Annotated in this window: 107 protein-coding genes and 12 tRNA genes (1 of these 119 cut by a window edge); 37 read left to right on the plus strand and 82 right to left on the minus strand. The window is 45.9% G+C overall.

What is annotated here, in order from left to right; translation table 11 throughout:
- Positions 1-35: 35 nt before the first annotated feature.
- Positions 36-251: an envelope stress response protein PspG gene (gene pspG, locus H9L11_RS04860; RefSeq protein ID WP_005381266.1), complete on the minus strand. Its 216-nt coding sequence runs from the start codon at positions 249-251 to the stop codon at positions 36-38.
- 164 nt (positions 252-415) lie between these two features.
- On the minus strand, positions 416-1,396 hold the full coding sequence (gene dusA / locus H9L11_RS04865) for a tRNA dihydrouridine(20/20a) synthase DusA (RefSeq protein WP_017821727.1): 981 nt from the start codon (positions 1,394-1,396) through the stop codon (positions 416-418).
- Between the two features lie 321 nt (positions 1,397-1,717).
- On the opposite strand from dusA, the gene zur reads away from it, so the two are divergent.
- Positions 1,718-2,182 carry a zinc uptake transcriptional repressor Zur gene (gene zur / locus H9L11_RS04870; RefSeq protein WP_205391089.1) on the plus strand — a complete coding sequence of 155 codons (465 nt, stop codon included), beginning with the start codon at positions 1,718-1,720 and terminating at the stop codon, positions 2,180-2,182.
- A gap of 9 nt (positions 2,183-2,191) precedes the next feature.
- Positions 2,192-2,653, plus strand: coding sequence for a chemotaxis protein CheX (locus H9L11_RS04875; protein WP_005381269.1), 462 nt, complete (start codon positions 2,192-2,194; stop codon positions 2,651-2,653).
- Positions 2,654-2,752: 99 nt separating this feature from the next.
- Here the strand turns inward: H9L11_RS04875 and pgi are convergent, their stop codons facing one another.
- Complete coding sequence (gene pgi / locus H9L11_RS04880; protein ID WP_005381270.1) at positions 2,753-4,405, minus strand: glucose-6-phosphate isomerase; 1,653 nt, start codon at positions 4,403-4,405, stop codon at positions 2,753-2,755.
- 305 nt (positions 4,406-4,710) lie between these two features.
- Between pgi and H9L11_RS04885 the strand changes: the two genes are divergently transcribed.
- Positions 4,711-5,130, plus strand: coding sequence for a secondary thiamine-phosphate synthase enzyme YjbQ (locus H9L11_RS04885; protein WP_005381271.1), 420 nt, complete (start codon positions 4,711-4,713; stop codon positions 5,128-5,130).
- A gap of 38 nt (positions 5,131-5,168) precedes the next feature.
- On the opposite strand, the gene alr is transcribed toward H9L11_RS04885, so the two are convergent.
- Entirely contained in the window at positions 5,169-6,245 is a 1,077-nt protein-coding gene (gene alr, locus H9L11_RS04890; RefSeq protein WP_205391090.1) for an alanine racemase, read from the minus strand.
- Positions 6,246-6,258: 13 nt separating this feature from the next.
- Positions 6,259-7,659: a replicative DNA helicase gene (locus H9L11_RS04895; RefSeq protein WP_005382759.1), complete on the minus strand. Its 1,401-nt coding sequence runs from the start codon at positions 7,657-7,659 to the stop codon at positions 6,259-6,261.
- Between the two features lie 221 nt (positions 7,660-7,880).
- Between H9L11_RS04895 and H9L11_RS04900 the strand changes: the two genes are divergently transcribed.
- Entirely contained in the window at positions 7,881-8,645 is a 765-nt protein-coding gene (locus tag H9L11_RS04900) for a DUF481 domain-containing protein (RefSeq protein ID WP_005381276.1), read from the plus strand.
- Positions 8,646-8,722: 77 nt separating this feature from the next.
- On the opposite strand, the gene rplI is transcribed toward H9L11_RS04900, so the two are convergent.
- From rplI to pilM, 14 genes are all read right to left on the minus strand, one after another.
- Entirely contained in the window at positions 8,723-9,175 is a 453-nt protein-coding gene (gene rplI, locus H9L11_RS04905; RefSeq protein WP_005382760.1) for a 50S ribosomal protein L9, read from the minus strand.
- Between the two features lie 33 nt (positions 9,176-9,208).
- The gene (gene rpsR / locus H9L11_RS04910) at positions 9,209-9,436 is read right to left on the minus strand and encodes a 30S ribosomal protein S18 (protein ID WP_000090472.1); all 228 of its coding nucleotides are present in this window, start codon (positions 9,434-9,436) and stop codon (positions 9,209-9,211) included.
- Positions 9,437-9,452: 16 nt separating this feature from the next.
- A complete protein-coding gene (gene priB / locus H9L11_RS04915; protein ID WP_005381298.1) occupies positions 9,453-9,755 on the minus strand; it encodes a primosomal replication protein N in 303 nt (100 codons plus the stop codon).
- 8 nt (positions 9,756-9,763) lie between these two features.
- The gene (gene rpsF, locus H9L11_RS04920; protein ID WP_005381299.1) at positions 9,764-10,153 is read right to left on the minus strand and encodes a 30S ribosomal protein S6; all 390 of its coding nucleotides are present in this window, start codon (positions 10,151-10,153) and stop codon (positions 9,764-9,766) included.
- 244 nt (positions 10,154-10,397) lie between these two features.
- The gene (gene rpe, locus H9L11_RS04925; protein WP_005381300.1) at positions 10,398-11,069 is read right to left on the minus strand and encodes a ribulose-phosphate 3-epimerase; all 672 of its coding nucleotides are present in this window, start codon (positions 11,067-11,069) and stop codon (positions 10,398-10,400) included.
- A 92-nt stretch (positions 11,070-11,161) separates the two neighbouring features.
- Positions 11,162-12,001, minus strand: coding sequence for a Dam family site-specific DNA-(adenine-N6)-methyltransferase (locus H9L11_RS04930; protein ID WP_005381301.1), 840 nt, complete (start codon positions 11,999-12,001; stop codon positions 11,162-11,164).
- A 69-nt stretch (positions 12,002-12,070) separates the two neighbouring features.
- Positions 12,071-13,582 carry an AAA family ATPase gene (locus H9L11_RS04935; protein ID WP_205391020.1) on the minus strand — a complete coding sequence of 504 codons (1,512 nt, stop codon included), beginning with the start codon at positions 13,580-13,582 and terminating at the stop codon, positions 12,071-12,073.
- A gap of 52 nt (positions 13,583-13,634) precedes the next feature.
- Positions 13,635-14,735: a 3-dehydroquinate synthase gene (gene aroB, locus H9L11_RS04940; protein WP_005381318.1), complete on the minus strand. Its 1,101-nt coding sequence runs from the start codon at positions 14,733-14,735 to the stop codon at positions 13,635-13,637.
- Between the two features lie 32 nt (positions 14,736-14,767).
- Positions 14,768-15,286 carry a shikimate kinase AroK gene (aroK, locus tag H9L11_RS04945; RefSeq protein ID WP_005381319.1) on the minus strand — a complete coding sequence of 173 codons (519 nt, stop codon included), beginning with the start codon at positions 15,284-15,286 and terminating at the stop codon, positions 14,768-14,770.
- A gap of 187 nt (positions 15,287-15,473) precedes the next feature.
- Entirely contained in the window at positions 15,474-17,219 is a 1,746-nt protein-coding gene (locus tag H9L11_RS04950) for a type IV pilus secretin PilQ family protein (RefSeq protein ID WP_033907306.1), read from the minus strand.
- A gap of 25 nt (positions 17,220-17,244) precedes the next feature.
- Positions 17,245-17,760 carry a pilus assembly protein PilP gene (locus tag H9L11_RS04955; RefSeq protein ID WP_005382766.1) on the minus strand — a complete coding sequence of 172 codons (516 nt, stop codon included), beginning with the start codon at positions 17,758-17,760 and terminating at the stop codon, positions 17,245-17,247.
- Entirely contained in the window at positions 17,750-18,343 is a 594-nt protein-coding gene (pilO, locus tag H9L11_RS04960) for a type 4a pilus biogenesis protein PilO (RefSeq protein ID WP_033907305.1), read from the minus strand. The genes H9L11_RS04955 and pilO overlap by 11 nt, the downstream gene beginning before the upstream one ends.
- The gene (locus tag H9L11_RS04965) at positions 18,336-18,911 is read right to left on the minus strand and encodes a PilN domain-containing protein (RefSeq protein WP_005381323.1); all 576 of its coding nucleotides are present in this window, start codon (positions 18,909-18,911) and stop codon (positions 18,336-18,338) included. Before H9L11_RS04965 ends, pilO begins: the two co-directional genes overlap by 8 nt.
- Positions 18,895-19,911 carry a type IV pilus assembly protein PilM gene (pilM, locus tag H9L11_RS04970; protein WP_033907304.1) on the minus strand — a complete coding sequence of 339 codons (1,017 nt, stop codon included), beginning with the start codon at positions 19,909-19,911 and terminating at the stop codon, positions 18,895-18,897. The genes H9L11_RS04965 and pilM overlap by 17 nt, the downstream gene beginning before the upstream one ends.
- A 144-nt stretch (positions 19,912-20,055) precedes the next feature.
- Between pilM and H9L11_RS04975 the strand changes: the two genes are divergently transcribed.
- Positions 20,056-22,617 (plus strand): PBP1A family penicillin-binding protein, encoded by a 2,562-nt coding sequence (locus H9L11_RS04975; protein WP_033907303.1) that lies wholly within the window; start codon positions 20,056-20,058, stop codon positions 22,615-22,617.
- Positions 22,618-22,670: 53 nt separating this feature from the next.
- Here H9L11_RS04975 and oxyR read toward each other — a convergent pair whose 3' ends face one another.
- Positions 22,671-23,582 carry a DNA-binding transcriptional regulator OxyR gene (gene oxyR / locus H9L11_RS04980; protein WP_005381326.1) on the minus strand — a complete coding sequence of 304 codons (912 nt, stop codon included), beginning with the start codon at positions 23,580-23,582 and terminating at the stop codon, positions 22,671-22,673.
- A gap of 169 nt (positions 23,583-23,751) precedes the next feature.
- Between oxyR and H9L11_RS04985 the strand changes: the two genes are divergently transcribed.
- The 3 genes from H9L11_RS04985 (at position 23,752) to H9L11_RS04995 (ending at position 26,798) form a co-directional block, all read left to right on the plus strand.
- On the plus strand, positions 23,752-24,480 hold the full coding sequence (locus H9L11_RS04985) for a redoxin family protein (RefSeq protein WP_005382781.1): 729 nt from the start codon (positions 23,752-23,754) through the stop codon (positions 24,478-24,480).
- A 191-nt stretch (positions 24,481-24,671) separates the two neighbouring features.
- Positions 24,672-26,144 carry a dihydrolipoyl dehydrogenase gene (locus H9L11_RS04990; RefSeq protein ID WP_205391021.1) on the plus strand — a complete coding sequence of 491 codons (1,473 nt, stop codon included), beginning with the start codon at positions 24,672-24,674 and terminating at the stop codon, positions 26,142-26,144.
- A gap of 372 nt (positions 26,145-26,516) precedes the next feature.
- Complete coding sequence (locus H9L11_RS04995; protein WP_025768083.1) at positions 26,517-26,798, plus strand: DUF3624 domain-containing protein; 282 nt, start codon at positions 26,517-26,519, stop codon at positions 26,796-26,798.
- Positions 26,799-26,992: 194 nt separating this feature from the next.
- Here H9L11_RS04995 and argH read toward each other — a convergent pair whose 3' ends face one another.
- From argH to argC, 4 genes are all read right to left on the minus strand, one after another.
- Positions 26,993-28,867, minus strand: coding sequence for an argininosuccinate lyase (gene argH / locus H9L11_RS05000; RefSeq protein ID WP_017633526.1), 1,875 nt, complete (start codon positions 28,865-28,867; stop codon positions 26,993-26,995).
- Positions 28,868-29,109: 242 nt separating this feature from the next.
- Positions 29,110-30,324, minus strand: a complete 1,215-nt coding sequence (locus H9L11_RS05005) for an argininosuccinate synthase (protein ID WP_005381332.1) — start codon at positions 30,322-30,324, stop codon at positions 29,110-29,112.
- 84 nt (positions 30,325-30,408) lie between these two features.
- Positions 30,409-31,200 carry an acetylglutamate kinase gene (gene argB / locus H9L11_RS05010; RefSeq protein WP_005381333.1) on the minus strand — a complete coding sequence of 264 codons (792 nt, stop codon included), beginning with the start codon at positions 31,198-31,200 and terminating at the stop codon, positions 30,409-30,411.
- Between the two features lie 21 nt (positions 31,201-31,221).
- Complete coding sequence (gene argC, locus H9L11_RS05015; RefSeq protein WP_205391022.1) at positions 31,222-32,226, minus strand: N-acetyl-gamma-glutamyl-phosphate reductase; 1,005 nt, start codon at positions 32,224-32,226, stop codon at positions 31,222-31,224.
- Positions 32,227-32,370: 144 nt separating this feature from the next.
- Between argC and argE the strand changes: the two genes are divergently transcribed.
- From argE to H9L11_RS05030, 3 genes are all read left to right on the plus strand, one after another.
- Positions 32,371-33,507, plus strand: coding sequence for an acetylornithine deacetylase (gene argE / locus H9L11_RS05020; protein ID WP_205391023.1), 1,137 nt, complete (start codon positions 32,371-32,373; stop codon positions 33,505-33,507).
- Positions 33,508-33,779: 272 nt separating this feature from the next.
- On the plus strand, positions 33,780-36,413 hold the full coding sequence (gene ppc / locus H9L11_RS05025; protein WP_005381336.1) for a phosphoenolpyruvate carboxylase: 2,634 nt from the start codon (positions 33,780-33,782) through the stop codon (positions 36,411-36,413).
- Between the two features lie 425 nt (positions 36,414-36,838).
- Positions 36,839-37,378, plus strand: a complete 540-nt coding sequence (locus H9L11_RS05030; RefSeq protein ID WP_005382791.1) for a PadR family transcriptional regulator — start codon at positions 36,839-36,841, stop codon at positions 37,376-37,378.
- A 70-nt stretch (positions 37,379-37,448) separates the two neighbouring features.
- Here H9L11_RS05030 and metF read toward each other — a convergent pair whose 3' ends face one another.
- From metF to H9L11_RS05045, 3 genes are all read right to left on the minus strand, one after another.
- Positions 37,449-38,351, minus strand: coding sequence for a methylenetetrahydrofolate reductase (gene metF / locus H9L11_RS05035; protein ID WP_005381345.1), 903 nt, complete (start codon positions 38,349-38,351; stop codon positions 37,449-37,451).
- A 263-nt stretch (positions 38,352-38,614) separates the two neighbouring features.
- Positions 38,615-41,023: a bifunctional aspartate kinase/homoserine dehydrogenase II gene (locus H9L11_RS05040; protein WP_205391024.1), complete on the minus strand. Its 2,409-nt coding sequence runs from the start codon at positions 41,021-41,023 to the stop codon at positions 38,615-38,617.
- Positions 41,024-41,038: 15 nt separating this feature from the next.
- Complete coding sequence (locus tag H9L11_RS05045) at positions 41,039-42,199, minus strand: O-succinylhomoserine (thiol)-lyase (protein WP_017633522.1); 1,161 nt, start codon at positions 42,197-42,199, stop codon at positions 41,039-41,041.
- Positions 42,200-42,424: 225 nt separating this feature from the next.
- On the opposite strand from H9L11_RS05045, the gene metJ reads away from it, so the two are divergent.
- Positions 42,425-42,745: a met regulon transcriptional regulator MetJ gene (gene metJ / locus H9L11_RS05050; RefSeq protein WP_005381353.1), complete on the plus strand. Its 321-nt coding sequence runs from the start codon at positions 42,425-42,427 to the stop codon at positions 42,743-42,745.
- Positions 42,746-42,858: 113 nt separating this feature from the next.
- Here metJ and H9L11_RS05055 read toward each other — a convergent pair whose 3' ends face one another.
- The 12 genes from H9L11_RS05055 to fkpA all read right to left on the minus strand — a co-directional run bounded on the left by H9L11_RS05055 (position 42,859) and on the right by fkpA (position 52,746).
- Positions 42,859-44,136, minus strand: a complete 1,278-nt coding sequence (locus H9L11_RS05055) for a malic enzyme-like NAD(P)-binding protein (RefSeq protein ID WP_005381358.1) — start codon at positions 44,134-44,136, stop codon at positions 42,859-42,861.
- Between the two features lie 206 nt (positions 44,137-44,342).
- Complete coding sequence (bfr, locus tag H9L11_RS05060) at positions 44,343-44,819, minus strand: bacterioferritin (protein WP_005381359.1); 477 nt, start codon at positions 44,817-44,819, stop codon at positions 44,343-44,345.
- A gap of 93 nt (positions 44,820-44,912) precedes the next feature.
- Positions 44,913-45,101: a bacterioferritin-associated ferredoxin gene (locus H9L11_RS05065; protein ID WP_005381360.1), complete on the minus strand. Its 189-nt coding sequence runs from the start codon at positions 45,099-45,101 to the stop codon at positions 44,913-44,915.
- Positions 45,102-45,432: 331 nt separating this feature from the next.
- Complete coding sequence (gene tuf, locus H9L11_RS05070; RefSeq protein ID WP_005381361.1) at positions 45,433-46,617, minus strand: elongation factor Tu; 1,185 nt, start codon at positions 46,615-46,617, stop codon at positions 45,433-45,435.
- A gap of 153 nt (positions 46,618-46,770) precedes the next feature.
- Complete coding sequence (gene fusA / locus H9L11_RS05075) at positions 46,771-48,870, minus strand: elongation factor G (RefSeq protein ID WP_005382794.1); 2,100 nt, start codon at positions 48,868-48,870, stop codon at positions 46,771-46,773.
- A gap of 75 nt (positions 48,871-48,945) precedes the next feature.
- Entirely contained in the window at positions 48,946-49,416 is a 471-nt protein-coding gene (rpsG, locus tag H9L11_RS05080) for a 30S ribosomal protein S7 (RefSeq protein ID WP_005382796.1), read from the minus strand.
- Positions 49,417-49,517: 101 nt separating this feature from the next.
- On the minus strand, positions 49,518-49,892 hold the full coding sequence (gene rpsL, locus H9L11_RS05085) for a 30S ribosomal protein S12 (protein WP_004399892.1): 375 nt from the start codon (positions 49,890-49,892) through the stop codon (positions 49,518-49,520).
- Positions 49,893-50,069: 177 nt separating this feature from the next.
- Positions 50,070-50,345 (minus strand): sulfurtransferase complex subunit TusB, encoded by a 276-nt coding sequence (gene tusB / locus H9L11_RS05090; RefSeq protein ID WP_005382799.1) that lies wholly within the window; start codon positions 50,343-50,345, stop codon positions 50,070-50,072.
- Between the two features lie 7 nt (positions 50,346-50,352).
- Entirely contained in the window at positions 50,353-50,709 is a 357-nt protein-coding gene (gene tusC, locus H9L11_RS05095) for a sulfurtransferase complex subunit TusC (protein ID WP_054702275.1), read from the minus strand.
- Positions 50,706-51,101: a sulfurtransferase complex subunit TusD gene (tusD, locus tag H9L11_RS05100; protein ID WP_017821752.1), complete on the minus strand. Its 396-nt coding sequence runs from the start codon at positions 51,099-51,101 to the stop codon at positions 50,706-50,708. Before tusD ends, tusC begins: the two co-directional genes overlap by 4 nt.
- A complete protein-coding gene (locus H9L11_RS05105; protein ID WP_005382804.1) occupies positions 51,098-51,820 on the minus strand; it encodes a transcriptional regulator in 723 nt (240 codons plus the stop codon). Before H9L11_RS05105 ends, tusD begins: the two co-directional genes overlap by 4 nt.
- 143 nt (positions 51,821-51,963) lie before the next feature.
- Positions 51,964-52,746: an FKBP-type peptidyl-prolyl cis-trans isomerase gene (fkpA, locus tag H9L11_RS05110; protein ID WP_017821751.1), complete on the minus strand. Its 783-nt coding sequence runs from the start codon at positions 52,744-52,746 to the stop codon at positions 51,964-51,966.
- Positions 52,747-52,874: 128 nt separating this feature from the next.
- On the opposite strand from fkpA, the gene H9L11_RS05115 reads away from it, so the two are divergent.
- Both H9L11_RS05115 and H9L11_RS05120 read left to right on the plus strand, forming a co-directional pair.
- A complete protein-coding gene (locus tag H9L11_RS05115; protein ID WP_115386341.1) occupies positions 52,875-53,861 on the plus strand; it encodes a PQQ-binding-like beta-propeller repeat protein in 987 nt (328 codons plus the stop codon).
- Positions 53,858-54,085: a SlyX family protein gene (locus tag H9L11_RS05120; protein WP_005381455.1), complete on the plus strand. Its 228-nt coding sequence runs from the start codon at positions 53,858-53,860 to the stop codon at positions 54,083-54,085. The genes H9L11_RS05115 and H9L11_RS05120 overlap by 4 nt, the downstream gene beginning before the upstream one ends.
- Positions 54,086-54,168: 83 nt before the next feature.
- Here H9L11_RS05120 and H9L11_RS05125 read toward each other — a convergent pair whose 3' ends face one another.
- The 5 genes from H9L11_RS05125 to kefG all read right to left on the minus strand — a co-directional run bounded on the left by H9L11_RS05125 (position 54,169) and on the right by kefG (position 58,492).
- Complete coding sequence (locus H9L11_RS05125) at positions 54,169-55,110, minus strand: isoaspartyl peptidase/L-asparaginase (RefSeq protein ID WP_205391025.1); 942 nt, start codon at positions 55,108-55,110, stop codon at positions 54,169-54,171.
- A 130-nt stretch (positions 55,111-55,240) separates the two neighbouring features.
- Positions 55,241-55,792 carry a peptidylprolyl isomerase gene (gene slyD / locus H9L11_RS05130; protein WP_005381451.1) on the minus strand — a complete coding sequence of 184 codons (552 nt, stop codon included), beginning with the start codon at positions 55,790-55,792 and terminating at the stop codon, positions 55,241-55,243.
- A 92-nt stretch (positions 55,793-55,884) separates the two neighbouring features.
- Positions 55,885-56,085, minus strand: a complete 201-nt coding sequence (locus H9L11_RS05135; protein WP_005381449.1) for a YheV family putative zinc ribbon protein — start codon at positions 56,083-56,085, stop codon at positions 55,885-55,887.
- 33 nt (positions 56,086-56,118) lie between these two features.
- Positions 56,119-57,915, minus strand: a complete 1,797-nt coding sequence (gene kefB / locus H9L11_RS05140; protein ID WP_005382809.1) for a glutathione-regulated potassium-efflux system protein KefB — start codon at positions 57,913-57,915, stop codon at positions 56,119-56,121.
- Positions 57,899-58,492 (minus strand): glutathione-regulated potassium-efflux system ancillary protein KefG, encoded by a 594-nt coding sequence (kefG, locus tag H9L11_RS05145; RefSeq protein WP_005381444.1) that lies wholly within the window; start codon positions 58,490-58,492, stop codon positions 57,899-57,901. Before kefG ends, kefB begins: the two co-directional genes overlap by 17 nt.
- A gap of 209 nt (positions 58,493-58,701) precedes the next feature.
- Here kefG and H9L11_RS05150 point away from each other — a divergent pair, with 209 nt between their 5' ends.
- The 6 genes from H9L11_RS05150 to crp all read left to right on the plus strand — a co-directional run bounded on the left by H9L11_RS05150 (position 58,702) and on the right by crp (position 64,315).
- Positions 58,702-60,621: an ABC transporter ATP-binding protein gene (locus H9L11_RS05150; protein WP_042523641.1), complete on the plus strand. Its 1,920-nt coding sequence runs from the start codon at positions 58,702-58,704 to the stop codon at positions 60,619-60,621.
- The gene (locus H9L11_RS05155; RefSeq protein WP_005382813.1) at positions 60,618-61,106 is read left to right on the plus strand and encodes a TIGR02444 family protein; all 489 of its coding nucleotides are present in this window, start codon (positions 60,618-60,620) and stop codon (positions 61,104-61,106) included. Before H9L11_RS05150 ends, H9L11_RS05155 begins: the two co-directional genes overlap by 4 nt.
- Positions 61,107-61,193: 87 nt before the next feature.
- On the plus strand, positions 61,194-62,201 hold the full coding sequence (locus H9L11_RS05160; protein WP_017821747.1) for a hydrolase: 1,008 nt from the start codon (positions 61,194-61,196) through the stop codon (positions 62,199-62,201).
- A 33-nt stretch (positions 62,202-62,234) separates the two neighbouring features.
- Positions 62,235-62,447: a YheU family protein gene (locus H9L11_RS05165; protein ID WP_005382815.1), complete on the plus strand. Its 213-nt coding sequence runs from the start codon at positions 62,235-62,237 to the stop codon at positions 62,445-62,447.
- Positions 62,448-62,572: 125 nt separating this feature from the next.
- The gene (locus tag H9L11_RS05170; protein ID WP_005381434.1) at positions 62,573-63,442 is read left to right on the plus strand and encodes a phosphoribulokinase; all 870 of its coding nucleotides are present in this window, start codon (positions 62,573-62,575) and stop codon (positions 63,440-63,442) included.
- A gap of 240 nt (positions 63,443-63,682) precedes the next feature.
- Positions 63,683-64,315: a cAMP-activated global transcriptional regulator CRP gene (gene crp, locus H9L11_RS05175; protein WP_005381432.1), complete on the plus strand. Its 633-nt coding sequence runs from the start codon at positions 63,683-63,685 to the stop codon at positions 64,313-64,315.
- A 136-nt stretch (positions 64,316-64,451) separates the two neighbouring features.
- On the opposite strand, the gene H9L11_RS05180 is transcribed toward crp, so the two are convergent.
- From H9L11_RS05180 to H9L11_RS05205, 6 genes are all read right to left on the minus strand, one after another.
- Positions 64,452-65,243: a DUF1338 domain-containing protein gene (locus H9L11_RS05180; RefSeq protein WP_005381426.1), complete on the minus strand. Its 792-nt coding sequence runs from the start codon at positions 65,241-65,243 to the stop codon at positions 64,452-64,454.
- Between the two features lie 248 nt (positions 65,244-65,491).
- Positions 65,492-66,949 (minus strand): succinylglutamate-semialdehyde dehydrogenase, encoded by a 1,458-nt coding sequence (astD, locus tag H9L11_RS05185; RefSeq protein ID WP_005381424.1) that lies wholly within the window; start codon positions 66,947-66,949, stop codon positions 65,492-65,494.
- Between the two features lie 28 nt (positions 66,950-66,977).
- Positions 66,978-67,997 carry an arginine N-succinyltransferase gene (gene astA / locus H9L11_RS05190; protein WP_005381422.1) on the minus strand — a complete coding sequence of 340 codons (1,020 nt, stop codon included), beginning with the start codon at positions 67,995-67,997 and terminating at the stop codon, positions 66,978-66,980.
- A gap of 109 nt (positions 67,998-68,106) precedes the next feature.
- The gene (locus tag H9L11_RS05195) at positions 68,107-69,318 is read right to left on the minus strand and encodes an aspartate aminotransferase family protein (RefSeq protein WP_005381420.1); all 1,212 of its coding nucleotides are present in this window, start codon (positions 69,316-69,318) and stop codon (positions 68,107-68,109) included.
- 361 nt (positions 69,319-69,679) lie between these two features.
- Positions 69,680-70,267 (minus strand): aminodeoxychorismate/anthranilate synthase component II, encoded by a 588-nt coding sequence (locus H9L11_RS05200; RefSeq protein WP_053303043.1) that lies wholly within the window; start codon positions 70,265-70,267, stop codon positions 69,680-69,682.
- Positions 70,268-70,336: 69 nt separating this feature from the next.
- Positions 70,337-70,816 (minus strand): MarR family transcriptional regulator, encoded by a 480-nt coding sequence (locus tag H9L11_RS05205; RefSeq protein WP_005381417.1) that lies wholly within the window; start codon positions 70,814-70,816, stop codon positions 70,337-70,339.
- Positions 70,817-70,938: 122 nt separating this feature from the next.
- On the opposite strand from H9L11_RS05205, the gene H9L11_RS05210 reads away from it, so the two are divergent.
- From H9L11_RS05210 to H9L11_RS05225, 4 genes are all read left to right on the plus strand, one after another.
- A complete protein-coding gene (locus tag H9L11_RS05210; protein WP_005381415.1) occupies positions 70,939-71,811 on the plus strand; it encodes an EamA family transporter in 873 nt (290 codons plus the stop codon).
- A 39-nt stretch (positions 71,812-71,850) separates the two neighbouring features.
- The gene (locus H9L11_RS05215) at positions 71,851-72,444 is read left to right on the plus strand and encodes an NAD(P)H-dependent oxidoreductase (RefSeq protein ID WP_053350711.1); all 594 of its coding nucleotides are present in this window, start codon (positions 71,851-71,853) and stop codon (positions 72,442-72,444) included.
- A gap of 147 nt (positions 72,445-72,591) precedes the next feature.
- Entirely contained in the window at positions 72,592-73,764 is a 1,173-nt protein-coding gene (locus H9L11_RS05220) for a M20 aminoacylase family protein (protein ID WP_005381411.1), read from the plus strand.
- Positions 73,765-73,816: 52 nt separating this feature from the next.
- Positions 73,817-75,328 (plus strand): AbgT family transporter, encoded by a 1,512-nt coding sequence (locus tag H9L11_RS05225; RefSeq protein WP_053303039.1) that lies wholly within the window; start codon positions 73,817-73,819, stop codon positions 75,326-75,328.
- 6 nt (positions 75,329-75,334) lie between these two features.
- On the opposite strand, the gene H9L11_RS05230 is transcribed toward H9L11_RS05225, so the two are convergent.
- Both H9L11_RS05230 and H9L11_RS05235 read right to left on the minus strand, forming a co-directional pair.
- The gene (locus H9L11_RS05230) at positions 75,335-76,249 is read right to left on the minus strand and encodes a LysR family transcriptional regulator (RefSeq protein ID WP_033907171.1); all 915 of its coding nucleotides are present in this window, start codon (positions 76,247-76,249) and stop codon (positions 75,335-75,337) included.
- Between the two features lie 167 nt (positions 76,250-76,416).
- Complete coding sequence (locus tag H9L11_RS05235; protein WP_176311187.1) at positions 76,417-79,371, minus strand: ExeM/NucH family extracellular endonuclease; 2,955 nt, start codon at positions 79,369-79,371, stop codon at positions 76,417-76,419.
- Between the two features lie 543 nt (positions 79,372-79,914).
- On the opposite strand from H9L11_RS05235, the gene H9L11_RS05240 reads away from it, so the two are divergent.
- Entirely contained in the window at positions 79,915-80,289 is a 375-nt protein-coding gene (locus H9L11_RS05240) for a hypothetical protein (RefSeq protein ID WP_172563468.1), read from the plus strand.
- A gap of 57 nt (positions 80,290-80,346) precedes the next feature.
- Here the strand turns inward: H9L11_RS05240 and trpS are convergent, their stop codons facing one another.
- The 5 genes from trpS to nsrR form a co-directional block, all read right to left on the minus strand.
- Positions 80,347-81,363: a tryptophan--tRNA ligase gene (gene trpS, locus H9L11_RS05245; protein WP_005381398.1), complete on the minus strand. Its 1,017-nt coding sequence runs from the start codon at positions 81,361-81,363 to the stop codon at positions 80,347-80,349.
- A gap of 116 nt (positions 81,364-81,479) precedes the next feature.
- Positions 81,480-82,166, minus strand: a complete 687-nt coding sequence (locus H9L11_RS05250) for a phosphoglycolate phosphatase (protein ID WP_005382834.1) — start codon at positions 82,164-82,166, stop codon at positions 81,480-81,482.
- A gap of 110 nt (positions 82,167-82,276) precedes the next feature.
- A complete protein-coding gene (rlmB, locus tag H9L11_RS05255; RefSeq protein ID WP_017633733.1) occupies positions 82,277-83,020 on the minus strand; it encodes a 23S rRNA (guanosine(2251)-2'-O)-methyltransferase RlmB in 744 nt (247 codons plus the stop codon).
- A 67-nt stretch (positions 83,021-83,087) separates the two neighbouring features.
- The gene (gene rnr, locus H9L11_RS05260) at positions 83,088-85,595 is read right to left on the minus strand and encodes a ribonuclease R (RefSeq protein ID WP_017633732.1); all 2,508 of its coding nucleotides are present in this window, start codon (positions 85,593-85,595) and stop codon (positions 83,088-83,090) included.
- Positions 85,596-85,710: 115 nt separating this feature from the next.
- Positions 85,711-86,136, minus strand: coding sequence for a nitric oxide-sensing transcriptional repressor NsrR (gene nsrR, locus H9L11_RS05265; protein ID WP_017633731.1), 426 nt, complete (start codon positions 86,134-86,136; stop codon positions 85,711-85,713).
- A 157-nt stretch (positions 86,137-86,293) separates the two neighbouring features.
- Here nsrR and hmpA point away from each other — a divergent pair, with 157 nt between their 5' ends.
- The gene (gene hmpA, locus H9L11_RS05270) at positions 86,294-87,478 is read left to right on the plus strand and encodes an NO-inducible flavohemoprotein (protein WP_025768792.1); all 1,185 of its coding nucleotides are present in this window, start codon (positions 86,294-86,296) and stop codon (positions 87,476-87,478) included.
- An 80-nt stretch (positions 87,479-87,558) separates the two neighbouring features.
- On the opposite strand, the gene H9L11_RS05275 is transcribed toward hmpA, so the two are convergent.
- Positions 87,559-88,194: a sel1 repeat family protein gene (locus H9L11_RS05275; RefSeq protein ID WP_005381388.1), complete on the minus strand. Its 636-nt coding sequence runs from the start codon at positions 88,192-88,194 to the stop codon at positions 87,559-87,561.
- Positions 88,195-88,410: 216 nt separating this feature from the next.
- Positions 88,411-89,727, minus strand: coding sequence for an adenylosuccinate synthase (locus tag H9L11_RS05280; protein ID WP_005381385.1), 1,317 nt, complete (start codon positions 89,725-89,727; stop codon positions 88,411-88,413).
- 172 nt (positions 89,728-89,899) lie between these two features.
- On the opposite strand from H9L11_RS05280, the gene H9L11_RS05285 reads away from it, so the two are divergent.
- Complete coding sequence (locus H9L11_RS05285) at positions 89,900-90,085, plus strand: DUF2065 domain-containing protein (RefSeq protein ID WP_017633729.1); 186 nt, start codon at positions 89,900-89,902, stop codon at positions 90,083-90,085.
- A gap of 63 nt (positions 90,086-90,148) precedes the next feature.
- Here the strand turns inward: H9L11_RS05285 and hflC are convergent, their stop codons facing one another.
- The 8 genes from hflC to tsaE all read right to left on the minus strand — a co-directional run bounded on the left by hflC (position 90,149) and on the right by tsaE (position 99,296).
- Positions 90,149-91,129, minus strand: a complete 981-nt coding sequence (gene hflC, locus H9L11_RS05290) for a protease modulator HflC (protein WP_005381382.1) — start codon at positions 91,127-91,129, stop codon at positions 90,149-90,151.
- Between the two features lie 2 nt (positions 91,130-91,131).
- Positions 91,132-92,337, minus strand: coding sequence for an FtsH protease activity modulator HflK (hflK, locus tag H9L11_RS05295; protein ID WP_017633728.1), 1,206 nt, complete (start codon positions 92,335-92,337; stop codon positions 91,132-91,134).
- Between the two features lie 45 nt (positions 92,338-92,382).
- On the minus strand, positions 92,383-93,672 hold the full coding sequence (gene hflX, locus H9L11_RS05300; RefSeq protein ID WP_005381380.1) for a ribosome rescue GTPase HflX: 1,290 nt from the start codon (positions 93,670-93,672) through the stop codon (positions 92,383-92,385).
- Between the two features lie 38 nt (positions 93,673-93,710).
- On the minus strand, positions 93,711-93,974 hold the full coding sequence (gene hfq / locus H9L11_RS05305; protein WP_005381379.1) for an RNA chaperone Hfq: 264 nt from the start codon (positions 93,972-93,974) through the stop codon (positions 93,711-93,713).
- A 194-nt stretch (positions 93,975-94,168) separates the two neighbouring features.
- Positions 94,169-95,101, minus strand: coding sequence for a tRNA (adenosine(37)-N6)-dimethylallyltransferase MiaA (miaA, locus tag H9L11_RS05310; protein WP_005395375.1), 933 nt, complete (start codon positions 95,099-95,101; stop codon positions 94,169-94,171).
- On the minus strand, positions 95,098-97,110 hold the full coding sequence (gene mutL / locus H9L11_RS05315) for a DNA mismatch repair endonuclease MutL (RefSeq protein ID WP_017633727.1): 2,013 nt from the start codon (positions 97,108-97,110) through the stop codon (positions 95,098-95,100). Before mutL ends, miaA begins: the two co-directional genes overlap by 4 nt.
- 18 nt (positions 97,111-97,128) lie before the next feature.
- Positions 97,129-98,838 carry an N-acetylmuramoyl-L-alanine amidase gene (locus tag H9L11_RS05320; RefSeq protein WP_005381374.1) on the minus strand — a complete coding sequence of 570 codons (1,710 nt, stop codon included), beginning with the start codon at positions 98,836-98,838 and terminating at the stop codon, positions 97,129-97,131.
- Positions 98,832-99,296 (minus strand): tRNA (adenosine(37)-N6)-threonylcarbamoyltransferase complex ATPase subunit type 1 TsaE, encoded by a 465-nt coding sequence (gene tsaE, locus H9L11_RS05325; protein ID WP_005381372.1) that lies wholly within the window; start codon positions 99,294-99,296, stop codon positions 98,832-98,834. Before tsaE ends, H9L11_RS05320 begins: the two co-directional genes overlap by 7 nt.
- A gap of 276 nt (positions 99,297-99,572) precedes the next feature.
- Here tsaE and queG point away from each other — a divergent pair, with 276 nt between their 5' ends.
- Positions 99,573-100,700, plus strand: a complete 1,128-nt coding sequence (gene queG / locus H9L11_RS05330; RefSeq protein ID WP_017633726.1) for a tRNA epoxyqueuosine(34) reductase QueG — start codon at positions 99,573-99,575, stop codon at positions 100,698-100,700.
- A gap of 620 nt (positions 100,701-101,320) precedes the next feature.
- On the opposite strand, the gene H9L11_RS05335 is transcribed toward queG, so the two are convergent.
- The 13 genes from H9L11_RS05335 to orn form a co-directional block, all read right to left on the minus strand.
- A tRNA-Met gene (locus H9L11_RS05335) sits at positions 101,321-101,397 on the minus strand.
- 58 nt (positions 101,398-101,455) lie between these two features.
- A tRNA-Gly gene (locus tag H9L11_RS05340) sits at positions 101,456-101,531 on the minus strand.
- A gap of 36 nt (positions 101,532-101,567) precedes the next feature.
- Positions 101,568-101,643: transfer RNA gene (locus tag H9L11_RS05345), tRNA-Gly, on the minus strand.
- 36 nt (positions 101,644-101,679) lie between these two features.
- Positions 101,680-101,755, minus strand: a tRNA-Gly gene (locus H9L11_RS05350).
- Positions 101,756-101,785: 30 nt separating this feature from the next.
- A tRNA-Met gene (locus tag H9L11_RS05355) sits at positions 101,786-101,862 on the minus strand.
- A gap of 42 nt (positions 101,863-101,904) precedes the next feature.
- Positions 101,905-101,980: transfer RNA gene (locus tag H9L11_RS05360), tRNA-Gly, on the minus strand.
- A gap of 30 nt (positions 101,981-102,010) precedes the next feature.
- A tRNA-Met gene (locus tag H9L11_RS05365) sits at positions 102,011-102,087 on the minus strand.
- A gap of 42 nt (positions 102,088-102,129) precedes the next feature.
- Positions 102,130-102,205, minus strand: a tRNA-Gly gene (locus H9L11_RS05370).
- Positions 102,206-102,207: 2 nt separating this feature from the next.
- Positions 102,208-102,284 (minus strand) — tRNA-Met (locus H9L11_RS05375).
- A 42-nt stretch (positions 102,285-102,326) separates the two neighbouring features.
- Positions 102,327-102,402, minus strand: a tRNA-Gly gene (locus tag H9L11_RS05380).
- Between the two features lie 2 nt (positions 102,403-102,404).
- A tRNA-Met gene (locus H9L11_RS05385) sits at positions 102,405-102,481 on the minus strand.
- Between the two features lie 42 nt (positions 102,482-102,523).
- Positions 102,524-102,599: transfer RNA gene (locus tag H9L11_RS05390), tRNA-Gly, on the minus strand.
- 156 nt (positions 102,600-102,755) lie between these two features.
- Complete coding sequence (gene orn / locus H9L11_RS05395; protein ID WP_017635574.1) at positions 102,756-103,301, minus strand: oligoribonuclease; 546 nt, start codon at positions 103,299-103,301, stop codon at positions 102,756-102,758.
- 129 nt (positions 103,302-103,430) lie between these two features.
- Between orn and rsgA the strand changes: the two genes are divergently transcribed.
- From rsgA to H9L11_RS05415, 4 genes are all read left to right on the plus strand, one after another.
- Positions 103,431-104,495: a small ribosomal subunit biogenesis GTPase RsgA gene (gene rsgA / locus H9L11_RS05400; RefSeq protein ID WP_017635573.1), complete on the plus strand. Its 1,065-nt coding sequence runs from the start codon at positions 103,431-103,433 to the stop codon at positions 104,493-104,495.
- 116 nt (positions 104,496-104,611) lie between these two features.
- Positions 104,612-105,469 carry an archaetidylserine decarboxylase gene (gene asd, locus H9L11_RS05405; RefSeq protein ID WP_005381465.1) on the plus strand — a complete coding sequence of 286 codons (858 nt, stop codon included), beginning with the start codon at positions 104,612-104,614 and terminating at the stop codon, positions 105,467-105,469.
- A 166-nt stretch (positions 105,470-105,635) separates the two neighbouring features.
- Complete coding sequence (locus H9L11_RS05410; RefSeq protein ID WP_104975656.1) at positions 105,636-107,051, plus strand: SLC13 family permease; 1,416 nt, start codon at positions 105,636-105,638, stop codon at positions 107,049-107,051.
- Between the two features lie 132 nt (positions 107,052-107,183).
- Positions 107,184-108,071: a DMT family transporter gene (locus tag H9L11_RS05415; protein ID WP_005386417.1), complete on the plus strand. Its 888-nt coding sequence runs from the start codon at positions 107,184-107,186 to the stop codon at positions 108,069-108,071.
- Positions 108,072-108,153: 82 nt separating this feature from the next.
- On the opposite strand, the gene gpmM is transcribed toward H9L11_RS05415, so the two are convergent.
- Entirely contained in the window at positions 108,154-109,686 is a 1,533-nt protein-coding gene (gpmM, locus tag H9L11_RS05420; protein WP_005386416.1) for a 2,3-bisphosphoglycerate-independent phosphoglycerate mutase, read from the minus strand.
- A 547-nt stretch (positions 109,687-110,233) separates the two neighbouring features.
- Here gpmM and H9L11_RS05425 point away from each other — a divergent pair.
- The 5 genes from H9L11_RS05425 (at position 110,234) to H9L11_RS05445 (ending at position 114,682) form a co-directional block, all read left to right on the plus strand.
- Positions 110,234-110,668: a rhodanese-like domain-containing protein gene (locus H9L11_RS05425; RefSeq protein WP_005386415.1), complete on the plus strand. Its 435-nt coding sequence runs from the start codon at positions 110,234-110,236 to the stop codon at positions 110,666-110,668.
- Between the two features lie 243 nt (positions 110,669-110,911).
- Positions 110,912-111,376: a protein-export chaperone SecB gene (gene secB, locus H9L11_RS05430; RefSeq protein WP_005386410.1), complete on the plus strand. Its 465-nt coding sequence runs from the start codon at positions 110,912-110,914 to the stop codon at positions 111,374-111,376.
- 195 nt (positions 111,377-111,571) lie between these two features.
- Positions 111,572-112,609: an NAD(P)H-dependent glycerol-3-phosphate dehydrogenase gene (gene gpsA, locus H9L11_RS05435; RefSeq protein ID WP_053303032.1), complete on the plus strand. Its 1,038-nt coding sequence runs from the start codon at positions 111,572-111,574 to the stop codon at positions 112,607-112,609.
- A 78-nt stretch (positions 112,610-112,687) separates the two neighbouring features.
- Positions 112,688-113,509 carry a serine O-acetyltransferase gene (cysE, locus tag H9L11_RS05440; protein ID WP_005381475.1) on the plus strand — a complete coding sequence of 274 codons (822 nt, stop codon included), beginning with the start codon at positions 112,688-112,690 and terminating at the stop codon, positions 113,507-113,509.
- A gap of 27 nt (positions 113,510-113,536) precedes the next feature.
- Positions 113,537-114,682, plus strand: a complete 1,146-nt coding sequence (locus tag H9L11_RS05445; RefSeq protein WP_005381476.1) for a murein hydrolase activator EnvC — start codon at positions 113,537-113,539, stop codon at positions 114,680-114,682.
- 73 nt (positions 114,683-114,755) lie between these two features.
- Here the strand turns inward: H9L11_RS05445 and H9L11_RS05450 are convergent, their stop codons facing one another.
- A protein-coding gene (locus H9L11_RS05450) for an acetyltransferase (RefSeq protein ID WP_017635569.1) crosses the window boundary here: on the minus strand, positions 114,756-115,343 show its 3' portion. It continues 369 nt past the right edge of the window; only the last 588 of its 957 coding nucleotides appear in the window; its start codon lies off the right edge, out of view; it ends in the stop codon at positions 114,756-114,758.

A 115,343-nucleotide genomic window follows, 5' to 3' on the forward strand; every position in this document is an offset into this window, starting at 1 on the left:
CTCACGCCTCTCCATCAACTAAATGATGTTACTCATTATTTATAGCGGGGCTGAGCGACGTAATTCTTGAAGAACCAAATACCCAATGCAATCACGATTAACCATGGTAATAGTTTGAGTACCGCTCCAACCATTCCCAGTAAAAACATCACAACTAACGCAATACCAGTTGCTGCGAATACGGTCATCATTGTGATACCCGTAACCAACAAGGTCGCCGCAAAGACTAAAATAAAGATTAGCTCCAACATAATCACTTCTCCATTTGTTTTCAATAAACAGAGCAGTTTCCATACCAACTTATAGAGAAGAATTTAAGATTATGATTTTTAATAAAAAAACAAAACCAGAGGCATTTCTGCACTCTGGCTTTATCATTCTTTAGTTGGTAATTTTAGCCATTCACTGGCGAATTTTACACATTCAATTCTTTTGGAATCTTAGCTAGCGCGTCTTGCAATACTTCTAGACCAGAACCTGGTTTGTGCGCATTTTCACTGATATGACGACGCCATTGACGAGCACCGGGCATGCTTTGGAACAAACCTAACATGTGACGGGTAATGTGACCAAGGTACGCACCTTTCGCTAATTGCGCTTCAATGTATGGGTACATCTCTTCAACAATTTCGCTGCGTTTCTTCACTGGAGCGTTAGAGCCAAACAACTCTTGGTCTACCGATGCCAGTAGATATGGGCTTTGGTATGCTTCACGACCAATCATCACACCGTCAAGATGCTGAAGATGTGCTTTTGCTTCTTCTAATGACTTCACGCCACCGTTAATCGCAATCGTTAGGTGTGAGAAGTCTTGCTTCAATTGGTAAGCGCGTGGGTAATCCAATGGTGGGATCTCACGGTTTTCTTTTGGGCTTAAACCACTTAACCAAGCTTTACGAGCATGGATAGTGAACTGCTCACAGCCACCCTTTTCTGAAACAATAGAAACGAAATCCGTTAAGAACTCGTAAGAATCTTGATCATCAATACCAATGCGAGTCTTGACTGTTACAGGGATATCGACCACGTCTTTCATTGCTGCGACACAATCCGCAACTAACTGCGGTTCAGCCATTAGGCAAGCACCAAATCGACCGTTTTGTACGCGGTCAGATGGACACCCCACATTTAGGTTAATCTCATCGTAGCCACGCTCTTGCGCTAGCTTGGCACACGTAGCCAAATCTGCTGGGTTTGAACCACCAAGTTGAAGGGCTAACGGATGCTCTTCTTCGTTATAAGCCAGGAAATCTCCTTTTCCATGAATGATCGCACCTGTCGTCACCATTTCAGTGTACAACAGGGTTTCTTTGGTCATTAAGCGATGGAAGTAGCGACAATGACGATCAGTCCAATCTAACATTGGTGCTACGGAGAGCCTGCAAGAATGAGTCATGATATAAACACCCGTTTTTATGTTGCCAAGGTCGAGCGCAGCAGTACGCTCAAAAAATAAGTCGGGTATTGTATACCCAAGCACCTCTGGGTGCTAGTTTCAGCGAGAATGATTTGGTTGGCTGACTAGCCAAGTGCTTAGGAATACGCAGAAGTAATACGAATCTGTCATTCGTTGATTCATTCTGTGATGATTATTCCGCCTTCACACCACCACCGACTTGCTTTAATTCATGATTTTCGTTCTGATAGTGGGTAAAATGAAGCATTTCTAAACGAACTTCGTATAGAAATGATTTATCATAGAGCACGTCCGATAGTTATGGTGAAAGGTTTGAACCCAACAATCATTGAACAAATTGAAAGTATCTGCGCAGAGCGTGGAGTACGACTGACTCCGCAACGCCGACGCGTATTTGAACTCATTTGTTCTAATCGCCGCGCCTCAAGTGCGTATGAGCTATTGGAGCAACTAAAAGAGAGTGAGCCTCAGGCTAAGCCGCCCACTGTTTATCGAGCATTAGATTTTCTCCTAGAGCAAGGCTTCATCCACCGAGTGGAATCGACAAATAGCTTTATTACTTGTTGTTCTTTCAATACTCAGCAGCACTTTTTCCAATTACTAATTTGCGATAAATGTGGTGATGTCGTTGAACTCGAAGATGAGACGCTGATATCCTTGTTAGCCGAAAACGCCGAGAAGCGTGGATTCAAACTGACCAACCAAGTTATTGAAACTCATGGTGAATGCCAGGCCTGTTCCTCCGAGACGAAAGAAAAAGTATAGAAGAACGTTATGCGCGCTGAATTTGTAAATCCGTTTTTAGCTTCTTTAATGAACGTGCTAAAAACTATGGCTTCTCTTGAGCTGAAGCCACAAAAACCGCGAATCAAAAAAGATGAGATCGCACGAGGTGACGTTTCTGGTCTGATTGGTATGGTAGGCCCACAAACTCGTGGTTCAATGTCGATCACCTTTGATGAAGCACTCGCCCTAGAAATCATGCAGAACATGCTTGGTGAACGTCCAAATGGGCTCAATGAAGAAGTGACCGATATGGTGGGTGAGATCACCAACATGGTTACTGGTGGTGCGAAACGCATTCTGGCGGAAAGTGGTTTTGACTTTGATATGGCAACACCGGTTGTGGTTTCGGGCCGAGGTCATACGATTCGCCACAAGTGTGAAGGCTCAATTATTATCATGCCTTTCTCTTCCCAATGGGGAAATGCCTTTATCGAAATTTGCTTCGAATAAAAGAGAAAAAATAGGTTGGCACTGGCCAACCTATTTTGTTTTTGCCTCAGGCAATAAAAAGGTCAGCATTTGCTGACCTTTTCTTTATCTATTCAAACATTAAGCTTTGAACGCTTTAAATGCGTTGATTAGACCGTTTGTTGAGCTGTCATGCGAGCTGATTTGAGACTCGTCTGCAAGCTCAGGTAGGATTTGGTTAGCCAGTTGTTTACCTAGCTCCACGCCCCACTGGTCAAAGCTGAAGATATTCCAGATAACACCTTGTACGAAAATTTTGTGTTCGTACATTGCGATCAAGTTACCTAGCGTACGAGGCGTGATTTGCTTCACTAGAATAGAGTTTGTTGGACGGTTACCTTCAAACACTTTGAATGGCGCAATCGCTGCCACTTCTTCAGCATTCTTACCTACTTTCACCAACTCTTCTTTCACGGTTTCTTCATTTTTACCAAACGCTAGAGCTTCAGTTTGCGCGAAGAAGTTAGACATCAGTTTTTGGTGATGATCGCTAGCTGGGTTGTGGCTAATTGCAGGTGCAATGAAGTCACATGGGATAAGCTTAGTACCTTGGTGAATTAGCTGGTAGAACGCGTGCTGACCGTTGGTACCTGGTTCACCCCAAATGATTGGGCCAGTTTGGTAAGTTACAGCATTGCCGTCACGGTCAACGTATTTACCGTTTGATTCCATGTTGCCTTGCTGGAAATATGCTGCAAAACGGTGCATGTATTGATCGTAAGGTAGGATAGCTTCTGACTCCGCACCGTGGAAGTTGTTGTACCAAATACCAATCAAAGCAAGAATCACTGGAATATTGCTTTCTAGATCTGTTGATACGAAGTGCTTGTCCATCTCGTGAGCACCATCAAGCAACTCAACAAAGTTGTCGAAACCTACTGCTAGTGCAATTGATAGACCGATCGCAGACCATAGTGAGTAACGGCCACCAACCCAGTCCCAGAATTCAAACATGTTCGCTGTATCGATACCAAATTCAGACACGGCTGTCGCGTTTGTTGAAAGCGCAGCAAAGTGTTTAGCCACATGAGCCTGATCACCCGCAGATTCTAGGAACCAATCACGAGCAGTGTGCGCGTTAGTCATGGTTTCTTGCGTTGTAAACGTCTTAGACGCGATCAAGAATAACGTCGTTTCTGGGTTAACTTTCTTCAACGTTTCAACGATGTGTGTACCATCAACGTTAGATACGAAGTGAAGGTTTAGATGATTTTTGTATGGCGCTAGAGCTTCCGTCACCATGTAAGGGCCAAGGTCAGAACCGCCGATACCGATGTTCACAATATCAGTAATTGCTTTGCCTGTGTAACCTTTCCATTCACCGCCGATAACGCGCTCAGTGAATGATTTCATTTTTTCTAGAACCGCGTTCACTGCTGGCATTACGTCTTCGCCGTCTACCATAACTGGAGTATTAGCGCGGTTACGTAGTGCAGTGTGAAGAACAGCGCGACCTTCTGTTTGGTTGATCGCTTCACCACTGAACATCGCTTCAATTGCAGATTTCAGCTCGGTCTCTTTCGCAAGAGCAAACAGGTGCTTCAGAGTTTCCTCATTGATGAGGTTCTTTGAGTAATCGACTAGGATGTCTGAGCCGAAACGTGCAGAGTATTTGTCGAAACGCGCTGCGTCTTGAGCAAACAGCTCTTTAAGATCCATATCTTGTGCAGATTCGAAATGCGCCGTTAGCGCTTTCCAAGCTTGTGTTTGCGTTGGATTGATATTTTTCAACATGGTCTTTATCCCGATGTTACAGTAGGTTCCATTCCTTACAGTCTAGCGAAAACTGTGGAATCCCCGATTTAGCAAATAGAATATAAATTAGATGTTTGGGCAAATTGCCACAAAACAAGTCTTTGTAATTTTTTTTCAGGCGCCAATTATGACCGAGAGCTTTTACACTCACATTGAGTTAGGTCACGTTCCCTGCCCTGAAATTGAACATTCATTTACGATGACAAGAATCATATCATTTACTAATGACAGGCTCTAATTGGAATAGGATAGACGCCAATTTATAAATTTCCAAAGGAACACGTATGTGGGCACAAAAAACACTGCAATTAAAAGCGAGAAGCCGCGGTTTTCACCTGATAACTGATGAAATTGAACAACAATTACCACAAATAAACGAACTTTCAGTAGGTTTATTACACTTATTTATTCAGCACACCTCCGCCAGTTTGACCTTAAATGAGAATGCTGATCCAACCGTGCGTATGGACATGGAAGCGCACTTCAATAAGTTTGTGCCAGAGCGTGCTCCTTATTATCAGCACACCTATGAAGGTGACGACGACATGCCGGCACATATTAAAGCATCACTGCTTGGCAGTAGTGTGACGGTACCAATCCAAAATGGTCGATTAGCTTTAGGAACATGGCAAGGTATTTACTTGGGTGAGCATCGAGACTTTGGTGGCGGCCGCCGCGTTATTGCTACGATTAATGGTGAGTAGATAAAACAAAGGCTAACCTTGGGTTAGCCTTTCGTTGTTTATTTGGAGTATTCCATCTCGACGCGAGGCGTTAGCTTAGTCACGAGTTCATACGCAATCGTACCAATGTGACCCGCCACTTCTTCTACTGGGAGCTCTTTCCCCCAAAGAATCGCTTCGTCGCTGACTTTATCCGTTGCGTCTGGTCCCAAATCGACCGTCAGCATATCCATGGAAACTCGACCTGCAATAGGTACTTTACGGCCATTAACCCACACCGGCGTACCGTTTGGAGCACTTCTTGGGTAACCGTCGCCATACCCTACAGCGATGACCCCAACTTTTGTATCTCGCTCACTGGTCCAAATACCACCATAGCCAACACTTTCGCCCTTCTTCACTTCACGTACCGCAATAAGGTGGGATTTAAGTGTCATGACAGGCTGATACCCAAGATCTTGCGCCGTTTTGTCATCGAATGGTGACACACCATACATGATAATACCCGAACGAACCCAATCTAAATGGCTTTGAGGCCATGCCAATAACCCCGCAGATGCCGCCAGTGAACGTTCCCCTTGGCAACCAGAAGTCAACGATTTAAACAGCTCAATCTGTTGTGGGGTAATATCGCTATCCAGCTCATCTGCACAGCCAAAGTGGCTCATGTAACGCAACGGTTTCGCTACATTTGGACACTCCTTCAGCCGCGTTACAAAGTCGTCATATTGTTCAGGACGAACCCCAAGGCGGTGCATGCCACTGTCAATCTTCAGCCACACGACAACCGGAGTTTCAAGGTCTGCTTGCTCCAAGGCGATAAGCTGCTCTTCACAGTGCACCACGGTTTGGATGTTGTTCGTCACAAGAACAGGTAAATCACCAGGAGAGTAAAAACCTTCTAGCAATAGAATCGGCTTTACTACTCCACAAGCGCGCAGTTGCAATGCTTCTTCAATGCGAGCCACGCCAAACGCATCCGCATGGTTAGCATGTTTTGCGACATGACGTAATCCGTGACCATAACCATTGGCCTTGACGACAGCCATCACTTTACTTTGTGGCGCTTGAGCTTTTACGCGCTGTAAGTTGTGCTGCAACGCAGACAAATCAATGCACGCCTTGGCCGCTTTCATATAGCTCATGGAATTACTCATCATCAATATCGAATGCAGGACCCGCGTAGTTGTCGAAACGCGAATGTTGACCTTGGAAAGTGAGGCGAACAGAGCCGATAGGACCGTTACGCTGTTTACCAATAATGATTTCGGCCGTACCTTTGTACGGACTATCTGGGTGATAAACCTCATCACGGTAGATGAACATGATCAAGTCGGCATCCTGCTCGATGGAACCGGATTCACGCAAGTCCGAGTTTACTGGTCGTTTATCCGCACGTTGCTCTAGGGAACGGTTTAGCTGCGACAGTGCCACAACAGGCACATTTAGCTCTTTTGCCAGCGCCTTAAGAGAGCGAGAGATCTCAGCAATCTCAAGAGTACGGTTATCGGTTAACGAAGGCACGCGCATCAACTGAAGGTAGTCGACCATGATCATCGATAGACCGCCATGTTCACGAGCGATACGGCGAGCGCGCGAACGCACTTCGGTCGGAGTTAGACCAGAGCTATCATCAATGTACATATTTTTCTTCTGCATCAGGATACCCATAGTAGAAGAAATACGCGCCCAATCTTCGTCATCTAGCTGACCCGTACGGATCTTGGTTTGGTCTACACGAGACAAAGAGGCCAACATACGCATCATCAACTGTTCAGCTGGCATCTCTAACGAGAAAATAAGTACGGGCTTTTCTTGTTGCATGGCCGCATTTTCACACAAGTTCATCGCAAAGGTCGTTTTACCCATCGATGGACGCGCTGCGACAATCACCAAATCAGAGCCTTGCAAACCTGCGGTTTTCTTATTGAGATCTGTGAAACCGGTATCGACCCCCGTAACACCATCTTGTGGCGTTTTATACAACAACTCGATACGTTCTAACGTCTTTTCGAGGATGTTGTCGACGTTTTGTGGTCCTTCGTTTTCACTAGTTCGAGACTCGGCGATAGCAAAAACTTTACTCTCCGCCATGTCTATTAAATCTTCAGAACTGCGACCTTGAGGGTCATAGCCCGCGTCCGCAATTTCATTCGCGACACCAATAAGGCCACGAACAATCGCACGCTCAGCGACAATATCAGCATACGCATTGATGTTAGCTGCACTTGGCGTATTCTTCGCCAAGTCAGCGAGGTAAGCAAAACCGCCTACATCTTCTAACAACTCGTGACGCTCTAGATACTCCGATAAAGTAATAAGATCGAGAGGTTTACCCGCTTCAAGAATGGTTTTTACACCTTCAAAAATCAGGCGGTGTGGACGACTATAGAAATCACTGCTCACAACACGTTCGGCAACGGTGTCCCAACGTTCATTATCCAGTAAAAGACCACCAATTACTGATTGCTCGGCTTCTAGTGAGTGAGGTGGCACTTTGATTGCGTCGACCTGACTGTCTGAAGGTTTGCGATTTCTGTTTTCCGCCATGACTTTGCTCGATAACTACTATTGACCCACGATTATAACCTTAACCTAACTGAGATGCTTCCCCGAAGCGACAATTACTTGTTAAGAAATCATCATGTGAACCACCCATGTAATAGCCTGGTTCTTCCGCCTAGCTCTAATAAAAATTAACCTACCATTGACCCAACCAAATATCTGTATCAGTATCATGCCCCTCCTTTTTGATTACGTTCGAGGTTGATGTGTCCCGATACTGGTTACTTAGCTTTAGCCTACTGTGCGCTAGTGCATCGTATGCTGACGAATCAGTACAGCCAGAGCAAAATATTGATGTACCCGACCCACTAAAAACCGAGGTGGAGTTCGGCTATCAAGCTCACACAGGTAACACGGACTCTCGTTCCCTGAATGCTCGTTTGAGTGCTGAATATACGTCAGGTCGACACCGTTCTAATGGTGAATGGAAGTACTACAACTTGTACAAAGACGGTGAAGAAGACAAACGCTCATCCACCTACTCCCTACAGAGTGACTACAAGTTAGGCCCTAAGACATATTTGTATGGCAGCTTTAAAGGGGTGGATTCTCGCTACAGTGCTTATTTTAAAGACTATACGTTGTCAGGTGGTTTGGGTTACCAGTTCTCCTACACTGAGAACTTCATTTTAGAGGTAGAAGTAGGCCCTGGTTTTCGCTATCAAGAGCCAAACTTAGACGAAATAGATGATGACGATATTGTCTTTCCCGATATCGTTAGAGAAGGCATTTTTCGAGGAAATATCAACACAACTTGGCATGCGTTGGATAATTTAAGTTTCGCAGCTGATATTACGTTGGTAACAGGTAGAAGTAACACACGTACTGATAGTGAACTCAGTGTAACCAATGATATTACTGAAGATATCGCACTGAAACTGGCGCACTCTCGTCAGTATCACGATAAAGTGCCTGAAGGCTTAAGCAAAGCGGACAGCGTATTTTCCGTTAATTTACTTTTCGCTTTTTAACCCTTTTTCTCTCAGTTTTAGAAATAAAAAAAGCACCTCCGAGGAGGTGCTTTTTAGTATTTCGTCTTGATACTGAATTACTCAGCAGCAACAACTTGTAGGTTAACTGTCGCGAAAACTTCAGAGTGAAGTTGAACGCTGATCTCGAACTCACCAGTGTTACGTAGAGCACCTTCAGGAAGGCGAACTTCGCTCTTAGCAACTTCAACGCCTGCAGCTGTGATAGCGTCAGCGATGTCACGAGTACCGATAGAACCGAATAGTTTGCCTTCGTCACCAGCTTTAGAAGCGATAACTACCGCTTCTAGAGCGTTAACTTTCTCTGCGCGAGCTTCTGCAGCAGCTAGTTGCTCAGCAACTTTAGCTTCTAGTTCAGCACGACGAGCTTCAAACATTTCAACGTTAGCTTTAGTTGCCATAACTGCTTTACCTTGTGGGATAAGGAAGTTACGAGCGTAGCCAGATTTAACGTTTGCAGTATCGCCAAGACCACCTAGGTTACCAATTTTATCAAGTAGAATAACTTGCATTGCTTAATCCTCTTTCTTAATAAAATGAACCGATTACTGATGCTTGTCAGTGTACGGTAGTAGAGCTAGGTAGCGTGAACGCTTGATAGCACGTGCTAGTTGACGCTGGTACTTAGCGCTTGTACCAGTGATACGGCTAGGTACGATTTTACCAGCTTCAGTGATGTAGTTTTTAAGAGTTGCTACGTCTTTGTAATCAATCTCTTGTACGCCTTCTGCAGTGAAACGGCAGAATTTACGACGACGGAAGAAACGAGCCATGGGCTATCTCCTGATCTTAAATTTGAGTAATGTTGTCGGCGTGTAACACTAATTTTCCCACGCCATTTCGGCCGGTTTGATAAGTGACAAAACCACTTACCTTAATGTTACTGCCTTGAACTAAATTCTGAGTTAGTGCTTGTGACCCAAGCCCGCTGACGACTACCGGCATACGACAATAAACTTGTCGAGGTAAGTCAGCTTCGATAATAGTAGAGCGATGCTCCAGCCAAAACCGACAGTGTTCAATGCCACCAGGGCTTTTACTACGAATGGGCGGTTTGGCAATGGTGCCGCTCAGCTCCATTCGATTGGCCATAAGAAAACTTACTCAGCAGCTTCTGACTTAGCTTCAGGCTTAGCTTCAGAACGCTCTTCACGACGTGGAGCACGCTCTTCTTTTTGCTTAAGCATGATAGATTGCTCAGTGATCGCTGCTTTAGTACGCATGATCATGTTACGTAGAACTGCATCGTTGAAACGGAAAGCAGTTTCTAGCTCATCAATTACAGCTTGGTCAGCTTCAACGTTCATAAGAACGTAGTGAGCTTTGTGAAGCTTGTTGATTGGGTAAGCCAGTTGACGACGGCCCCAGTCTTCTAGACGGTGGATTTTACCGCCAGCTTCAGTGATTGAACCAGTGTAACGCTCGATCATGCCAGCAACTTGCTCGCTTTGATCTGGGTGCACCATGAATACGATTTCGTAATGACGCATTGGTTGCTCCTTACGGATTATTCAGCTTCCACAAATGGCTCAGTCGTCCAGAGGAAGCAAGGAACTAAAGATAATTGACTGAGTTTAAGGAGCACGAATAGTACAGAAAGGGCGTAAAATAGGCAAGTGATTATTTGCTCAGCGCAGTGGATATTTAATTTCTTCTAATACTAGAAAACACAAAGGCTGCCAACAAGCTGGCAGCCTTTAAAATCAGCGTGTTATTGCGCTGGCTTATCGGTGCTTATTTAACTTCAGCCAGTTCAGCGCGCATTTGATCGATCACTTGTTTGTAATCTGGCTCACCGAAAATCGCCGAGCCTGCAACAAACATGTCTGCGCCCGCTTCTGCAATTTCACGAATGTTGTCAACCTTCACACCGCCATCGATTTCTAAGCGGATATCACGACCAGACTCGTCAATCATCTTACGAACGGCACGCAGTTTATCTAGTGTATGAGGAATGAATGATTGACCACCAAAACCAGGGTTTACCGACATCAGTAGAATCATGTCGACTTTATCCATAATAAATTCAAGACTTGCAAGTGGCGTTGCTGGGTTTAGTACCACACCAGCCTGACAGCCGTGCTCTTTAATTAACTGCAGTGTACGGTCTACATGATCAGAAGCTTCTACATGGAACGTAATCATCGACGCACCCGCTTTTGCGAAATCAGGAATAATACGGTCAACGGGTTTCACCATTAGGTGAACATCGATTGGCGCTGTGATGCCATAATCGCGTAGTGCTTTACACACAGGCGCACCAAAAGTCAGGTTTGGTACATAGTGGTTATCCATAACGTCGAAATGCACCACATCCGCACCCGCTGCGAGTACTTTTTCTACATCTTCACCGAGACGAGCAAAATCTGCCGATAAAATGGATGGAGCAATAAGAAAATCTTTCATACCTGACCTCAGTAGTAATGAGCAAACAATCTGCGCGCAATTCTACCGAAGCCAGTGGGGAGATCCACTATTTAGATATAATAGTGTGAGAATTAAGAGTTTGATTTATCCATGTCTGGGGCATGAAAAAGCGCAAGTAGCTCATCAACTTTATTACGACCGTTACCATTACGGCTAATGGTACGCTTTACTTTTACCACATTAAGATCCGCACCGTGATACAACCGACGTGTCAAGGTAGTGTCGTGGTTAGAAATCAACACAGGAATGCCACGTTCAGTCGCTGTTCTTTCAGCAATGTCGGCTAATGCAGCTTGGTCGTCCAACGTGAAACCATTACCTGCGTATGAGGTGAAATTTGCCGTATTTGAAAGCGGCGCATAAGGTGGATCGCAATACACGACGCTCCCTTTGCGCGCACGACGAAATGTTTCAGGATAACCTTCACAAACGAACGTAGCTTTTTTGGCTTTTTCTGCAAAAAACTCCAGTTCCGCCTCAGGGAAATACGGTTTTTTGTAAGAGCCAAACGGTACATTGAAGCCACCTTTTTTGTTGTAACGGCATAGGCCATTAAAACCAAAGCGGTTCATGTACAAAAACGCTAAAGAGCGGTACATCACGTCATCGGTTTTATTAAATTCAGCGCGAATGTGTAGGTAGGCTTCTTTGCGGTTGTTCTCAGCGACAAACCAACGCTTCGCTTCAGAGATATACTCTTCAGGGCGTTCTTTCAGCAGGTTGTACAGATTGATCAAATCTGGATTGATATCTGCAAGTAGATAATGGTCATAATCGGTATTCAGGAACACTGAGCCCGCACCAACAAAAGGTTCAACTAGCTTTCGAGCCGGCGGCAAATGACGTTGGATGTCTTCAACCAGTCCGTATTTTCCTCCTGCCCATTTAAGAAAGGCTCGTTGCTTTTTCATCTACTGCTCTATCTATCGACCAAAAATTAAGGCTGCGGAATGTAACATATTTTTCAGGGAAGCTCAGGTTTATTTCACTCGTTCAATTTCACGGTGAACCTGACGGAGTGATTTTGCCCAAGGACTCACCGACTTAACCGAATCTGGCAAGCTTGCGACGGCATCACGAGCCATTTGAATTGTCGGATAATCTTGATATGTGATGATATACCACTCGGTGTCATTACGAACGGTAGGATAAATTCGCACTTGATTATTCAGTTGATGCTCATTGAGAAAGGATTGTACATCTTCCATTGAGGTCATAGCTGCGAGTTGTAAAGTATAAGCTCTTGGCGATAGCGCTTTTAGTTCTTCACGAGCAAATGAAAACTTCACAACAGGTTGGTTTGCCTCACCCTCTTCTGACTGAGCAGGTGCTTGCGTCATATCTTGATTCGGTTTTACGACTTTAATCAAAGGGGAGCTAGTTTCATCGGCGGTTTCTGTCTTCTCAGTACCTACGACATCATCAATCGCTTTTGTGTCTGCTGAATCAGCTTTACCTTCAAGCAATGCATCGACCACATTCGACTCAATCACCACTCTTTGTTGATTGTCATCACTGCCTACGCTCGCTACTTCTTCTGTCACAGCTGGCGGTAATGAATCAGAATCATCAACCGCACCAGACTTATCAAGACTGCTAGAGCCATCGGTTACAGGTTGCAGTGAAGACTGCGCTGCACTGACTCCTGACTCTTCAAAAGTTGGAATAGCCGTTTGCTCTAAACTGCCAGCAATTTGCTGCGCTTTATCATCAGGACTTGGTTGACTAAGCATCCACCAATAGCCACCAGCAGCAAGCAACAGTAAGACTAATACCACCAACGCAATATTCAGGGGTGAACCGACAATCGAGCGGATAATGATCCTTTTTTCCACTTTCATCTCTCCTAACGCCATGATGTCACCCGGTACTGGGTCGACTTTTTTAAATGCATCTCGAACCCGTTTCTCAGACTCATCATCGACGTAGCGCGCAACAAGTGACTCAAAGAAACGACGAGCTTCCACTTCGGACAACATATCAATATCAAGCTCAACAGGCTTTATCTCTTGTCCATAACTGAGACGTGCTAGCAAACCGTCTAAACGTCCAGACTGTGTAAACAGTAAGACATTGATGGTCCAATTTGGCTTATGGTGCGCCTCTAAGACCAGCATCCAAAGCTCAGAGATAAGTGTCTCACTCAATAAATGCGCATCATCTACAACAATTGCAATGTCACACGCCTCATCACCTAAAAGCCTTTCAAGGCTATCAAGTAAAGGCTCTTGCTGATTAAACAATGCGTCTGAAACCAGTTGACTCAAAATAAGGACGCGATGCTGCACATCGTCTTGATTAGAATGACAAAGTAACAAACATTGATTCTTGTTACTGGCACCCACTTCAAGGTATCGCTGCGCTAACCAAGATTTCCCGTACCCATCATGACCATTAATCGCAACGAGATTGGAACCAAAGTTAGTCAGTAGACCTAATCTATCAAGCAACTCGATTTGAGAATCTAATTCCAGTACATGAGCAACACTCATCTAATAACCTTAATACACTACAAGAATGACGCCCAAAGGCGCCATTACAAGGTTAAATATCGCGACCGAAGTCTATTGCCTGCTTGAGTACGTCTTGCGTCGTATCAGCAATTACCTCGGCAGTGCCAATGCCTGTAGGCAAAACCAATCGTAATTGACCAGAGAGGACTTTCTTATCTCGCATCATGTGCTTGATGAAGTCATCGAAATTCATACTGTCTGGAGTATGCACAGGCAGTTTTGCACGACGCAAAATCGCAACAATACGCTCAAATTGCTCTTCCGAGATCAGACCGCGTAGATGCGACGTTTTGGCCGCCATAACAGTGCCGGAAGATACCGCTTCACCATGCAGCCAATTGCCATAGCCAAGTTCCGCTTCAATCGCATGACCAAAGGTGTGACCTAAGTTAAGCAAAGCACGGATGCCCGACTCTTTCTCATCCTGAGCCACCACTTCCGCTTTTATTTCACAGCAACGTGCGATCGCATAAGTTAGTGCTTCTTCATCCAACGCATACAAGCGCTCAAGATTGTCTTCTAACCATACAAAAAAATCTGCATCGTAAATAATGCCGTACTTAATGACTTCGGCGATACCCGCAGCGAACTCACGTTCAGGCAACGTCGACAGGCAGTTGGTATCAATGATCACGGCTTTAGGTTGGTAAAACGCACCTATCATGTTCTTACCCAACGGATGGTTAACCGCGGTTTTTCCACCAACCGAAGAGTCCACTTGGGATAGTAATGTGGTCGGTATTTGAATAAAGTCGACCCCACGCTGGTAACAGGCAGACGCAAAACCCACAAGGTCGCCAATAACACCACCACCTAACGCGATGATCACAACATCACGAGCATAACTCCCTTCCAGTAAGAAGTTCATTACTTGATTAAATACATCCAAGTTTTTGTACTGTTCACCGTCAGGCAATTCTAACAAGGATGCACTACAACCGAGCTGCTCGAGTTGCTTTAAAATTTTGTCTGCATACAAAGGCGCCACTGTGACATTACTGATCACAACAACTTTTTGTTTTGCATTTTTGTTTGAGAGAACTTGAGAGAGGTACGCCGGGTCCTCAAATAACCCGGCGCCAATAGAGATTGGGTAGCTACGCTCAGCTAGGTTGACCGTAATCCGTTCCATCGGTTTGCTCCAATTAAAAAAAAGATAAAGACTTATCTCTCTTCTAGCATTTTTACGATCTGGTTGGCTACCACTTTTGCACTTTGATCGTCAGTGCGAACAGTGTAATCCGCTACTTCTTCATATAAAGGATTACGTTCTTCAGCTAATTGCTCCAGTACTTCGCGAGGGTTATCCGTTTGAAGTAAAGGACGCTTCTTGTCGCGGTTTGTACGCGCAAGTTGCTTTTCAATCGTCGTTTCTAAGTAAACAACAACACCACGTGCCGAAAGACGATTGCGGTTTTCTTTGCTCTTAACAGAGCCACCGCCAGTCGCAAGCACGATGCCTTGCTCTTGTGTTAGGTCTTCAAGTACCGCTTCTTCACGCTTGCGGAAGCCTTCTTCACCTTCTACATCAAAAACCCAAGAGATGTCTGCACCAGTGCGTTCTTCGATCACTGTATCGGAGTCAACAAACTCCATATGCAGTTGCTGTGCTAGATGTCTACCAATTGTACTTTTGCCGGCGCCCATTGGGCCAACAAGGAAAATATTACGTTTCTCAGCCATGTTTAGCAGTAATTTACAACATTGATTCAATAAGATCGCCACAAGAAAACACAGCTAAACTGCTGTTCTACAAGGCTTGTGGCACCAGTTCCTCACAGATAATTCGTGATAAGACCCGAAATTATCCAAGCATGGTGCCACTATTGCAACTTTATTTTTGATTTAATCAGTTTTTCCCGAGACAGAACTACTGAATCACCACCTTAGGCGTGACGAAAATTAACAGCTCACTTTTGCCAACATTTTCATAGCTTCGACGAAAAAGCGCACCTAATAGCGGCAGATCGCCCAACAAAGGCACTTTGTCCACCGAGTTAGTAATGCTGTGCTGAAAAATACCACCAAGAACGACCGTTTCACCATTATTCACTAACACTTGCGTCCCGATACGTTGAGTATCAATCGCAACAGCTTCACCAGTGCCTGTCTTCACGACTTGTCCAGGTCTATCTTGCGTGACACTTAAATCCAACACTAAGCGGTTATCCGGTGTGATTTGCGGGGTCACCTTCAAACTTAATACCGCCTTTTTGAACGTCACCGTCGTTGCACCACTTGATGATGACTCTAGGTAAGGAATCTCTGTACCTTGTTCGATATAGGCTGGTTTCTTATTGGTAGTGATCAAACGTGGGCTCGAGATAATCTCAGCTTTAGACTCTTGTTGCAGCGCAGAAAGTTCCAAATCAAGTAGTGTGTCTGATCCTAACTTCGCAACTTGGAAAGCAAGACTGGTCGCATTCGGGCTGGTTGCAGCTAAGTTTACATTTAGGAAGTCATCGATCCCCACTCCATCACCGTCACCACCGTCGTCGCCCCCTTCTCCATTATAAAGACCGATCGTGGCGAGGTTGTTCTCAATAGAACCGCCCACTGTATTACTGCCATTAATAGATGTAAAACCCCAACGAATCCCTAACTCGTCCATGTTACCTTCATTGATGGTCACAATACGAGCCTCAATTTGAACCTGTTTAACTGGAATATCCAAAGACTCAATAATTTCTCGAATCACCTCGATGTTTTCAGGTAACTCTCTAATCAATAACGAGTTAGTTCGCTCATCAATGGTCATACTGCCGCGCTCTGACAGCATGCTGATATTTCCTTCTCCATTGATCATCTCCGCAATATCTGATGCTTTAGCAAAATTAACTTTGATGATTTCAGATGAAAGCTCTCCCATTTCTTCCGTCAATTTTTGTTTTTCTAACTGCTGCTTCTCACGCAAGTCCAACTCATCAGTCGGAGCAACTAAAATCACGTTGCCATCAACACGCTTATCTAACCCCTTAACTTGCAAAATAATATCCAGCACTTGCTGCCAAGGGACACCATCAAGACGAAGCGTGAGGTTGCCTTCTACAGAGTCGGAGACAACCAAATTGAATTGGTTGTAATCAGCAATAAGCTGCAAGACGTTTCGCACAGGAATATCTTGGAAGTTAATCGAAATAAGCTTACCTTCTCTTTCTAAAATGCTTTTATCTGGGGCTTTCTCATTGGGTTTGATCTTCGCTACTTTGATTTCCAAAAAACGCCCCGTTAAACGGTAATCATGCATGTATTCTTCATTGATGTGCGCAACCAAGCGCGTAGTTGAGGTATAGCGAAACACTTCTACGCTCTCAACCACAGTCGAAAAGTCTTTCACGTCTAGGAGATACAATTGCTCGTCTTTTACTGAAGTGTTAAGCAAATCGATACTTAACCCTTCCTGTACACGCTTGATATCTACAATCGCGGCCGGTGACGCCAATTCGACGACAATCACGGCGTCTTTATCTTTATTAGTTCGAAAGTCGATACTTTTTAGGGCATTGGACGAAACTTCTTCAGCTGCCGCTAAAGGGGCTAAAAATACAAACAACCATAAGGAGAAGAGCCCAGTAAGTATCCTTGGTGTACGTGTTAATCCTTGTCTCATTTTCATTACTCAATATCAAAAATAAATGGGGCTATCTCAAAGCCAACTTAACTTTACGTTTTTGCCAACATCCTAAGCCGTCGGGCAACGTTTCATTAATCAACAAGTAGGAGTGGCTGACATGGGTCACTTTGCCATTATTGCGTCCGAGGTATTGACCCGGCTTAACTTTATAGACGGTGCCATTGGGAGCCTGAACAAGGCCAGAAACCGTGTTATCCATGCCCATGACACCTTTCAAACGTAATTGGCTTAATGGGAATTTTTCTAATTTACCAGTTCGCCTTCTTGAGGGCGGTTGCCAACAATCTTTTCTTGCAACTGGCTGAGTCGCGATAGTGGCTTCTTTGGGTAATTCAAAGGGTGCACGCTGTACTTCCGGTGCGTACGTGACTGCAACATATTTGTCTGCGGGCTTAAGCTTCTCGACCTCTCGACGCGCCTGTGTTTCCACTCCTCGAATAAAATCCGTCAATGATTCATCATTCGCCTGGCAACCCATCAATAGAGAACCCATCAGTACCAGCAACAAAGACTTACTTGTCATTTTTCGTCTCCTCCGGCTTAAACTGATAGGTGTTAGCGCGCACCCGAAAGTGCAGGGTTTCACTCTCTTGGCTGACACGTTGCCAAGTCACATCTTTAAACGTGATGATTCGAGGTAGCGTCGCTATCGCCTGAGAAAAATGGCCGATGTCATGAAAGTCGCCCGTTAACTCTATGTTTAAAGGAAGACGATAAAGGAAGTGCTCTGATTGTTTTTCGCCCCAGTCGATTCGGGTGAAAGTCAGCTTATTGTCGATGCCAAGCTCATTCACTGAAGCGAGCATTGTAGCCAGCTCTTTTTGCGCAGGCAGTTGTTGCAGTAATAACTCGTAACGAGTGGTAAGTTCATCCAATTGAGATTGAAGCTGAGGCAACGCTGCCACTTTGTTCGCTTTGATCTTCAATGCCACCTTGAGTGTCTGCTCCTGCTGGATCAAGTGATTCAACTGTTCTTCTTTCGGTTTAAGGTAAAACCAATAACCTAAGCCTTGAATCGCCATGATCAGAAGCGCGATTACTACAATCTGGGGCAACAATGGCCACTCGGCCATTTCATCTATTTCGAGATCCTGCCAATCAACCACGTTGAGCCTCCAATTTCTTCTCCGTTACTTTGAACATGAAAGACACTTTGAATGTTTGAAACTCTTTCCCAAAACGGGCTTTGCCGTGAACGATGGAATGCATTTCTACGTCGTTCAACTTGGCCGAGCGCTCCATGTTGTCCAGCATCGTGGCAAGTTTTGGAGTGCTATCTGAGATCCCAGAGATCTCAATTTCCAGATCATTCATTTTGATCTTGTCGACATATACACCTTCAGGGATAACGGCAGGCATTAAGTTCATGAACTCGGTCGTTTTGTTTCGTCCGTTTTGTAAACCTTCAACGACCTTTAGACGTTCGAGGATTTTGCTGTGCTCTTGCTCTGCAATTTTCATTGCTTCAATACGCTGGTCGAGTTCGGCAATGTAGTGAGTGAGGTAATCGAGCCGCTCCTGTTGTTGATCTTGTTGGTACTCAAAAAACTTTCCAATACCCCACTGGATGCCAACAGCGACCAACATGCCTAATGCGACCAAACTGATGAAACGACGTCGGTGCTCTTCTCTTTGATTCTCTCGCCAAGGAAGTAAATTAATGCGATAAAGCACGGGCACCTCCTAGCCAATGAATGCCACGAACGGCCAGTCCGGCTGCTGTTGAGAAATGCTGCCAATCCACAGCGCGACGCTTACGCTTAGACACCTTCATCTCAAATAGCCCTAGCGGATTTAGCAATTCACACTCTAACGACAATTGTTGAGACAACTCCTCTGCGAGCATGGGAGTGGAGGCCCCTTCCCCTGATAACCAGATACCCTTGATGTTTTGTGAGCCATTGATTGAGGTATAGAGCTGCATCTGGCGCTTTACTCGCTCTACGATTTGACGGTTAAACAGCTCTGTTTTCTCCTGAGCATCATCGGACAGAAAATCGACTGGAGAAGCGCTGTTTGCTCCGCGTGTGCCGTAAGCAAACTCTTTGTGAAACAGTTCACCTTGTTCGGTAAACATGGTGAAGGAGCTCGATAAGGTGCCAATATCGAGTAAGCAGTATTTGTTTTTGTCAGGAAAGCGATCGGCGGTGAGCTTCCAGATATGACCAAGGCTTTGCGAATGCACGTCCACTAAAACAGGTTTTAGTCCGGACTTTTGTAATGCATCGACTCGGCCTTCTACCACATCTTTTCTTGTCGCAAACACTTGATAGCTATCACTGCCACTCTGCCCGCCCTCCGCGAGAAGACGAACGAAGTCTAAACTCAGCTCTTCGACAGGGAATGGCGATTGATGAGAAAAGGCTTGTATCACTGCAAACTCAACTTCACTCTCTTCAAGATTTTGTTCTATTTGCAGTTTCTTGCTAATTACCGAGTTATCAGGAACTGAAATCGCAACTTTTTTAGCGCCAAAAGGCAGTTCTTTTTTTATCTGCTTGAGGGTCTTTACAATTTCTTGATGATTTATGGTGTTATTTTCAGCGACAATACCTTCCTTTAGTAATATTTCTTTGTAACCCAACAGAGCGTAATTGTTGCCTGTGGGTTTAAGTACTACGGCTTTGAGGCTGTTATGGCCTATATCGATGCCGGTAACGATTAGCTTATCCATCTCTTACTCTCGCTCCGAAATTTCTTCGTGCAAAGGTTGTTATTAGCATCCAAATAAGAGTTAATATCTCTTATGTGCTAAATTTTTGACCTAAGAGTACAAGGGTTTGCCGTTACACAGCCTCAACCAATCAGGGATTCTCCGGTGAAGTTCATAAAGCGTTTATTATTTTTAACATTGATTTGCATAATTCTTGGAGTCACCACAATATTTGGCTTCTATCAGTACGTGAAGCCTGAATTGCCAGATGTTGCAACTCTAAAAGACGTTGAATTACAAACACCTATGAAGGTGTTTAGTCAAGACGGGAAGCTGATCGCACAGTTCGGTGAAAAGCGTCGTATTCCTGTTACTTATGACGAAATTCCTCAAGACTTAATTCACGCGCTCATCGCAACCGAAGATAGTCGTTTCTATGAGCATCCTGGTATCGACCCTATCGGCATCACTCGTGCAGCGGTTGTTGTTGCGGTTTCAGGCTCGGCTAAACAGGGTGCAAGTACGATTACGCAACAGCTAGCTCGTAACTTCTTCTTATCTAATGAGAAGAAGATCATGCGTAAGATTAAAGAGATTTTTATTGCTATCCATATTGAGCAGCTTTTAAGTAAGCAAGAAATCATGGAGCTTTATGTCAATAAAATCTTCCTTGGTTACCGCTCATATGGCTTTGGTGCTGCCGCTCAAGTGTATTTTGGCAAGAGCCTTGATGAATTGACGTTAAGTGAGATTGCAACACTCGCTGGTATGCCAAAAGCGCCATCAACCATGAACCCAATTTACTCTCTTGAGCGCGCAACAAAACGCCGTAACGTTGTATTAATGCGAATGCTTGATGAGAAATACATTACACAAGAGCAGTATGACGAAGCACGCAATGAGCCTATTGTGGCGCGTTATCATAGCGCTGAGATTGAGCTTTCCGCACCTTACGTAGCAGAGTTGGCTCGTGCATGGGCAGTAAAAGAATACGGTGAAGAGGAAGCTTATACCTCTGGCTTGAATATCTACATGACTGTGGATTCTAAACTGCAAGATGCTGCAAATACGTCTGCGGTAAATAACCTCTTGTCATACGATGAACGTCATGGCTACCGTGGTGCAGAAAGTGTGCTTTGGAAAGAAGGGGAAGCGACCTGGGACAATGAGCAAATAGAAAAGCACCTGAAGAAACAGCCAACTTATGGTGACCTTTACCCTGCGGTTGTGACGAAAGTCGATGATAAGACGGCACAAGTATGGGTTAAGAACCATGAAGAGCAAACCATCCCTTGGACTGGAATGCACTGGGCGCGTAAGTACATTACTGATAACCGCCAAGGCTCAACACCAAAGTCAGCGCATGATGTGCTAGCGACAGGTCAACAAGTTTGGGTTCGCGAAGTAAGTGAAACCGATGAAGATGACAACACAACACTGAGCTGGAAACTGAGCCAAGTGCCGACAGCAAACACCGCGTTTGTTGCGATGAACCCAGAAAATGGCGCGATATTGTCGCTGGTTGGTGGTTTCAACTTTGTTCACAGCAAGTTTAACCGTGCAACCATGTCAGTGCGTCAGGTTGGTTCAAGTATCAAGCCTTTCATCTACTCGGCAGCAATTGACAAAGGGCTGACTCTAGCGACTTTGATTAACGATGCGCCAATTAACAAGTGGGATGCAGGTTCTGGTTCAGCTTGGCGACCAAAAAACTCACCACCAACTTATGGTGGCCCAACGCGTCTTCGCCTCGGCTTAGCTCAATCAAAAAACGTCATGGCAGTGCGTACACTCCGTGAAGTTGGCCTCGAGGAGACACGTCAGTACCTTACTCGTTTCGGTTTTGATATTAACCAAGTACCGCGTTCAGAGACCATCGCACTCGGAGCTGGCAGCTTAACACCAATGAAAGTGGCACAAGGTTACTCTGTGTTTGCGAACGGTGGTTATTACGTTGAACCATTCTATGTAGAACGCGTGGAAGATGCATTCGGTGAAGTACTGTTTAAAGCCAATCCAAAGAGTGTTTGTCATAAGGATTGTCCGCAAATGAGCGAGCAGCCAGAAAATCGCTACGCTGATGAATTTGGCGAACAAGACGTCGCAATTGATGGCCTTGCAACAGACAATGCCCTTGAAAATGATGAACCTCAATATGCACCACAAGTTATCTCTGAACAGAATGCATTCTTAATGCGTGAGATGATGTACAGCAACATTTGGGGTGGCGGTAACTGGCGTGAAGGCACAGGTTGGAATGGTACAGGCTGGCGCGCGCAAAAACTTGGTCGTCGTGATATCGGGGGTAAAACGGGTACAACGAATGATTCCAAGGATGCTTGGTACAATGGCTATGGACCTGGTGTCGTTGCCATAGCTTGGGTTGGCTTTGATGATCACTCACGTGCACTTGGCCGCACCACCGTTAACAGCAACCTAGGGCAAGGCCAAATTTCTGGTGCCGAGTCGGGTGCGAAAACCGCAGAGCCTGCTTGGATTGACTTCATGCGTGTTGCGCTAGAAGGGACGCCGGAGCAAGGTAAAAATATTCCAGAGGATATTATTCGAGTTCGTATTGATCGCAACAGCGGTATGCTAACGCACAAAGTAGATAGCACATCAATGTTCGAATACTTTGAAAAAGGCACGGAGCCTACCGAATACGCTGGCGACCGTTTAGAAGATAGTATTTATTCTTCAGGCTCTGGCGCAGAAGAACTGTTCTAAATAACAAAAGCACAAGGGAGAGCATCAAGCTCTCCCTTTTTTATTTCTGCTTTTTATGCTGCAGCATTCAATGATGGATAAGAAGCCAAAACCTCTTTAATCTTCGCTGCTAAAGCTTCAAACCTAGCTCGTAATGGTGAGCCCGGACGGTATACGAGAACGATATTACGCGAGGGGGTTGGGTTAACAGCTGGTACGTAGCATACGCCATCTTTTTGCTTCTCATTAGGGATAGAAAGCTGAGGCAATAACGTAATCCCCGCACCGGCAGCAACCATGTTGCGTAACGTCTCCAAGCTGGTGGCTTTAAAACGCTCATCGTCTTTTGCACCAGCGGCAAAACAAAAACCTAACGCTTGATCTCGCAGACAGTGGCCGTCTCCCAACGCTAAAACGGTTTTACCATTCAGCTCCAACATATCAACATGGTCGAGAGAGGCCCACTCATGGTCACATGGCACTGCGACACTTAATGGCTCTTGATACACTTCGATCTCTTTAAATGGCGCAGTTTCATCAACCGAAGCTAAAACTAAGCAATCTAGTTTGCCTTCTTCCAATTGACGCACTAATTGATGTGTTTGAGCTTCGTGAAGAAATAGCTCCAGCTCAGGAAATGCTTCTTTTATCTGCGGCAGAATTTTGGGTAGTAGATAAGGCCCAACCGTCGGGATGAAACCAATATGCATCGGTCCAGTCATGGCTCCGCTTTGACCGCTTGCCATATCTCTGAAGGTTTTCACTTCACTTAAGATGCGTTTAGCCTGCTCCACCAGCTGTAACCCTGAATCGGTAAACAAAACACGTCGGCTGCTTCGCTCTAAAAGCGTGGTCCCGAGTTCATCCTCTAGTTTACGAATTTGCCCACTCAATGTTGGCTGGCTAACAAAACATGCCTCTGCCGCTTTGCGAAAGTGCTTATGTTCCGCAAGTGCAACTAAGTACTCAAAATCTCGAATATTCATAATTCACGCTTCGCTTCTTTAACAATAGCTAATACCTATCAAAACCATAACACCAAACGATTAGAGCTATCAAAGGATTTTTACAATAATGGGCTCAACAAAACGAAACAGAGCGACGAAAAACGCTAAGCTCTATACGCATAATTTAAAATAGTTAAAGGAAATCATTATGTTTGTATCTAAAGAAGGTCAACAAGTCCCTCAAGTTACTTTTCCAGTTCGTCAAGGTGACTCTTGGGTGAATGTAACGACCGATGAGCTATTTAAAGGTAAGACCGTTATCGTATTTAGCTTACCGGGTGCATTTACTCCAACATGTTCATCAAGCCATCTACCTCGTTACAACGAATTGTTCCCTGTATTTAAAGAGCACGGAGTGGATGAGATTATTTGTGTCTCGGTCAATGATACGTTCGTGATGAATGCATGGAAACAAGACCAAGAAGCAGAAAACATTACCTTCATCCCGGATGGTAATGGTGAATTCACCGATGGCATGGGTATGTTAGTGGATAAAAACGACATCGGCTTTGGCAAACGTTCATGGCGTTACAGCATGCTAGTAAAAGATGGCGTAGTGGAAAAAATGTTCATTGAGCCAAACGAACCAGGCGACCCATTCAAGGTGTCAGACGCAGATACGATGCTGAACTACATAGCGCCTGACTACAAAACGCAAGAATCCATCACGGTGTTCACTAAACCAGGCTGCCCTTTCTGTATGAAAGCGAAACAAAATCTGATTGACCACGGTCTTCAATATGAAGAAGTGATTCTGGGTAAAGACGCAACAACAGTTAGTCTACGAGCTATATCTGGTCGCACGACTGTTCCACAAGTCTTTATCGGTGGCAAGCACATCGGCGGTAGCGAAGAGCTAGAAGCGTATCTAGGCTAAGCTGTCCATAGCCTACACCCTCGGTCTCCGGTGCCTTTTGGCTCGGAGGCCAACCCTAAACCACTTCTTCTACTAGTCTAGATAAGTAGTCATCTGCCAATAAGGTGACTACTTATCCAGATTCAACTATCCAATTTACTCTCCAAGCTCAATGTAGCTAGCTTGGCTTAAAACAAAAGCGAGAGTTCACGATGAAACAAGTTAATGTCGACGTAGCGATTATTGGTGGCGGGACGGCTGGTCTTGGTGCTTATCGAGCAGCAAAAGCTCATACCAACAGCGTGGTAATGATTGAGGGCGGTCCCTACGGAACAACCTGTGCTCGTGTCGGATGCATGCCGTCTAAGCTGTTAATTGCGGCAGCAGAAAGTGTTCATCAAATCGAAAAAGCACCTGGATTTGGGATACACCCGCAAGGTGAAGTACGAATTAACGGACGAGAAGTTATGGATCGTGTAAAGCGCGAACGCGATCGTTTTGTTGGCTTTGTGCTTGAAAGTGTCGATGATATTCCCGCTGAAGACAAACCATCGGGCTACGCGAAGTTTGCCGATGACCACACTCTCATCATAGATGATCATACTCAGGTCACCGCACAGCGCATTGTTATTGCGACAGGATCTCGTCCAGCATATCCGGCAGCTTGGAATGAACTGGGTGATCGCCTAGTGATTAACGATGATGTATTTGACTGGGATGACTTACCAGAGTCCGTTGCAGTATTTGGCCCAGGAGTCATCGGCCTTGAATTGGGTCAGGCTTTACACCGCCTAGGAGTAAACGTGAAGCTCTTTGGCCTTGGAGGACAAGTGGGCCCACTGACAGACCCAGAGGTGATGGCGTATGCAGATAAAGCCTTTAAGGAAGAGTTCTACCTAGATGCAGATGTAAAAGTCGAAAGCATGAAACGCATTGCTTCGTCAGACAATGACGGCGAAGACAAGGTCGAAATCCAATTCATCAACCATGATGGTGAATTAGAAACTTTCGTTGTCGATTACGTATTGGCCGCAACGGGTCGTCGTCCAAACGTCGATAAGCTGGCGATCGAGAACACCAATGTGGCTCTCGATGAACGTGGCGTACCAACGGCGGATCACTACACATTGCAAACTTCGGTAGAGAGCATCTTCATCGCAGGTGATGCAAGTAACCAAATTCCACTGCTGCACGAAGCCGCTGACCAAGGCCGTATTGCTGGAGACAACGCAGGCCGTTTCCCAGATATTCGTGCGGGTCTGCGTCGCTCACCAATTTCAGCCGTGTTCTCCGACCCTCAAATTGCTATGGTTGGCGAAACATATAAACAACTAGAAACACGTCTAGGCACATGTGGATGTTTCGCAACCGGTGAAGTCTCGTTTGAAAATCAAGGACGTTCGCGCGTCATGCTTCGTAATAAAGGCATTCTGCATGTCTACGGAGAGCAAGGCACTGGACGTTTTTTAGGTGCAGAAATGATGGGCCCGAATGCAGAGCATCTTGCTCACCTTTTAGCATGGGCGCACCAAAATAGGATGACGATTTCTGAGATGTTAGATATGCCCTTCTATCACCCAGTGATTGAAGAAGGCGTCCGCACCGCTCTACGTGATTTGAATGCAAAACTACACTTAGGGCCAGAAATGGTGAAACATTGTCTTGACTGCGGCCCTGGCTGCTAACGCTTTCAGGCTTCTATCTAAATATAAAGCAAAGCCTCGTCATCAACGAGGCTTTGCTTTACTACTTCGGTGCAATGAAATCTCTCTTACGCTGCCATCATTGCATAGCGGCTGACCATACAAATCGCGACAACACCGATCATAAAGAACCCACCAGCGATACTCAGCGCAAGTTTCAACTCTGTCGACATCATTATATTTCCTGTTAAAGACTGACAGCACACCATACATCAATTACGTGCCACAAAGCTTTTACAAAGCTAACTTTCCATTTTTGGTTGTGTCATGGCGCTCTAAGCCCGTGTAAGAAACGCTTTCCACCATTTAGTTAGATATATAATCTGAAGCAACACTAATGGTTTGGAAAACACTATGACTTGTCGCCGCTGCGAGGAACATTGGTTTTGGAAAAAACTTGGACGTTGCCAACGATGCTTGGATCAATTGACGGTACTTTCTGTACTGTGTTGGATTGTGTGGTGGTTTACGCTCAAAGATGATCCACAAAGCATCGAGTCGATCGCTTTGATCTTTGCCGGCTTCGCTTTCAACGTTTTGTTGTTTCTACACTTATGGATGCGTTTTGTCATCTTGCCTTGGCAACGTCGAAAGGGACAAAAAAAGGCCAATAAAAAAGAGAAAAGTGACAGATAGAAAAAAGCCCCAAAACCAATGTCAGTTCTGGGGCTCTCTTAGATTCTTCTAAGAAAAAGCAGTGGTACTTTAATAGACCGGGCTTCCTCTCAAAGGTTCCAAATTTTTTCGATTTTTTTAGCGAATACTGATGTAAGTAAACAGGAAAATGACTATGTCATTGAATGCTAATAAAATCACTCCACAACTTCAGTTCATGCCACATGCGTTTTTTGGATCACTTGCTCCATTAAATTGATCTCAAGCGCTACCTCATCACATGCATGTTGACGTGGGCACTGATCGCAATCTTTCAGAACTTTCTCCGGCAGTAATGACTTCGATGTCGGTAAAAAGCTTTGCTTCATAAAGAACTCAGGCGTTCGCGTTAGAACAAAGACTTTCTTGATCGCCATCTGGCGCGCTTTCTCAACCAAATAGTTCACAATCGCACTGCCCTGCCCTTGGCCTTGCCAGCCCGCTTCGATACCAAGAGAGCGTATTTCAGCCAACCCTGAGTCATACACATATAGAGAAGCGCAACCCGTCACTTCACCATGATGCTCAGCCACCGCGAAAGAGCCAATATCTCTCACGAGCTCATTACGAGAGCGCGGAAGATTCTCACCAAGGTTCGCCCAGTAAGCAACCATACCTTCCAGCGTTTCAATGTCCGTCAAACGTGCAGGACGCACTTTCACCGCCGAGCTGTCACGCTGGCTCAGGCGCTTATCCGCTTGTTCTACCGCGTAAGCGACCTGGTGAGGCGAAACCCCCCCCAAAGCACAACGCTTTTCCAAACACGAATCGATAGTCAGAATGTCATACACATCATCTTCAATCACCTCAGAGAAGGCTTTTAGCTCTTGCAGAGACAATTCTTCCAGCGCACAGCCTTTAGCAATAGCACCAACGACCGCGACACCGACGATGTGGTGAGCTTCACGGAATGGGATGCCTTTCGCCACTAGGTAATCAGCCAACTCAGTCGAGTTTGCGTAACCTTGTTTCGCCGCTTCTAGTGTGCGCTCGCCATTCACTTTAATACCGTCAAAACACAGAGCTGCCATTTCCATGCAGTCGTTCCATGTATCTAAAGCGTCAAACAACCCTTCTTTATCTTCCTGCATGTCTTTGTTGTACGCCAATGGCAAGGCTTTAACTGTCATCATCATGCTCGATAATGCGCCATAGACACGCCCTGTCTTACCACGGATCAACTCAAGTGCATCTGGGTTTTTCTTCTGTGGCATTAATGACGAACCAGATGTCACCGTATCCGCTAACTCAATGAAGTTTGACTCGCCTGAATTGTAGAAGATCATATCTTCTGCAAGACGAGAAAGGTGAAGCATAGAAATCGACGCCACCGACATCAGTTCCATCACATGATCACGATCTGAAACCGAATCGAGTGAATTACGCGTAGCACGGTGGAAACCGAGATTATGTGCTAATTGTTCGCGATCAATCGGATAAGCCGTTCCCGCTAACGCACCCGAGCCAAGTGGACAAGTGTCGAGACGCTGTAAGGCATCATTCAGACGAGAGTAGTCACGCTCGAACATTTCAACATAAGCCAAGCACCAGTGAGCAAAGGTTACAGGTTGAGCACGCTGAAGATGAGTATAGCCTGGCAATACGGTGCCTTGGTGCTGTTTAGCAACATGGACCATTTGTGCTTGTAGGCGATCTAAAGCAATCAATAATTGCTGACCTTGCTGACGACACCAAAGTTTCAAGTCTGTGGCGACTTGGTCATTCCGAGAACGCCCAGTGTGGAGTTTTTTACCTAAATCTCCCACTTTACTGATTAGCTGCTGTTCAACCCAAGAGTGGATATCTTCTGCATCAGAGCGAAGAATTTGGTGAGGGTCTTCCATCACTTCTAACTTCAGCTCATTTAAAGCAAGTTCCAGTTTCTGCTGTTCTTCTGCCGATAGCACATCAACAGAAAGCAGAGCTTTAGACCATGCGATTGAACCTACGATGTCTTGCTCAGCCAATCGGTAGTCAAAACGCAACGAATCATTGAACTCTTTAAATCTGGTGTCTGCCGCTTGGGTAAATCTTCCGCCCCATAATGCCATTGCGTCTCTCCTGATGACTATTGCTTACTCTAACGTTCTCGAATGAGTAGTAACCAATTTGATGGTCATTTGCTCACTTTTTCTTATGGGTCAACGTTACGGCAATTTCGATAAAAAATAAAGTATAAATTCAATATTTTTACATATATATTCAAACAAACTTTAGATACTCGCTTTTAGAAACCAAAAGACCCGCCTATAAATGGCGGGTCTTTATTCAATCCAAGATGGATGTTAATGGATTATTTCTTCTGGCTGTTCAATGCACGAATACGGCTTGATAGCGAGTAAAGACGGATGAACCCACCTGCATGGCTTTGGTCGTAAACTTCATCTTCACCAAAAGTCGCGAACTCTTCTGAATACAAGCTGTTGTCAGAACGTTTTTGCGTCACTGTCGCTTGACCTTTGTAGAGCTTAACAACCACTTCACCGTTAACGTCTTGCGCTAGCTCTTCTGAAGCGGCAAGGATCGATTTACATAGTGGCGTAAACCAACGGCCATCGTATACAAGGTGAGACGCTTTTAGACCTAGCTCCTCACGGAATTCGAATGATGATTTGTCTAGCACAAGCTGCTCTACAGCACGCAGCGCTTCCATCATGATGGTGCCTCCCGGTGTTTCATAACAACCACGAGACTTCATCCCAACAAGACGGTTTTCCACGATATCGATACGGCCAACACCGTGCTTAGCGCCCTTCTCGTTTAGGTAAACCAGTGCGTTATATGGTGTCATCACTTCACCATCAACTTCGACCACTTCACCTTTTTCTACTTTCAGCGTGACGTATTCCGCTTCATTTGGCGCTTGCTCTGGGTCGACAGTCCACACCCAGCAGTCTTCGTTTGGTGCGTTCCACGTATCTTCTAAAACGCCGCCTTCCGTCGAAATGTGCCATGCGTTTGCATCACGTGAATAGATCTTAGTAAGAGACGCAGAGCAAGGAATATTACGCTCAGCTAGGTAATCCAAACACTCTTCACGGCTCACTAGGTCCCACTCACGCCAAGGTGCAATCACTTGTAAGTCCGGTGCTAGTGCTGCGAATGCGCCTTCAAAACGTACTTGGTCGTTACCTTTACCTGTACAGCCATGACACAGAGCGTCCGCGCCCACTTTACGTGCCACTTCAACCTGCGCTTTGGCAATGATTGGACGCGCCATTGATGTACCTAGCAGGTACTTACCTTCGTAGTACGCGCCGGTTTTTAGCGTTGGGTAAATGTAGTCTGCGACCATTTCTTCTTTCAAGTCCGCGATGTAACACTCAGAAGCACCAGAGGCTTTTGCTTTCGCTTCAATGCCTTCTAGCTCTTCTGCACCTTGACCAACATCGGCAACGAAAGCCACTACTTCACAGTCGTAGTTCTCTTTTAGCCACGGGATAATTACTGAAGTATCTAGACCGCCTGAGTATGCGACTACCACTTTATTTACGTTCACTTTGCTCATGTTTTTTCTCCAAACTTAACTGGCGCTGCGCTCGGCGGTCAGTGCCAACTACGACTTCCTAATATTGAATTCTTTTGCTGATGCTTATTGAGGCAAGAATTGAGTACCAATACTTTCACCAGCGAATAACTGTGCTAATTTTTCTGGGTAACGCCAGGTCGCGACTTCAATTGGACGGCCAAGATCATTGGCGGCCTCCAAAGCGGCTTTAACTTTGACGATCATGCCATCGGTGATCACATGTCCATCGATCAACGAGTTAGCTTGCTGCTCTGACAGGGTTTTGATCAAATGGCCTTTTCCATCTAATACACCACTCACGTCTGATAACAGGACTAACTCCGCATCTAATGCGCCCGCAACCGCGACTGCTGCTTGATCAGCATTCACATTCATCATCTGGCCATCTTTGGTTAAACCAATTGAACTGATGATCGGCAGTGCACCTGTGTTTAGCACCGCTTGTAATAGTGCTGAGTCACCCGGTGATGCTTTGCCTACCGCGCCGAGTTCTGGGTCAAGTTCTTCAACAAGACACAAACCACCATCCGCAAGGCTAAGGCCCACAGCGTTAAGACCGTCCGCAATCGCTTGACCTTGAAGTAACTTATTCGCAGTGCCTGCAAGCGCGCCTGCAATCACAGGAATTTGATCGTAAGGTGTTACGCGTAAACCGTTTTTCTTTACGGTTTCAAGCTGAAGCTTTGCCATCAACTCATCAACTAGGTAGCCACCGCCATGAACGATGGCGATTTGTCGCTGTGCCGATTTTTGGTAAGCCGCAATGGCACCAAAAAGTTGGCTTAAGGTTTGAGTGCATGATAGAGCTGCACCACCTAGCTTAATGACTAAAGGAGCTTGATTGGTTTGCGTCATCGCATTTCCCTCTTTCAACGACTACAGCAACGCTGTCAGTTCTGGGTAACCGTAATGAATATTGAGACATTGCATCGCTTGACTCGATGCACCTTTAAGTAGGTTGTCGATAGCTGAAATCACAATGATGTGTTCGCCTTGTACCTTCCAGCCGATATCACAGAAAGGGGTATTTTCGACATCCTGAATACGTGGAATACCGTCGCCTTTAAGACGCACCGCAGGCTTGCCTTGATAAGCTTGTTCAAACGCCTGTGCCACTTGTGCTTCTGTCACACCTTGCGCAAGCTTCATGGTGATCGTGGCAAGAATGCCGCGTTTAAAGTTGCCGAGGTGCGGAGTAAAAATCACATCGCAACCCAAGTGCTGAGCAATCTCTGGCTGGTGACGATGGTTAAATACACCATAAGGTTGCAAGCTCACTTCACAGAAGCTGTTAACCATGGAGGCTTTACGCCCGGCACCAGATACACCACTGGTTGCGTTGATCACTGGCCATTGGTTGGTATCGAGCAACGCATGTTCTAATAAAGGTTTGATTGCAAGCTGTGAAGCGGTTGGGTAGCAACCTGCTACTGCAATCAAAGGAGTGGTTTTTATTGATTCTTGGTTCCACTCTGCTAAGCCGTATGCTGCTTTATCTAGCCAGTTGTTATGTTGATGTTCGAAGCCATAAAAAGTGTCGTAAAAGCCTTCACTTTTCACACGGAATGCACCCGATAAATCGAATACCTGACAGCCTGTCTCCAAGAAAGTTGGGGCTAAATCATGGCTGACTTCGTGAGCCGTTGCCAAAAACACCACGTCCGATTCTTGAGCGATTTGCAGTGGATCCGTTAGTGGTAAAACTGGCATATCAATGATGCCCGCTAGCTTACCGTGCAGCTGCGCGATGCTCTTTCCCGCATCAACACTGTTGGCGGAAACGTATAAACCTGATAGCGTGAGTTGTGGGTGTTTATTAACCATTAACGCTAACTCTGCGCCGGTGTAACCGCTGGCTCCAATAATCGTGGTTTTTAGCATTGTGTGACATCCATATACTTAAAGGCTCAAATGACTATTCATATTTAATTTTTGCTTTATTTTGATTTTTTATTCATTAAATATGATTTAATATGTGTTTTACATTTTTATGGTCTGTCTGTCAACAGGAGATTTGAAGAATCCATGCAATTACCAACTTTTCTAGAGGTCTATGAAGGACTCATCAGCACCTCTTCTATCAGCTCCACGGATCCGAGCTGGGATCAGGGCAATGCAAAAGTCATCGAAAAACTCGCATCTTGGTTTAAAGATCTGAGTTTTAGCGTTGAAGTGATCGAAGTCGAGCCAGGCAAGCACAATATGATCGCACGTATGGGTGAGGGTGAAGGTGGCCTTTTACTTGCTGGCCATAGTGATACCGTGCCATTCGATCAAGGGCGATGGAATTTCGATCCGCATAAACTGACGGAAAAAGACAACCGCTTCTACGGTTTAGGCACAGCAGACATGAAAGGCTTTTTCGCCTTTATTTATGAAGCAGTGAAGAAAGTCGATTGGAGCAAGCAGAGCAAACCACTCTACGTATTAGCCACTTGTGACGAAGAGACCACCATGTTGGGCGCGCGACATTTCACAGCAAACGCCCCATTTAAGCCGGATTACTGTATCATTGGTGAACCCACCAGCCTTGTACCAATTCGAGGTCATAAAGGGCATGTGGCAAATGCCATTCGCGTAACAGGCAAGTCCGGTCACTCATCGGACCCAGCGCTTGGCGTTAACGCTATTGAGATCATGCATGAAGTCATGTTCGCCATGATGCAACTGCGTGACAAATTGATTAAAGAATATCACCATCCGGGTTTTGCCATTCCAAGCCCTACCCTAAATCTTGGACACATTCATGGTGGTGACAGCGCTAACCGTATTTGTGGTTGCTGTGAGCTGCATTACGACGTGCGTCCTCTTCCCGGCATTAGCCTTGATGGTTTAGAGAACATGTTGCGCGGAGCATTAAAAGAAGTCGAAGCGAAATGGCCAGGGAGACTGGAGATTATTCCATTGCATGAGCCTATTCCGGGTTACGAATGCGAACATGACCACCCATTTATTGGTGGTGTTGAAGAGATCTGCCAAACCAGTTCAGAAACCGTGAACTACTGTACTGAAGCACCATTTCTACAGCAGTTGTGTCCAACCTTGGTGCTCGGCCCTGGGTCAATCGACCAAGCCCATCAACCGGATGAGTTTCTATCCTTCGACTTTATCGACCCCACAATTGATGTGCTTTCAAAGGCGATGGTCAAGTACTGCTGTTAATACGCGTTTAAGCTCGAAAGTCTGTGCAGCTCGATTGAGCTGCATCTTTTTATCTTCACAATTTAGCGCTAGTCTTAACACTTATTTAACTTGTTATTTTGTAATTAATTTTCACTTCTTACTCTATGGCTGCCGTAAATTTGCTCTAAATCAGGAGACAGCGGAATAATTGCAAACTTAGTCTGCTTTATTTGACTATAACTGGTGCTTTTCGCTAGATTGGAGTCTTAACAAGGACAATGGATGTAGTTTTTTTACGAGGCAGGACGACAATGAACGAGAAATACGCCGCACTCAAAAGTAATGTGCGCATGTTAGGCCACTTATTGGGTAACACCATTCGCGATGCCCATGGCGAAGAAATCTTCGAGAAAGTGGAAACCATTCGTAAATTATCCAAATCAGCTCAAGCAGGGAATCAAGCAGACAGGGACAGCTTGATCGAAGAAATCAAACATCTACCTGATGAGCAGCTAACGCCCGTTACTCGCGCGTTTAACCAATTTCTAAACCTCACCAATATCGCTGAGCAATACCACACGATTTCACGCCATTGTGAAGAGCACATTTGCGAACCAGACGCGATTAACTCGCTGTTTTCTAAACTGGTACAAAACGATGTGAGCAAACTGGACACTGCGCAAGCGGTTCGTGATCTAAATATTGAATTGGTATTGACGGCTCACCCAACAGAAATTACGCGCCGTACGATGATCAACAAACTGGTCAAGATAAATGAGTGCTTATCAAAGTTGGAGCTAAGCGATCTTTCTTCTAAAGAGCGCAGAAAAACCGAACGCCGCCTAGAGCAACTGATTGCCCAAGGCTGGCATTCAGACGTGATTCGACAACAACGCCCTACTCCGTTGGATGAAGCAAAGTGGGGCTTTGCGGTCGTTGAAAACTCGCTATGGGAAGCAGTACCGGATTTCCTACGTGAGATGAATGACCGTCTAAAATCTTACCTTGGAGAAGGTTTACCCATTGATGCTCGCCCAGTGCACTTCTCCTCTTGGATGGGCGGTGACCGTGACGGTAACCCGTTTGTTACTCACAACGTTACGCGTGAAGTCTTACTTTTGTCTCGTTGGAAAGCCGCCGATCTTTATCTCAATGACATCAACGAATTGATCAGCGAGCTGTCTATGACAGTTTCAAACGATCAAGTCCGTGAGCTTGCTGGCGAAGATCAGCACGAACCATACCGTGCGATCCTGAAGCAATTACGCACTCTGCTCAATGAAACCAAAGATATTCTCGATGCTAAGATCCACGGTCAAAAGCTGGCTGTTAAAGCACCACTGCAAAAAGTCGAGCAACTTTGGGAACCGCTGTATGCCTGCTACCAGTCACTAAACGAATGTGGCATGGGTGTAATAGCCAACGGCTCATTACTGGATACACTACGCCGCGTAAAAGCATTTGGTATCCATCTTGTACGTCTTGATATCCGCCAAGAGAGCACGCGTCACTCAGACGTCTTGTCTGAACTAACTCGCTACTTAGGTATTGGTGATTACGAACAATGGAGCGAGCAAGATAAGATTGCTTTTCTAACTAACGAGCTGGCATCTAAACGTCCGCTTCTCCCTCGTGATTGGGAACCGTCTGAACCCGTCAAAGAGGTTTTGGATACCTGTAAGATTGTTGCAGCACAACCGCGTGAAGCGTTTGGCGCTTACGTTATTTCAATGGCACGTACCGCCTCTGACGTACTAGCCGTTCATCTACTGCTACAAGAAGCTGGTTGCCCTTACCGCATGGATGTGTGTCCTCTGTTCGAAACGCTAGACGATTTGAACAACGCAGAATCGGTCATCAAGCAGCTTATGGGGATTGACCTTTACCGTGGTTTTATCCAAAACCACCAGATGGTCATGATTGGTTACTCTGACTCAGCGAAAGATGCAGGTGTTATGTCTGCAGGTTGGGCTCAGTATCATGCGATGGAATCGTTAGTTAAAGTGGCTGAAGAAGAAGGCGTTGAGCTAACTTTATTCCATGGTCGTGGGGGCACAGTCGGTCGCGGTGGCGCACCTGCGCATGCTGCGCTTTTGTCGCAACCACCAAAAAGCTTGAAAGGCGGTTTACGTGTAACAGAGCAAGGCGAGATGATCCGCTTTAAACTGGGACTCCCAGATGTCGCAGTAAACAGCTTTAACCTATATGCAAGTGCGATTCTGGAAGCCAACTTGTTACCGCCACCAGAGCCAAAACAAGAATGGCGCGACTTGATGGAAGTGCTATCAGAAGTAAGCTGTGAGTCTTACCGAAATGTGGTTCGTGGCGAGCCAGATTTCGTGCCTTACTTCCGCCAAGCAACACCAGAACTCGAACTCGGCAAGTTGCCACTTGGTTCTCGTCCTGCAAAACGCAACCCTAAGGGCGGAGTAGAAAGCTTACGTGCAATCCCGTGGATCTTCTCATGGAGTCAAAACCGTTTGGTACTTCCTGCATGGCTAGGCGCAGGTGAAGCGATTCAATACTCGATCGATAAAGGCCACCAAGCATTGCTCGAAGAGATGTGCCGCGAATGGCCATTTTTCTCAACTCGTCTCGGCATGCTGGAAATGGTGTACTCGAAGTGTAATATTGATATCTCTCGCTACTACGATGAGCGATTGGTGGATGAGTCGCTCCGTCCACTCGGTGAAAAGCTTCGTGCTCAGCTTCAAGAAGACATCAAAGCGGTACTGAATGTAGAGAACAATGAAAACTTGATGCAGCATGACCCTTGGGGACTCGAGTCTATTCGCTTACGCAATATCTACGTTGAGCCATTGAATATGCTACAAGCAGAGCTGCTATACCGCACGCGTCAAACCGAAGAAGCTTCTGCAAACTTGGAAGAAGCGTTGATGGTGACGATTGCTGGTATTGCTGCAGGTATGCGCAACACAGGCTAATCGTTTCATTTTTAATAGAAAGCTGGGCAAATGCTCAGCTTTTTTTTATCACAGGATAATCGCACCAAAACAAAGGCAGTTAAATATACCACTAGAGACCCAAAAAATACCAAAACAAAAGAATAAAAAACCACAAGTTAACACTATTGATTATTATGTTAGTTTTTTAGGGTAATTTTGTCCTACTATTCCACTTCATGCTTATTATTTATATACTACTTGCCTGCTGAGAGCTCATAAATCCAATCATACCTGCTCCAGCCTTGATGGGACTCCCCATCTCTCTAGGTGATAAACGGCTTTAAGGTGACAGGACCAACATTGTTGGTGCTACTTATACATTAAAAAACTCAAGTGCCAGTAAGAGCGCAGCTGAAAGTATAAGTAGCTTGTTTACAAGTTTATTGACCATTTGGATTGAAGACATGTCATTACCACACGTAATCTTAACTGTTCTTAGCACTCGCGACGCAACCGGTTACGATATCACTAAAGAATTCTCTGCTAGCATCGGTTACTTCTGGAAAGCAAGCCACCAACAGGTGTACCGTGAACTCAACAAAATGGCTGAGAAAGAACTGGTTACTTGCGTATTAGAACCCCAAGAAGGCAAACCAGACCGCAAGGTTTACTCCATTACAGACGCTGGTCGCAGCGCTTTAGGAGAGTGGTTTGATCAACCAACTGCACACCCAACAGTTCGTGATGAGTTTTCAGCGAAATTGATGGCATGTGCCGTTCAACCAGCGGCTCCATTCCGTGACCAACTCGCCGAGCTAGTTGAAGAGTCTCGCAAACTGGTTTCTCACTACAAAGAAATTGAAGCGGCTTACTACGCAACGCCGTCAACTTTAGATAAACAAGCTCGCCTAGAACGTCTAACGCTTCGCCGTAACCTACTGTTACGTGAAACTTGGATCACTTGGGCAGAAGAAGTTCTAACTGAACTTGAAGTGATTGGTTAAACTCCTTTTGCTTTGATAAAACGAAAAAGGCTTGCCACTTGGCAAGCCTTTTATCTTTTTGAAACTAGGTTTACGCACCGACTACTGCGCGAGGACGAACACCCAACGTATGGCATAACGCGTAAGTCATCTCTGCACGGTTTAGTGTGTAGAAGTGAAAATCCTTAACCCCTTCACGACTCAGTACACGCACCATATCAATAGCTTGGCTAGCTCCTACAAGCTGGCGAGTCACCGGATCATCATCCAAGCCATCGAATTGTTTGCTCATCCATCCTGGTACTTTCACATTGTTCTGTGCCGCAAAGCGAGAAGCTTGCTTAAAGTTCGATACAGGCAAAATTCCTGGCACAATCTCTACGTCAATTCCTGCTGCGACACAACGGTCACGGAATCGCAGGTAAGACTCAACGTCAAAAAAGAACTGAGTAATAGCACGGTTTGCACCTGCATCTACCTTACGTTTTAGGTTCAATAAGTCAGACTGTGCGCTTTTAGCTTCAGGGTGAACCTCAGGGAATGCAGCAACGGAGATATCGAAATCGTGGCGTGATTTCAGCAGCTCAACCAAATCCGAGGCATACATATCAGGCGCACCGCCACCTGGAGGAATATCACCACGCAGAGCGACGATATTTTCAATACCATTGTTCCAATAGTCATCGGCAATATTAATCAGCTCTTCACGAGTCGCATCAATACAAGTGAGATGGGGAGCGGCAACCAATCCGGTTGTTGCTTTAATTTCTTTAATGATGGAGTGTGTTCTGTCACGCTCGCCGGAGTTCGCACCGTAAGTCACAGAAACAAATTTAGGTTGAAGCGTTTTAAGACGGTGCACTGAATTCCAAAGTGTTTCTTCCATCTTAGCGCTGCTTGGCGGAAAAAACTCAAACGATACATTGATGTTATCTGATAACTCAGCAATATTCTGGTTCAAGGCGTCGATATGGCCTGCGTGCGTATATCCCATCTTACTCTCCCTGCGGCACTCCGCCACGAAAACAAATCCTTAAAATCGACGTTTAGACGTCTATATGTCTACAGAATGTATTGAATACGATTTAATGTCAACCTTGTAATTATGAATTTTTCTCAAGTTAATAATGAAGATAGTTCAAGTTTCTACTTGAGCATCATCTCACCATTTTGCACGGGTTATGACTTCAGTATGGCACTGATAGGGGAATAAAAAACCCTGGATTAATTCCAGGGGTTTTTAGGTCAATCGCAACTTTAAAATAAACCAGCCAATCGGTTGAGGTCGGATTGAATAGCGCCGGCTGTCACTTCTCTGCCTGCGCCTGGTCCTCGAATGACCAGAGGGTTATCTTTGTACCACTTGCTCTCTATGGCAAAAATGTTATCGCATGGCAATAAGTTGGCGAGCGCGTGCTCACGAGATAACGCTTCGACTCCCACCGTTGCTTTACCATTTTTTTCTAAACGCGCCACATAGCGAAGCACTTGATCGTTTCTCTGTGCTTTTGTCAGACGCTCTTGAAGTATTTCACTCAACAACGCTCCATTATCGAAGAAATCATCTAAGCTCAGTTCTCTTAATTCTTCTGGCACCAAAGACTCAACTTTAACGCTGTCTGGTTCTATATCTAGGCCCGACTCTCGAGCCAAGATGACTAACTTGCGCATTACATCGGAGCCATCTAAATCAGAACGAGGATCAGGTTCGGTTAAACCTTGCTGCCAAGCAAGATCGACTAAATCATTAAATGGCACAGAACCATCAAACTGTTGGAACAGCCATGATAGCGTCCCCGAGAAAATACCCGATAGAGCGACGATTTCATCCCCACTTTCACGAAGATCTCGCACGGTATGGTTTATCGGTAACCCAGCACCCACCGTTGCGTTGTATAGCCAATGACGACCAATTTTAGCGAATGCATCTTGAACCTGATGGTAGTACTGGCTATCTGCGGAACCGGCAACTTTGTTAGCGGAAATCAAATGAATGCCTTGCTGTGCGATTTCTACGTAGCGCTGAGCCAACTCTTTACTCGCGGTAACATCAAGCACGACGGCTTCATCGTAGCTTTTAAGCGCTCCCAAACGTGCCAGCCAATCCCCATTGTTTGCTATGCTTTCATCATCAAATCGTTCAGCTACACTCGCCGCCTCAATACCTTGCTCATCGAACCAATAGGTTTGGCTATCCACAACCGCGACAAGATCAAAGCTCATACCATGACGTTTTTCGAGCTCACTTTTTTGCGTCGCAAATAAATTTAACCAACTAGAACCAATATTACCCTTGCCACATAAAGCCACTGCCACGCGTTTTTGCGCTTGGAACAACTGGCTATGAATCGTTTGAACCAACGCCTCGGTATCAGTACGGCGCAAAACAGCGACTAGGCTCAGTCCTGAGTCTGTTTCAGAGATAAATTCTACCGGAGAGTGCTTTAGCTTCTGATAAAAGCCAAAGCAATGATTGGCGTTTTTCGTAACGCCTGCACCTACCGCAGCTAAGAGCGAGTAACCTTCTTTTAGCTTAATTTCTGCCTCCACCGCAAGCTCTTGCAAGTATTTCAATGCACCACCGGCGATTTCTGCGGTGTAAGCCAAGCGTAGCGTGTACTGATCGGATTGAGCTTCAAATGCCAGTGGCTCTAATTGCGCGCGCTGCAACGCTTGTAATACATCACTCTGTGTTTTTTCGAAGTCGTGCCCATGCATGAAAGACAACTGCACCAATAAAACATCATCCAGTGAAGTAATAATTTTAGCGCCACGACCAGATGCCAATACACGCTCAATACGAGTAGAACCCGACTCTGGCAGATAGCTACACTTGAGATTAAGGTCCATGGTACTTTGCGCCACAGGCTGAAGCGTACGACTGTGTAGCACTGGGGCAGCTAAGCGAGCAAGTTCACTGGCTTCATCCAATCGAAGTAACGGTAATAAACAAGCGTCAGACACCAAACGTGGATCGGCACTATAGACACCAGCAACATCACTCCAAATCGTGACAGTACTGACTTCAGCAAGCGCGCCTATGACCGTTGCAGAATAGTCAGAGCCGTTACGACCAAGTAGAATGGTTTCTCCTGCCTCGTTCTGAGCCATAAAGCCAGTAATTACCACACGTTTATGGTTATGCTGCGCGAGGATCTCTTTAATTAAAGGGTATGAACGAGCGCGATCAACCTCTGGTTGAGTTCCCGCTTCTGCACGTAAAAACGCTCGTGCATCTTGTGCAACCGCAGGGATAGAACGTTGAGATAATAACGCGGCCAATAGGCGAGCAGACCATACTTCTCCGTGCCCCAGTACCGCGGCTTTTTGCGCATTAGTGAGTGGTGCAGTCAGCTCCGAGAGAGTACTGAACTCATCATGTAATAAAGCTAACAGCTCTTCTTTTGTTTCACTCTCCAACAAGCTTTCTATTAGCTCAGTTTGAAACTGTCTTAAGCTTTGAAGCGCTTCATGCGCAATTCGGCCATCTTTATTTAACCCTTCCAAAAACTCAATCAAGCGGTTAGTGGTTTTTCCTGCAGCAGAGACGACCACCAGATCATTTTCTGTCGAATACTCCTTGAGAATACCCACAACGCGTAAGTAGCATTCTGGGTTTGCTAAGCTACTGCCACCAAACTTATGCAGCTGACGTTGTACAGTCATTGTTATCGTCTCCTATTACTGGGTAGCTTTAGCGAACGCTTGTTCTAAATCTGTGATGAGGTCTTGTGCATCTTCCAAACCGACAGACAAACGTAATAGTTGATGAGAGACCCCAGCCTCCGCCAGCGCCTCCTCACCCATTGCACGGTGCGTCATGGATGCTGGGTGGCAAATCAAACTTTCTACACCACCTAATGACTCTGCTAATGAAAACAGTTGGAGCTCTTTCACAAACACCTTTAACTGCTCAAACGAACCAGCAAACTCAAAACTCAACATAGAGCCAAAGCCCGTTTGCTGCTTTTTAGCAATGTCGTGACCTGGATGTTCCGGCAGGCTTGGATGATAGATAGTTTTAACTAACGCTTGTTTCTGTAGGTAAGCTAGTACCTGCTGTGAGCTCTCTTCATGTACTCTCATACGAGCACCAAGCGTACGAATACCTCGCAGTGTCATGTAACTATCGAAAGGTGTGCCCGTTGCACCAATACAATTGCCCCACCATGCAAGCTCTTCTGCATGCGCTTCTGTGTTGGTGATGATTACCCCACCAATTACGTCCGAATGACCGTTGATGTACTTTGTTGTGGAGTGGATAACAAAATCCGCACCTAGCTCTAAAGGTTTTTGGTACACGGGTGTCAAAAAGGTATTGTCCACCGCAACTAACGCGCCGACTTGTTTCGCTTTTTCACAAGTAGCTGCAATATCCACTACGCGAACCAGAGGGTTTGACGGAGTTTCTAGCAAAATGAGTTTTGGTTTTTGTGCCAATGCAGCATCTAAAGCCTGTTCGTCTGATTGATCGACAAACTGAACCTTAAAATCGCCTTTGTTAGCTCGGGTATTAAAAAGACGATAGGTACCACCATAACAATCGTGAGGAGCAATAATGAGATCATCTGGGCCGAGAAAAGCGGAAACCCATAAATTTAATGCCGACGTACCGCAGTTAGTAACAACCGCTCCTTTTCCAGACTCAAGTTCAGATAGCGCACTTTCCAACAGTCCGCGGTTTGGATTACCAGATCGTGTGTAATCATACTTGGGCACTTCACCAAAAGCAGGAAAACCATAGTTAGTGGAAAGATAAATAGGTGGAACGACAGCATGATATTGGCTGTCTGATTCAATACCAGTGCGTACTGCAATGGTCGCAGGTTTGCGAGTGCTCATGGGTGTATCCTTTCACGGGTAATGACTTCTAAATAGGAATGCGCTATATCTAATGAGTAACATAAAGTGATCAACACGCTTCCTTTGCTGTTATGTTCACTTTACTCGTCAAAAAATGAGACGTCAACACTTCTAGACGTCTATATGTCTTTGCTTATGGCGGTAAATGCAGCTAAAATCAGCACCTAAATTATTTTTAACCGATTACATAAATGAAGGTGTGCAATGGCTGACTGGAATGGCGAATACATTAGCCCATATGCAGAGCACGGCAAAAAAAGCGAACAAGTAAAAAAAATTACCGTCTCTATCCCGCTAAAAGTTTTAAAGGTGCTAACTGATGAGCGTACTCGCCGTCAGATCAATAACTTACGCCATGCAACCAATAGCGAATTGCTATGCGAGGCATTTTTGCACGCGTACACAGGTCAGCCACTTCCGACAGATGAAGACCTTCGTAAAGACCGTCCTGATGATATTCCAACAGAAGTAAAAGCGCTGATGACGGAAATGGGCATCGAATTTGAGTCATTCGACGAAGAATAAAAAAGCCTGATAAAAGGTTTCAGGTAATAACTCTTGCCTCGAGCCAAATGGATGACATAAAAAATGGGACGCAATAGCGTCCCATTTTTTGTGTATCACATCTGAAAGATATATTACTCTGCCATGTAGTTTTCAGGCATCTCGATACGAGCTACACCTGAATTAACCGCCGCCTGAGCAACCGCTTTTGCAACACGTGGTAGCAAACGTGAATCCATTGGTTTTGGAATAATATAGTCCGCACCAAACTCTAGCTTATCAACACCGGCAGCCTTCAATACGGCTTCAGGTACAGGCTCTTTTGCTAGCTCGCGAATCGCCTCAACGGCTGCAAGTTTCATTTCATCATTGATTTCACTTGCACGCACATCAAGAGCACCACGGAAAATGAATGGGAAACACAATACGTTGTTAACTTGGTTAGGATAATCACTACGGCCAGTACCCATGATCAAGTCATCACGAACTGCGTGAGCAAGTTCCGGCTTGATTTCAGGATCCGGGTTAGAACATGCGAATACGATTGGCTTATCAGCCATCAACTTCAACGCTTCCGCTGGCAACAGGTTTGGACCAGATACACCTAGGAACAGATCTGCACCTTCAATTACGTCTTCTAGTGTGCGCTTATCTGTATTGTTCGCAAATAACTGCTTATATTCATTAAGGTCATCACGACGAGTGTGAATCACACCTTTGCGATCTAGCATGTAGATTTTTTCGCGCATTGCACCGCATTTGATCAGAAGCTCCATACACGCTACAGCGGCAGCGCCAGCGCCAAGACAAACAATTGTTGAATCTTCAAGTTTCTTACCTTGAAGTTCGATTGCATTCAGCATACCCGCTGCCGTTACAATAGCAGTACCATGTTGATCATCGTGGAATACTGGTACATCACAACGCTCAATCAAACGTTTTTCAATCTCAAAACAGTCTGGTGCTTTAATATCTTCAAGGTTGATACCGCCAAAAGTGTCTGCAATGCTCGCAACAGTATCCACAAATTCATCGATCGTGCGGTGCTTAACTTCAATATCAATAGAGTCAAGACCAGCAAAACGCTTAAACAGTAACGCTTTACCTTCCATCACAGGCTTAGATGCAAGTGGACCTAGGTTACCTAGACCTAGAATAGCGGTACCGTTAGAAATAACAGCAACCATGTTCCCTTTTGCAGTGTACTTGTACACGTTATCCGGGTTTTGTGCGATTTCACGCACTGGCTCTGCAACACCAGGGCTGTATGCAAGGGCAAGATCACCCGCCGTTTCCGCAGGCTTTGTCAGTTCGACAGCAATCTTTCCTGGAGTTGGATAAGCATGGTAATCCAATGCTTTTTGGCGATGTTCTTCTTCTGGAGTGGCTGCTTGGTGGTTGTCTTCAGACATGGACGTTTCTCTTTTTTATTTTTAGGTAAGGGGGCATAAATTCTATCGGATAGAAATCAAACTTCATAGGCAAGATTGCGAGCAATATCCTTAAAAAGCCGATAATAAAAGAGATTAGACCAGATAACGGGGTTAAGCACCCGATTTTCGAGTCAGGTGCTCTTTCTTCTTACTATTATTGGAGTATGCAAACTCAGAAAGTATCGTTACTCTTCGTCCACGTATTGCGCTTGGAGATAATTCTCAATACCAGACATTTCAATCAAGCCAAGTTGCGTCTCTAGCCAATCAACATGTTCTTCTTCATCTTCAAGAATATCTTGGAAGAGATCTCGAGACACATAATCTCGAATGTCTTCAGCGTAGGCAATCGCATCTTTTAAATCTGGAATAGCCGCCATTTCAAGCTTTAAGTCACACTCGAGCATTTCCTTGGTATCTTCACCAATCATCAACTTACCTAAATCTTGTAGGTTCGGTAAGCCTTCAAGGAACAAAATACGCTCAATTAGATGATCGGCATGCTTCATCTCATCGATAGATTCGTGATATTCCTTGTCTGCTAGGTGCTTTAAGCCCCAGTCTTTATACATTCGGGCATGAAGAAAATACTGATTAATAGCGACGAGCTCGTTACCGAGCACTTTATTGAGATGTTGAATGATGATTGGATCGCCTTTCATGACAAAACCCTCCTCTTTGGCTTCATTTAAATGTAGAAGCAAATGAGAAGGTGTCAAAATGTAAGGCAAATAATTACTGCATACTTACAGCAATTAGCTGGCTTGTTTAAATTCCGTGTAACTAGTTTCCGCTAAAATTTCCTTGGCCTGTCTGATGCACTTACCACATTGGCTGCCCAATGCCGTGCACTTTTTGATTCCTTTAATATCTGTTACGCCTTCATCTATCGCCAACTTCCTGATTTTTTTGTCGGAGACACCATGGCAAAGACAAACGTACATACTCAAAAAACCTATAAAACTAATCTGTGACAAACAATATAAACAAGAATAGTTCTTGTTACCAGTCGCATTATGGTGTCCGCTCAGAATATTTGGTTATAACGATTTTACCGCTGCAGGAAAAGATCAAAGGGTTAAGAGGGGTGAGTAAAAGCGTTAAGAAATAAAGTCGGTAAAACTCTGTTTTTAAATCGAAAAAGTGACGTCTTTTATTTCAACACTTATAACTAAATGTAATCTAGAAATGAAAAAGGGAAGCCTAAGCTTCCCTTTTCGATGCGCTTTCTTCAAAAAGAAGAACAGTGCAAGATTTCGTTTAATTCGTTATGAATTAGTCGAAGATCTTAGCAACAACACCAGCACCTACTGTACGGCCACCTTCACGGATCGCGAAACGTAGACCTTCGTCCATTGCGATTGGTGCGATTAGCTCTACAGTCATCTGTACGTTGTCGCCTGGCATTACCATTTCTACGCCGTCTGGTAGCTGGATGTCACCAGTTACGTCAGTTGTACGGAAGTAGAACTGTGGACGGTAGCCTTTGAAGAATGGAGTGTGACGACCACCTTCATCTTTAGACAGTACGTATACTTCTGATTCGAACTTAGTGTGTGGAGTGATTGAACCAGGCTTAGCTAGTACTTGACCACGTTCAACTTCGTCACGCTTAGTACCACGTAGAAGTGCACCAACGTTCTCACCTGCACGGCCTTCGTCTAGAAGCTTACGGAACATCTCAACACCAGTACATGTAGTTGTAGTAGTGTCTTTGATACCTACGATAGCAACTTCGTCACCTACAGTTAGGATACCACGCTCGATACGGCCAGTTACTACTGTACCACGACCTTGGATTGAGAATACGTCTTCGATAGGCATTAGGAATGGCTGATCTACCGCACGCTCTGGCTCAGGGATGTAAGTATCTAGAGCTTCTGCTAGTTCAACGATTTTCGCTTCCCACTGCTCTTCGCCGTTTAGTGCGCCTAGTGCAGAACCTTGGATAACTGGTAGGTCATCACCTGGGAAATCGTATTCAGATAGAAGTTCACGAACTTCCATTTCTACTAGTTCTAGTAGCTCTTCATCGTCAACCATGTCACATTTGTTCATGAATACGATGATGTATGGGATACCAACCTGACGGCCTAGTAGGATGTGCTCACGAGTTTGTGGCATTGGGCCATCTGTCGCAGCAACAACTAGGATACCACCGTCCATCTGTGCAGCACCAGTGATCATGTTTTTAACATAGTCAGCGTGTCCTGGACAGTCAACGTGTGCGTAGTGGCGTGATGGAGTGTCGTACTCAACGTGAGAAGTTGCGATTGTGATACCGCGCTCACGCTCTTCTGGAGCGTTATCGATAGATGCGAAGTCTTTAGCTACACCGCCGTAAACTTTAGCAAGAGTAGTACAGATAGCTGCAGTTAGAGTTGTTTTACCGTGGTCAACGTGGCCGATAGTACCAACGTTAACGTGCGGTTTCGTACGTTCAAATTTTTCTTTAGACACGATCGTGTTCCTTCCTAGTTATGATTCGTCGTGATCATTATTGATCGACGACGCGCCAGAAATTGTTATTTTATGCGCCAACGCCCGTTAGCGCAATATTTGGACGCCCTGATCTCGCAAAAAGTCGTAAACTTTTTGCAGTTCAATCGTCAATTAGTAACCACGCTCTGCAATAATTTTATCTGCGAAGTTTTTCGGCACTTCAGCGTACTCGTGAAACTCCATAGAGTAAGACGCACGGCCTTGAGTTGCAGAACGTAGATCAGTTGCGTAACCGAACATTTCGGATAGTGGTACTTGAGCACGGATGATCTTAAGACCAGCCACACCTTCGTCCATGCCTTCAATGATACCGCGACGACGGTTTAGGTCACCAACAACGTCACCCATCCAGTCTTCCGGAGTGGTTACTTCGACATTCATCATAGGTTCTAGAATCACAGGTTGTGCTTCTAGTGCACCTTTCTTGAATGCCATCGAGCCAGCGATCTTAAACGCCATCTCGCTTGAGTCTACATCGTGGTAAGAACCATCAAATAGTGTGGCTTTAATATCTAGTACAGGGTAACCCGCTAGAACACCACTATTCATTTGCTCTTCGATACCTTTCGATACCGAACTGATGTATTCCTTAGGAATCACACCGCCCACGATTTCGTCTACGAATACGAAACCTTCACCAGGCTCAGAAGGCTCAAGTTTGACCCAAACATGACCGTATTGACCACGACCACCTGATTGACGAACAAACTTACCTTCAACTTCCGCTTTACCACGAATGGTTTCACGGTAAGCAACCTGAGGTTTACCAACGTTACAATCAACGCTGAATTCACGCTTCATACGATCAACGATAATGTCTAGGTGAAGTTCACCCATACCTGAGATCAGAGTCTGACCTGATTCGTCGTCCGTTTCCACGCGGAATGATGGATCTTCCGCTGCTAGTTTACCTAGCGCGATAGCCATTTTCTCTTGGTCTGCCTTAGAACGAGGCTCTACAGCAATCTGAATAACTGGTTCAGGGAACTCCATGCGTTCTAGAATCACTTTGTGGTTCTGATCACACAGTGTGTCACCTGTTGTTACGTCTTTCAGACCGATAGCAGCTGCAATATCACCAGCGCGAACTTCTTTCACTTCTTCACGCTTATTCGCATGCATCTGAACGATACGACCGAAACGCTCTTTCTTCTCTTTTACTGAGTTGTAAACAGCGTCACCCGAGTTTACAACACCGGAGTAAACACGCATGAAAGTTAGCGTGCCCACGAATGGGTCAGTCGCAATCTTAAACGCTAGCGCTGAGAAAGGTTCGTTGTCGTCAGCATGACGCTCAACTTCATTTTCTCTTTCGTCGACACCTTTAATTGCAGGTACGTCAACAGGCGATGGCAAGAACTCAACTACTGCATCCAGTACCGCTTGAACACCTTTGTTCTTGAACGCACTACCACAAGTAGCCAGTACGATTTCGTTATTTAGTGTGCGAGTACGTAGAGCTTGTTTGAGCTCAGCTTCAGTCAATTCACCTTCTTCAAGGTACTTGTCCATCAGCTCTTCGCTAGCTTCAGCAGCGGATTCAACCATGTGGTTGCGCCACTCTTCAGCAAGTTCAATCATGTCAGCCGGGATGTCTTCGTAAGTAAACGAAGTGCCTTGATCGGCATCATTCCAGTTGATCATTTTCATCTTGATAAGGTCGATGACACCTCTGAACTCATCTTCCGCACCAACGTTCAGCTGGATTGGAACAGGAGTCGCACCAAGACGATTCTTAATTTGGTTCACAACGCGTAGGAAGTCTGCGCCCGCACGGTCCATCTTGTTTACAAATACCAAACGTGGAACGTGGTATTTGTCTGCTTGACGCCATACAGTTTCAGACTGAGGTTCAACACCAGATGAGCCACAGAACACAACCACAGCACCATCAAGTACACGAAGAGAACGCTCTACTTCGATAGTAAAGTCAACGTGTCCAGGGGTATCAATGATGTTTACGCGATGCTCAGGGAACTGTGCTTCCATACCACGCCAGAATGTAGTAGTCGCAGCGGATGTGATAGTGATACCACGCTCCTGCTCCTGCTCCATCCAGTCCATGGTTGCTGCACCATCGTGAACTTCGCCGATTTTGTGAGAAAGGCCAGTGTAGAACAGAATACGCTCAGTTGTGGTTGTTTTTCCTGCATCTACGTGAGCACAGATACCGATATTACGGTATAGCTCAATAGGAGTTTTACGAGCCACGATTGTATCCTCTTACTAAGGTGTACCTTAGAGTATAGAAAAGTGCTGCGAGAGAACCTCGCAGCACAGAAGGTATTACCAACGGTAATGAGCGAACGCTTTGTTTGCGTCAGCCATGCGGTGAACGTCTTCACGTTTCTTAACCGCAGTACCTTTGTTCTCAGACGCGTCTAGCATTTCAGCAGCTAGGCGTTGAGCCATAGATTTTTCACCACGCTTGCGCGCAGCTTCAACCAACCAACGCATAGCAAGTGCGTTACGGCGAACCGGACGTACTTCTACAGGTACTTGGTAAGTTGAACCACCAACACGGCGAGATTTAACCTCTACCGCTGGGCGAACGTTTTCAAGAGCTTCTTCAAAAATAGCTAAGTGGTCTTTACCAGACTTTTCAGCCATAGCATCTAGTGCAGTGTAAACGATTTTCTCTGCAGTAGATTTTTTACCGTCAACCATTAGGATGTTAACGAATTTTGCCAGCAATTCAGATTTGAATTTTGGATCTGGAAGGATCTTACGCTGACCAATGACGCGACGACGTGGCATGGATTTATCTCCGTTGTCTTCTTCAGGTTTTATCCAAAACTTTTCAGTTTTTTCAAAAAATTAAAAATAATTTAGTGTTTGGCCTTACTTAACGGAATCCATTAAGACTTAGGACGCTTCACACCGTACTTAGAACGACCTTGTTTACGGTCATTTACGCCAGCACAGTCTAGTGCGCCGCGAACAGTGTGGTAACGCACACCTGGAAGGTCTTTAACACGACCACCACGGATTAGAACAACTGAGTGCTCTTGAAGGTTGTGACCTTCACCGCCGATGTACGATGTAACTTCGAAGCCGTTTGTCAGACGTACACGACAAACTTTACGAAGTGCTGAGTTAGGTTTTTTAGGTGTAGTAGTGTAAACACGAGTACATACACCACGTTTTTGTGGGCACGCTTCTAGTGCAGGCACGTTGCTTTTAACAACTTGCTTTGCACGTGGCTTACGTACCAACTGGTTAATAGTTGCCATTAACTAGCTCCTGATTTACTTGAAAGTAAGCTTTGTGAAAAATCTATCCCCAACTGCCAATGCAGTTAGGGACGCAAAATTCTATGCAGCAGTGAGAGGTGTGTCAAGAAATATACGGATCTTTTTTGTTCAATTAGAACAATTCATCCGTAAAGCTTTGTCGACAGCAAATCTTGTTCAATCCCAAGTTAGGGATTTATCCTGTTTTGCTGTTAGTTCAACGAAGCCTGAGTAATTCACAATCGTCAGCGATGGACTGATACGATTTGCAATACCGCGAGCTTGCGCATCGCTCTCTAACACAAATACGCTGCGGTTTTTTAGATGGGAAAATGCTTTATGTTGCGAGTTAGCAGCGTACACTGCATCTTCTATAAGTAAGATGTCATCCTGTTCACTGCATAAGGGCATGGCGTCTTCTAGAGCAGAGACTGTTTTTATGATGTGTAACATACCTTCCTCAAAAAGACAGTAGCTTGCCAGCGTGTTGTAACTTATCTTTGAGCTGTTCTGAGCTTAACGCTTGGGCTTCAATGACTAAATCCGCTTGCGCCAAACCTCGCTGGGTTAACGACTCTGAACACACAAAGACTTGTTCGATGTCGTATAAATCGAAAAGCTTTAACATCGGCGCGTAATCTTTACTCAAAATATTGTTGGGGTCTTGTCCGAGTAGAAGCTGGTATACCCCGTCACCCATGAAAATGACGCTGATATCTTCACAGTAAGCCGACGCAGCTAACAGTGCATCCACACCTTCACGACCAGCTGCACAGCCATGTGGCGCACTACGAAATAGATAAGTTAACTGACTCAAAACTGTACCACTCTGTCTTGGGTTAACATCGCTTCAGCTAGGCTACCTAAGCCTGCTTGTTCAAAACCATCGGCTAGATTGTTCTGAACCAAACCATGTTGATTCGCTTCTTCTTCACTTACAATCCCGCGACGCAAAGCGGCCGCGACACAAGTTTCTAGGCGAACACCATGCTCTTTAGCCAAAGACTGCCACGCCTTATTTAGATCAAATTCATCGTTGGCTGGCACACTCAAAGCAGTACCATTAGTCACACCATCTTGATAAAAGAAGACGCTCACTAGCTGATGGCCTTGCTCTATCACCGCTTTGGCGAACTGATAAGCACTGCGCGCTGACTGGCTGCCATAAACGGGACCATTCACCACTAACGTGTAAGTCAGTTTACTCACCTTTCATCATCCTCGGTTTTACGTTGACGAATGTACAAGTAAACGGTGTGTTTTGAAATATTAAGGCGATCCGCGACACGGTTGATGGCATCTTTAATATCGAAGATACCTTTGTCGTACAACTCCATCACGATCTGGCGATTTTTGGTGTTGTTAGACACAGATTTATCCGCATTGATCTCTTCGATGGTGCGTTCAACAGTTTGGTCCACCAGCTCTTCTACGTCACTAGCAAAGTTGACCGAGGAAGCCGCTTCTTTCGCTTCTTGCGTCGGCATGAAAGACTGAAGAACTTGCGAGAAAGGCGCATCCAAGTTGACGTTGATACACAACAGACCAATCACGCGATTTTCGCCATTACGAATGGCGACAGTAATCGACTTCATCAACACGCCACCTTTTGCACGGGTAAAGTACGAACGTGAGAAGTTGCGCTCCGAGCCTTCGATGTCTTTTAGCATCTTAAGCGCTAAATCAGTGATTGGTGAGCCGACTTGGCGCCCCGTGTTTTCACCGTTAGCGATTTTAATTGCAGAGGTATTTAAGTCTTCTAGAGAGTGAAGAACGATTTCACAAAATGGACCTATCAGGCTGGCGATACCATCCACGACCGCCTCATAAGATCTTAAAATGATTTTGTCGTGCTCGGTAAACGGCATCACGTTAACGGATTCCATTTCGAGCAACATCTCCGCGTTTATTGTTTCTGTAGTTGTCATAAGCCTTCGAGCGAAAAATCAACAAATTGGTGTAAGTTTATCAGAAAATTTGAAAAGCAACCTAGCAAACTCACCAACTAGTGACCTAGAACAAAAAAGGCCCGTTAAACGGACCTTTTTCAATAACTTATCGCAGCTTATTGTTATTGCTCTGCGTTGTCGTTCTCAACTTTTAGCAGCTCAACTTCAAATACTAGCGTTGAGTTAGCAGGAATGCTTGGTGTGTCTTGGTCACCGTATGCTAGCTCTGGCGGGATAACGAATTTGAATTTAGAACCCACAGGCATTAGCTGAACACCCTCTGTCCAACCTGGGATTACACGGTTAAGTGGGAACGTTGCAGGTTCACCACGATCGTATGAGCTGTCGAACTGAGTACCGTCGATCAGAGTACCTTTGTAGTGTACTTGAACCGTATCAGTGTCTTTTGGCTTCTCACCTTCAGCTGGTGTCATTACTTGGTATAGAAGACCTGTATCTGTCTTCACTACGCCTTCTTGCTTCTCAAACTCAGCACGGAAGTCATCGCCAGCTTTTTTCGCTTCAGCTGCTTTCTCAGCCGCTTGTGCTTGCATCTTTTCTGCAACACGCTTGTCTAGAGATTCTAGTGCTGCACGTGTTTCTTCTTCATTCAATTCAGCATTGCCTTTGAAGACGTCTTCGATACCTTTTAGTACCAAATCTTTGTTAAGATTAATGCCGATTTCGCTTGGCTTGTCGATGCTTGTGCTTAGGTAGTTAGCAAATGAAACACCGATTGCGTATGCCGCTTTGTCGTCGTCGGTTTTAAAGTGAACCGCTTTGCCGGTTTCTGCTTGAACTTGTTCTGCTTGAGGTGCGGTTTCTGTTTTAGTTTCTTCTTTCTGACAACCTACCGCTAGCATAACTGTTGCAGCAAGTAGCGACACTTTTAAAACTGATTTCATTAAATTCTCCCAATAATGGCTCTGCCATTGGTTGTTGTGCACAAATCTTCTATGAGACTAGTGAAGACAATCGTTATACCAATATACTAGCTATATGTCTTAAGACACAAACCGGATTATTAGATGTGATGCAAAGAATTTTTCATTTATTCCTATATTTAATTGTCATCACCACGTTAAATGGTTGCTTTTTCGCCGAGCGTGAAGTGCAGCGTTGGCCGATAGAACCTCAAGGTGCGACGAGCTTCGCACTTAGCAGAGATGGACGGTTTGCTCTGCTCTATTCTCAACAACGTCATTTGATGTTGTGGGACCTAGAGCAAAATGAACAACTAGCCAATCTGGGTGAACTCGATGCCGATGCCAATGTGGTTTCCCATATCAGCATATCTGACAATGGTCGCTACGCAATTACAGCAAGCCAAATGAACTTCGCAGTTTGGGACCTAGGCTGGACGCAATCCGAAGGCCTTTGGTCTATCTCTGATGCGCTCATTCGCGACGTTGATATCACCAGTAATGGTGAACAAGTTCTGCTTGGGTTATCCAACGGTAAAGCAATTTATGTCAACTTAGTCACCGGGCGTCGCATGGAGTTCCTTGCGCATCGTGAAAAAGTCAATTCCGTGGCCATTTCTCCTAATGGGCGCTTCGCCCTAACCGGAGGTAATGACTATAAAGCGTATCTGTGGGATACCGAAACCGGACAAGTACTACGAACGTTCGAACATGAACAACGAATTGTTCGCGTGGCCCTGCAAAGAGATGGAAAATTAGCAATGACATCTGATGGCGGAAACCAAGCGATTGTTTGGAATTTAAAAACTGGACAAGAAGTCACACAGTTGAGCAGTTGGTCACGCCAATTAATTTTCTCTACCGCACGATTTTCTGACGACGGGACTCAACTAGTCACAGGAAGCCCTTCTGGCCGTGTGTCGATATGGGATACTCAAACCGGAAAACGAATGAGTGGATTTGAAGTGGAGCCCAAAAAAGACACTCGCCCTCCCCGTGCGGTCGTGTATGATGCAGCCTTTGATTCAAAACAACGCGTAATTACTGCTACTTCAGCAGGTATTGCCCAAGCTTGGCAGTTAGAGAACGGATCATGACAGAAAAAATCATTCAGCAATTGGAAGCACGCATTAATGACTTAGAATGTCAGCTTGCGTTCCAAGAACAGACTATTGAAGATCTGAACGGCGCTTTATCGCAGCAACAACTGCAAATTACCAAGATGCTCGATCAGATGAAATATGTGGTAGGTAAAGTAAAAAATATGGACTCGTCGAATTTAGCCGATCCGTCAGAAGAAACCCCACCACCGCATTATTAAAATGCAGGCTCAAATAGCATAAAGCCCAGAACATGTTCTGGGCTTTGTTGTATTAATTACTTAAGAAGGTACTCAAGAAGAAGCTATTCGTCGGCGTAGATTTTAACGCTCAGCTCGCCTTGCGTATTAATGCCTGCTCGGTACATGCCAGAACTGTTCATCGCAAAGTGCATCTCACCTTTAGCATCAATGGCAATCAAACCGCCCTCTCCGCCCATCTGTTTGAGAGCACCTTGGATAATGTGTTCACAAGCCGTATGAATATCTTCTTGTAAGTAACGCATACGTGCTGCAACGTCTTCCGCAACACGTTTACGAATAAAGAACTCACCGACACCCGTAGTGGAAACTGCCACAACGCCATTTTCGGCCACCGTACCACAACCAATCAGAGCCGAATCTCCGACTCGGTTGTATTTCTTATTCGTCACGCCACCCGTACTGGAGGCAGCGGCTAAGTTGCCTTGTTGATCTAACGCTACCGCACCAACCGTACCGTGCTTACGGTCATCTGGGTAACGAGATTCCGACAAAGCAAACAGTCCTTTCTCACGCATAGACAGCAACTGCTCATAACGGCGATCAGTAAAGAAGTAATCTTGCTCGGTATACTCATGGCCTTGCTCAAAAGCAAACTTCTCTGCGCCCTCACCCACCAACAACACATGATTGCTGTTTCGCATCACGTCACGAGCGAGCTCAATTGGGTTTCTGATATGACGAACCCCAGCGACCGCGCCTGCTGCAAGGTTTCGCCCATCCATCACAGAAGCGTCCATTTCAACCATTTCGTTGTTGGTCAGCACTGAGCCTTTACCCGCATTAAAGTTAGGAGAGTCTTCCAATACTTTCACTGCCGCTACGACGGCATCTAAGGCTTCACCGCCCGTGTCTAGAATTTGATGTCCCGCTTTTACCGCAGCTTCTAAATCCGCCAAGATGGATTGTTGCAGCTCATCGCTCATCTGTTCACGCAAGATGGTGCCCGCACCACCATGAATGGCAATCGAGAAAGGTTTCGTCATCACTTTGTCCAACTGTTATTCCTTGTATGGTTGGCACTACACCTTAGATAAACAAAAAGCGCAAGTTGAAACTCAACTTGCGCTTTTCAAAGCTTTGCTAGATAAGATTATCTAGTGAAGGAGCTTATGATTAGTGAGAACCACAGCTACCGCCGCCACAGCAGCCGCCTTCTTCTTCGTGATCGTGGTCATGATCGTGACCACCACAACAGCCACCACCTTGGTGGATGTGACCGTGTTCGATCTCTTCTGCTGTTGCTTCACGTGTAGACATAACTTCTACTTCGAAAGTTAGTGTTTGACCAGCTAACATATGGTTACCGTCAACAACCACTTCGTTGCCGTCAACTTCTGTTACTTCAACAGGGATTGGACCTTGGTCAGTGTCAGCTAGGAAGCGCATGCCCACTTCGATTTGCTCAACGCCTTGGAACACGTCCGCAGGAACGCGCTGTACTAGCGCATCGTTGTGCTCACCGTAAGCTTCTTCAGGAGCTACCGTTACTGAGAACTTGTCGCCAGCCACTTTACCTTCAAGTTCTTTTTCAAGACCTGTGATTAGGTTGTTGTGACCGTGAAGGTAATCTAGGGGTGCTTCTGCTGTTGATTGATCAACAACGACACCGTCTTCCATCATTACTTTGTATGCAAGGCTTGCAACAACGTTCTTTTCAATTTTCATACTAACTCCAGGGAGATTAATTGACTTAACCTGAATGGGGTTAAGTACTGAGATATCTGGGTGTATTATGGGGATCAATTATCGAAGTTCAATTACTCCGGCTTAAAAATTCCGATCATTTCCTGATCTGAGTGTTTATTTTTCTCTACAGATTGTGGTTTACGCTGCTCTGTAAACTCACACTCGACACACTCAACTAATTCGATGTTATTTTCAATCCACCAGCGCAGGGTATCTTGCTGGCTGCAATTTGGGCAGCTAGCGCCGGCAATAAAACGTTTCTTGATTTTCACGCTATTTCCTTAGCTTGAGTCTTGGCTCAAGTACTACTTCCAATGATTAGGTGACTGATGGTCGCTCTCCATTTCACGACCAAATATTTCTTCTAGCTCTTTGCGGGCCTCTTTCGCCCTTTGAGCTAATTTCTTATCTTCATTGTGTTGAGGCAATAAGTCCTTAAGCATAGCATTATCCAACTTGCGAAAATGTGCTTCTGCCCGCTTTGCTTGATAAGGATGCATACCCAGTTCTACGAGCGCTTGGCGACCGAGATCTAGCGCCCCTAAAAATGTTTCACGAGAGTAATTCTCTACACCATGACTCATTAACTGGTAAGCCTCGACACGGCTTCTTGCTCGAGCTAACAACTTAAGTTTCGGGAAGTGCACGCGACAAATGTCCACGATGGCCATCACCTCATCAGGTGAATCAGTACAAATAACCAATGCTTCCGCTTTATCAGCTCCAGCTGCCCTCAATAGGTCAATTTGTGTAGCATCGCCATAAAACACTTTGTAACCATACTTACGTAATAGGTGGATTTGGCTGGCATCACTTTCTAATACTGTCACTTTGATTTTATTGGCATACATTAAACGTCCGACGATCTGACCGAAACGTCCAAAGCCTGCAATGATAACGCGTGGTCGGCGATCCACGACTTTCGTGGTCATGCCCTCTTCTTCTTGATTCAGGGTATGAGCAAACCACTTCTTTTGTCCCATCAGCAAAAGAGGAGTCGTCACCATGGATAGACTGACCACCACCAACAGAAACGCCACTTGCTCTTTGGACAAAATGCCCTCTTGGCTCGCCGCGGTAAATATGACAAAGGCAAACTCACCGCCTTGGCTCAAAATTGCAGCCATACGGCTTCTCGCTTTGGCTCCGACACGGGCAGCTCTCGCCAATGCATACAAAACCAAACCCTTAACCACGACCAAAGCCACCACCGCACCGAGAATCTCTAAAGGATGTAATGCCAATAACCCCAAGTTTACCGCCATGCCCACCGCAATAAAGAATAACCCCAACAACAGACCTTTAAATGGCTCGATAGCGATTTCCAACTCATGGCGATACTCACTCTCTGCCAGCAAAACGCCTGCTAAAAAAGTCCCCAATGCCATCGAAAGGCCGAGCTTTTGCATCACGACCGAAATGCCAAGCACGACTAAAAGTGCAGCAACGGTAAAGAGCTCACGAACGCCGCTCATCACGACAAAACGAAATAGCGGACGTAGTAAAAAGTGACCACCAATCAACAGTGCTACCACACTGCCTAAAATAGTGAAGACATCCAACCAACTTCCACCACTATGCCCGCCTGCTAGCAAGGGCAACATCGCCAGCATCGGGATCACTGCAATATCTTGAAAGAGCAGCACCGCAAAACCAGATTGCCCCGTTTCGGTACCATTAAGCCCTTGCTCTTCAATGACTTTAAGCGCAATCGCCGTCGAGGACAGCGCCAACCCCATCCCGATCACTAAACTCACTTGCATGCTTACGCCAAACATACTGACGACACTACCAATCACGGCGGTCGTGACCACAACCTGCGCACCGCCTAAACCTAAAATCGGCCCTCGCATCTGCCACAATTTTTTAGGGTTTAATTCCAGCCCTATCAAAAACAGTAACAACACAACCCCAAGCTCGGCAAAATGCAAAATGGCATCAACGTCGCTAATTAAGCCAAGCCCCCATGGGCCAATCAACACACCAGCGAGTAAATAACCTAAAACCGAGCCAAGCCCAAGGCGCTGAGCAATCGGCACCGCAATAACCGCAGCCGAAAGAAAGACCACACTGCTTTGAAGAAACTCACTGGTGATCGCCATACTGACCTCCTCGATCTGCCGCTTGCCAGTTTTCAAGTGGGTTACTCAGCCATCCACGGTATAACTCAGCATGTTCGTAGCGTTCAATATCCGAAACATTTCTTGACCAATACAACACCAGAGGTTCAATCCAGTGCATTTGGCATAGGGCTGCCGTCAGTTCAAACGGTTGCAAGATTTGCTCAAGTGGGTATTTGTTGTACCCCTTCGCGCTGAAGGCTTCTTCTTTACCACCTGTTGTAATGACACTGCGCCAGTATTTTCCTTCTAGCGCCGCACCTCCGCCAAACGCAAAGCCTTTACCTAACACTCGGTCTAGCCACTCTTTTAATAGGGCTGGACATGAATACATATAAAGTGGGTGGTGAAATACAATCACATCGTGAGCGAGCAACAACTCATGTTCGTAATTCACATCAATAAAGAAATCAGGGTAAACACCGTAAAGATCGTGCACAGTGACGTGATCAAGCGACTGAGCTTTTTTTATCATCACTTGATTGGCAATCGAGTTATGTGGCTCTGGATGAGCATAAATGACCAGAACTTTTGGGAGAATAGACGGTGCAACAGCCAAATGGTCGTCCTTGTGGTTATTTTTATCCGTTATCAAATTGTTATACTTTTTTGTACAGCATAATGCAATTAAAGCGAATCAATCGACTTTTCCGGCCAATACCCCTACTATTCACCGCTAGATATATACCCAAGTGGCTTTAAAAACGATTGAAACCACTTCGCTATGTAACCAAGCAACGCGCACTGCGCAAAGTGAATGAAAACTTTATGATTACCTTCTCTGATATTCAGTTACTGCGTGGCGGTAAACCTCTTTTAGACCAAGCTTCTGCGACTATTCACCCTGGCGATAAAGTCGGTCTTGTGGGCAAAAACGGCTGCGGTAAATCAACGCTGTTTGCCCTACTGAAAGATGAACTGTCAATTGATGCTGGCTCATTTAGCCAACCTCAACACTGGGAGTTGGCCTGGGTCGCACAGGAAACGCCTGCGCTAGAGCGCACTGCACTGGAATACGTCATTGATGGTGATCGCGAGTACCGCGCTCTCGAAAAGCAGTTAGCTGAAGCAGAAACACAAGACAACGGAACCCTAGTTGCCGAGATCCACGGTAAAATTGAAACCATTGGTGGTTACAGCATTCGCGCTCGCGCGGCAGAATTGCTCGACGGTTTAGGGTTCAGCCAAGAGCAAATGAGTTGGAGTTTGACCCAATTCTCGGGTGGCTGGCGTATGCGCTTAAACTTAGCTCAGGCACTGTTGTGTCGTTCTGACTTATTACTGCTCGATGAGCCAACCAACCACTTGGATTTGGACGCGGTAATGTGGCTTGAACGTTGGCTACAAAACTACCCTGGCACGCTGATTCTGATCTCGCACGACCGTGACTTCCTTGATCCAATTGTTGGTCGCATCATTCACATCGAGAATCAGCAGCTGAACGAATACACGGGTAACTACTCGTCATTCGAAAACCAACGCGCACAAAAGATGGTGCTGCAACAAGCGATGTTTGAAAAGCAACAGAAGCAGATGTCGCACATGCAAAGCTACATCGACCGCTTCCGTTACAAAGCATCAAAAGCACGCCAAGCCCAAAGCCGTATCAAAGCTTTGGAGCGCATGGAAAAAGTACTGCCAGCTCAATTCGATAACCCATTTAGCTTTCAATTCCGTGAGCCAGCTGCGCTGCCAAACCCAATCATGATGATGGATGAAGTATCTGCAGGTTACGGTGACAACCTCATCTTAGAGAAGATCCGCTTGAACTTGGTTCCTGGCAGTCGTATTGGTCTACTCGGCCGTAATGGTGCGGGTAAATCGACCTTAATCAAGTTGCTCTCTGGTGAACTTAACGCGCAAGGTGGTGACCTAACTTACTCACAAGGCGTGAAAATTGGTTACTTCGCTCAGCACCAGTTAGAAACGCTTCATCCTGAAGAAACGCCGCTGCAACACATGATGCAAATCGCACCCGATCAAACCGAACAGCAGCTACGTGATTACCTAGGTAGCTTTGGCTTCCAAGGTGACAAAGCACTAGAAAAAGTTGCGCCGTTTTCTGGTGGCGAAAAAGCCCGTTTGGTATTGGCTTTAATTGTGTGGCAAAAGCCAAACCTGTTGCTACTTGATGAACCGACCAACCACTTAGACTTGGACATGCGCCAAGCATTGACGATGGCACTGCAAACATTCGAAGGTGCGATGGTGATTGTTTCGCACGACCGCTATTTACTGCGCGCTACGACCGATGACTTGTATTTAGTGCATGATAGACAAGTTGCTCCGTTCGACGGTGACTTAAATGACTATTACAAATGGTTAACCGAACAACAAAGAGCGGAACGCAAAGAAGCGCAGGCCGCGCAGCCAAGCAAAGATACGGCCAACAGCGCAGCTGCGAAGAAAGAGCAAAAACGTCGCGATGCAGAGTTTCGAAAACAGACAGCGCCAATTCGCAAAACGCTGACACAACTAGAAAATAAAATGGATAAGTTAGGTGCTGCACTGGCCGAAGCTGAAGAACAATTGGCGGACAACTCACTGTATGCGGCCGAAAATAAAGCTAAACTTAACCAAGTGCTGGCACTTCAAGCTTCTAGTAAGGCTGAGCTCGAAGAAATTGAAATGGAATGGATGTCTGCTCAAGAAACATTGGAGCAGATGGAGCTAGAGTTTAATCAATGAGTAATCAACACGCTGAATACACACTCACCCTAGAACACCTTTGGCAGTTTAGTCTGCAATTTTATGGTGTGCGAGAAGTGAAAGAGGCGTGTTTATCATTACAGAACAATTATCACGGTAACGTGAACCTACTCCTGCTGCTCAGATGGCTCGATGAGCAGCAACTCATTTTCCAAGAAAAAGACTGGCCCTTGGTGCAAGACTGTCTAGGTAGAAGCGAAACTTTACTTCACTCCTTTCGCGACCTTCGTCGCCACCTTAAGTCTCAAGTCAATGACGCTTTGTATCGTGAGACCTTGCAGTTTGAGCTGCAACTAGAAAAGCAGCAACAAGCGGATTTGGTGGACTGCATTAACTCACTTGCACTACTCAAAAATGATGGTGACCCACTGACGTTGAGATACTGTCGTCAACTCGGTGGGGAGCATTTGCAGCAAGCCTTTGCTATGCCGGTGCCAAACATTCAACCACCAAAACGCCCATAAATCTGTAGAATACCTATAATCTTTATAAAGGATTATATTAATAAGTTCTTCAACGGACACCGAAGGACCGCATAAGAGCAGTTAGGTATGACACAATTTTTCGCAGCCGCCGGGATCAAAAACCCGCATCTCCAAACGCTTTTGCCGCGTTTTATTCGCAAAAAAGCGTTATTTACGCCGATTTGGCAAACCCTCGATACATCCGATGGCGACTTTCTCGATCTCGCGTGGAGCGAGGACCCAACCCAAGAGCCTGCACAAAAAAAGCCGATTTTTGTTTTATTTCATGGGTTAGAGGGGTGCTTCTATAGCCCTTATGCCAATGGGTTAATGAATGCATTTGCTCAATCTGGATGGCTGTCGGTGATGATGCATTTTCGTGGCTGCAGCGGTAAACCAAACAAAAAAGCACGAGCTTACCATTCGGGTGAAGTGACGGATGCTCGTTACTTCCTAGAGCACCTTGAACAACGTTTTCCTGATCACCCCAAAGTTGCGGTTGGTATTTCTCTTGGCGGTAACATGTTGGCGAATTATTTAGCCCAATATAAAGACCACCCTATTTTGAATGCAGCGACTATTATCTCAGCGCCTTTAGACCTAGCAGCGTGTGCAAACCGTATTGAACAAGGCTTTTCGAAAGTGTATCGCCGTTACCTACTCTCTTCACTCAAACGCAACGCGTTGCAAAAACATCACTTGTTGCATGGCGAGCTCGCTTTGTCTTACAACTCAATAAAACGTGTCACACGATTGTATGAATTCGATGATTTGATCACGGCACCACTGCACGGCTTTAAAGACGCACAAGATTATTACGACCAATGCTCTGGCTTAAGTAAACTACAGCAAATCACGCTACCGACACTGATCATCCATGCCAAAGACGATCCGTTCATGACCGACGATGTGATCCCGAAGTTTGTTCTGCCAGATAACATTGATTACCGTCTCTTTGAACACGGTGGCCATGTTGGCTTCCTGACAGGAACGGCGTTAAAACCTAAGTTTTGGTTGGAGGAAGCGCTGCCTGCGTATTACGAAAGTATCGCCGCAGATTACCTTTCTGCTGTATCCAAGCAACGAACGCAGTAAACTAGCCGCTCATCATAAAAGTTAGAGGTATTTATGATCATTCCATGGCAAGACATTGCGCCGGAAACATTGGAAAACTTAATTCGTGAATTCGTCTTACGCGAAGGAACGGATTACGGAACCGTCGAGGTTTCTTTGCAAGACAAAATTGATCAAGTTAAAGCTCAATTGGAAAAAGGTGAAGCGGTTATCGTGTTCTCTGAGCTACACGAAACCGTCGATATTCAGCATAAAACAAAATTTTAGACCCTTCACATTTTACCGTATCCCACTCGATGACAAGGTATTGTTACGTGCTATAGTGGGATATCGACCGTGCAGTAGTAACTCTACTGCACATTACAGGTAAGTAATTTTCGACAAGGTTTGTCATGTCAGCTAAACACCCAATTATTGCGGTTACTGGTTCGTCCGGTGCCGGCACGACCACTACATCTGAAGCCTTCCGTAAAATGTTCAATATGATGAACGTTAAACCCGCATGGGTTGAAGGCGATAGCTTCCATCGCTTTACTCGCCCAGAAATGGACATCGAAATTCGCAAAGCCCGCGAGCAAGGTCGACACATTAGCTACTTTGGCCCACAAGCTAATGACTTCCCGGGATTAGAAGAGTTTTTCCGTAAGTTCGGGCATGACGGCACTGGCAGCGTGCGCCGTTATCTGCACACGTTTGACGAAGCGGTTCCCTACAATCAAATGCCAGGCACGTTTACACCGTGGCAAGACTTACCCGAAAACAGCGACGTGCTGTTTTATGAAGGGTTACATGGTGGCGTGGTCGATGGCGATGTTAATGTTGCTCAACATGTGGATTTCTTAATTGGCATGGTGCCGATTGTGAACTTAGAGTGGATCCAAAAATTCGTACGTGACACTCGCGATCGCGGCCATTCGCGTGAAGCGGTAATGGACTCAATCGTGCGATCCATGGACGATTACCTCAACTATATCACTCCGCAGTTTTCTCGTACTCACATCAACTTCCAGCGCGTACCGACCGTTGATACTTCCAACCCACTTAATGCAAAAGGCATCCCTAGTTTGGATGAGAGTTTTGTGGTGATTCGCCTACGCGGTATCAAGAATGTCGACTTCCCATATCTGCTGGCCATGATTGATGGCTCATTCATGTCACGCCACAACACGATTGTCGTGCCCGGCGGTAAGATGAGCTTTGCAATGGAGCTCATAGTTCGGCCTATCCTACAACAGCTCATCGAAACAGGGAAAATTGGCTAAAAACCTGCCTGCGAAGATGTTTACTTTTCATACCGTGATCATGTGCACAGTTTTGCTTACAAAATCTCAATCATGGCACGATTAAAATCAAGAAATCGTTTTCGAAAAAGGATACTATTTCTTACCGAAACACAAGAGAGCTTGCAGCATATAAAAAGTGCTCTTATTCTAGTAGGCCTAATTCAGGCTTAGCTAAAATATGGATAGCGCAAGCGTACCCTGCAGAGGAAGTGAGATATTATGGTTCTAGGTAAACCTCAAACCGACCCAACATTAGAGTGGTTTCTTTCACACTGTCATATTCATAAGTACCCTTCAAAGAGCACGCTAATTCACGCGGGCGAAAAGGCAGAAACTTTGTACTACATCGTTAAAGGTTCTGTTGCGGTTCTTATCAAAGACGAAGAAGGTAAGGAGATGATCCTTTCTTACCTAAACCAAGGAGACTTTATTGGTGAACTTGGTCTATTCGAGGAAGACCAAGAGCGCACAGCTTGGGTTCGTGCTAAATCTCCTTGTGAAGTTGCTGAAATTTCTTTCAAGAAGTTCCGTCAGCTTATCCAAGTAAACCCAGACATCCTAATGCGTCTTTCTGCGCAGATGGCTCGTCGTCTTCAAGTAACTAGCCAAAAAGTGGGTGACCTGGCGTTCCTAGACGTAACTGGTCGTATCGCTCAGACGCTTCTGAACCTTGCAAAACAACCAGACGCAATGACTCATCCAGACGGCATGCAAATCAAGATCACTCGTCAAGAAATCGGTCAAATTGTTGGCTGTTCTCGTGAGACAGTAGGTCGTATCTTGAAGATGCTAGAAGAGCAGAACCTAATCTCTGCTCACGGTAAAACCATCGTGGTTTACGGTACTCGTTAATCTCGAACTAGAGTGACACGAACAAAATTATAAAAGCCACCAATGGCAACATTGGTGGCTTTTTATTTACTCATGACCAAATGAGATAGGGTGCAGCGAACACTAATGAGTAAGCTTAACAGGTTAACCCTAAAACTTAGCCATTCGTGCTTTCAAAGATTTTGTCAGCTGAAGCGGCCACGAAACCTGGGTACAAATCACCATTTTCCATCGGATAGCGCTTAGCAAATTCATAAAACCCGCCAGGGATAATTTCAGTGCCTTCGCTAAAACGAACCGCTACTTTATCTGCCATGGTCGATGACTGCTCTAGCAACACCTCAGGAGTGCCCTTCACTTCACCACCATTTTCATTAATGGTAAACCCAGCGGTACGCAGATGATCGTTTACCTGCTTCACTTCTTCATATTCATTGAGCTGGTTAACGCTCACCGTGAAGTGGTTTGCTCCGTAACCATGCGCCGCAAGCCAAGATGCGTACTCACTTTCTTTAGCCAACGTTTGGTAATCAGCAAAGCTTAAATCCCACAAGCGTCCACCATGTAAGAATGCGCTATCGTTCAGCTTGTCAGCATCGACTTGTGCCACCAAATTTTTCACAATCTCTTGTAGCTCAGACGAGCACTCTTCAACTTTTAGCTCACTAATAAATACTTTAGGTTGCTTCGGATCTGGGTGCTCATAGTGCTTAGCAACCAGCTTTTTGCTTTCGAAAACGTAATCACCACACGCCTTGTAACCAATAGCTACAAATGGCTTAGCTAGAGTTTCAATACCAAGAGGCGCGATATTGAAGGTACGTAAAGCTATATGATCATTAATCAGAGGCTCATCTTCTTGAAGCAGCTGATGCACTTTAGCAGCCGAAGGGCAAAGACGTTGAATGTAATCTTGCCATAGCGATTCAAATAACACATCGGGCGTCATAACGACTCCTTGTTACGAGATGTAGAGTTTAAAGGTAAGCGGAAGTTGGCTGCTCGTTCACAACAAGAGTTGTCCAGAATAATGAACGAGCAACCATCAACCTGTGACGGTAAATGCCAGTCAGTCAACACGCTTTTCCGAGTCTTTGCTCACTTTTCGTGTTCTGCCAACGATCACTACAACCCATACCTAAATGATGCGCCGGCAAGGTGAGCCGCAATGCATAGTTGCGACTCTATCATAAAAACTTATAGCGCTACACCTGGACTCAATGTTGCAGGCAAGACAGTTTCTTGACCTTCCATTGATGCCATTGGGTACGCACAGTAATCTGCTGCGTAGTAAGCGCTTGGGCGCAAGTTACCCGACGCCCCCGGACCACCAAATGGCGCATCACCGCTTGCACCAGTGAGCTGGCGGTTACGGTTCACGATACCTGCACGAATGTGGTCAACGAAGTATTCCCATTCTTGGTCGTCGGTTGAGACCAAACCAGCAGATAAGCCAAAGCGCGTATCGTTTGCTAGCGCCACGGCTTTGTCTAACCCTTCGTAACGCACCACTTGCAGAAGTGGGCCGAAGTATTCTTCATCTGGTAACTCAGCAATGTTCGTTACATCAATGATGCCTGGAGAAACAAACGCCGCCTCTCCTGCTTTCGCTTCAATCAAGCTTTCACCGCCAAGAGACTGTAGATTAGCTTGTGCATCAAGAATAAACTTGGCTGCCGCGACCGAAATTTGCGGTCCCATAAATGGCGCAGGTTCTGCAAATGGTTGGTCTACGCGAATATTGCGTGTCGCTTCGACGAGCTTGGTGATAAGCGCATCGCCTTTTTCACCCAATGGTACATACAAACGACGAGCACACGTACAACGCTGCCCAGCACTGATAAACGCTGACTGGATGATGGTATAAACCGTGGCATCCAAATCACCATATTTATCAGAGATCACCATAGGGTTATTACCACCCATTTCTAGTGCGAGCATCTTGCCCGGTTGACCTGCAAATTGACGGTGTAATACATGCCCCGTATTCGCGCTACCCGTAAACAGTACGCCATCAATGCCTTTAGCGTCAGCGAGGGCGATACCAGTTTCTTTCGCGCCTTGAACAAGGTTAATCACGCCTTTCGGCAGACCGGCTTCTTCCCATAGCTTCATTGCCAATTCACCCGTCCATGGCGTTTGCTCAGACGGTTTGAAGACTACCGTGTTACCAGCCAGTAGCGCTGGCACAATGTGACCATTTGGTAGGTGGCCTGGGAAGTTGTAAGGACCAAACACCGCCATCACGCCCAATGGGCGGTGGCGCAATACGATTTGGTTGCCTGCTGCTTCACGGCTCGCCTCACCAGTGCGGTCATGATAAGCGCGAATCGAAATGGCAATTTTACCTGCCATGGCTGCTGCTTCAGTGCGCGTTTCCCAAATCGGCTTACCAGTTTCTTTGGCAATCACTTCGGCGATTTTTTCGCTGTTCTCTTTTACTTTCTCCGCAAAAGCCAACACGATTGCCTCACGCTCTGAAAATGGACGCTTTTTCCAGTCAATAAACGCTTCACGCGCTGCAGATACCGCCTGGTTCACCTGCTCTGCCGTTGCACCTTTGCCTTGCCAGATCACTTCTTGGTTGTACGGCGACAGAGACGTAAATGCTTCACCCTGACCTTGTACCCATTCACCTGCAATCCAATGTGTCATTGTTTCTATCCTTAAATTCTGTCGTCTGTTACTGCGGAAGAAGGCGAACGAAATCCCCTTCTTCAACCGAAAGTGCATCCGCAACGTCTGGTGCGATCATTACGCTCTGTGTCTCTGCGTCATACGCCGCCTTAGTGACTGTCGCACGGAAGTTCTCGAAAGATGAATTACACATCAAGAAGTCTTGTGTGCTGGAATGTTCAGAGATTTTGACTTGCGCGCGGAATGAATGACGTACCGACTCAATATTACGCAGATCACACTCAACCGTTGGGCCACCATCGAAGATGTCGACGTAGCCTCGGTTGGTAAAACCTTCACGCTCAAGCAGCTTCAGCGCTGGACGCGTGTTGTCATGTACTTGACCAATCACGGCTTGCGCTTCTGGGCTGAGCAGGTTGATGTAAATAGGCAGTTTCGGCATCAAGTCGGCGATAAAGCCTTTCTTGCCGATACCTGTCAGGTAATCTGCAAGAGTGAAATCGATAGAGAAGAAATGCTCTTGAAGCCATTGCCAGAATGGTGAATTACCCTCGTCGTCTGAAACGCCACGCATCTCCGCAAAGATCGTTTCAGAGAAGCGCTCTGGGTGCTCTGCCATCATTAGGAAACGACACTTCGACATTAGACGACCATTCAGACCTTGGCGGAATTTCTCACGCAAGAACAAGGTACAAATTTCGCTGTTACCCGTGTAGTTATTACCAAAAGTAAGCAGTTTAACGACGTTGTTAACGCCAAGCTTTGGCGACGAGTGCACGACTTTACTAATGTGATATGAGTAAAATGGGACATCCCAGCCGATAGATGCTTCGATTCCGGTGGTACCCGCAACCTCACCCGTTTCAGAGTCAAAGCCAACCATCAGGTAGCCTTCATCGCCTGGTTCTGCCACATCTGGCTTACCAAAGCTGTACTCTGAATGTTTGATTCGATTGGTTAACAGTTCTTCGTTAACCGGTAGAGATGTAAATCCGTGACCAGACTCCACCGCACAAGTGTGCAGTGCGTCGTAATCCGACATCGCGATAGGGCGAACTACTAGCATCAATACTCCCTCCAGATGCAAGAAGATCCTAACTATATTGTAGGAACAATTCCCCCATCAGAGATCCTTGACGGGGGTGTCTGCGTTGACGTTTAAACTGATATCGCGCTTAAACTAAAGTCGCGATCGCTTTATCCAGTTTCGCCAAGCCTTCTTCAATTTCTTGTTGTGTGATAACGAGTGATGGTGTGAAACGTACGACATTGGCACCCGCAACCAATACCATGAGACCTTGTTTACCTGCAGCAACCAGCACGTCACGCGCACGGCCTTGCCATTCTTCATTTAGTGCAGCGCCAAGTAATAGGCCTTGACCGCGCACTTCTGAGAAGATGTTGTACTTCGCGTTGATCTTCTCTAGACCTTCACGGAACATTGCTTCGCGTTCTAGCACACCAGCCAACACCTCTGGCTTGGTAACTTCATTTACAACCGCTTCTGCAACCGCACACGCTAGTGGGTTACCGCCATATGTAGAACCGTGAGTGCCCACTTTCATGTGCTCTGCCAATTTTGCTGTCGTTAGCATTGCACCGATTGGGAAACCGCCACCAAGTGATTTCGCAGTACTTAGAATATCTGGCGTGATACCTAAACCTTGGTAAGCGTAGAAGTTACCTGTACGGCCATTACCAGTTTGCACTTCATCGAAGATCAGTAAGGCGTTGTGTTTGTCACACAGCTCGCGAACCGCTTGAGCGAACTCAGGCGTTGGTGGCACGATGCCGCCTTCACCTTGTAGTGGCTCCATCATGACCGCACAAGTACGATCAGACATGTGTGCTTGTAAAGCTTCGATATCGTTGTAAGGAAGGTGTGTCACGTCGCCTGGCTTAGGACCGAAGCCGTCAGAGTATGCCGCTTGGCCACCAACCGTTACGGTAAAGAATGTACGACCGTGGAAACCTTGTTTGAATGCAATGATTTCAGATTTCTCAGTGCCATGAACGTCTGCTGCATAACGACGTGCCAGCTTCAAAGCGGCTTCGTTTGCTTCTGCGCCAGAGTTAGCAAAGAACACTCGCTCAGCAAAACTCACTTCTGTTAGCTTTTTCGCCAGACGAAGGGCTGGTTCGTTCGTCATAACGTTACTTAAGTGCCAAAGCTTGTTAGCTTGCTCTGTTAGCGCGTTTACCATTACTGGATGACAATGGCCAAGACAGCTCACTGCAATACCACCAGCAAAGTCGATGTATTCATTACCTTCCTGATCCCAAACACGTGAACCTTCACCTTTAACAGGGATCATTTCCATCGGGTTATAGCAAGGTACCATTACCTCATCGAATAAACCGCGCTCTACTTTAATTTCCGTTGTCATTGCACATTCCTTCTTGATACCGCATGCGTAGCAGATAAGCGAATTTAACCGGCTCTCTTTGCCAGCAAATAATGTTTTGCATTTAAGCTATTGCGGCATTGTATTTACATTTAATTAACCATTTCAATAGTGATTTATTCTTTTCGTTCTCGAAAGCAACTTCCATTAATCACTGCTTATGACTATTTATGCATCAAGAAAGTAAAATAGAGAAGTGATTTTTTATAAATGTTATGTAATACAGGGGATAGAAGGTTTAAAAAGACATGAATAGACAAAGAGACTCGAGAGAATCGCATAGTTTTGCAATCCGCTCACCTCAGCAAAAAGATGAATGATTTGTTAAGAAAAGTGATCGCGATCAGATCGCTTTGCGTGCTAAAAAGTTCGCAAGCAACTCGTGACCTTGCTCAGTTTTGATTGATTCTGGGTGGAACTGCACCGCATCAATTGGCAAGGTTTTATGTTGGTAACCCATTATTTCATCCATGCTTCCGTCAGGCAGTTCTGTCCATGCGGTCAGTTCAAACACGTCGGGTAAAGTACCGTTTTTCACCACAAGAGAGTGATAACGGGTTACCGTGAGTGGGTTATTCAGATTTTTAAACACACTACGACCGTTATGACGAATCGGTGAGGTCTTACCGTGCATCACTTGTCGTGCACGTACCACTTCGCCCCCAAACACTTGCGCTATCGCTTGGTGACCAAGGCAAACACCCAATATTGGAAGCTTACCAGCGAAGTGTTCTATCGCTTTCAGTGAAATACCTGCTTCGTTCGGCGTACATGGCCCTGGCGAGATCACCAAATGAGTTGGGTTGAGCGCCTCAATGCCTTGGATATCGATTTCATCGTTACGCACCACCTTTACGTCTGCACCAAGCTCGCAGAAGTATTGGTAAAGGTTGTAGGTAAACGAATCATAATTATCGATAATTAACAGCATGGGACTACATCGTGGAAACCTGAAAGCGAGTATTGTGCCGCCTTTTTATCTAAACGCAAGTACGATCAGTTATTCCACCTCGGCTTGCAGGAACTTACTCAGCAGGCTTTCCAACGCATTTCTTTCTTCAGAGTCGAGACAAGTTAAGTGCTGTTCCATGCTCGCGACATGCGCTTCAAGCACCTGATCTAAAAAGGCAACACCGTCTTCCGTCAATGTCACTCGATTACTTCTGCGGTCGCTTTCGCTCGCTACGCGGTGCACCCAACCTTTTTGTACTAGGCCTTCTAATCGGGTACTTACCGCACCAGACGAAATCATCAACGTTTTGTACAACGTTGTCGGAGTGACGGGTTCGACGCTACGTCTTAACGTCGCCAGAATATCGAACTCAATCGCGCTGATCCCAGCATCACCGCACACTTGGCCATGGGCCTGTTCCCAGAAGTTTGCCGCGCGACGAATTCGCCCAACCACGCCCATCGAAGAACAATCTAAGTCAGGTCGTGCTTGCTGCCACTGCTGAAGAATCTTATCTACACCGTCCATTACATCATCCTCACGATCATCACTAACTAAAAATCTTTTCAAAAAGATACTTGACCAAAAGAAAAAACACCATTACTTTTAAAAAACAATCTTTCACAAAAGATACTTTTACAGGAGTTATTATGACCAGCGCAGAAAGGATTCAAGCAATACTGCTCACCGCGATTGCTCCCACCGTTTGGGGCAGCACCTATATCGTCACTACTGAGTTGCTACCCGCAGACAGTCCCCTGCTCGCTTCTGCGATACGCGCACTGCCTGCAGGATTACTGCTCATCGCGTATACACGCTGCTTTCCGAACCAGCAATGGTGGGGAAAACTAGCTTGCCTTGGAACGCTCAACATCGGGCTGTTTTTCTACTGTTTATTTTTTGCGGCGAGCTACCTGCCCGGAGGAACGGCGGCATTGGTCATGTCGAGCCAACCGATCATCGTGATGCTACTCAGTGGGCTGGTATTAAAAAGTAAGATCGCCTTGAGCCACTGCATCGCAGCAATCTTCGGGGTGCTTGGTGTAGCGCTTATCGTCATCAACGAAACGGTGCAGATCAGCGCGCAAGGAATTGTTCTGGCGGTACTAGGTACATTAAGCATGGCAAGTGGCGTGGTGCTCACCAAATACTGGGGACGTCCGGAGAATATGTCGACATTGGCGTTCACTGGCTGGCAACTCCTCGTCGGAGGCATCCTTTTATTACCTGCAGCGCTATGGTTTGAAGGTCTACCGGAGACCATTTCGCTAAAAAACTTGGCCGGATACAGCTACCTAACCATAGTGGGCGCGGTACTCGCTTACGCACTGTGGTTTAAAGGAATCGAGCGTCTTCCTGCAACAAACGTCGCGTTTCTAGGATTTCTGAGTAGCGTCTCGGCGAGCGTGTTGGGCTACGTATTTTTAGATGAAATACTCACACCACTGCAATTGTTAGGTGCAGGAGCAATACTGGTTTCGATCTTTTTGGCCTCCCATAGTCCTAAAGCTGCAAATGCATAACTCCAATAAACAAGATATAAAATTCAAAAGGAAATGATTATGAAACTAACGATTGTCTCTGGCAGCCAAAGGGCAAATTCACAAAGTCTCAACGTAGCTCGTTTTCTCAAACAGCACGGTTTGCAAGAATTCGACCAAGTGGAGATCCTCGACCTGCATGAACTGAACCTGCCATTTTGGAATGAAGGCGTTTGGCAAGGTATCCAAGAGTGGGATGTTTGGACACCAATCGCGCAAAAACTGCAAGAGTCTGACGCGTTTGTCTTTATCACACCGGAATGGCACGGGATGGCAACCCCTGCGCTGAAAAACTTCCTATTGCTGACGACAGCAAACGAACTGGCACATAAACCAGCACTATTGGTGAGTGTCAGCGTGAGTATCAACGGTGTTTACCCGATCAGCGAATTGCGCATGACCGGCAGCAAAAATAACCACGTGTGCTTTTTGCCTGACCACCTCATTGTGCGCAACAGCGATAAACTCATCGATCAAGATGCGAATAGCGATGACAGTGATTTTGTCGCTCGCACCCAATACACCTTGAAACTGCTCAGCTGTTACGCGAGCGCATTAGCACCAGTGCATCAGGACATGCTGCCGCTTGGTAAACCATTCACCTACGGGATGTAATCGTCATTTAAGCCGCTCAGTATTGGGCGGCGTTTAGTTTAACCTCTCTCCAAGCAACTATTAGCAACGCTAATAGTTTCAGTAGTAATCCGGTTTGTTTGAATTGTTTCAATAGTGTTAAATCATTCTCAATTAAAGGGGAGATGTATGAACATTATTGAAGTCTTAGAACCTTGGTTAGCCGACGCGATTAGTCTCCGTCATGCCATTCATAAACAACCAGAATTAGGTTTTGAAGAAAATAACACTCAAGCGTTAGTGGTTGCCGAGCTCGAAAAGTACGGCGTCGATGAAATCTGTACTGATTTCGCCAAAACGGGCGTGGTGGGTGTGATTCACGGCTCGCTCGGGGACGGAAAGAGCATCGGTCTTCGCGCCGACATGGACGCGCTACCCATCCATGAAGCCAACACATTTGCCCACCGTTCGTGCCACGACGGTAAAATGCACGCTTGTGGCCATGACGGTCACACCACTATGTTGTTACTCGCTGCGCGCTACTTGGCCCAGTCGCGTAACTTTGCAGGCAAAGCGGTGCTGATATTCCAACCGGCAGAAGAAGGTCGCGGTGGCGCCGAGACCATGATCACCGACGGCGTGTTAGAGCGCTTCCCGATCGACGAATGCTACGCTCTGCACAATATGCCGGGCATTCCTGAAGGGCATTTCGCATTTAAGACGGGGCCAATAATGGCGAGCTCTGACCGTCTGTTTGTCACTGTCGACGGAAAAAGTGGTCATGCTGGCTTACCACACACAACCCAAGATCCATTACTTGTCGCGACCCATATTTACCAAGGTATTCAAGGCATGGTCAGCCGCAACTACGACCCGTTTGATCCACTAGTGGTTTCGGTCACACAGCTGCATTGTGGAGAAACAACCAACGCCATCGCCGACCAAGCTCATATGAGCGGTACGTTCCGTACTTTGTCTCAACAAACACGAGATAGCTTGGTTGAACGACTCGAGCAACTAGTAGCTCACAGCGCCAAGGCGCACGGGATGCAAGCAGAATTTAAACTCGGACCAATTTCTCACCCACCGACGGTTAACACCGAAAACGAAACTCGGCGAGCGATCGACGCAGCGGCTCAAACCGTTGGAGCTGAGCGCGTTAACCCAAGCTGTGAAGCTATGCTAACCAGCGAAGACTTCGCCTTTTTCCTCAACAAAGTACCGGGTTGCTACGGCTTTATCGGCAACGGCACTGAGGAGCAAGGATGCAGCGTTGGCCTGCACAACAAAGCCTACGACTTTAACGATCGGCTGCTGCCGATTGGCGCCGCTTACTTTATCAATTTGATTGAACAGCAATAACAACAAATGAGGGGAAGTGACTCCCCTTTTTACACAAAGGAGTGTTCTAACAATGTCGACTGCAATTACGCAAAAATCGAGTTCAGGCGCGTCAATGATCGACCGCATTGAGCGACTGGGCGATAAAGTCCCTCATCCCTTCTATTTGTTTATCTTCCTGTGCCTCAGCGTCATGCTGCTCTCTTGCCTATTCTCGTTTATTGGCGGCGGCGTGACCCATCCATCTACGGGTGAAGTAGTGCACGTTAAGAGCCTAATCAGTGGTGAAGGTCTGGTTTACATCCTGCAATCGACGGTGAATAACTTCGTCTCGTTTAAACCACTCGGATTGGTCTTATGTATGATGCTAGCGGTGGGGCTATTGCAAGAAGTAGGCTTGGCCGACAGTGCAATCAAACAATCATTGCTCAACGCGCCGCGTCAGTTTGTCACCGCGTCGATTTTCGTCACTGGTATCATCGGTAACCTCGCCTCAGACGCTGCGTTCATTTTGGTTCCCCCTCTCGCAGGTCTGATTTTTGCGGCAACCAACCGCAACCCAATTGTCGGCATCGCCGCAGGTTTTGTCGCGGTCGCGGCTGGGTTTACCGCCAACCTATTTATTGCTGGCACCGATGTATTACTTTCCGGTATTTCAACCGAAGCGTCTGCCATCGTTGAACACGTCGAAGTTAGCCCGGCAGCAAACTGGTACTTTATGTTGCTTTCCGTTCCGATTTTAGTCGTCACAGGGACGCTCATCACCGACAAATACATCGAGCCTAAATTCGCGCATAAAGTGACAACCAACCACGCCGATAGTGAACCGTCTTTTGAAATTACCACTAAGCAAAAGAGTGCGTTGAAATGGGCTGGAGCAGCGTCTTTGGTGTTTATCGCTTTGCTTTTGGCCGCCCTGCTGCCAGCCGATTCACCTCTGCGTAATGCAGACGGCGGTTTGGTACCTTCACCTTTCCTAAAAGGGATTATCCCGATCATCATGGCATTCTTCTTTATGAATGCGGTGGTTTACGGCGTCAAAGCGGGTACGATCAAACAAGCCAGTGATATTCCTGACTTGATGTCCAAAGCGCTCAAGGGCGTTGGCGGCTACATTGTCTTGGTATTTGTGATTGCCCAGTTCATTGCTTGGTTTAAGTGGTCTAATTTAGCTATCTTTATTGCGGTGAATGGTGCGGAATGGATTTCGTCTGTCGAGATGCCAAAGCTGGCGATGATGGCGCTGTTTATGATGCTTGCTGGCGTGATGAACATGATTGTGTTTAGTGGTTCGGCGCAATGGGCGATCATGGCCCCGGTATTTATCCCACTCTTTATGTTACTTGGCGTAGACCCGCAAATTACGCAAATGGGCTACCGTATTGCCGACTCCACCACCAACATCATTTCACCGACCAATCCATATATTCCGATGGTACTGGCGCTGATCGCCAAATATAACCCGCAAGTGAAATTTGGTACTTTCCTCGCGATGATGGTGCCATACGCTCTGGTGCTATTTAGTGTTTGGGGCGGGCTATTCCTGATTTACATGCTGACAGGTTTACCCGTCGGGCCAATGTAACGTCGCTTAACGACTGGGGATAAACTCAGCAAAGCCCCAGTCGCTGACATGCTTTTTCAAAATCAAACTGAACTCATCGACTAACTCTCGATGAGTTTCTTTACGTGTAATGAGCCCTACTGAGCGGTACTGAACCGGTTGAACAATCGGAATAAAGCGAACTTCCACGTTGTTGCTCAACTCACCGATAGTGGAAGACAGAATCGTCGAACCTAGTCCGCTGGAAATCATCCCTAATAGTGTTGAGGTATGCGAAGCGCTCAACTCCGGATCATAGGTTAAACCAATGCGTTGAAACGCTTCGTCAGCAAGTGTGCGTAAACTGTTCCCAGGGCTGACACCAATCGACGCGTATTGATGCGCTTGTTCCCAACTGACTTGCTTATGCTCGGCGAGCGGATGGTCTTGCCGGCAAACAAAGCACAGGTAATCGCGAAACAGTAAATCAAAGTTCAATTCTGGGTGATTCGGATTGGTGTTGATGCCGATGTCTGCCTGCCCTTGTAGTACTGAATGGGTAATGTCATCAACCCGTTCTTCAATTAAGCGAAAAGTAAAATCTGGATAGCGCTTTTTCAGGTCATTGAGGGTTTTCGGCGCTAAGGATGCACACAACGTATATAGCGACGAAACCACCAGCGACTTGTTGTAGCCGTGTTGGCGGTCTTTGTTTTGCTGAACTAGTTTATCCAAGCGATTAACGATAAATCGCGCTTCCTGATACAACTGCTCGCCCGCTTCGGTGAGGATGATTTTCCTGCCTTGGCGCTGATAGAGTTCGCTGGCAAGTTGCTGGGTCAGCTTTTTCATCATCTGGCTCAACGCAGACTGGGTGATGTGCACCTTTTCAGCGGCATAAGTAAAATTTTGTTCCTCAGCCAAGGCGATAAAAGCTTTGAGCTGACGATAGCTAATGTCCATTTAGTAGTCTCACCCTTTGCTCTGCTGAAAAAGTATACCCAAACTTGGTAACTAATACGTCAATATGATTATCCATTTCTATATTTTTTCTGAACATAAAGGCCAGCATCGGCTGGCCTTTGGTCTTTACAGCTATTTAGGCACTGTTTGTCAGGAAGTAAATTCGCTTAGCGGCGACGACGGAATAAGCCGAGACCTAGCAGCGCAAATAGCGCGCCAAAACCAAACGAACCACCATCTGAATCCTTCGACACTTCTGTTCCAGCTTCAGTTTGCGTCATTGAAACATCACGAACAGAGCTAAACTTCACGATATTACCTGTCGAGTCAGTCACTTTCTCTTCTAACTGATAATTACCTTGCTCTGGCGTTTGTTCAAACTCAATATTCACGCTACGCGCATCAATATCAGCTTGAACTAAAGTTTGGCTAGCCGAGTAAGCTTTCGTATCGCTGCTTGCCGCAGCCGCTTGTGTGGATGGCGTTAAGTTCACCGTAACAATATCGCCCACAACCGCCGTTGGTGGTAAACGGACATCGACGGCTAAGTTGTCACCTGCTTTCGGTAAATCGATGTCATCATCTGGTAAATCAATCGCGATGATCACTGGATCGTGGTCAGAGGCAGAGAACGCATCTTTGTACTTCGGCATATCACCTGTGTACTTGCTGCTGTATTCGAACAAGTTACTCTCTAGTGAGTTGATGTGCCAATCTTCAATTGCTACCACTTTTTGCGCTAGGCTACTGCTTGCCAATGCGTGGTCCAAATTACCCAGCTCGCCCGAATAGGTGTAAGAAAACGTATCAGTGCCGTGCAGCAACGTGTTTAAGTTGTGCAGACCGTAACCTTTTTCAATTTTGGTCTTCTCTACTTGAAGTTCACCATCACCAATGGTTGTGTAAGCAGCAGTATAAATGTCACGGCCGTATTTCTCTTTCGAGTAATCAGTCAGTGTCAGAAGTGGGTCTTCCATGCCATAAGCATTGAGGTCGCCCATGAGCAATACATCGCCTTTCACCTCTTTCAACGCTTCACCCACTGCGTGCGCAGCAGAAACGCGGAAGTTGTTACAGTTGCCTTGCAGATCCGCTGGCTCAGAATCTTCTACACCGGCAATCCACTCTTCAATACACTCAGAGCCTTTCGACTTAAAGTGGTTTACGACAATAGACAAATCTTCATCCGTCTCTTTCACCGTAAAGGTCTGAAGTAGACTGTGGCGTTGGTACTTATCGTAAGCAGGGTTACTTTCTGTGCCCTCTTTACGAGTAATTGTGTTTTCTGCAATGTGCTGCTCTGGCGTGATGATCACTTTTGCAGCGTCTTTTGGCGTTACTGCGTTAGCACGATATAAAATCGCCACCATGATCGCATCACTGCCAAAGTATTCGTCTTGGTATTTGTCTTGCTCTTCGATTTCGACATACGTGTAATGATCTTCAGCGTCATCAATCTCAGCATTTAGGGCATCAACTAAGTTTTGGATAGCACTGCCATCACCAAAGCCGTTGTTTTCCACTTCCATCAAACCAATGATGTCAGCGTCCATCTTGTTCATCGCCGCAACGATTTTCGCTTGTTGGATCAGGAACTCATCTAGGTTAGTCGCACCACGGTTTTGTCCGGTTGGGTTTTCATGGCCACTGTCAGCCACGGAGTTGAAGTAGTTCAGTACGTTGAAGCTTGCAATACGCAAATCTGAGTCCGCAATCGCTGGGGCATCTTTACGAGCCACATCGAAGCCTTCACCTGAAGTCACAAAGTTGGTGTTATCGACTTCATTGGTCGCAATCAGGCGGTATTCGTTGTAGCTGTAAGCCACGACACCCTGAAGACCTTCTACTCGAGAACCAAGGCGAATGTGCTGCTCTGAAGAGCCATCTTGGTCTGCATCTTTAGCAAAATCTGGGTAGTATGGGATTTGGCCGTTTGGTGCTTTGCCATCTGATTCTAGGTATACGCGGTTTGCTGCGTTGTCTTTTGCTAGCTCAACGGCTGCATCGCTCTCTGCCGCGTGTAATTGAGTCGGCTTTAACAATGGCGCTTCATGAGAGAGCATCATATTGTTACGACGTGAATCGTAGTCGTAAGAGAAGTTGCGAGTTACAAACAAGTCACTTGCCGAGGTTAACTCAACTTGCATCCCTTCATGACGCTCTAGCGCATCACGTAGTGTCTCACCTTCTTTGATAACAAGATCGGTAACTCGAGGGGTTTCAGAGGTGCCTGTTTTCACATAGCTGTTAGCATCAGAAGCAAGCTGAGTATTGCTGTAATACTCTTGAACTTTACCTTTCACACAAACAACATCACCAGCTTTCAGCGCCGTGTCCGCCGCGTCGGTATGAATGAACAAGCCTTCTGAGGTCTTGTCGTTGTTGTCGCTTTCCAATGCTTGTAGGTAGAAACCTTTGGTTAAGCCTGTAGTAACAGCAGTCACGACACCCGTTACGAAGTGATCTTCGCCGGTAATGTATGGGTAACCATCAATGAATGGAGATGTGTCGCCTTCACCTTGAATATCTTGAATGGTAGTGAATTTAGGTTGCTGACCGTCTACTTCACAGGCGAATGGGGCTGGTGGCTCAGTCGCATTCAGCTCACCAAGGCCGTCAATGTTGTCTTTCTCAAATGCCGTCCACTGAGATGCATCATAAGTAGCAGAAGGGGTTAGTGCATCACTGTTACGAACTAATGTGGTGTCTTTACCAAAATCTACGTCACCCATCACACCGATGATGTCGTGCACTTCACCATCTTTAAGCAGTGCGATCGGGTCGTCACCGTTAAAGTTCGCAACGCTTTTATCTGTGATATCCGAGACAGCTTTGATGGTATCGCTCGCGTCACCATGCGCCAGTACATACACTTGGTTAGCTTGTAGCGTCACTTGGCTAAGGTCGAATGTGCTACCCCAAGTACCACCACCGTTTGATGATTTCGCCAACTCGTAGCCAGTGAGTGTCACCGCAGTATCACCCGTATTAGCGATCTCTACCGCTTTATTATAAGCGCCGCCTTCTACGTATTGGGAAATAATAATCTCTGCGTTCGCGTTTGCACTAAGTGCACTGGCGATGGTTAATGCGAGTATTGAGGGTTTGATTAACGTGTCCATTGTCATACCTGATATTTATGTAAATGCAAACTTAGCTCTGGTTAGAGCCTGCCATTTGCGTCTACTATCAGGTTTATTTATGAAATAAATAAGAATGAGTAATTAAAGCCGTGAAATGAATCACATGTGAATATAAGAAAATATGCCAGAGCATCCCATTCAAACATTTTTTGTAATAAATACAGAGCGCTATTGATAAACAAGTCAGAATTTAGATTGATTACTCAGTTTACTTTTTCACTTCATGTTAAGGAGTAGAAAATACATCACTTGTTGAGTGGCTTATTAACCCAACCGTTCCGTTACAAATAAAAAATATAATTAGTCACTAATTTAGAATGCTTTAATTTTCACTTGTATCACTGTTCAAGCCCAAGAATCTATTACTCGCTTCGTTCTCTCTTATACAGGCCCCTCATACTTCAAAGTTTTCATGATTTATTCAATAACTTTTCATTACTCACTAGCCAAAAACATACACAAAAGATATAACACCTGCGCGAGACAATAAGATCTCATTAGCTGTAAACCCAGGAACGACAAATGAAAAAAATTCAACGCAGTGTGCTAGCTATCTCCCTACTTGGCTTGATAGCGGGGTGTCAGTTGACCGCCAGTGAGCCACTTCAACCTACGGCGAATCAAGACATCATCGAATCAGCCAAAAATGAACTGGATGGTATTGAAGAGCTAGAAGTCAGTGACGAGGGTGTTATTACCTTTACTCAGCGTCTAAGAACGCCAGGAACCTACTGGATTCCAGCGAGAATTAAAGAACTCAGCTACGATATATCATGCGTACAGCTTAGTTACTTCATTGATAGAGGCATGGTTGTGAAGTCTGCCTTTCTAGGGGCTCGAGGACGTGTTGAATATTACGACATGGAACGCTGTATGAAAGACACACCATTTCAGTAATACAGGCATAAAAAAAGCTCCACCAAAGTGGAGCTTTTTCGTATTCGTTCTTAGCAACTATGGGCGAGCTACAAAACCTACTGCTTCGTATGCTTTCTTAAGCGTTTCAGCCGCTCGTGCCGAGGCTTTCTCAGCGCCTTGCTGCATTACCTCGTCCATGTAAGCACGATCAGCGCGAATACGGTGATATTCTGCTTGAATTGGCTCAAGCATTGCTACAACTGCCTCACCAACATCTTTCTTAAATGGGCCATACATTTCTACGCCTTGGTACTTCGCTTCAATCTCTTCGAAGCTCATGCCTGTCGCCGCGGAGTACAGACCCATTAGGTTAGCAATGCCCGCCTTGTTCTCGATATCATGACGGATACTTGGTGGCGTTTCGGTATCGGTTTGCGCTTTGTTGATCTTCTTAAGGATCGACTTAGGCTCTTCCAGCAGCGTGATAACGTTCTTACGGTTGTCATCAGATTTAGACATCTTCTTCGTTGCGTCTTGAAGGCTCATTACACGCGCATTTACTGTCGGAATGTAAGGCTCTGGAACTTGGAAGATTGGCTGCTCTGGCGAGTAAATATTGTTGAAACGCGTTGCGATATCGCGCGCTAATTCTAGATGTTGCTTCTGGTCACTGCCTACAGGTACTTGGTGTGCACCGTAAAGCAAAATGTCAGCCGCCATCAACACCGGGTAGTCAAATAGACCGACGTTTACGTCATTCGCGTAACGTGCCGATTTGTCTTTAAACTGAGTCATACGGCTCAGCTCACCCATTTGAGTGTAGCAGTTAAGAAGCCAACCTAATTGAGCATGCTCTGGTACATGTGACTGAACAAATAGCGTGCTCTTCTTCGGGTCAACACCAACTGCCAGACAAATTGCCAGTGCGTCTAGAGTTGCTTCATGCAGCGCTTTAGGGTCCTGACGAACCGTAATCGCGTGAAGGTCTACCACACAATATTGGCAATCATAATCGTCTTGCATCTGCTGCCATTGACGTAGAGCACCCAAGTAGTTACCGATACTTAGTTCACCTGAAGGTTGAACACCACTCAATACAATGGGTTTGCTCATTAGAATGATTCCTTTGACTTCTTAATCTAATTAAATGAAAAAAACCGTGCAGTAATAGGTGCACGGTTTACTCAGTGTACTCATTAACGAGTATTTTGGAAGCTCTTTTGTAGCCGTTATGCAGAAACCGCTACAACGTCCAATAATTCTGCCAAACTGTCAGCGACGAAATCTGGATTTGATGCTGAAATAGGTTCACCGTGGTTGTAACCATATGTCAGACCAAATGAGGCACAGCCTGCATTCTTTGCTGCGAGAATGTCGTTTTTCGAGTCGCCAACCATCAGCATTTCACTTGGTTGGATTTGGTGCTTTTCCATCAACCAGTTCAATGCTACTGGGTTTGGTTTTTTCTCTGGGAATGCATCACCGCCAAGGACATCAACGAAGTATTTTGCGATGTCGTGCTTTTCCAAAACGTCAGGCACAAACTTTGAAGGTTTGTTAGTCACCAACGCCATAACAAAGCCCGCTTTGTGCAGCTCTGCTAGTGTCTCTTTTACCGTTGGGTAAAGATGACTTAGCTTGTGACCGCTTTGCTCGTAGTAATCATCAAACAATACACGCGCTTTAGCACGAAGCTCTTCACTCAGCTCCGGGTTGATGGTCAGGCTTTGGCTTAATGAGCGACCAATAAGCACGTCTGCACCGTTACCCACGTAATCACGAACTTGTTCTTCTGAAACCGATGGAAAGCCAAGCGCCTGTACTGCTTGGTCTGCCGCGACAGCTAGATCTGGCACGCTATCAAGCAAAGTACCATCTAGATCGAAGGCGATGAATTTAATGTCTTGTTGAGTCATAACTTCCCTGAGGATTTTTATTTATAAATCGGTGAAAACGACAAAGGATGGCACCCCATCCTTTGTTTTTATCATTATGTCTGATTCTACAGTAACTGTTTGTTTCGTCGTTACTTTGCAGCAATACGCTGACGAACTGCCTCAAACAAACAGATGCCGGATGCTACAGATACGTTCAAGCTTGAAACGCTACCAGCCATTGGGATCTTAATCAAATCGTCGCAGGTTTCACGAGTCAGACGACGCATACCGTCACCTTCTGCCCCCATTACGATAGCAAGGGGTCCAGTCAGTTTTGCTTGGTAGATGTCGTGCGTTGCTTCGCCCGCCGTACCAACAAACCAGATACCTTGCTCTTGCAGTGTACGCATAGTACGAGCCAAGTTAGTCACTCGGATCAATGGCACGACTTCAGCTGCACCACAAGCCACTTTGCTTACGGTTGCGTTCATCGGTGCAGAACGATCTTTCGGTACGATGATCGCCGCAGCACCTGCCGCATCTGCGTTACGTAAACACGCACCAAGATTGTGTGGATCGGTCACGCCGTCTAACACTAATAGCAGTGGTGATTCGTGCTGCGCCAGGATGTCATCTATATCGTTCTCATTCAGCTGCTTCGCTGGTTTCACACGAGCGATGATGCCTTGGTGATTTGCACCGCGCGCTTTGTCATCCAAGGTTTTACGTGTCATCTGCTGAATAGAAACACCACAAACCTGAAGATCATTTAGGATTGGCATTAGGCGATCATCTTGACGACCTTTTAAAACGTACGCCTCGATAAAACGCTCTGGTTCGCGCTCCAATACCGCCTTCACTGCGTGAATGCCGTAGATAAATTCGTTACTCATTGTTTAACCTGTTGTTCTGGTCGTATTGCCTGCGCCAACCGAGTTTGAACTAAGTTGGCGCTTCAACCTACTGCGCTTCTTTTTTAGTGCGCTTGGTTTTCTTCGGCTTACTGTGCGGCTTCTTTTTACGTGCTTTTTTCACTTTAGGCTTCTCGTTGCCTTCGGCGTCACCACGTTTTGGGCCATTACGCTTACTCGTTGCGCCCGTTTCTTCTGGGCGTTTAGTTGGCTCTATCGCAGGAACTGCACGAGCCGCGCCACCTTCTTTCAATGAAGAGCGAGTCGCAGCGCGTTTTTTATCTTTCGCTTTGCGTTTTGCTTCCGCTGCGCGTTTCTTCGCAGTCTTACCTTCGCCGCGTAGCTTACGACTTGTTTCGACCAATTCAAAGTCAATTTGCTTATCATCGAGGTTAACAGCCAGTACTTTTACTTTTACTGCATCACCTAAGCGGTAGATGTTACCGAAACTTTCACCAATAAGTCGTTGACCAATCGGGTCAAATTGATAGTAGTCGTTCGCAAGGGTAGAAATATGCACCAAACCATCGATGTGCAAATCCGTTAAACGTACAAAGAAGCCAAAGCTAGTGACATTAGCAATAACACCGTCTAGTTCGTCACCGACGTGGTCTTGCATATATTCACACTTCAGCCAATCCGCAACATCACGTGTTGCATCATCAGCACGGCGCTCTGTCATCGAACATTGTTCGCCGTAAAAATCCATGTCGTCAAACGAGTAATGATAGCCACCTGTTGGTGTCCAGCGATCTTGATTACGACCTTCTTCTTTAGCAATCAGATACTTGATTGCACGGTGAAGTAACAAGTCAGGGTAACGACGAATTGGCGACGTAAAGTGCGCATAGCGTTTCAATGCCAACCCAAAGTGCCCCGCGTTATCTGCGTTGTATACCGCTTGCTTCATTGAGCGTAGCAGCATGGTCTGAATCAACTCTTGATCTTGACGCCCGGAGATTTGACGTGCGAGATCAGCATAGTCCGTTGGTGAAGGCTCTAAACCACCTTTTAGCTCAAGACCAAGTTCACTTAAGAAGTCACGGAAACCTTGCAGGCGTAATTCACCTGGAGATTCGTGGATACGATAAAGCGCGGGCTCTTTCGCTTTTTCTACCAGCGATGCCGAAGCAATGTTGGCTAAAATCATACATTCTTCGATGATCTTATGCGCGTCATTACGAATTACTGGCTCAATACTTTCGATTTTTCGTTCCGCATTGAAAATAAATTTGGTTTCAACGGTTTCAAATTCGATTGCACCGCGTTGATCTCGTGCTTCTTTCAGCACTTTGTACATCTTGTGCAACTCTTCTAGATGAGAAACAAGCGGCTGGTAGCGCTCACGTAGTTCTTCATCCCCTTCTAGAATCGCGCTCACTTTGCTATATGTGAGACGAGCGTGCGAGTTCATCACCGCCTCGTAATGCTTGTAACCAGACAGCTTACCTGTATCGGAAATGGTCATTTCGCACACCATACACAAGCGATCTACTTGCGGGTTAAGCGAACATAGACCGTTCGACAGTACTTCTGGCAACATCGGCACAACTTGCGACGGGAAATATACTGAGTTACCACGATTGATCGCTTCTTTGTCCAACGCAGAGTCAGGACGAACGTAGTAACTGACGTCAGCAATCGCTACCCATAAACGCCAACCACCTTCTTTGTTCTTTTCACAGTAAACGGCATCATCAAAGTCTCGTGCGTCTTCGCCGTCAATGGTCACTAGTGGCAAATCACGTAGATCCACACGACCAACTTTCGCTTCTTCTGGTACTTCTTCGCCTAAGTTTTCGATTTGTTTATCGACGGCTTCTGGCCATTCGTGAGGGATTTGGTGTGTACGAATCGCAATTTGTGTTTCCATACCTGGTGCCATATTTTCACCAAGGACTTCAACCACTTTACCCATCATGCCGCGTGAGCGTGAGCCACGATCAGTAATTTCAATTACGACTACGTTACCCATGCGTGCACCCGCTTTGTGCTCATTTGGGATCAGGATATCTTGGCTGATACGCGAGTCATCTGGGACAACATAGGAGTATCCATATTCAAGGAAGAAACGACCGACGATTTGATCATTACGCTCCTCTAGCACACGCACCAAACGTCCTTCACGGCGGCCGCGCTTGCTGTTGTCTGTCGGTTGCACTAAGACAAAATCACCGTGGATGATGTTCTTCATCTGATGGTGCGGTAACAGAATATCATCATCCTTGCCGACGCTGCCTTCTGGACGTACCCAACCATGGCCATCACGATGACCAATCACGTAACCTTTCACCATTTCAAGTTTTTCAGGCAATGCATAGCACTGACGGCGGGTAAACACCAGTTGGCCATCTCGCTCCATCGCACGTAGCCGACGACGCAACCCTTCGTATTGCTCTTCGCCCTCAAGCTTTAGTGCCTCAAACAAGTCGTTACGATTCATTGGAACGCCCGCTTGCTCTAGAAACTCGATGATAAACTCTCGGCTTGGAATTGGATTTTCGTAATTTTTGGATTCACGATCTGCAAAAGGATCGTTTGGAATATTGTCTGACATAGGCACGCCTATCTAGCAAGGAAGGTATATGGCTAGTATATCTGAGTCTCTCGATAAGCTACAGAATTGCTTTGAAAAAAGAATGATCGAGATCGACTCTAGGCATGCAAATGAGTTAAGGACGAGCCAGCAAGATCAAAAGTTCAGAATTGTCACTGAGCAAGGATTCAATCGTGCAGTTATCCAACTCCGCCAGAAAGGCACTTTTTGCTTTCGCCAATTTATCTTTGAGGCGGCAAGCAGGGGTAATATGGCAAAAATCCACACCACAGTTGACTAAATCTAACGGCTCTAAATCGCGCACAACACCACCGACTGTGATTTCAGACGCTGGCTTCATCAGCCGGATACCACCGTTTTTTCCGCGCACGGTATGGACATAACCCAACTGTCCTAACCGATTGATAACTTTAACCATATGGTTGCGCGACACACCAAATAAATCCGTCACTTCGGTAATGCTGGTTAACTCATCTTCCGGCAACGAAGCCAAGAAAATTAAGGTTCTCAACGCATAATCAGTGAAACTAGTTAACTGCATACTCTCTCCCAAAGTGCGACTCAATAACCCGCTGGTGATGCTAAAACCCCAAACTTGAGCTATCGATAAAAGTGTAAATCTTTTCTTGATCGAAAGATACATTTGAGATACAACTTTAAACATGCATTATAAATACAACTTAAAGTAGGAAGCCCTTATGCTCAGCAATCAAACTATCGAGATCGTCAAAGCGACCGCACCACTCATCGCCGAAACAGGACCAAAACTGACCGCGCACTTTTACGAGCGTATGTTTACTCATAACCCTGAGTTGAAAGATATTTTTAACATGAGTAACCAGCGTAACGGCGATCAGCGTGAAGCATTATTCAACGCTATCTGTGCCTATGCTGCCAATATTGAAAATTTGCCAGCTCTGCTTGGCGCAGTAGAGAAAATTGCGCATAAGCACACGAGCTTTTTGATCACAGAAGATCAGTACCAAATCGTTGGTAAGCATTTACTTGCGACAATCGATGAGCTTTTTAATCCAGGTCAAGAGGTGTTGGATGCTTGGGCTGAGGCTTACGGCGTACTTGCGAATGTATTTATTCAGCGCGAAGAACAAATTTACCAACAAAATGAAGCTTTGGAAGGCGGCTGGCGCGGTCTACGCGAATTTGAATTAGTCGATAAAAAGATTGAGAGCGAACACATTTGCAGCTTTGTGCTAAAGCCAACCGATGGTCAAAAAGTGGCGCCGTATAAACCGGGACAATACCTTGGCATCTACATCAACAGTGACCAGTTAGAAAACCAAGAAATTCGCCAATATAGCCTGTCTTCTGCGGTCCAAGAGAACACCTACCGTATCTCAGTAAAACGTGAAGAAGGCGGAAAAGTGTCGAACTACCTGCACGATAGCCTGAACATTGGCGAAAAAGTGCAGCTTGCAGCCCCTGCCGGTGATTTCTTTATGGATGCCGAACCACAAACACCCGTTGTTCTAATTTCTGCTGGTGTGGGACTTACTCCAACGCTGTCAATGCTAGAAAGTCTCTCAGCACATCAAGCACCTGTAACTTGGGTTCATGCAACCGAAAATGGCCAACAGCATGCTTTCAAGCAACACGTAAACCAACTCGTTGCAGAAAAAGAAAATATGAACGCGCTCGTTTGGTATAACCAACCAACGGCAGAAGACAAGCTAGGTGAAGACTTCCACTTCACGGGCTTTGTCAATCTGTATGAAATTGAAGCTGCATTAAAGCAAGATAACGTGCAGGTGTACTTCTGTGGTCCTGTAGGATTTATGCAGCACGTAGCGAAACAGCTATTAGAACTTGGCGTACCAGAAGAGCAATTCCATTACGAATGCTTCGGTCCACACAAAGTGGTTTAAGCGCTACCAACTATCGGGAAAACAACAAAGCCCACGTGACGTGGGCTTTGTTGTATGAAGTTGTTTGCAATATTGAAGCGTTACCAAAAGGTGTCTCGCCGTTTAGCTCGAGCAATAACGTTTTGTGGCATGCGCTGTTCAAGGCCGTTTCTCAATACAGTTATGCGCTTATGCTGCCGCTTATCTGCTGTGACAGAGTTATATAACCAACGATACGCATCTTCGTAATCGAGTGGACTGCCATAATCACGTAAAAGCAACTCGGCCAGATGAATACGCGCGTTTAGGTTTCCCATTGACGCAGCTTCTCGCAAATATGGAATTGCACGTTCTTTATCTTGCTGTACTAAAGTGCCACGCGAATAGTATCGGCCAATCTGCTCTAGTGCAGCTGGTAACCCCTGATGCGCTGCATTTTCGATGTAGTAAAGACCCAGTTCGACATCTTGCTCGACACACACCCCCCAAGCCAACATATCTCCGTACAGAAATTCATAAGCGGGTAAGTTAATTCGAGTCGCACGAGCTACGATATCCTCCACCAGCTGGCAGTTATCAGCGCGCACACGTTGTAAGTGCTTATTTTGCTCAATAAGCTTTATCAGCTCTGCTTCGGTATAGATCGGAACTGGTGCCCCCACATCAGCAACATTGGCTTTCACTGTGGTAGCAACCAAGGTCAACAACAGTGAAGCAGCCACTGTTCGTAACTTCATAAACGTACCCTTAAGGTATCTAAGAAACCAAAGATCGGTGAAGGATCTCCTCTGCTTGATAACCTTATCGGCAAAAAACAGCTAAGCTTTAGACAATTTTTGCCTCTGATTTAGGCTCAGCGGCAAAAGCTTGCCATATGAGAGTCACGCTGTTTTTGTTCAGATACAAAAAAGCCGACCAGAAGGTCGGCTTTTGCAATCTTTAACGGCTATCAATTAAGCTTCGAATGGGTGAACTTTGATGATAGTTTCGTTACGGTCAGGACCTGTAGAGATGATGTCTACTGGAACGCCAGTTAGCTCTTCAATACGCTTGATGTAGTCAAGAGCGGCTTGTGGTAGAGCATCTAGTGACTTAGCACCAAATGTGTTCTCAGACCAACCAGGCATTGTTTCGTAGATTGGCGTTGCTTTTTCGAATGCTTCAGCAGCCATCGGAGAAACTTCTAGCACAGAGCCATCTTCCATCTTGTAACCAGTACAGATTTTTAGCTCTTCTAGACCATCTAGTACGTCTAGTTTAGTTAGACAGAAACCAGATACAGAGTTGATTTGGATTGCACGACGCATAGCAACAGCATCGAACCAACCTGTACGACGTAGACGACCAGTTGTCGCACCGAACTCGTGGCCAACTTCACCTAAGTGCTTACCAATTGGATCTTGCTTATCTAAACCGTCGTATAGTTCAGTCGGGAATGGACCAGCACCAACGCGAGTACAGTACGCTTTTGCGATACCCAAGATGTAACCGATGTGACGAGGACCAAAACCAGAACCTGCAGCAACACCACCAGCTGTCGTGTTAGAAGACGTTACGTACGGGTAAGTACCGTGGTCGATATCAAGTAGTGTACCTTGTGCGCCTTCGAACATGATCTTGTCGCCGCGCTTACGTGCTGCGTCTAGTTCGTCAGTTACGTCGATAACCATTGAAGTTAGTAGCTCAGCGTAGCCTTTCGCTTGCTCAAGTACTTCTTCGTAGCTTACTGGCTCCGCTTTGTAGAAGTTAACTAGTTGGAAGTTATGGAACTCCATGACTTCTTTTAGCTTCTCTGCGAAAGTCGCCATATCGAATAGGTCGCCAACGCGTAGACCACGACGAGCAACTTTATCTTCGTATGCTGGACCGATACCACGACCAGTAGTACCGATAGCTTTTTTACCGCGAGCGATTTCGCGAGCTTGGTCCATTGCAACGTGGTAAGGAAGAATTAGCGGACATGCTTCAGAAATGAAAAGACGCTCGCGTACTGGAATACCGCGCTCTTCAAGAGGCTTCATTTCTTTAAGTAGAGCTTCAGGTGATAGTACAACACCGTTACCGATAACACATTTTACGTTATCGCGAAGGATACCTGATGGAATTAAGTGAAGAACGGTTTTTTCACCGTCAATTACGAGAGTGTGACCTGCGTTGTGACCGCCTTGGTAGCGTACCACGTATTTTGCATCTTCAGTTAAAAGGTCTACGATTTTACCTTTACCTTCGTCACCCCATTGGGTGCCTAGAACGACTACGTTATTTCCCATCTTTCCAAGTCTGATTGCTAGTTAAAAATGGATTCTAGCACCGAATCTCACTTCTTGCAGTCATTTTTTGTTCACAGAGTCGCTACCAGAATGTCATCTTGCCGCTTTGTTCATTTTGAAATCAGCATATCACTGATAGTATTTAGCTTTCTCTATTCGACTGGAAAGCGCTATGTCTGAATCCATATGGTTGGCGATTGGGCTCGTCTTGATCGTGGAAGGCATTGGGCCACTGATTGCTCCTAACGGTTGGCGGAATATGGTGGTTCAATTAAGTGAACAACCCAACAATCAGCTACGACGCATCGGTGGCTGCCTAGTAGTTGCTGGAGCCGTCATCGCCATCATGATGAGCTAGCACTTAGCATCAGATACAAAAAAGGCTCCCTAAGGAGCCTTTTATTTCAATAAGACGCGGAGATTATTTCTCCATGCTGCCCTTCGACTGGTTCATGTATTGGAAGAACTCACTCTTCGGATCAAGCACCAGAATATCGCTCTTAGAGCTGAAGGACTTCTCATACGCACGTAGCGAGCGTAGGAAGCTAAAGAACTCAGGGTCTTTGTTGTACGCTTCAGCATAAATCTTCGCAGCTTCAGCATCCGCCTCACCTCGTGTCACACGCGCAGTTTTATCAGCTTCAGCTAGAATAGTTGCTACTTCTAGTTCTGCTTGAGCACGAATAACTTCCGCTTTTTCACGACCTTGAGAACGGTGCTTACGAGCAACGGACTCACGCTCCGCACGCATACGACGGTAGATAGACTCACTGATTTCATCAGGCAGGTTGATTTTCTTCATTCGGAAATCAACGACACGAACACCCAAGTCTTTCATTGCGCTTTCACGCGTGTCCTTCAATACTTCAGACATGATTAGGTCGCGTTCACCATCAATCTCAAGCGCTTCACGAGCCGCTTCAGTTGCGACAACATCAGCACTTGCGTCTTCTGGTAGCACATCATCGTTACGTGGACCAGATACGATCTGTTTGATTTCACGAGCACCGATTTCAGAACGAAGCACGTCCGTCACTTTACGCTCAAGTAGTGCCTCTGCCGTTAGCGAGTTACCACCGCCTGTCGCGAGGTAGTAGCGACCAAAATCTTCAATACGCCACTTCACGTAGGTATCAATGATAACGTCTTTTTTCTCAGACGTTACGAAACGGTCTGCACGACCATCCATTGTTTGGATACGTGCATCAAGTTGTTTCACACGGTCAAACAAAGGCATCTTGAAATGCAGACCAGGCTCGTAAATTCGAGTGATGTCGTTGTTGTCTTTCAAGACACGACCAAATCGAACCACGATACCGCGCTCACCTTCAGGAATCACAAACAAAGACATCAACATTAATGCCAGTGCGATTACCAGTACAGGGATCATTAACTTACGCATTCTTAGTATCTCCCTTGACGTGAACCTGTTGAACGAGACTGCGTGTTCGAAGTGTCTTCTTGTGTACGATCAGACTCAAGTTGAATTTGATCATAAGTTGAAGATGACTTCGATTTACGTTTGGTATCTGCTTTGCCCTCTTGTCCCGCCAACTTATCGATTGGAAGGTAAAGAAGATTGCCGCTTGATTCCGAGTCAATCAACACTTTCGAAGTGCTTGAGTACACCTCTTCCATTGCGTCAATGTACAGACGATCACGCGTTACACCAGGCGCTGCTTGGTATTCTGGTAGTAGTTTTTCGAACTGTGCTACCTGACCAAGAGCCTCGTTAGTGACACGCTCATTGTAACCTTGTGCTTCTTTCTTCAAACGCTCTGCACGACCCGTTGCCTTAGGCAAGATTTCGTTCTTGTATGCTTCAGCTTCACGAATGAAACGCTCTTCATCCTCACGTGCTGCGATTGCATCATCAAACGCATCTTTCACTTGCTCTGGTGGACGAGCAGACTGGAAGTTCACATCAACAAGTACCAGACCCATATCATAGCTATCAATGATTTGGTTCAGTGTTTCTTGCGTAGTTTGACGAATTTGCTGACGACCACTGGTTAGAATGCTATCCATCAATGAGTCACCAATTACTGCACGTAGTGCAGAATCCGTTGCTTGACGCAAGCTGTCGTCTGCATTGGTTACACGGTACAAGTATTTGTATGGGTCAGTCACTCGGTACTGAACATCCATCGCAACTGTTACAACGTTTTCATCTTTGGTCAGCATTAGACCAGATGCACGTAGTGAACGAATCGCTTGTACGTTTACCGCTTCGTACTCATCAATAAAGCGAGGACGCCAGTTAAGACCTGGGTCTACGATACGATCGTATTTACCTAAACGCAGTACAACACCACGCTCTGCTTCACCGATGGTGTAAAAACCAGCGAAGAACCAAACTGCAACAGCAATCAGAGCAATCACGCCAAAGCCAATTGCACTACCACCACCGCCGCCGATTGGAGAACCACCGCCGCCTTTTTTACCAAACTTGCCGCCCAGCTTTTGACTCAGTTTGTTGAACACTTCATCTAAATCTGGCGGACCTTGATCTCGGCCACCAGGACGCTGGCCACCACGATTATTATTACCCCAAGGGTCATTATCGCGGCCATTGTTGCCGTTGTTATTTCCAGGCTCATTCCACGCCATTAGAAAGCTCCATCATTTGATATGACGTTATACTGTAGCAGTCCTTTAAGTGACTATAAAGCCAGTCAAAACTGCCCCTTCTCTTTTTTCAAGTCTAGACCAATCTACTTGCTGCATTCGAATATCGATCAACAAGTTACCATCCTGGTCATATTCCTCACGTTGAATACACTTCATTTGGAAGAAGGTACTACGGAATCGTCCTTGATACTGTGGAGGAATTCGCAACTGATGCTCGACCATTTGTGACGCCAGACGTTCCGTCAGCGCCTCAAACAGGACATCAATGCCCAACCCATCCATTGCTGAAACCCAAACTGCGCGAGGTACGCCTTCCTCGTCTCGTTCTATACGTGGTTTCTGCGAATCTAGATTGTCGATTTTATTCATGACAACCAGAGTCGGCACTTCATGCGCGTCGATCTCTTCTAGTACTTCATGAACAGCTTGAATATTCTCACGAAAACGCTCATCACTGGCATCAACAACATGTAACAAAATGTCAGCTTCTTGCGTTTCCTGCAAGGTTGCCTTGAAGGCCGCAACCAAGTCGTGTGGCAAATGTCGAATAAAACCAACCGTGTCTGCCAAGATGGCAGGACCAACATCTGCTAACTCTATCTTACGTAAAGTCGGGTCCAAAGTAGCAAATAATTGATCAGCCGCGTACACGCCAGCTTCTGTAATACGGTTGAAGAGTGTCGACTTACCCGCGTTGGTGTAACCCACAAGTGAAACCGTTGGGATTTCAGCTCGATTTCGGGCGCGGCGCCCTTGTTCACGCTGCTTCGCTACTTTGTCTAAGCGTCGCAGGATGGCTTTGATTCTGTCACGCAATAAGCGACGGTCGGTTTCCAGCTGGGTTTCACCCGGGCCACGTAAACCGATACCACCTTTCTGCCTTTCAAGGTGCGTCCAACCACGAATCAAACGAGTAGAGATATGACGAAGTTGAGCCAGCTCTACCTGTAGCTTACCTTCGTGTGTTCGAGCTCGTTGAGCAAAGATATCGAGAATAAGACCAGTGCGGTCGAGAACTCGACATTGGCACAGTGCTTCGAGGTTACGTTCTTGGGCAGGAGAGAGGGCGTGATTAAAAATCACAATTTCGGCACCCGTTGATTGTACCGCTGTAGCAATCTCTTGGGCCTTACCCTCTCCGACATAGTATTTCGGGTGTGGGGATTGACGACTACCAGTTACCACTTGTAGCGCCTCTACCCCAGCAGAAGAAACCAGCATTTCGAACTCAGCCAGATCTTCCCATTCACCTTCTTGCGTGAAGTTGATATGAACAAGTACGGCTCGCTCACCGGATTCATAACGGTCAAACAAGCAATCAACTCCTTATTTTAAAAATACTCGATGAAGAATTAATCTTCTGATTTCTCTTGTGGACGCTCACCTTGTGGACGTTCACCGCTGTGATGGCTCACTGGACGAGCCGGCACAACTGTTGAGATCGCGTGCTTGTACACCATTTGGTTAACAGTATTCTTCAGCAGGATCACAAATTGATCGAATGATTCGATCTGACCTTGTAGTTTAATACCATTCACAAGGTAGATAGATACCGGGATACGCTCACGACGTAGCGCGTTTAGAAATGGGTCTTGTAGAGATTGCCCCTTAGCCATTTTTATTTTCCTTATTTAATTTGTAGTTGTAATTATTTAGCTAGTGGTGCAATGCAAAAGATACGGCTTTTGCATCTGAGCTAAACGAATCAAAAATGCACTCTAAGTAATTAGCAGCATAGTATAAAAACCGCCAACAACAGATCCTTTGAGAGTGCGTTCACGCAAAAACGATCACATTATACACAGCTATGTCAATCAGATGCTATTGCTTCCGACATCGTTTCTAATGCCTGTTCAATGTTCTCGCTATCCAACCAAGTTAAATCATCCCAGCTGCGTAACCAGGTGATTTGACGCTTGGCCAATTGACGAGTCGCGCATACGCCACGAAATACCGCTTCGTCACGTGTACACTCCCCATCTAAATACTCCCACATCTGTCGATAACCGACGCATCGTATGGAAGGAAGATCGGGGTGAAGATCTTTTCGCGAATGTAACGCTTTCATTTCTTCTTCAAAGCCCGCTTCCATCATCTTCTCGAAACGGAGTTCAATCCGACGGTGAAGTTCTGCCCTATCCTTGGGAGCTATTGCAAACTGCTTGACTCGGTATGGTAGGCTTTCACCTTTCGTTTGAGTCAATTCAGTCAAAGTTTTACCTGAAATGCGAAAAACTTCCAATGCCCGAGATAAACGTTGGGGATCATTGGGATGGATTCTCGCGGCTGACACAGGATCAACCTCTTTGAGTTCATCGTGCAACACTGACCAACCTTTAGTCAATGCCTCTTGTTCAATTTGCTGACGAATTTCAGGATTTGCAGCAGGAAGTGGTGATAAACCTTCAAGTAACGCCTTGTAATACAGCATTGTTCCACCCACAAGAAGTGGAATTTTTCCTTCTGCAACAATATCATCCATCGCTTTCAATGCATCTCGACGAAAGTCGGCGACAGAGTAAGATTCACTTGGATCCAAAATATCTATCAAGCGATGAGGCGCCAAACTTAACTCTTTTTCATCCGGTTTCGCCGTACCGATATCCATCCCTTTGTAGATCAAAGCAGAATCAACACTGATGATCTCAACCGGAAATTTTTGACGAAGACGAATCGCCAGCTCAGTTTTGCCTGATGCAGTTGGCCCCATTAAAAATAGCGCCAAAGGTAGTTTATCTGTCATGGTTTTAATTTGGCTATCGTGGCAGAGAAATCAACAGCGGATACGAATTTTGTATCTTCTAATGGCAATTGACCATGTCTTAGCTGTTCAAGTTCCGCAATAATTTGAATGGCTTCAGAAAAAGTATAGTGACTCTTCACTGTCGTGACCTGTAATGCGAGCCAATCTATCAACTCAGACAGCATCTGAGCCGCTGCTATACCTTCGTTCACACAAGATTGCGCGTAAGATAACAGATCTGGTACTAAATTTTGTAAGTTTTGTTGACGCAGCGGAGCTGGGACGCCCATCACCATTAAGGCGTGCTCGTTTCTCGCTTTCAATTGAATACCAAGCAATGCCAAATCTTGTTGATAATCTTGGGCCAGTCTCACTAATTCGGCCTCTAACTTAATAGATAGAGGAACAAGCAGAGGTTGTGCCTTGAGTGCACCATCGCTTGGAGAAAGCTGGCCTTTTACACGATAAAATTCTGCTCTAGGTAACGAGACTAACGCCGCCCCACTGTCACTGCTCATCAAAACAAATTGTTCATCGACCACCATCAGCGCTTTGCCCAATGCAGTAATCGATGGCATTGATGTGTGCGAAGTTATCGTTTGGGGCGCTATTGGAGTGACTGCCTGAGCCTCAAACTCTGGCGTTTTCAACAGCTCGTGATAAGCGCGTACTTCTTGTTTAGTTGGCGCTGGTTCTACGTGGCGCTCTTTACTGTGACTTGGCTTTGGTGCAGGTTTGGATTCCACCCAATCATTACGTTTGAATGACTCCACTACGCGCGCCTCTCGCACGGAGGTTTCACTAGGACCGCTATTACGAGGCTTCACTTCATAATCACTGCGTCCAGGATAAGCCGGTGTACTCTCTATCGCTTGATAAACCCGCTCTGGTACTGGTGAAGATGCTGGCTCTTGTACATTTTCAGGCTCTGGCGAATGCTCAATCTCTTCGGACTCAGTCGGTTCCACGCGATGAAATGCCGATTCATTCACCTGTGGTTTATCAATCACGGCGCTTTGCGCAAGTGCATCCGTCAAAGCTTGATAGATGAAATCATGCACCAAACGAGCTTGGTGGAAACGCACTTCATGCTTAGCAGGGTGAACATTCACATCTACTTGGTGCGGATCTAGCTCAATAAAGAGCACATACGCAGCAAACTGATCTGGCTTTAAGCTCATTTCATAGCTTTGACGAATCGCGTGATTGATTAATTTGTCACGCATCATTCGGCCATTCACATAGCAATATTGTAAATCGCTTTGCTGCCTTGCTCCCTCTGGCGTGGTAATCCACCCATGTAGCTTTAACCCTTGATGCTCAAGCTCGATTCTGAGCATATGCCGCACAAACGCATTACCGCAGACAGCAGCAATACGCTTTTCGGTTTGAAGCTGATTTTTCGCCGCGCGATATTGACGGATGATCTTGCCGTTATGACGCACATTGATGGTGACATCAAAGCGGCTTAACGCAATACGTTTCAATAACTCATCAATATGAGCAAATTCGGTTTTCTCCGTACGAAGAAACTTGCGACGCGCTGGAGTATTAAAAAATAAGTCCAACACCTCAACAGTCGTGCCAATCGGGTGCGCTGCTGGCTTAAGCTTCACCTGCATATCACGCCCTTCGGAGTAGGCACTCCAGGCTTCTTCTTGTGCCGCAGGACGCGACGTGAGCGTCAAACGCGAGACTGAGCTAATACTGGCTAACGCTTCACCGCGAAAACCTAGACTCATAATGGCTTCGAGATCATCTAAGGTATGTATCTTAGATGTCGCATGACGACTGAGCGCTAAGCCAAGTTCATCTTTCGCGATACCTTTTCCGTTATCACGAACACGAATCAGCTTTGCGCCTCCTTTCTCGATATCGATATCGATTCGAGTTGCGCCAGAATCAAGACTATTTTCAACCAGTTCTTTAATCACAGAAGCAGGTCTTTCGACCACTTCCCCTGCGGCGATTTGGTTTGCAAGTCTGGCTGGCAAAATTTTAATCGTCATAATGAGTTAGAAGCTCACCTACTTGTTTGGAATGATCAGGACTTGCCCAACCGCTAGCTGATCAGAGCGTAAGTTATTCGCTTTACGAATGCTCGATACGCTAACGCCGTATTTGGACGCTATTTTGCCAAGGAACTCACCCCGAGAAACCTTGTGCTTACGAATCGGTTTATCTTTTACCGCGACCGTTATCTTCAACTTTTGCCCTACCCACAAGGTATCTGACTTCAAGTTATTCTCTCGGCGGATATCTGAAACCTTCACTTTATAGTGATTCGCAATCTTACCTAAGAACTCACCAGACTTAACCTTGTGCGTAATGGTTTCTGTCTCAACAGTAATCGGTTTACTTGGCACTTTAATCGTACCAGCAGAAGGAATGTTGAGCTTCTGACCAATTGCCAAGCCTGTCGACTTCAAGTTGTTTGCCGACATCAGCGCTTTAGAGCTAAGCCCATATTTGTTCGCGATCACCGATAATGACTCGCCACGCTTTACAATATGTACCATTGGCTTCGCTGAAGGCGAGAACACCGTACCCTCTGGTGGGTTATCTTTTAAGTACTTGACGACCGCCTTAGTGATAGCCTGAGCTAACTTATCTTGGTGCGCTCGTTGAAACAGTAAACGCTCTTCTGTTGGGTTAGAAATAAAGCCCGTTTCCACTAGCACAGACGGAATCTGTGGAGAGCGTAAAACCGCAAGGCTGGTGTTGATCGGTTTGGTGTTATGCAGGTGCGCAACACGTCCCATCTCACCTAGGATTTCTGTTGCCAGCTTATAACCTTCTTTTTGTGAATGACTAAACTGCAAGTCCAACAAAGTTTGGTTCACGTTACGATCTTTTGTCTTCGTGAAGAACGCATTACCCGAGCCGCCCAATAACTCAGACTGTTTCTCATGGTTCTCGACCCAACGAGCAATTTCGGTATTTGCACGACGAGTATTTAGTACGAAGACCGATCCACCGCGAGGCTTCGGTGAAGTAAACGCATCTGCGTGAATGGAGATCAGCAAGTGCGCATCATTTTCACGAGCAATCGCGACACGACGGTTTAAGTTTACAAAATAATCTCCCGTACGAGTCATGCGCGTTTTAATACCAGGAGTCGCATCGAGCTGAGCAGCAATTTTTCTTGAGATACTCAATACCGCATCTTTCTCGTACTTACGACGTGAAGGGCCAATAGAGCCAGGGTCTTCCCCACCGTGACCAGGGTCGATAACAATTAACACTTCTTGAGCTCGTTGAACTGAACTCATGTCTTTGCTGGCCGCCGCTGGCTTACTCGGTTTAGAGGTCGATGCCTTCTTACCGTGCGGTAAATCAATCACCAAGCGGTGACCATACTGCCCACCTGGTGTTGGGCTTAATTTAAATAATTCCGCTTGAACGCTCTTTTTTAGTTCAAACACCAAACGATAAGTGCCCTTCTCTGGAGGCGAGCTTTTTCGTACCAGTTTTAAAACAGGGCTATCCGTAACAGTAACAGGCAGTTTGGCCTGCATCGTCGTGCTTTTTAAATCCACGACAAGGCGATCCGGCCCTGATAAAGAGAAATAGGAATAGTCAGCTTCCGAGCCTAAATCGATGACAACACGTGTTTCATCAGGTGAAGGCCAAACTCGAAAACTCTTAACGACGTTAGCAAATGCTAAATTGGGGATGAGAAGGAGAAAAGTGGCGACAAACGTCGCCACTACTCTAAAATTAGAAAAACTCAACATAGCTCCAATCGACTGAGTAACTGCACACCATAATCATTATTAGCTGTTAGTTCGGCTACACGTTGCTCACCTTGGTAGCGAATGTTTACATCAAGATCCGGTTGTGGCAGTAAGCCATGCCCTTTTTCAGGCCATTCAACCAAGCAAATCGCATCGTCTGTGAAATAGTCTCGAATCCCCATAAACTCAAGCTCTTCAGGATCCGCAAGACGATAAAGGTCGAAGTGATATACTTGCCACTGATCCAACTGGTACGGTTCGACTAGAGTATAAGTTGGACTTTTCACGTTACCTTGATGACCAAGAGCACGGACAAAACCACGACTAAAGGTTGTTTTACCTGCACCCAAATCACCATGCAGATAAATTGTGGTTTGCTGGGAACAAAGCTGAGCCAAAGCGGTGCCTAGTGCAACCGTTTCATGCTCATCTTTTAAATTGAATTGTTTCGTGCTCATTGATGCTTCTCTAACTAATGATCGTTGACTATATAAAAATCAAAAGAACAGGAATAGTAAACCGTGTTGGTTTTGAGAGACAAGCTTTCAAATGTCATATGTGCGAAAAAAGTATCCAATAAACGGTATCTTAATCATCTTAGTATCGACCTAGATTTAGAATATATGCAAATGACTTCAATAAGCAGTATTCACAACATCAAAAACGTACCTAACTGGGTAGCACCAAAGCCAGAGATCCGTTAAGATCCGCCCCCCTTTATTCCGGTGGTTAATATGAACTACGAACAACTCGCACAACAAATCAAAGTTTGGGGAAAAGAACTCGGCTTCCAAAAAGTTGGGATCTGCGACGTTGATCTGAGTGAACATGAAGCAGCACTACAAAAATGGCTTGATGCAGGCTATCACGGCTCAATGGATTGGATGGCTCGTCACGGTATGATGCGTGCTAGACCCCATGAGCTACTCCCGGGAACCGTTCGTGTTATCAGCGTCCGGATGGACTATCTGCCACCAGAGGCTCAATTCGCTTCGAACCTCGCGAATAAAAGTCATGCCTATATTAGCCGCTACGCACTAGGGCGCGATTATCACAAGCTCGTCAGAAAGCAGCTAAATAAGCTCGGCAAACTTATTGAACAAGAGGTTGGTCAATATGGTTACCGACCTTTCGTTGATTCCGCACCAATATTAGAGCGACCTCTCGCCCAAAAAGCGGGCTTAGGTTGGACCGGGAAACATTCCCTGATTTTAGATCAAGACTGTGGATCGTGGTTCTTTTTAGGTGAACTACTTATCGACTTACCACTACCCGTTGATGAGCCAAGCGTTGATCAGTGCGGTAAATGCAAAGCATGCATTACATCATGCCCAACACAAGCCATCATTGAAGACAAAGTTGTCGATGCCCGGCGTTGTATCTCTTATCTCACCATCGAGTTCGATGGCGTGATTCCTGAAGAGTTTCGAAAGCCAATGGGTAACCGCATTTATGGTTGTGACGACTGTCAATTGGTTTGCCCATGGAACCGCTACGCCGACATAACGGAACAAGATGATTTCCACCGTCGTGACAGTTTCAAAAACCCTGACCTCGTCGACATGTTTAACTGGGATGAAGCGACTTTTCTAAAAAATATGGAAGGCTCCGCTATCCGTCGTATTGGTCATATACAGTGGCTACGTAACATCGCTGTCGCACTTGGTAATGCAGAATATAGTCAGCGAATCATAGATGCGCTGGAAAGTCGGCAAGGTGAAAATAAATTACTTGATGAGCACATTAAATGGGCTTTGACAGAGCAACTGAATCAACTCCCCACTGAGAGTAATTCATCTATAGAGACGAAAAAGCAACGCTTAATAAGGATAGTCGAGAAGGGACTGCCGAGAGACGCATAGAGCGTAGTCTATATGCAAGAGATTGAAAGTACTTTTGCATGTTCAATTCATGACCTTGTTCTCAATTTTGTAATGTGGAAAAAAATTTGAGATTCAAGAAAAACAAGCTAGCAGAAAAAAGTTAAACACAGTTCGGAGAAATGACTAGGATCAAAAAAATACCAGTTAATGATCGTATTTTAACGTACTTGATCCGACAAAAAACTTATTTTTTCTTTATATAACAAAGATTTAATTGATATTTCTTTGTTGTTTCCACTTCACTTTAGAGAAAAGATCTTTCTTCCCCATCATAAAAAGTCAAGCTAAAAACACTTTATCAACCAACTTATCCACAGAACGACGTATGTGGATAACTCTGTTAATTAAAGTAGATAAAACACGCGAAGCCTCATCATACTTGTACGTCAGCCGATTCATATCGTGTTTTAAACACAAACGAAATCGTCCGACATCATATGATGCGGATAAAAGTTTAGCTTTTGGGGATTCATGCTTCGCAGCATTATGAAAAGAGCGATGTGATTGGTTGCGAGAAGCAGGCGTTGAATCAAGCGGCGCATCCGTAGACGACTTAACAATTGTATACTAAATAAGTACTCAATCTATCGTCTTGTATTTGGTTGCGGGGGCCGGATTTGAACCGACGACCTTCGGGTTATGAGCCCGACGAGCTACCAAGCTGCTCCACCCCGCGTCCGAGTGCTTCATCTTCGTTGATGATGAAGGCTTTGCTTTCATTTATAAAAAGAAACTGGAGCGACACACGAGGTTCGAACTCGTGACCTCAACCTTGGCAAGGTTGCGCTCTACCAACTGAGCTAGTGTCGCCTTGTGTCACCGTTAAGCACGATAAAGGCTATATATTGGAGCGACACACGAGGTTCGAACTCGTGACCTCAACCTTGGCAAGGTTGCGCTCTACCAACTGAGCTAGTGTCGCATTTTGTCACCGTTGAGCACGATGAGGGCTATATATTGGAGCGACACACGAGGTTCGAACTCGTGACCTCAACCTTGGCAAGGTTGCGCTCTACCAACTGAGCTAGTGTCGCATATTAACAGCAGTCGCTATTAATGGAATTTGGTTGCGGGGGCCGGATTTGAACCGACGACCTTCGGGTTATGAGCCCGACGAGCTACCAAGCTGCTCCACCCCGCGTCCGTATTGTGTCACCGTTGAGTACCGTGAGAACTATATAACTGGAGCGACACACGAGGTTCGAACTCGTGACCTCAACCTTGGCAAGGTTGCGCTCTACCAACTGAGCTAGTGTCGCATATTAACAGCAGTCGCTATTAATGGAATTTGGTTGCGGGGGCCGGATTTGAACCGACGACCTTCGGGTTATGAGCCCGACGAGCTACCAAGCTGCTCCACCCCGCGTCCGTATTGTGTCACCGTTGAGTACCGTGAGAACTATAAAACTGGAGCGACACACGAGGTTCGAACTCGTGACCTCAACCTTGGCAAGGTTGCGCTCTACCAACTGAGCTAGTGTCGCATTGGTTGCGGGGGCCGGATTTGAACCGACGACCTTCGGGTTATGAGCCCGACGAGCTACCAAGCTGCTCCACCCCGCGTCCGTATTGTGTCACCGTTGAGTACCGTGAGAACTATAAAACTGGAGCGACACACGAGGTTCGAACTCGTGACCTCAACCTTGGCAAGGTTGCGCTCTACCAACTGAGCTAGTGTCGCATTGGTTGCGGGGGCCGGATTTGAACCGACGACCTTCGGGTTATGAGCCCGACGAGCTACCAAGCTGCTCCACCCCGCGTCCGTATTGTGTCACCGTTAAGTACCGTGAGAACTATGAAACTGGAGCGACACACGAGGTTCGAACTCGTGACCTCAACCTTGGCAAGGTTGCGCTCTACCAACTGAGCTAGTGTCGCATCAACAACGTTTCCGCTGTTTAGGGCTGCGAATTATAAGAGCATTTTTTTGTGATGCAAGTCCTTCCTTCAAAAAAACTTTATTTTTTTACTGAACGACGAAAAAGCAATCAAAAGCGATATAAATTACAACAATTTGGATCGCAACCTTAACAGTTAAATCTTGAAAATAGTACCTCGATAGTACTTAAGTTCTGCGATGGACTCACGAATGTCGTCCAAGGCCAAATGTGTTCCCTGTTTTGTGAACCCATTTAGCACCTCAGGTTGCCAGCGACGTGCTAGCTCTTTAAGAGTACTAACGTCAACATATCGGTAATGGAAGAACTCTTCCAACTCAGGCATGTGCTTGTATAAAAAGCGACGATCCTGCCCAATGCTGTTACCACATATTGGCGACGCCCCTTTTGGCACCCATTTTTCTAAAAATTCAATGGTTTGTGCGACTGCGTCTTGTTCTGAGATTTGACTGTTTCGAACGCGCTCCACCAAACCGCTTGCCGTATGCGTATTAGTACACCAGTCGTCCATTTTCGCTAGTTCTTCTTCCGGCTGATGAATCGCTAACACTGGACCTTCAGCCAAAATATTTAGTTCGCTATCCGTGACAATAGAAGCAATTTCGATGATTTTGTGCGTTTCAGGATCAAGCCCTGTCATCTCTAAATCAACCCAAATTAGGTTTTGATCGCTAAAGGACATGGTTACGCCGCCTATTTGTTTATCGATAAAAGAGGTACTATACCTCAAAATACGAGAAACACGATACTCATACACGGAGCCAAGAGTACGGCTCAACCATTTGAGTAAATTCACATAAAGTACAGAATTGTGGCAAAGAAGAAAAAGTTAACCAAAGGTCAGGTGCGACGCGTACGTAGCAACCAACAAAAGCGTTTGAAGCAGCAAGAAGAGTCCATCCAGTGGGATGAAAACATGCTAGGCGCCAGCAAGCAAGGTCTCGTGATCACTCGTTTTGGTCAGCACGCGGACATTGAAGACCTTGAAACAGGCGAAATTCAACGCTGTAACCTCCGCCGTGGTATTGAGTCTCTAGTATCTGGCGATCGTGTTTTATGGCGCGAAGGATTGGAGTCTATGGCGGGCATCTCTGGTGTTGTTGAAGCGGTAGAACCTCGCTCTTCAGTGCTCACTCGTCCAGATTATTACGATGGCCTAAAACCCGTTGCAGCCAATATTGATCAAATGGTCATTGTCTCTTCGGTATTACCAGAGCTATCGCTAAATATTATTGACCGCTATCTCGTTGCATCAGAAACACTGAATATTGCGCCATTGTTGGTCTTAAATAAGGTCGACCTTCTAGAAGCCGATGACCGTGCCATGTATGAAGAATGGCTCAAAGAATATGAACGTATTGGCTATAAAGTGCTTCTGGTCAGCAAGAAGTCTGGAGAAGGCATTGCTGAACTAGAAACCCTGCTGCGTGACCGAGTTAATATCTTTGTTGGTCAATCAGGCGTAGGGAAATCCAGCTTAGTCAACGCGTTAATACCGGAACTAGAGAGCGAAGTGGAAGAAGGCGAAGTCTCTGAGAACTCTGGCTTGGGCCAACACACCACGACGGCTGCACGTTTATACCACATTCCAACGGGTGGCGATTTGATCGACTCACCTGGAGTACGTGAATTTGGTCTTTGGCATTTGGAAGCAGAAGAAGTAACAAAAGCATTCGTTGAATTTCGACCATATTTAGGCGGTTGCAAGTTCCGAGATTGTAAACACAATGATGACCCAGGCTGCCTTCTACGCGAAGCTGTCGAGAACGGGGAAATTAACGAAACTCGCTTTGAAAACTATCATCGCATTTTGGAAAGCATGGTTGAAAACAAAGCAAATCGTCAGTATTCACGTAATAAAAAAGCCGATCTGTAATTGAGTTAAGGCTGTAACTGTGTAAAAAGTCTTCACCTAATACTGACAAGCAAATTAAATTTCAGTAACATCACGCGCCCTAAAGCGCGAATCTAACAGAAGTATCGGAATTAAAGATGGACAAGTTTAAAGTTGGACTGCAGTACTGGATCCCACAACACGGCCTCACTCGCCTAATGGGTAAACTGGCTTCAGCAAAAGCTGGCGGTCTAACAACAGCAGTTATTCGTTGGTTTATCAAACAATACAATGTGAATATGGATGAGGCAAAGCACTCAGATCCTAAGCATTTTAAAACGTTCAACGAGTTTTTCGTTCGTGAGCTAAAAGAAGGCGCACGCCCAATTTCTGAAGGCGAAAACGTCATCACTCATCCAGCCGACGCTTGTGTTAGCCAGTTTGGCCCTATTGAAGATGGTCAACTTATCCAAGCAAAAGGTCATCACTTCTCAGCACAAGAATTGCTGGGCGGTGACGCGAATTTAGCGGACGAATTTAAAGATGGTTCTTTTGCCACATTGTATCTATCTCCGCGCGATTACCACCGTGTACACATGCCATGTGACGGCACTCTGCGCCAAATGATTTACGTACCAGGTGACCTGTTCTCAGTAAACCCTCTGACAGCAGAAAACGTACCGAACCTATTTGCACGTAACGAGCGTGTGGTGTGTATCTTCGATACTGAGTTTGGTCCAATGGCACAGGTGCTTGTTGGTGCGACAATTGTTGGTAGCATTGAGCAAGTATGGGCTGGCACGATCACTCCGCCTCGTGGAAACACTGTCTACAAATGGGATTACCCAGCAGAGGGTGACAAGGCCGTGATCTTGAAAAAAGGCGAAGAGATGGGCCGCTTCAAACTGGGTTCTACTGTTATTAACCTGTTTGCCAAAGACGCGATTGAGTTTGACGCAAGCATGGAAAACGGTAAGCCAACCGTTATGGGCACACCTTACGCCTTGAAAAAATAAGTAAAACACCGTTAAAGAGCCCTTTATTAAGGGCTCTTTTTATTGATAAAAAGCAAAACTCCGTTCGAAATTTAGCCTCTATTTCTCAAACTCATACCTGCCTCTAAGACCCTCATTCCACAATCAATTATCCTGCGCTTAGAATGAATATTTAGAGGGGCAGCCAATGCCAAAGATGAGTGTAAACACGTTGGCGAAATTGCTGGTGTGCTTTTTAATTCCGCTCGGTGTTTTGATGATGCCGATCGATGCTATTCCTATTGACGATCTCACTTTAATTCAGCATCGCCTGTTGGCTATTTTTCTTCTTGCTGCCCTACTTTGGGTTCTCGAGCCGGTTCCCGTTTTTGCTACGTCCATTCTTATTATCGCTCTTGAACTGATCATGATATCGGATAAAGGTTTGCATCTATTTCGCAATCCACCAGCGGGGCATGATTTAGGAGAGTTAATTGCTTACACCGATATTTTCTCGGCCTTCTCTTCACCGATCATTATTCTTTTTATGGGTGGTTTTGCTCTTGCGATTGCGGCTTCCAAATACGAGCTCGACAACAACCTCGCCCGAGTACTATTAAAACCATTCGGCACCCAACCTAAGTTCATCATGCTGGGCTTGATGTTAATTACCGCCGTTTTTTCAATGTTTATGTCCAATACTGCCACGACCGTGATGATGCTAGCCCTGCTTGGCCCCATCGTCGCTTCAGCACCTAAAGGGGATTTAGGCATTAAAGCACTGGTGTTGTGTATTCCAATTGCCGCGAATACAGGCGGCATTGCGACTCCGATAGGCACGCCACCTAATGCGATAGCGCTTCAATATCTCACTGGAGAAAACGCGATAGACTTCCTATCGTGGATGACAATGGGTCTACCCTTTGTGTTGGTACAACTCACTGTAGCTTGGTTCTTGTTGCAAAAGCTGTTTCCGTCTAGCGAACCAGAAATGAAACTAAAGCTAGATGGTACATTCAAAAGGAGCTGGCGTGCGATCGTCGTCTACATCACTTTTGCACTAACCATTTTGCTTTGGATGACAACGAAAGTGCATGGCATGAATACATATGTTGTCGCGATTATCCCACTAGCAGTGTTCACGTTAACGGGCATTATGGGAAAAGAAGAGCTCAAGCTGATTAACTGGGATGTTTTATGGCTAGTTGCCGGTGGTATAGCAATTGGCATTGCCTTAGACAAAACGGGCTTAGCCGAAGCATTAGCGCACGCCATTGATTACAGCCTGCTATCACCATTTGCCGTTGTTTTAGCCCTATCGGTAGTGTGCTGGTTAATGGCGAACTTTATGTCTAATACCGCAACGGCAAACTTATTGATGCCTATTGCTGCCGCTATTGGTACATCCATGCCAAGCCTTATTGCGGTTGGCGGCCTACAAGGTTTACTGGTTGTCGTAGCCTTCTCCGCATCACTTGGCATGATCTTACCGGTTTCCACACCACCAAACTCTTTGGCTTATTCAACAGGCCTCATCGAGAGCAAAGACATGGCGAAAGTAGGCCTGATTCTCGGTTTGATTGGTCTACTTATCGTGTATGGCGCAGTTTTGGTACTGTTTTAATCGAAGAGCTCCATGAAAAAGCGTGTTGTCATGGAGCTGCTCTCCAGCTACTGCCCTTACAGAGCGGCTTTTACATCCCATAAATTTCGTGCATATTAAGACTCCTCTACTCTACAAGGACGTCGACACATCATGGGTTACGAATGGCTTGCTTTATGCGCCGCTTTTCTGTGGGCAGTTTCTAGCCTAATTTCGGTCATTCCTGCACAACACCTAGGCGCATTTTCTTACAGCCGCTGGCGTATGGGCTGCACAGCCGTGATCTTATCAACTATGGCCTGGATAACTGGCGGCTGGTTAACGGTTTCTTGGGAACATGTAACGCCAATGATGGCCTCAGGACTGATTGGTATTTTTATTGGCGATACCGCTCTATTCGCGTGTTTGAATCGTATGGGGCCAAGACAAGCCGGGTTACTCTTCTCTTGCCACGCCGTGTTCTCTGCCATCTTGGGCTACTTCTTATTTAGCGAAGTCATGACCACAATAGAACTACTGGGCGCATCATTGGTATTTAGCGGCGTGGTGATGGCGATATTCTTTGGCCGAAGAGGTCAAGTGAATAACGTCTTGGAAGACATTAAAGGTAACATCTGGGTGGGCATTGGACTTGGCTTAACCGCAGCAATGTGCCAAGCATTGGGCGGCATCATCGCCAAGCCAGTAATGCAAACCAGTATTGACCCAGTTGCGGCTTCTGCTATTCGAATGATCAGTGCCTTTTTCGCCCACAGCATGTTGTTAATTCTAGGAGTCAAAGTCGCTCGCTCGACGCAACACATTACTTGGCGCATATTTGGTATTACTGCGCTTAATGGTTTCTTGGCGATGGCCGTCGGCATGACGCTAATCTTATACGCACTGCAAGAAGGAAATGTAGGTATGGTTGCCCTTCTATCTTCAACCACGCCAATTATGTTGCTACCACTGCTCTGGATTTACACCAAACGCCGACCAAACCGATTTGCATGGTTGGGCGCAGCCCTAGCTGTGATTGGTGCGGGCATATTGGTTCAGTAACCTTGCAGACCAGTCCTTACTGCCAGATACAAAAAAGCCCGAGTTTAAACTCGGGCTTTTGTCATGCTGAGCCGTTAGTTAACTATTTAACTAATACTTCACCCGTCATTTCTGCTGGGATTTCTAGACCAGCTAGAGAAAGCATGGTTGGTGCAAGGTCAGACAGTTTACCGCCTTCTTTGAATTCAACCGCTTTGTCACCTACATAGATTAGAGGCACTGGTAGGTTAGTGTGAGCAGTGTGGATGCCGCCAGTTTCAGGGTCGATCATCATTTCTGCGTTACCGTGGTCCGCAGTGATCAATAGTTGACCGCCAACTTCTTTGATTGCTTCAACCACTTTACCCACGCTTTCATCTAGAGCTTCGATTGCTTTCTCAGCCGCTTCATAAACGCCAGTGTGACCAACCATATCTGCATTCGGGTAGTTACAGATGATGGTATCGAACTTACCTGATTTGATAGCCGCAACCATCTTCTCTGTTAGTTCTGGAGAGCTCATTTCAGGCTGCATGTCGTACGTTGCAACTTTTGGAGAAGCAACCAACTGACGCTCTTCGCCTTCGAATTCGTTCTCAACACCACCGTTGAAGAAGAAAGTCACGTGTGCGTATTTCTCTGTTTCAGAGATACGTAGCTGAGTTTGACCTTGTTTAGATAGCCACTCACCGTAAGTGTTTTCTAGAGACGCAGGTGGGAATGCGATAGCTAGAGGGATATCAGCCGCGTATTGAGTCAGCATCACAAAGTTGATTGCTGGGAATACTGCACGCTCAAAGCCGTCAAACGCAGGAACGAATGCACGAGTGATTTGACGTGCACGGTCAGCACGGTAGTTCATGAAGATAACCGCATCACCATCTTGCATGATTGCGTCTTCTTGACCTTCCGCTTTGATAGCTGTTGCTTTAACGAATTCGTCGTTTTCTTCACGAGCGTAAGCCGCTTCTAGACCTGCAACTGCCGTTTCTGCTGTGAACTCAGCTTTAGCTTGAGTTAGAAGATCGTAAGCAACTTGGACGCGATCCCAATTGTTGTCACGGTCCATTGCGTAGTAACGACCTACTAGAGAAGCAACGCGGCCTTTACCTAGTTTCGCAAATAGGTCTTGGAAACGTTGTAGTGAGTTTTCAGCACTACGTGGTGGTGTGTCACGGCCGTCTAGGAAGCAGTGTAGGTAGATTTTCTCTGCGCCACGCGCCGCTGCCATTTCAACTGCAGCGTAAATGTGGTCTTCGTGAGAGTGAACACCGCCTGGAGACATCAGGCCCATGATGTGTACTGCTTTTTCAGCTTTCACAGCAGAGTCGATTGCTTCAACTAGCGCAGGCGTTTGTTCGAACTCACCATCCGCAATTGATTTAGTGATACGAGTCAGGTCTTGGTATACAACGCGGCCTGCACCAATGTTAGTGTGACCAACTTCAGAGTTACCCATTTGACCATCAGGAAGGCCAACATCCATGCCTGAAGCAGAGATTAATGTGTGTGGGTTATTCGCAATCAGAGCATCCATTACTGGTGTTTTCGCATTCGCAATTGCGTTACTTGCTGTGTCTTCACGGTAACCGTAACCGTCAAGGATAACTAGAGCCAGTGGCTTCTTAGCTGACATAGTGATGACCTCATCAAATTTAAGTAACTTTTGGCGTAGGGCCTCGCTGCCCTATCTAACCTTGAAACAAAACTAGCGTAATTTTACTACACTTTTTAACCAAAACTGTAGGTTAAGATCAAATAATGTTTGCGATTTATTGTTGCTATCTTACAAGTTAAGCGAACAACGAGTCAGTGCCGACAAACGTGTTCCACAAGCATAGTCATTTCTAATACGCTTTGTACACCCCAGTCTAAGTTCGGTTTTCTTACGCTTCTCATTCTTATTTTTGCACTTGAAACAGTGCTAATTTAAAGCAACATCAAACAAGATGGGTTAATACCTATTGTTCTCATTTCTCAGTAAAACAGAAGTCACTTAAACCGATAAGTCCAATAGGCCAAAGCAATCAAGCTACCAGAGCGAAATGTACGGATAGTAAGGGCATAACGGGTTTATAGAGATCTCAATTATTCGTTAGAAAATTTTAACCCTCTCGCCTAAGAGCCGTAACCTCGCTATACTCCTGCTTTATTTTTCCGCCAACAGCGTAAGAGCTCAAGACATGCAAGAGTACATTGAATTTTTCCAACAGAACATGATTCTATCTTTGGTTTGGGTAGGTCTTCTTGTCGCCTTTATCATGAACATCGTGAAATCAGCGACAGCCGCATACAAAGAAATCAACGTAAACCAACTGACTCATCTTATGAACCGTGAAAACGGCGTTGTAGTGGATATCCGTACCAAAGACGAGTTCAAAAAAGGTCATATCACCGACTCACTTCACATTTTACCGTCAGACATCAAAGCGGGTAACTTGGGTAGCCTTGAAAACCACAAATCAGACCCAATCATTGTGGTATGTAAGACAGGACAGACCGCTCAAGAAAGCGCAAACCTACTAGTAAAAGCTGGCTTCGAAAACGTGAGCCTACTAAAAAATGGTTTGATTGCGTGGAACGAAGCGAACCTGCCGTTAGTTCGCGGTAAGAAGTAGGAACGTGGCAAGAAGTAGGAACGTGGCAAGAACGAAAGTTCGCGTTTAAACGCGATTTTACCAAGCCTCGCGGACAAAAAACTGAGCAAATTGAAAGCAGTTGGAGCACTAAGTTGTGACGCTTTGCACGTAATACACGCTTCATCTAGTCAAGGTAGATTGGCTCAGTTAGTCTCAGGACATACCAGTTTTCTGAGCTTAGACGTTTCTAGGCTCAACAAATATTGATTTAAGGATTAAAAAATGGCTGAAGCAGCACCTCAAGACGCACAACAAAACTTCGCAATTCAACGCATCTTCCTAAAAGACGTTTCTTTTGAAGCGCCGAACTCTCCAGTAATTTTCCAGAAAGAGTGGAACCCAGACGTTAAACTAGACCTAGACACTCAAAGCCGTGAGCTTGGTGAAGGCGTTTACGAAGTTGTTCTACGCCTAACCGTTACTGTGAAGAACGAAGAAGAGACTGCGTTCCTATGTGAAGTTCAACAAGGTGGTATCTTCACTGCTGAACAAATGGAAGCTGGTCAACTTGCACATTGCCTAGGCGCATTCTGCCCGAACATCCTATTCCCATACGCTCGTGAAACTATCTCAAGCCTAGTCGTTAAAGGTACGTTCCCTCAACTGAACCTAGCGCCAGTAAACTTTGACGCGCTATTCATGAACTACCTACAACAGCAAGCTCAACAAGGCGAAGCTGAAGCGTAATTCACGTTTTATAAGTGACGAATAGCCACAGTGCTGACGTCACCGACTCAAATAAAATGCACAGAGCGTCTACCATCCGATGCAATGTGCATTTTTTATTTCTGACAAAAGTTCCTAGTTCCTAATCGCCAGAAGGCGTAAAATTTGACGATTAGGAACTAGATTCTACTAGTAGCAAGACAATTAGGCGGTAGCATGACACAAGCAAATACAAACAATGCTTACGGTAAAGACATCGCAATGACTGTGATTGGCGCAGGCTCATACGGCACCTCTTTGGCAATCTCACTCGCTCGTAACGGCGCGAACGTTGTCCTTTGGGGACACGAGCCAGAGCACATGGCTCGCCTAGAAGCAGACCGAGCTAACCATGCCTTCTTACCAGGTGTTGATTTCCCTGAAAGCTTGATCATTGAATCGGATTTAGAAAAAGCCGTTCAAGCAAGCCGAGATTTGTTGGTTGTGGTTCCAAGCCATGTCTTTGGCATCGTGCTAAACAGCTGTAAACCATTCTTGCGCGAAGACTCTCGCATCTGTTGGGCAACCAAAGGGCTTGAACCTGAAACGGGGCGCCTACTGAAAGACGTTGCTTATGACATTATCGGTGAAAACTACTCACTAGCAGTATTGTCTGGCCCAACGTTTGCGAAAGAGCTCGCAATGGGTATGCCGACTGCAATTTCAGTTGCGTCTCCAGATTCTGAATTTGTTGCGGATCTACAAGAAAAAATCCACTGTAGCAAAACCTTCCGCGTATATGCCAATAGTGACTTTATTGGTATGCAATTGGGCGGCGCTGTGAAAAACGTTATTGCGATTGGTGCGGGTATGTCTGATGGTATTGGTTTTGGCGCCAACGCCCGTACTGCATTAATTACTCGTGGCTTGGCTGAAATGAGTCGCCTTGGTGCTGCGCTGGGTGCACAGCCAGAAACCTTTATGGGCATGGCAGGTTTAGGCGATCTTGTCCTGACATGTACCGATAACCAATCACGTAACCGACGCTTTGGCTTGGCATTAGGCCAAGGTAAAAACGTTGATACGGCTCAAGAAGAAATTGGCCAAGTGGTTGAGGGTTACCGCAATACAAAAGAAGTATGGCTACTTTCTCAACGTATGGGTGTTGAGATGCCGATAGTTGATCAAATTTATCAAGTATTGTATCAAGGAAAAGATGCGCGCTTAGCAGCGCAAGATTTACTTGCTCGTGACAAAAAAGCCGAAGGAAAGTAGCAATCTACCGCCCTTTGCAGCTCATCTGAGAAAAATTGAAGTTGTCGGGTCACGGAAGAACCACTCTGGATATTGAGAATGAAACACTGCGAAAAACAAAAAGTCTGGAACAAAATTGTCTCAGAAGCCCGTGAAATGTCAGAACAAGAGCCTATGCTGGCGAGCTTCTATCATGCCACCATTATCAAGCATGAAAGTTTGTGTGCCGCTCTGAGTTATATTCTGGCTAACAAATTGAACACCGCTTCCATGCCAGCGATGGCTGTGCGTGAAGTGGTTGAAGAAGCCTTTGCGGCTGATCCAACCATCACTGACGGCGCGGCTTGTGATATTTGTGCCACGGTCAATCGCGACCCTGCTGTTTCAATGTACTCAATGCCATTGCTGTACCTAAAAGGCTATCACGCACTGCAAGGCTACCGAGTAGCAAACTGGCTGTGGAAGCAAGGTCGTCACGCTCTTGCGACTTACCTACAAAATCAGATTTCGGTAGCATGTCAGGTCGATATTCACCCTGCAGCACGCATTGGTAGTGGTATCATGCTCGACCATGCAACAGGCATCGTGATTGGTGAAACTGCCGTGGTCGAAAACGACGTGTCTATACTGCAAGATGTCACCCTTGGTGGTACTGGTAAAGAATGCGGTGATCGTCACCCGAAAATTCGCGAAGGCGTAATGATCGGAGCTGGTGCAAAGATTCTTGGCAATATCGAAGTCGGTGAAGGCGCGAAAATCGGATCTTGCTCTGTGGTATTGCAAGCCGTGCCTCCTCACACAACGGTGGCTGGCGTGCCTGCAAAAATCGTCGGACGTCCAAAAACGGACAAACCCTCTCTCGATATGGATCAAGGCTTTAACGGCAAGTCGCAAAGCTTTATCCATGGAGATGGTATTTAATCGTCAACAAACCTTTTTGACAACAACGTGGTAGGTAACTCTCAAGTGCGAAAACAAAATCACCCTGTTCTACGCTCGGCTATTTTATTAACTTGTGCTTTATCTGCCACTTATCCCATTACCTCCTCTGCTGTGAGTCAGCAAGAGCTCAAAGGCGTATCCAGTGAGATAAGCCGTCAGCGCAAATCGCTCTCTTCCCAAGAAAAGCAGCTCAATGAGTTACAGAAATCACTAAAAGATCAAGAGCTTGGTATTTCTAAGCTTGAGCGTGAAATACGACAAACCAAGTCTAACCTCGCACAAGCAGACAAAAACATAGAAAACCTGGAAGAGAAAATTGCCTTGCAAGAAGCACAGCGTCAAGAGCAAGAAGAAGAACTCAAACAGCTGCTGCAAACGTATTACGTAACCGAGCGAGCGAAGGCCAATGGTCACTTGTTAAATCAAGGTGTGGAAGAAGACCGCATGAGCCAATACTTCCAGCATTTAGCTAAAGCACGTGCTGAAGTGATTGATGCGATCACCAAAATAACCCAAGAATTAGCGCACAACAAAAACCAGCTCGAGCTAGAAAAAGAGCAAATCGAGACTCTGCTCAAGCAGCAATCCGAAAAACGTACAGCGCTAGCGAGTACACAATCCAAGCGTAAGCAAACCCTGAATAAAATTCAGAGCAGTATCAAGAATGACAAACGCTACTTAGCCGAGCTGCAACGCAACGAAACCCGTTTAAAAGCAGAGATCGCCAAAGCAGCGAAGCGTAATGCGGTGCCAATGGACGGACTCGGCAAACAGCGCGGTAAGTTGCCTTGGCCACTCAAAGGCAGTGTGTTACACAACTTTGGTACGCGACAAACCGGGCAGGTAAACTGGAAGGGCATGGTGCTGTCTGCCAACTATGGTCAACAAGTGAAAGCCGTTTATCCTGGTACTGTCGTATTTGCTGAGTATCTGCGCGGATACGGTTTAGTGGTACTGCTCGACCACGGAAAAGGTGACATGACCCTCTATGGTTACAACCAAGCGTTAACTAAAAAAGAAGGCGATCGAGTCACCGCAGGCGAAGTGATTGCTCTCGCGGGTGATACGGGCGGTCAAGACAGGCCATCGCTGTACTTCGAAATTCGTCGTAATAGTGAAGCGCAGAATCCGAAATCTTGGTTAAAGCGCTGATTATCTGACTTATTGACTTGTCATAAAAAAGGAGCCACTCGGCTCCTTTGTTGTATTCATGTTTTGGAAAATGCTATGCGTAGTAGGTTTCTACCGCATCAATAAAAGCATGCACATCATCTTTGCTTAACGCGTTGATTCCTGCCGCCGCCTCTCGCCCCCCACCTGTCGGGAACTGACCACACACGGCCACGGCACCTTGTTTATTGTTTAACGGGGCACGAAGTGAAACCGTATAAGTCCCATCTGCATTTTCAGTAAGTACCGCATGCGCAGAGTCAGGGTTTTGGTTTGCCAGCGAGTTGCCATAAACACCACTGATTCGGCGTGATGCCGCCGTGTTTGGTAACTCAAACAACTTCAGCTTACCACTCTCATGCATGGCAGGCACTGCGAGAGCCGCCTCCATGTCTTGTTGGTAAGCCGATTGCAATTGGTAGTATGGCGAGGCCTTATCTTCAATAGCTTCAAATGGCGACGTGTACTTCAGCAAAGCTCGGTACAGCTCCGCAGGATGAAAGTGTAAATCTTCGACCTTCGATCCGTAGCCGTTGTAGTTAATTAAAGTACCCAGCTCTTTTAGCTGCTCTTTCTGTTGCTGCGACAAGCCCGCGTTATTCGCTAACTCATCAGCTTTAGCAATCATGTTATCGCCATAAGC

The sequence above is a fragment of the Vibrio sp. sp1 genome (assembly GCF_016920955.1).
Classification (GTDB): Bacteria; Pseudomonadota; Gammaproteobacteria; order Enterobacterales; family Vibrionaceae; genus Vibrio; species Vibrio alginolyticus.

Coding starts and splice junctions, on each gene's coding strand:
- H9L11_RS04955 (WP_005382766.1), bottom strand. CDS start 17,760: ATGACAAGTAAGTCTTTGTTGCTGGTACTGATGGGTTCTCTATTGATG.
- H9L11_RS04895 (WP_005382759.1), bottom strand. CDS start 7,659: ATGGCGGAAAACAGAAATCGCAAACCTTCAGACAGTCAGGTCGACGCA.
- rpsL (WP_004399892.1), bottom strand. CDS start 49,892: ATGGCAACTATTAACCAGTTGGTACGTAAGCCACGTGCAAAGCAAGTT.
- H9L11_RS05180 (WP_005381426.1), bottom strand. CDS start 65,243: ATGACGCCCGATGTGTTATTTGAATCGCTATGGCAAGATTACATTCAA.
- rlmB (WP_017633733.1), bottom strand. CDS start 83,020: ATGAGTAACGAATTTATCTACGGCATTCACGCAGTGAAGGCGGTATTG.
- nsrR (WP_017633731.1), bottom strand. CDS start 86,136: ATGCAGTTAACTAGTTTCACTGATTATGCGTTGAGAACCTTAATTTTC.
- dusA (WP_017821727.1), bottom strand. CDS start 1,396: ATGACTCATTCTTGCAGGCTCTCCGTAGCACCAATGTTAGATTGGACT.
- H9L11_RS05160 (WP_017821747.1), top strand. CDS start 61,194: ATGACACAATTTTTCGCAGCCGCCGGGATCAAAAACCCGCATCTCCAA.
- H9L11_RS04885 (WP_005381271.1), top strand. CDS start 4,711: ATGTGGGCACAAAAAACACTGCAATTAAAAGCGAGAAGCCGCGGTTTT.
- rplI (WP_005382760.1), bottom strand. CDS start 9,175: ATGCAAGTTATTCTACTTGATAAAATTGGTAACCTAGGTGGTCTTGGC.
- H9L11_RS05410 (WP_104975656.1), top strand. CDS start 105,636: ATGCCAAAGATGAGTGTAAACACGTTGGCGAAATTGCTGGTGTGCTTT.
- H9L11_RS05425 (WP_005386415.1), top strand. CDS start 110,234: ATGCAAGAGTACATTGAATTTTTCCAACAGAACATGATTCTATCTTTG.
- rnr (WP_017633732.1), bottom strand. CDS start 85,595: ATGTCAGACAATATTCCAAACGATCCTTTTGCAGATCGTGAATCCAAA.
- metF (WP_005381345.1), bottom strand. CDS start 38,351: ATGGGATATACGCACGCAGGCCATATCGACGCCTTGAACCAGAATATT.
- H9L11_RS05125 (WP_205391025.1), bottom strand. CDS start 55,110: ATGACGAAACCTTTCTCGATTGCCATTCATGGTGGTGCGGGCACCATC.
- crp (WP_005381432.1), top strand. CDS start 63,683: ATGGTTCTAGGTAAACCTCAAACCGACCCAACATTAGAGTGGTTTCTT.
- tsaE (WP_005381372.1), bottom strand. CDS start 99,296: ATGAGCACGAAACAATTCAATTTAAAAGATGAGCATGAAACGGTTGCA.
- zur (WP_205391089.1), top strand. CDS start 1,718: ATGGTGAAAGGTTTGAACCCAACAATCATTGAACAAATTGAAAGTATC.
- aroK (WP_005381319.1), bottom strand. CDS start 15,286: ATGGCTGAGAAACGTAATATTTTCCTTGTTGGCCCAATGGGCGCCGGC.
- H9L11_RS05155 (WP_005382813.1), top strand. CDS start 60,618: ATGAGTAATCAACACGCTGAATACACACTCACCCTAGAACACCTTTGG.
- H9L11_RS05415 (WP_005386417.1), top strand. CDS start 107,184: ATGGGTTACGAATGGCTTGCTTTATGCGCCGCTTTTCTGTGGGCAGTT.
- H9L11_RS05030 (WP_005382791.1), top strand. CDS start 36,839: ATGTCATTACCACACGTAATCTTAACTGTTCTTAGCACTCGCGACGCA.
- cysE (WP_005381475.1), top strand. CDS start 112,688: ATGAAACACTGCGAAAAACAAAAAGTCTGGAACAAAATTGTCTCAGAA.
- H9L11_RS05205 (WP_005381417.1), bottom strand. CDS start 70,816: ATGGACGGTGTAGATAAGATTCTTCAGCAGTGGCAGCAAGCACGACCT.
- oxyR (WP_005381326.1), bottom strand. CDS start 23,582: ATGAATATTCGAGATTTTGAGTACTTAGTTGCACTTGCGGAACATAAG.
- queG (WP_017633726.1), top strand. CDS start 99,573: ATGAACTACGAACAACTCGCACAACAAATCAAAGTTTGGGGAAAAGAA.
- rpsF (WP_005381299.1), bottom strand. CDS start 10,153: ATGCGTCATTACGAAATCGTATTCATGGTGCACCCAGATCAAAGCGAG.
- H9L11_RS04875 (WP_005381269.1), top strand. CDS start 2,192: ATGCGCGCTGAATTTGTAAATCCGTTTTTAGCTTCTTTAATGAACGTG.
- argH (WP_017633526.1), bottom strand. CDS start 28,867: ATGGCATTATGGGGCGGAAGATTTACCCAAGCGGCAGACACCAGATTT.
- pspG (WP_005381266.1), bottom strand. CDS start 251: ATGTTGGAGCTAATCTTTATTTTAGTCTTTGCGGCGACCTTGTTGGTT.
- gpmM (WP_005386416.1), bottom strand. CDS start 109,686: ATGTCAGCTAAGAAGCCACTGGCTCTAGTTATCCTTGACGGTTACGGT.
- tusB (WP_005382799.1), bottom strand. CDS start 50,345: ATGTTACACATCATAAAAACAGTCTCTGCTCTAGAAGACGCCATGCCC.
- hflC (WP_005381382.1), bottom strand. CDS start 91,129: ATGCGTAAGTTAATGATCCCTGTACTGGTAATCGCACTGGCATTAATG.
- alr (WP_205391090.1), bottom strand. CDS start 6,245: ATGAAAGCGGCCAAGGCGTGCATTGATTTGTCTGCGTTGCAGCACAAC.
- H9L11_RS05285 (WP_017633729.1), top strand. CDS start 89,900: ATGTCTGAATCCATATGGTTGGCGATTGGGCTCGTCTTGATCGTGGAA.
- H9L11_RS04930 (WP_005381301.1), bottom strand. CDS start 12,001: ATGAAAAAGCAACGAGCCTTTCTTAAATGGGCAGGAGGAAAATACGGA.
- H9L11_RS05240 (WP_172563468.1), top strand. CDS start 79,915: ATGAAAAAAATTCAACGCAGTGTGCTAGCTATCTCCCTACTTGGCTTG.
- priB (WP_005381298.1), bottom strand. CDS start 9,755: ATGGCCAATCGAATGGAGCTGAGCGGCACCATTGCCAAACCGCCCATT.
- H9L11_RS05150 (WP_042523641.1), top strand. CDS start 58,702: ATGATTACCTTCTCTGATATTCAGTTACTGCGTGGCGGTAAACCTCTT.
- hmpA (WP_025768792.1), top strand. CDS start 86,294: ATGCTCAGCAATCAAACTATCGAGATCGTCAAAGCGACCGCACCACTC.
- orn (WP_017635574.1), bottom strand. CDS start 103,301: ATGTCCTTTAGCGATCAAAACCTAATTTGGGTTGATTTAGAGATGACA.
- H9L11_RS04935 (WP_205391020.1), bottom strand. CDS start 13,582: ATGAGTGTTGCTCATGTACTGGAATTAGATTCTCAAATCGAGTTGCTT.
- H9L11_RS05225 (WP_053303039.1), top strand. CDS start 73,817: ATGTCGACTGCAATTACGCAAAAATCGAGTTCAGGCGCGTCAATGATC.
- argC (WP_205391022.1), bottom strand. CDS start 32,226: ATGCTAAAAACCACGATTATTGGAGCCAGCGGTTACACCGGCGCAGAG.
- H9L11_RS05230 (WP_033907171.1), bottom strand. CDS start 76,249: ATGGACATTAGCTATCGTCAGCTCAAAGCTTTTATCGCCTTGGCTGAG.
- H9L11_RS05280 (WP_005381385.1), bottom strand. CDS start 89,727: ATGGGAAATAACGTAGTCGTTCTAGGCACCCAATGGGGTGACGAAGGT.
- aroB (WP_005381318.1), bottom strand. CDS start 14,735: ATGGAACGGATTACGGTCAACCTAGCTGAGCGTAGCTACCCAATCTCT.
- mutL (WP_017633727.1), bottom strand. CDS start 97,110: ATGACGATTAAAATTTTGCCAGCCAGACTTGCAAACCAAATCGCCGCA.
- H9L11_RS05170 (WP_005381434.1), top strand. CDS start 62,573: ATGTCAGCTAAACACCCAATTATTGCGGTTACTGGTTCGTCCGGTGCC.
- H9L11_RS05215 (WP_053350711.1), top strand. CDS start 71,851: ATGAAACTAACGATTGTCTCTGGCAGCCAAAGGGCAAATTCACAAAGT.
- ppc (WP_005381336.1), top strand. CDS start 33,780: ATGAACGAGAAATACGCCGCACTCAAAAGTAATGTGCGCATGTTAGGC.
- rpsR (WP_000090472.1), bottom strand. CDS start 9,436: ATGGCTCGTTTCTTCCGTCGTCGTAAATTCTGCCGTTTCACTGCAGAA.
- H9L11_RS05120 (WP_005381455.1), top strand. CDS start 53,858: ATGACAGAAAAAATCATTCAGCAATTGGAAGCACGCATTAATGACTTA.
- argE (WP_205391023.1), top strand. CDS start 32,371: ATGCAATTACCAACTTTTCTAGAGGTCTATGAAGGACTCATCAGCACC.
- H9L11_RS04990 (WP_205391021.1), top strand. CDS start 24,672: ATGAAACAAGTTAATGTCGACGTAGCGATTATTGGTGGCGGGACGGCT.
- rpe (WP_005381300.1), bottom strand. CDS start 11,069: ATGAAAGATTTTCTTATTGCTCCATCCATTTTATCGGCAGATTTTGCT.
- H9L11_RS05065 (WP_005381360.1), bottom strand. CDS start 45,101: ATGTACGTTTGTCTTTGCCATGGTGTCTCCGACAAAAAAATCAGGAAG.
- H9L11_RS05195 (WP_005381420.1), bottom strand. CDS start 69,318: ATGACAACGGAAATTAAAGTAGAGCGCGGTTTATTCGATGAGGTAATG.
- slyD (WP_005381451.1), bottom strand. CDS start 55,792: ATGAAAATTGAAAAGAACGTTGTTGCAAGCCTTGCATACAAAGTAATG.
- astA (WP_005381422.1), bottom strand. CDS start 67,997: ATGCTAGTAGTTCGCCCTATCGCGATGTCGGATTACGACGCACTGCAC.
- H9L11_RS04950 (WP_033907306.1), bottom strand. CDS start 17,219: ATGAAAATGAGACAAGGATTAACACGTACACCAAGGATACTTACTGGG.
- H9L11_RS05005 (WP_005381332.1), bottom strand. CDS start 30,324: ATGAGCAAAGTGAACGTAAATAAAGTGGTAGTCGCATACTCAGGCGGT.
- H9L11_RS05210 (WP_005381415.1), top strand. CDS start 70,939: ATGACCAGCGCAGAAAGGATTCAAGCAATACTGCTCACCGCGATTGCT.
- H9L11_RS05320 (WP_005381374.1), bottom strand. CDS start 98,838: ATGTTGAGTTTTTCTAATTTTAGAGTAGTGGCGACGTTTGTCGCCACT.
- H9L11_RS04985 (WP_005382781.1), top strand. CDS start 23,752: ATGTTTGTATCTAAAGAAGGTCAACAAGTCCCTCAAGTTACTTTTCCA.
- H9L11_RS05115 (WP_115386341.1), top strand. CDS start 52,875: ATGCAAAGAATTTTTCATTTATTCCTATATTTAATTGTCATCACCACG.
- secB (WP_005386410.1), top strand. CDS start 110,912: ATGGCTGAAGCAGCACCTCAAGACGCACAACAAAACTTCGCAATTCAA.
- H9L11_RS05275 (WP_005381388.1), bottom strand. CDS start 88,194: ATGAAGTTACGAACAGTGGCTGCTTCACTGTTGTTGACCTTGGTTGCT.
- miaA (WP_005395375.1), bottom strand. CDS start 95,101: ATGACAGATAAACTACCTTTGGCGCTATTTTTAATGGGGCCAACTGCA.
- H9L11_RS05250 (WP_005382834.1), bottom strand. CDS start 82,166: ATGACTCAACAAGACATTAAATTCATCGCCTTCGATCTAGATGGTACT.
- trpS (WP_005381398.1), bottom strand. CDS start 81,363: ATGAGCAAACCCATTGTATTGAGTGGTGTTCAACCTTCAGGTGAACTA.
- H9L11_RS05235 (WP_176311187.1), bottom strand. CDS start 79,371: ATGGACACGTTAATCAAACCCTCAATACTCGCATTAACCATCGCCAGT.
- fkpA (WP_017821751.1), bottom strand. CDS start 52,746: ATGAAATCAGTTTTAAAAGTGTCGCTACTTGCTGCAACAGTTATGCTA.
- rpsG (WP_005382796.1), bottom strand. CDS start 49,416: ATGCCACGTCGTCGCGTCATTGGTCAGCGTAAGATCCTTCCAGATCCA.
- metJ (WP_005381353.1), top strand. CDS start 42,425: ATGGCTGACTGGAATGGCGAATACATTAGCCCATATGCAGAGCACGGC.
- argB (WP_005381333.1), bottom strand. CDS start 31,200: ATGACGCAAACCAATCAAGCTCCTTTAGTCATTAAGCTAGGTGGTGCA.
- pilM (WP_033907304.1), bottom strand. CDS start 19,911: ATGGATAAGCTAATCGTTACCGGCATCGATATAGGCCATAACAGCCTC.
- pgi (WP_005381270.1), bottom strand. CDS start 4,405: ATGTTGAAAAATATCAATCCAACGCAAACACAAGCTTGGAAAGCGCTA.
- bfr (WP_005381359.1), bottom strand. CDS start 44,819: ATGAAAGGCGATCCAATCATCATTCAACATCTCAATAAAGTGCTCGGT.
- kefB (WP_005382809.1), bottom strand. CDS start 57,915: ATGGCGATCACCAGTGAGTTTCTTCAAAGCAGTGTGGTCTTTCTTTCG.
- hfq (WP_005381379.1), bottom strand. CDS start 93,974: ATGGCTAAGGGGCAATCTCTACAAGACCCATTTCTAAACGCGCTACGT.
- H9L11_RS05040 (WP_205391024.1), bottom strand. CDS start 41,023: ATGACTGTACAACGTCAGCTGCATAAGTTTGGTGGCAGTAGCTTAGCA.
- gpsA (WP_053303032.1), top strand. CDS start 111,572: ATGACACAAGCAAATACAAACAATGCTTACGGTAAAGACATCGCAATG.
- asd (WP_005381465.1), top strand. CDS start 104,612: ATGGACAAGTTTAAAGTTGGACTGCAGTACTGGATCCCACAACACGGC.
- hflK (WP_017633728.1), bottom strand. CDS start 92,337: ATGGCGTGGAATGAGCCTGGAAATAACAACGGCAACAATGGCCGCGAT.
- astD (WP_005381424.1), bottom strand. CDS start 66,949: ATGACACATTGGATTGCAGGTGAATGGGTACAAGGTCAGGGTGAAGCA.
- H9L11_RS05220 (WP_005381411.1), top strand. CDS start 72,592: ATGAACATTATTGAAGTCTTAGAACCTTGGTTAGCCGACGCGATTAGT.
- H9L11_RS05165 (WP_005382815.1), top strand. CDS start 62,235: ATGATCATTCCATGGCAAGACATTGCGCCGGAAACATTGGAAAACTTA.
- H9L11_RS05105 (WP_005382804.1), bottom strand. CDS start 51,820: ATGACAACTACAGAAACAATAAACGCGGAGATGTTGCTCGAAATGGAA.
- H9L11_RS05055 (WP_005381358.1), bottom strand. CDS start 44,136: ATGTCTGAAGACAACCACCAAGCAGCCACTCCAGAAGAAGAACATCGC.
- H9L11_RS05045 (WP_017633522.1), bottom strand. CDS start 42,199: ATGAGCACTCGCAAACCTGCGACCATTGCAGTACGCACTGGTATTGAA.
- H9L11_RS04995 (WP_025768083.1), top strand. CDS start 26,517: ATGACTTGTCGCCGCTGCGAGGAACATTGGTTTTGGAAAAAACTTGGA.
- H9L11_RS05200 (WP_053303043.1), bottom strand. CDS start 70,267: ATGCTGTTAATTATCGATAATTATGATTCGTTTACCTACAACCTTTAC.